This window comes from Fibrella aquatica (assembly GCF_041321135.1).
In the GTDB taxonomy this organism is placed as follows: Bacteria; Bacteroidota; Bacteroidia; order Cytophagales; family Spirosomataceae; genus Fibrella; species Fibrella aquatica.
Map to the genome: position 1 here is coordinate 1 of NZ_JBGGWF010000016.1, position 115,343 is coordinate 115,343.

97 protein-coding genes and 2 pseudogenes (1 of these 99 running past the window's edge) are annotated in these 115,343 nt (G+C 49.3%); 46 read left to right on the forward strand and 53 right to left on the reverse strand.

Going from position 1 to position 115,343, the window contains the following annotated elements; translation table 11 throughout:
* Positions 1-49 precede the first annotated feature (49 nt).
* Positions 50-1,459: a sensor histidine kinase gene (locus ACAW87_RS23570; RefSeq protein WP_370726114.1), complete on the forward strand. Its 1,410-nt coding sequence runs from the start codon at positions 50-52 to the stop codon at positions 1,457-1,459.
* Positions 1,459-2,187, forward strand: coding sequence for a LytR/AlgR family response regulator transcription factor (locus ACAW87_RS23575; RefSeq protein WP_370726115.1), 729 nt, complete (start codon positions 1,459-1,461; stop codon positions 2,185-2,187). Before ACAW87_RS23570 ends, ACAW87_RS23575 begins: the two co-directional genes overlap by 1 nt.
* A 132-nt stretch (positions 2,188-2,319) precedes the next feature.
* Here ACAW87_RS23575 and ACAW87_RS23580 read toward each other — a convergent pair.
* Positions 2,320-3,568, reverse strand: a pseudogene (locus tag ACAW87_RS23580) (type II restriction enzyme NmeDI-related protein).
* Between the two features lie 187 nt (positions 3,569-3,755).
* Between ACAW87_RS23580 and ACAW87_RS23585 the strand changes: the two are divergent.
* Both ACAW87_RS23585 and ACAW87_RS23590 read left to right on the forward strand, forming a co-directional pair.
* Entirely contained in the window at positions 3,756-4,379 is a 624-nt protein-coding gene (locus tag ACAW87_RS23585) for a DUF305 domain-containing protein (RefSeq protein ID WP_370726116.1), read from the forward strand.
* Between the two features lie 31 nt (positions 4,380-4,410).
* Positions 4,411-5,001, forward strand: coding sequence for a DUF305 domain-containing protein (locus tag ACAW87_RS23590; protein ID WP_370726117.1), 591 nt, complete (start codon positions 4,411-4,413; stop codon positions 4,999-5,001).
* A 95-nt stretch (positions 5,002-5,096) separates the two neighbouring features.
* Here the strand turns inward: ACAW87_RS23590 and ACAW87_RS23595 are convergent, their stop codons facing one another.
* The 5 genes from ACAW87_RS23595 to ACAW87_RS23615 all read right to left on the reverse strand — a co-directional run bounded on the left by ACAW87_RS23595 (position 5,097) and on the right by ACAW87_RS23615 (position 10,580).
* Positions 5,097-6,587: a hypothetical protein gene (locus ACAW87_RS23595; protein ID WP_370726118.1), complete on the reverse strand. Its 1,491-nt coding sequence runs from the start codon at positions 6,585-6,587 to the stop codon at positions 5,097-5,099.
* A gap of 24 nt (positions 6,588-6,611) precedes the next feature.
* Positions 6,612-7,139 carry a DUF305 domain-containing protein gene (locus ACAW87_RS23600; RefSeq protein WP_370726119.1) on the reverse strand — a complete coding sequence of 176 codons (528 nt, stop codon included), beginning with the start codon at positions 7,137-7,139 and terminating at the stop codon, positions 6,612-6,614.
* Between the two features lie 148 nt (positions 7,140-7,287).
* Entirely contained in the window at positions 7,288-7,509 is a 222-nt protein-coding gene (locus tag ACAW87_RS23605) for a heavy-metal-associated domain-containing protein (RefSeq protein ID WP_166694077.1), read from the reverse strand.
* A 42-nt stretch (positions 7,510-7,551) separates the two neighbouring features.
* Positions 7,552-9,813, reverse strand: a complete 2,262-nt coding sequence (locus tag ACAW87_RS23610; RefSeq protein ID WP_370726211.1) for a heavy metal translocating P-type ATPase — start codon at positions 9,811-9,813, stop codon at positions 7,552-7,554.
* Between the two features lie 137 nt (positions 9,814-9,950).
* Positions 9,951-10,580: a helix-turn-helix domain-containing protein gene (locus ACAW87_RS23615; RefSeq protein ID WP_370726120.1), complete on the reverse strand. Its 630-nt coding sequence runs from the start codon at positions 10,578-10,580 to the stop codon at positions 9,951-9,953.
* Between the two features lie 505 nt (positions 10,581-11,085).
* Here ACAW87_RS23615 and ACAW87_RS23620 point away from each other — a divergent pair.
* Positions 11,086-13,254, forward strand: a complete 2,169-nt coding sequence (locus ACAW87_RS23620) for a heavy metal translocating P-type ATPase (protein ID WP_370726212.1) — start codon at positions 11,086-11,088, stop codon at positions 13,252-13,254.
* A gap of 6 nt (positions 13,255-13,260) precedes the next feature.
* Here ACAW87_RS23620 and ACAW87_RS23625 read toward each other — a convergent pair whose 3' ends face one another.
* The 15 genes from ACAW87_RS23625 to ACAW87_RS23695 form a co-directional block, all read right to left on the reverse strand.
* The gene (locus ACAW87_RS23625) at positions 13,261-13,794 is read right to left on the reverse strand and encodes a Pycsar system effector family protein (RefSeq protein WP_370726121.1); all 534 of its coding nucleotides are present in this window, start codon (positions 13,792-13,794) and stop codon (positions 13,261-13,263) included.
* A 14-nt stretch (positions 13,795-13,808) separates the two neighbouring features.
* Positions 13,809-14,798 carry an adenylate/guanylate cyclase domain-containing protein gene (locus ACAW87_RS23630; protein WP_370726122.1) on the reverse strand — a complete coding sequence of 330 codons (990 nt, stop codon included), beginning with the start codon at positions 14,796-14,798 and terminating at the stop codon, positions 13,809-13,811.
* Positions 14,795-15,598 carry an adenylate/guanylate cyclase domain-containing protein gene (locus ACAW87_RS23635; protein WP_370726123.1) on the reverse strand — a complete coding sequence of 268 codons (804 nt, stop codon included), beginning with the start codon at positions 15,596-15,598 and terminating at the stop codon, positions 14,795-14,797. Before ACAW87_RS23635 ends, ACAW87_RS23630 begins: the two co-directional genes overlap by 4 nt.
* 206 nt (positions 15,599-15,804) lie before the next feature.
* A complete protein-coding gene (locus ACAW87_RS23640) occupies positions 15,805-17,025 on the reverse strand; it encodes a glycosyltransferase family 61 protein (protein ID WP_370726124.1) in 1,221 nt (406 codons plus the stop codon).
* Between the two features lies 1 nt (position 17,026).
* A complete protein-coding gene (locus ACAW87_RS23645) occupies positions 17,027-20,257 on the reverse strand; it encodes an efflux RND transporter permease subunit (RefSeq protein WP_370726125.1) in 3,231 nt (1,076 codons plus the stop codon).
* A 64-nt stretch (positions 20,258-20,321) separates the two neighbouring features.
* Complete coding sequence (locus ACAW87_RS23650) at positions 20,322-21,332, reverse strand: DUF8832 domain-containing protein (RefSeq protein ID WP_370726126.1); 1,011 nt, start codon at positions 21,330-21,332, stop codon at positions 20,322-20,324.
* Positions 21,333-21,360: 28 nt separating this feature from the next.
* Positions 21,361-23,052 (reverse strand): efflux RND transporter periplasmic adaptor subunit, encoded by a 1,692-nt coding sequence (locus ACAW87_RS23655; RefSeq protein ID WP_370726127.1) that lies wholly within the window; start codon positions 23,050-23,052, stop codon positions 21,361-21,363.
* Positions 23,049-24,233: a TolC family protein gene (locus ACAW87_RS23660; RefSeq protein WP_370726128.1), complete on the reverse strand. Its 1,185-nt coding sequence runs from the start codon at positions 24,231-24,233 to the stop codon at positions 23,049-23,051. Before ACAW87_RS23660 ends, ACAW87_RS23655 begins: the two co-directional genes overlap by 4 nt.
* 37 nt (positions 24,234-24,270) lie before the next feature.
* Positions 24,271-24,852: a helix-turn-helix domain-containing protein gene (locus ACAW87_RS23665; RefSeq protein ID WP_370726129.1), complete on the reverse strand. Its 582-nt coding sequence runs from the start codon at positions 24,850-24,852 to the stop codon at positions 24,271-24,273.
* A gap of 71 nt (positions 24,853-24,923) precedes the next feature.
* Complete coding sequence (locus ACAW87_RS23670) at positions 24,924-25,445, reverse strand: DUF3347 domain-containing protein (RefSeq protein ID WP_370726130.1); 522 nt, start codon at positions 25,443-25,445, stop codon at positions 24,924-24,926.
* A gap of 32 nt (positions 25,446-25,477) precedes the next feature.
* Entirely contained in the window at positions 25,478-26,257 is a 780-nt protein-coding gene (locus ACAW87_RS23675) for a hypothetical protein (RefSeq protein WP_370726131.1), read from the reverse strand.
* 19 nt (positions 26,258-26,276) lie between these two features.
* On the reverse strand, positions 26,277-26,720 hold the full coding sequence (locus ACAW87_RS23680) for a 5-fold beta-flower protein (RefSeq protein ID WP_370726132.1): 444 nt from the start codon (positions 26,718-26,720) through the stop codon (positions 26,277-26,279).
* A gap of 140 nt (positions 26,721-26,860) precedes the next feature.
* Positions 26,861-27,724, reverse strand: coding sequence for a DUF2911 domain-containing protein (locus tag ACAW87_RS23685; RefSeq protein ID WP_370726133.1), 864 nt, complete (start codon positions 27,722-27,724; stop codon positions 26,861-26,863).
* 8 nt (positions 27,725-27,732) lie between these two features.
* The gene (locus ACAW87_RS23690) at positions 27,733-28,827 is read right to left on the reverse strand and encodes a YncE family protein (RefSeq protein WP_370726134.1); all 1,095 of its coding nucleotides are present in this window, start codon (positions 28,825-28,827) and stop codon (positions 27,733-27,735) included.
* A 222-nt stretch (positions 28,828-29,049) separates the two neighbouring features.
* Positions 29,050-29,496, reverse strand: coding sequence for an HYC_CC_PP family protein (locus ACAW87_RS23695; RefSeq protein WP_370726135.1), 447 nt, complete (start codon positions 29,494-29,496; stop codon positions 29,050-29,052).
* A gap of 178 nt (positions 29,497-29,674) precedes the next feature.
* Here ACAW87_RS23695 and ACAW87_RS25785 point away from each other — a divergent pair.
* The 10 genes and pseudogenes from ACAW87_RS25785 to ACAW87_RS23740 form a co-directional block, all read left to right on the forward strand.
* Positions 29,675-29,956, forward strand: a pseudogene (locus ACAW87_RS25785) (four-helix bundle copper-binding protein); the annotation flags it as partial.
* The gene (locus tag ACAW87_RS25790) at positions 29,949-30,107 is read left to right on the forward strand and encodes a hypothetical protein (protein ID WP_502918446.1); all 159 of its coding nucleotides are present in this window, start codon (positions 29,949-29,951) and stop codon (positions 30,105-30,107) included. The pseudogene ACAW87_RS25785 and the gene ACAW87_RS25790, both read left to right, overlap by 8 nt.
* Positions 30,108-30,145: 38 nt before the next feature.
* Positions 30,146-30,490 carry a DUF6660 family protein gene (locus ACAW87_RS23705; protein ID WP_370726136.1) on the forward strand — a complete coding sequence of 115 codons (345 nt, stop codon included), beginning with the start codon at positions 30,146-30,148 and terminating at the stop codon, positions 30,488-30,490.
* A gap of 112 nt (positions 30,491-30,602) precedes the next feature.
* On the forward strand, positions 30,603-35,063 hold the full coding sequence (locus ACAW87_RS23710; RefSeq protein ID WP_370726137.1) for a CusA/CzcA family heavy metal efflux RND transporter: 4,461 nt from the start codon (positions 30,603-30,605) through the stop codon (positions 35,061-35,063).
* Positions 35,063-36,283, forward strand: coding sequence for an efflux RND transporter periplasmic adaptor subunit (locus ACAW87_RS23715; protein WP_370726138.1), 1,221 nt, complete (start codon positions 35,063-35,065; stop codon positions 36,281-36,283). The genes ACAW87_RS23710 and ACAW87_RS23715 overlap by 1 nt, the downstream gene beginning before the upstream one ends.
* A gap of 4 nt (positions 36,284-36,287) precedes the next feature.
* Entirely contained in the window at positions 36,288-36,623 is a 336-nt protein-coding gene (locus tag ACAW87_RS23720; protein ID WP_370726139.1) for a hypothetical protein, read from the forward strand.
* A 24-nt stretch (positions 36,624-36,647) separates the two neighbouring features.
* Positions 36,648-37,385 carry a ZIP family metal transporter gene (locus ACAW87_RS23725; RefSeq protein WP_370726140.1) on the forward strand — a complete coding sequence of 246 codons (738 nt, stop codon included), beginning with the start codon at positions 36,648-36,650 and terminating at the stop codon, positions 37,383-37,385.
* A 23-nt stretch (positions 37,386-37,408) separates the two neighbouring features.
* Positions 37,409-38,062: a DUF1345 domain-containing protein gene (locus ACAW87_RS23730; RefSeq protein WP_370726141.1), complete on the forward strand. Its 654-nt coding sequence runs from the start codon at positions 37,409-37,411 to the stop codon at positions 38,060-38,062.
* Between the two features lie 107 nt (positions 38,063-38,169).
* On the forward strand, positions 38,170-38,790 hold the full coding sequence (locus ACAW87_RS23735; protein WP_370726142.1) for a hypothetical protein: 621 nt from the start codon (positions 38,170-38,172) through the stop codon (positions 38,788-38,790).
* Positions 38,791-38,798: 8 nt separating this feature from the next.
* A complete protein-coding gene (locus ACAW87_RS23740; protein ID WP_370726143.1) occupies positions 38,799-40,787 on the forward strand; it encodes a heavy metal translocating P-type ATPase in 1,989 nt (662 codons plus the stop codon).
* 83 nt (positions 40,788-40,870) lie between these two features.
* On the opposite strand, the gene ACAW87_RS23745 is transcribed toward ACAW87_RS23740, so the two are convergent.
* The 6 genes from ACAW87_RS23745 to ACAW87_RS23770 all read right to left on the reverse strand — a co-directional run bounded on the left by ACAW87_RS23745 (position 40,871) and on the right by ACAW87_RS23770 (position 45,360).
* Entirely contained in the window at positions 40,871-41,095 is a 225-nt protein-coding gene (locus ACAW87_RS23745; protein ID WP_370726144.1) for a hypothetical protein, read from the reverse strand.
* A gap of 259 nt (positions 41,096-41,354) precedes the next feature.
* Complete coding sequence (locus ACAW87_RS23750) at positions 41,355-41,732, reverse strand: hypothetical protein (RefSeq protein WP_370726145.1); 378 nt, start codon at positions 41,730-41,732, stop codon at positions 41,355-41,357.
* Between the two features lie 88 nt (positions 41,733-41,820).
* Positions 41,821-43,161 carry a hypothetical protein gene (locus ACAW87_RS23755; protein ID WP_370726146.1) on the reverse strand — a complete coding sequence of 447 codons (1,341 nt, stop codon included), beginning with the start codon at positions 43,159-43,161 and terminating at the stop codon, positions 41,821-41,823.
* On the reverse strand, positions 43,161-43,619 hold the full coding sequence (locus ACAW87_RS23760) for a QcrA and Rieske domain-containing protein (protein WP_370726147.1): 459 nt from the start codon (positions 43,617-43,619) through the stop codon (positions 43,161-43,163). The genes ACAW87_RS23755 and ACAW87_RS23760 overlap by 1 nt, the downstream gene beginning before the upstream one ends.
* 34 nt (positions 43,620-43,653) lie before the next feature.
* Positions 43,654-44,877: a di-heme oxidoredictase family protein gene (locus tag ACAW87_RS23765; protein WP_370726148.1), complete on the reverse strand. Its 1,224-nt coding sequence runs from the start codon at positions 44,875-44,877 to the stop codon at positions 43,654-43,656.
* Positions 44,878-44,973: 96 nt separating this feature from the next.
* On the reverse strand, positions 44,974-45,360 hold the full coding sequence (locus ACAW87_RS23770; RefSeq protein WP_370726149.1) for a DUF8478 family putative metalloprotein: 387 nt from the start codon (positions 45,358-45,360) through the stop codon (positions 44,974-44,976).
* 114 nt (positions 45,361-45,474) lie between these two features.
* Between ACAW87_RS23770 and ACAW87_RS23775 the strand changes: the two genes are divergently transcribed.
* Complete coding sequence (locus ACAW87_RS23775; protein ID WP_370726150.1) at positions 45,475-46,080, forward strand: YceI family protein; 606 nt, start codon at positions 45,475-45,477, stop codon at positions 46,078-46,080.
* 30 nt (positions 46,081-46,110) lie between these two features.
* On the opposite strand, the gene ACAW87_RS23780 is transcribed toward ACAW87_RS23775, so the two are convergent.
* From ACAW87_RS23780 to ACAW87_RS23840, 13 genes are all read right to left on the reverse strand, one after another.
* A complete protein-coding gene (locus ACAW87_RS23780; RefSeq protein ID WP_370726151.1) occupies positions 46,111-46,563 on the reverse strand; it encodes a hypothetical protein in 453 nt (150 codons plus the stop codon).
* Between the two features lie 2 nt (positions 46,564-46,565).
* A complete protein-coding gene (locus ACAW87_RS23785; RefSeq protein WP_370726152.1) occupies positions 46,566-46,976 on the reverse strand; it encodes a hypothetical protein in 411 nt (136 codons plus the stop codon).
* A gap of 91 nt (positions 46,977-47,067) precedes the next feature.
* On the reverse strand, positions 47,068-48,348 hold the full coding sequence (locus tag ACAW87_RS23790; RefSeq protein WP_370726154.1) for a Y-family DNA polymerase: 1,281 nt from the start codon (positions 48,346-48,348) through the stop codon (positions 47,068-47,070).
* Between the two features lie 10 nt (positions 48,349-48,358).
* Complete coding sequence (locus ACAW87_RS23795) at positions 48,359-49,162, reverse strand: S24 family peptidase (RefSeq protein WP_370726155.1); 804 nt, start codon at positions 49,160-49,162, stop codon at positions 48,359-48,361.
* Between the two features lie 89 nt (positions 49,163-49,251).
* Positions 49,252-49,554: a hypothetical protein gene (locus tag ACAW87_RS23800; protein ID WP_370726156.1), complete on the reverse strand. Its 303-nt coding sequence runs from the start codon at positions 49,552-49,554 to the stop codon at positions 49,252-49,254.
* Positions 49,555-49,566: 12 nt separating this feature from the next.
* The gene (locus ACAW87_RS23805) at positions 49,567-50,235 is read right to left on the reverse strand and encodes a hypothetical protein (protein ID WP_370726157.1); all 669 of its coding nucleotides are present in this window, start codon (positions 50,233-50,235) and stop codon (positions 49,567-49,569) included.
* 523 nt (positions 50,236-50,758) lie between these two features.
* Complete coding sequence (locus ACAW87_RS23810; protein WP_370726158.1) at positions 50,759-51,124, reverse strand: hypothetical protein; 366 nt, start codon at positions 51,122-51,124, stop codon at positions 50,759-50,761.
* A gap of 106 nt (positions 51,125-51,230) precedes the next feature.
* Positions 51,231-51,644, reverse strand: coding sequence for a hypothetical protein (locus ACAW87_RS23815; RefSeq protein ID WP_370726159.1), 414 nt, complete (start codon positions 51,642-51,644; stop codon positions 51,231-51,233).
* Between the two features lie 55 nt (positions 51,645-51,699).
* On the reverse strand, positions 51,700-52,089 hold the full coding sequence (locus ACAW87_RS23820; protein WP_370726160.1) for a hypothetical protein: 390 nt from the start codon (positions 52,087-52,089) through the stop codon (positions 51,700-51,702).
* Positions 52,090-52,178: 89 nt separating this feature from the next.
* A complete protein-coding gene (locus ACAW87_RS23825) occupies positions 52,179-52,892 on the reverse strand; it encodes a hypothetical protein (protein ID WP_370726161.1) in 714 nt (237 codons plus the stop codon).
* A 365-nt stretch (positions 52,893-53,257) separates the two neighbouring features.
* A complete protein-coding gene (locus tag ACAW87_RS23830) occupies positions 53,258-54,625 on the reverse strand; it encodes a toprim domain-containing protein (protein ID WP_370726162.1) in 1,368 nt (455 codons plus the stop codon).
* A 39-nt stretch (positions 54,626-54,664) separates the two neighbouring features.
* A complete protein-coding gene (locus tag ACAW87_RS23835; protein WP_370726163.1) occupies positions 54,665-56,134 on the reverse strand; it encodes a DUF3945 domain-containing protein in 1,470 nt (489 codons plus the stop codon).
* A gap of 17 nt (positions 56,135-56,151) precedes the next feature.
* A complete protein-coding gene (locus ACAW87_RS23840) occupies positions 56,152-58,131 on the reverse strand; it encodes a DUF3945 domain-containing protein (RefSeq protein WP_370726164.1) in 1,980 nt (659 codons plus the stop codon).
* Between the two features lie 131 nt (positions 58,132-58,262).
* Between ACAW87_RS23840 and ACAW87_RS23845 the strand changes: the two genes are divergently transcribed.
* Positions 58,263-59,036 carry a M23 family metallopeptidase gene (locus ACAW87_RS23845; protein ID WP_370726214.1) on the forward strand — a complete coding sequence of 258 codons (774 nt, stop codon included), beginning with the start codon at positions 58,263-58,265 and terminating at the stop codon, positions 59,034-59,036.
* Positions 59,037-59,048: 12 nt separating this feature from the next.
* On the opposite strand, the gene ACAW87_RS23850 is transcribed toward ACAW87_RS23845, so the two are convergent.
* From ACAW87_RS23850 to ACAW87_RS23865, 4 genes are all read right to left on the reverse strand, one after another.
* On the reverse strand, positions 59,049-59,429 hold the full coding sequence (locus ACAW87_RS23850) for a helix-turn-helix domain-containing protein (protein WP_370726165.1): 381 nt from the start codon (positions 59,427-59,429) through the stop codon (positions 59,049-59,051).
* Positions 59,430-59,448: 19 nt separating this feature from the next.
* Positions 59,449-61,506 (reverse strand): conjugal transfer protein MobC, encoded by a 2,058-nt coding sequence (gene mobC / locus ACAW87_RS23855; protein ID WP_370726166.1) that lies wholly within the window; start codon positions 61,504-61,506, stop codon positions 59,449-59,451.
* Positions 61,507-61,661: 155 nt separating this feature from the next.
* Positions 61,662-62,978, reverse strand: coding sequence for a relaxase/mobilization nuclease domain-containing protein (locus tag ACAW87_RS23860; protein WP_370726167.1), 1,317 nt, complete (start codon positions 62,976-62,978; stop codon positions 61,662-61,664).
* Positions 62,960-63,364 (reverse strand): hypothetical protein, encoded by a 405-nt coding sequence (locus ACAW87_RS23865; protein ID WP_370726168.1) that lies wholly within the window; start codon positions 63,362-63,364, stop codon positions 62,960-62,962. The genes ACAW87_RS23860 and ACAW87_RS23865 overlap by 19 nt, the downstream gene beginning before the upstream one ends.
* Positions 63,365-64,059: 695 nt before the next feature.
* Here ACAW87_RS23865 and ACAW87_RS23870 point away from each other — a divergent pair.
* From ACAW87_RS23870 to ACAW87_RS23990, 25 genes are all read left to right on the forward strand, one after another.
* On the forward strand, positions 64,060-64,770 hold the full coding sequence (locus ACAW87_RS23870) for a ParA family protein (protein WP_232563731.1): 711 nt from the start codon (positions 64,060-64,062) through the stop codon (positions 64,768-64,770).
* A 3-nt stretch (positions 64,771-64,773) separates the two neighbouring features.
* A complete protein-coding gene (locus tag ACAW87_RS23875) occupies positions 64,774-65,325 on the forward strand; it encodes a DUF3408 domain-containing protein (RefSeq protein ID WP_370726169.1) in 552 nt (183 codons plus the stop codon).
* Complete coding sequence (locus tag ACAW87_RS23880; RefSeq protein WP_370726170.1) at positions 65,322-65,999, forward strand: hypothetical protein; 678 nt, start codon at positions 65,322-65,324, stop codon at positions 65,997-65,999. The genes ACAW87_RS23875 and ACAW87_RS23880 overlap by 4 nt, the downstream gene beginning before the upstream one ends.
* 65 nt (positions 66,000-66,064) lie before the next feature.
* Positions 66,065-66,361 (forward strand): DUF4134 family protein, encoded by a 297-nt coding sequence (locus ACAW87_RS23885; protein WP_370726171.1) that lies wholly within the window; start codon positions 66,065-66,067, stop codon positions 66,359-66,361.
* A gap of 19 nt (positions 66,362-66,380) precedes the next feature.
* The gene (locus tag ACAW87_RS23890) at positions 66,381-66,716 is read left to right on the forward strand and encodes a DUF4134 domain-containing protein (protein WP_370726172.1); all 336 of its coding nucleotides are present in this window, start codon (positions 66,381-66,383) and stop codon (positions 66,714-66,716) included.
* Position 66,717: 1 nt separating this feature from the next.
* On the forward strand, positions 66,718-67,044 hold the full coding sequence (locus tag ACAW87_RS23895) for a DUF4133 domain-containing protein (RefSeq protein WP_255720944.1): 327 nt from the start codon (positions 66,718-66,720) through the stop codon (positions 67,042-67,044).
* Positions 67,028-69,565: a TraG family conjugative transposon ATPase gene (locus ACAW87_RS23900; RefSeq protein ID WP_370726173.1), complete on the forward strand. Its 2,538-nt coding sequence runs from the start codon at positions 67,028-67,030 to the stop codon at positions 69,563-69,565. Before ACAW87_RS23895 ends, ACAW87_RS23900 begins: the two co-directional genes overlap by 17 nt.
* A gap of 140 nt (positions 69,566-69,705) precedes the next feature.
* On the forward strand, positions 69,706-70,467 hold the full coding sequence (locus ACAW87_RS23905; protein ID WP_370726174.1) for a hypothetical protein: 762 nt from the start codon (positions 69,706-69,708) through the stop codon (positions 70,465-70,467).
* Positions 70,464-71,333: a hypothetical protein gene (locus ACAW87_RS23910; protein ID WP_370726175.1), complete on the forward strand. Its 870-nt coding sequence runs from the start codon at positions 70,464-70,466 to the stop codon at positions 71,331-71,333. The genes ACAW87_RS23905 and ACAW87_RS23910 overlap by 4 nt, the downstream gene beginning before the upstream one ends.
* Positions 71,334-71,344: 11 nt before the next feature.
* The gene (locus tag ACAW87_RS23915; protein ID WP_370726176.1) at positions 71,345-72,397 is read left to right on the forward strand and encodes a TraJ family protein; all 1,053 of its coding nucleotides are present in this window, start codon (positions 71,345-71,347) and stop codon (positions 72,395-72,397) included.
* 1 nt (position 72,398) lies between these two features.
* On the forward strand, positions 72,399-73,049 hold the full coding sequence (traK, locus tag ACAW87_RS23920) for a conjugative transposon protein TraK (RefSeq protein WP_166693942.1): 651 nt from the start codon (positions 72,399-72,401) through the stop codon (positions 73,047-73,049).
* A gap of 252 nt (positions 73,050-73,301) precedes the next feature.
* The gene (gene traM / locus ACAW87_RS23925; RefSeq protein ID WP_370726177.1) at positions 73,302-74,624 is read left to right on the forward strand and encodes a conjugative transposon protein TraM; all 1,323 of its coding nucleotides are present in this window, start codon (positions 73,302-73,304) and stop codon (positions 74,622-74,624) included.
* Between the two features lie 26 nt (positions 74,625-74,650).
* Positions 74,651-75,769 (forward strand): conjugative transposon protein TraN, encoded by a 1,119-nt coding sequence (gene traN, locus ACAW87_RS23930; protein ID WP_370726178.1) that lies wholly within the window; start codon positions 74,651-74,653, stop codon positions 75,767-75,769.
* Positions 75,770-75,845: 76 nt separating this feature from the next.
* On the forward strand, positions 75,846-76,010 hold the full coding sequence (locus ACAW87_RS23935) for a hypothetical protein (protein WP_370726179.1): 165 nt from the start codon (positions 75,846-75,848) through the stop codon (positions 76,008-76,010).
* A gap of 469 nt (positions 76,011-76,479) precedes the next feature.
* Entirely contained in the window at positions 76,480-78,369 is a 1,890-nt protein-coding gene (locus ACAW87_RS23940) for a TonB-dependent receptor (protein WP_370726180.1), read from the forward strand.
* A gap of 479 nt (positions 78,370-78,848) precedes the next feature.
* Positions 78,849-79,541: a response regulator transcription factor gene (locus tag ACAW87_RS23945; protein ID WP_370726181.1), complete on the forward strand. Its 693-nt coding sequence runs from the start codon at positions 78,849-78,851 to the stop codon at positions 79,539-79,541.
* A complete protein-coding gene (locus ACAW87_RS23950) occupies positions 79,538-80,803 on the forward strand; it encodes a sensor histidine kinase (RefSeq protein ID WP_370726182.1) in 1,266 nt (421 codons plus the stop codon). The genes ACAW87_RS23945 and ACAW87_RS23950 overlap by 4 nt, the downstream gene beginning before the upstream one ends.
* Before the next feature lie 67 nt (positions 80,804-80,870).
* Complete coding sequence (locus ACAW87_RS23955; RefSeq protein WP_370726183.1) at positions 80,871-82,229, forward strand: TolC family protein; 1,359 nt, start codon at positions 80,871-80,873, stop codon at positions 82,227-82,229.
* A gap of 1 nt (position 82,230) precedes the next feature.
* A complete protein-coding gene (locus ACAW87_RS23960; protein WP_370726184.1) occupies positions 82,231-85,461 on the forward strand; it encodes an efflux RND transporter permease subunit in 3,231 nt (1,076 codons plus the stop codon).
* 12 nt (positions 85,462-85,473) lie between these two features.
* A complete protein-coding gene (locus ACAW87_RS23965) occupies positions 85,474-86,592 on the forward strand; it encodes an efflux RND transporter periplasmic adaptor subunit (RefSeq protein WP_370726185.1) in 1,119 nt (372 codons plus the stop codon).
* 29 nt (positions 86,593-86,621) lie between these two features.
* Positions 86,622-88,895 carry a DUF5916 domain-containing protein gene (locus ACAW87_RS23970; protein WP_370726186.1) on the forward strand — a complete coding sequence of 758 codons (2,274 nt, stop codon included), beginning with the start codon at positions 86,622-86,624 and terminating at the stop codon, positions 88,893-88,895.
* 119 nt (positions 88,896-89,014) lie between these two features.
* Positions 89,015-89,989 carry a DUF1259 domain-containing protein gene (locus tag ACAW87_RS23975; protein ID WP_370726187.1) on the forward strand — a complete coding sequence of 325 codons (975 nt, stop codon included), beginning with the start codon at positions 89,015-89,017 and terminating at the stop codon, positions 89,987-89,989.
* Positions 89,990-90,017: 28 nt separating this feature from the next.
* The gene (locus ACAW87_RS23980) at positions 90,018-90,569 is read left to right on the forward strand and encodes an arsenate reductase/protein-tyrosine-phosphatase family protein (RefSeq protein WP_370726188.1); all 552 of its coding nucleotides are present in this window, start codon (positions 90,018-90,020) and stop codon (positions 90,567-90,569) included.
* Between the two features lie 53 nt (positions 90,570-90,622).
* Positions 90,623-91,153: a chromate resistance protein ChrB domain-containing protein gene (locus ACAW87_RS23985; protein WP_370726189.1), complete on the forward strand. Its 531-nt coding sequence runs from the start codon at positions 90,623-90,625 to the stop codon at positions 91,151-91,153.
* A gap of 4 nt (positions 91,154-91,157) precedes the next feature.
* Positions 91,158-92,306, forward strand: coding sequence for a chromate transporter (locus ACAW87_RS23990; protein ID WP_370726190.1), 1,149 nt, complete (start codon positions 91,158-91,160; stop codon positions 92,304-92,306).
* A 247-nt stretch (positions 92,307-92,553) separates the two neighbouring features.
* Here ACAW87_RS23990 and ACAW87_RS23995 read toward each other — a convergent pair whose 3' ends face one another.
* Positions 92,554-93,558: an ArdC family protein gene (locus ACAW87_RS23995; protein ID WP_370726191.1), complete on the reverse strand. Its 1,005-nt coding sequence runs from the start codon at positions 93,556-93,558 to the stop codon at positions 92,554-92,556.
* Between the two features lie 304 nt (positions 93,559-93,862).
* Positions 93,863-98,767: a helicase-like domain-containing protein gene (locus ACAW87_RS24000; protein WP_370726192.1), complete on the reverse strand. Its 4,905-nt coding sequence runs from the start codon at positions 98,765-98,767 to the stop codon at positions 93,863-93,865.
* Between the two features lie 345 nt (positions 98,768-99,112).
* Between ACAW87_RS24000 and ACAW87_RS24005 the strand changes: the two genes are divergently transcribed.
* Entirely contained in the window at positions 99,113-101,188 is a 2,076-nt protein-coding gene (locus ACAW87_RS24005) for an ATP-binding protein (protein WP_370726193.1), read from the forward strand.
* Positions 101,189-101,426: 238 nt separating this feature from the next.
* Here ACAW87_RS24005 and ACAW87_RS24010 read toward each other — a convergent pair whose 3' ends face one another.
* The 3 genes from ACAW87_RS24010 to ACAW87_RS24020 form a co-directional block, all read right to left on the reverse strand.
* Complete coding sequence (locus ACAW87_RS24010; protein ID WP_370726194.1) at positions 101,427-102,794, reverse strand: hypothetical protein; 1,368 nt, start codon at positions 102,792-102,794, stop codon at positions 101,427-101,429.
* A gap of 51 nt (positions 102,795-102,845) precedes the next feature.
* Entirely contained in the window at positions 102,846-104,471 is a 1,626-nt protein-coding gene (locus tag ACAW87_RS24015; RefSeq protein ID WP_370726195.1) for a DUF499 family protein, read from the reverse strand.
* A 93-nt stretch (positions 104,472-104,564) separates the two neighbouring features.
* Complete coding sequence (locus ACAW87_RS24020; protein ID WP_370726196.1) at positions 104,565-105,737, reverse strand: PDDEXK nuclease domain-containing protein; 1,173 nt, start codon at positions 105,735-105,737, stop codon at positions 104,565-104,567.
* A 457-nt stretch (positions 105,738-106,194) separates the two neighbouring features.
* On the opposite strand from ACAW87_RS24020, the gene ACAW87_RS24025 reads away from it, so the two are divergent.
* From ACAW87_RS24025 to ACAW87_RS24035, 3 genes are all read left to right on the forward strand, one after another.
* Positions 106,195-107,763: a GmrSD restriction endonuclease domain-containing protein gene (locus ACAW87_RS24025; RefSeq protein ID WP_370726197.1), complete on the forward strand. Its 1,569-nt coding sequence runs from the start codon at positions 106,195-106,197 to the stop codon at positions 107,761-107,763.
* The gene (locus tag ACAW87_RS24030; protein WP_370726198.1) at positions 107,760-108,242 is read left to right on the forward strand and encodes a HEPN domain-containing protein; all 483 of its coding nucleotides are present in this window, start codon (positions 107,760-107,762) and stop codon (positions 108,240-108,242) included. The genes ACAW87_RS24025 and ACAW87_RS24030 overlap by 4 nt, the downstream gene beginning before the upstream one ends.
* Before the next feature lie 110 nt (positions 108,243-108,352).
* Entirely contained in the window at positions 108,353-109,672 is a 1,320-nt protein-coding gene (locus tag ACAW87_RS24035; RefSeq protein WP_370726199.1) for a DNA cytosine methyltransferase, read from the forward strand.
* Between the two features lies 1 nt (position 109,673).
* On the opposite strand, the gene ACAW87_RS24040 is transcribed toward ACAW87_RS24035, so the two are convergent.
* The 4 genes in view from ACAW87_RS24040 to ACAW87_RS24055 are tightly spaced (at most 2 nt apart) and all read right to left on the reverse strand, a layout consistent with a single transcriptional unit that may run on beyond the window.
* Positions 109,674-110,639: a PD-(D/E)XK motif protein gene (locus tag ACAW87_RS24040; RefSeq protein ID WP_370726200.1), complete on the reverse strand. Its 966-nt coding sequence runs from the start codon at positions 110,637-110,639 to the stop codon at positions 109,674-109,676.
* Positions 110,636-112,885: a Z1 domain-containing protein gene (locus tag ACAW87_RS24045; RefSeq protein WP_370726201.1), complete on the reverse strand. Its 2,250-nt coding sequence runs from the start codon at positions 112,883-112,885 to the stop codon at positions 110,636-110,638. Before ACAW87_RS24045 ends, ACAW87_RS24040 begins: the two co-directional genes overlap by 4 nt.
* A gap of 2 nt (positions 112,886-112,887) precedes the next feature.
* Positions 112,888-114,462: an ATP-binding protein gene (locus ACAW87_RS24050; protein ID WP_370726202.1), complete on the reverse strand. Its 1,575-nt coding sequence runs from the start codon at positions 114,460-114,462 to the stop codon at positions 112,888-112,890.
* Positions 114,462-115,343: the 3' portion of a DNA cytosine methyltransferase gene (locus ACAW87_RS24055; RefSeq protein WP_370726203.1), read on the reverse strand. It continues 525 nt past the right edge of the window; the window shows 882 of its 1,407 coding nt (coding positions 526-1,407); its start codon lies beyond the right edge, outside the window — the gene reads right to left on this strand; its stop codon occupies positions 114,462-114,464. Before ACAW87_RS24055 ends, ACAW87_RS24050 begins: the two co-directional genes overlap by 1 nt.

A 115,343-nucleotide genomic window follows, 5' to 3' on the forward strand; every position in this document is an offset into this window, starting at 1 on the left:
TGGCAAGACTTCATTCAGCTAATACAAAAGAGCAGTAAACCACCGCCCAATGAATCAAGCAGAAACGCAGTTAAAACATTTACTAGAACGTTCACGGCTGAAACTGACCCGACCCTTCTCCAACGTTCAGCGCCGATTGATATACGTAATCAACGTCACCTACCTGCTATTAACCCCCATCTATCTGATCAGCGAAAAAATGGCCACGGGTCTGTACGTACCTGACAACCGGTTATGGTTCGTTTACGGCTTTGTTGGGTTAGCTAACCTCGTTTCGGGAATTTTCACCTTCGTTACCTTGAAAACAAATCACGTAACGATACTGGGGAAACGGCTGGATTCCTCCAAACTAAGAAGCGACTCGCGCGTTGAGCAGACGCTGCGCTGGACCAGTCTGGTATCGGTGATGTGTTTAAGTGTAGTTAACACTATGGGTATTGGCAATCCATCGACAGATTCACTACTGGCCGATTTTGCCTTTGCCCACTCATTGATTGTGCTGGCCGCCATTATCCTGGGCAGGACGGCTATGATCACCTGGTCGCTGGTGGTGATCGTGATATTGACATGGGTAACCTTTGGGAAGCTAGGGTATACGTATCGCTTTAACTACCTGACACCGGTGGAGTCCGTTCGCTACGAAAAGGCGCTGGGTCAACAACAAGCCTGGGCGCTTAAGCGGCAGGCTGTTCTTAGAGCCAATCACCTCAATCCGCCCCAGGCTTCGCGCTATTTCAATACCTGGATCATTTTTATCGGGGTGGCTACTGCCACTGCTTACTTTTTTGCCGGTGTAGCCCTCGACCTTTTCAAGATTATACCGGAGGTAACCGACGATATAAAAGATGCCATCGAGGCCACCAAAGTGGCTGAAGAACGCCGTTTACTGCAACAACAGGAAACATTAAGCACTGAACTAAAGGCGCTGAAAGCCCAGGTTAACCCCCACTTTCTATATAACACCCTGAACTATTTCTATATCAGGTCACAGGAAGTGGATCCGGAGCTGGCCGACTCGATTATCAAGTTATCAGAAATCATGCGCTACAGCATGCGAGAAGATTTTACTACGGCCCCACTGTCGGAGGAAATCAATTACATGAAGCAGTTTATCAGTCTACACCAACTACGCTATCCTATTTGCATGAACTTCACCGTTACCGGCAATGTGGAATCCAAGAACATACTACCTTTTATTCTCATTGGACTGGTGGAAAATGCCTTTAAACATGGCAATATGACTCAACCGGCGCATCCCTTCGTGATTGACATCAAGGCGAAAGAGGATCGTATCGAGTTTTTTACCACTAATCTGAAAAACAAAAAACAGCGGTTTAAGAGCCATAACATCGGGCTCACCAACACGCGTCAACGGATCGAACGTGCATACACCAACTACACATTTGATACCAATGAGACGGATGACACGTTTTCTTGTAACCTGATATTACTCAACTGATGGCCATGACCTGTTTAATACTTGATGATGAGGAACTTTGTGTGAATCAGCTTCGCAAATACATTGAAAAAGTGCCGACGTTGCACCTCAAAGCCAGTTTCACCAATCCCGATGATGCGCTTTTATACTTGGAGCGAGAAAAAGTAGATATCGTTTTTCTGGACATGGAGATGCCCAATCATGCCCTCGATGGGTTGGACTTTGCCCGTATCATGGGCGATTCACAGCGCTATATCTTTACCACTGCCCATCCTGAGTATGCCTTACCCAGCTACGAGCACAACGCGATTTATTTTCTCCACAAACCCTATCCGTTTGAGCATTTTACGAAAGCTGTTCAGCGAGCTAAACAGCTTTTGGAAGTGCTCGTCAGAGAAGATACTGCTCTGACAAACAACTACACGTTTGTACGCGTCGATGGCAGCTTACAGCGGGTTAATTTTGACGATATATGCTGGGTTGAAAGTGAGCGAAATGGTATTTGGTTCAACACGGAAACCAATCGATTCCACTCCGCTTTGACCATTAGTGATATGATGACTCGTCTTCCTAAACATCAATTTGTCCGCATTCACAAATCGTTCATCATACCTGTTAACAAGGCCGAGTTGATCAATAAAGATTCAATCAGTATCCTTAGGGAGGGCAAGCTTCACGAAATCCCGATTGGTGAGACGTATCGTAAAGAGTTTATTACCCTAATTGAGAATAAAGTGATGAAGAAATAAGAATCGCAACTGATCAACCATTCATTTTTTGGTTAGGACTGTACCGAATTAATCATTTATCAAAAAGCCACGCTCAGAATCTATGGGCGTGGCTTTTTGATTAGAGTTGGTGTCCTAGTGTAATCAACAGGTTTATACCGCCCATGCAATTTTCGCTAATACCTGGTGGCTGTCCCCAAACTTGCTCAGTGCGTCGCAATGGGTACGTAGCTCCGACATCAGTATATAGTGGAGGTGTGTTGGTCTGTTTGATAGAAGGACGGGTTAGCTGCATCTCAACTTCATTGCGTCGGCTGTTGGGAACGACTAAATATAACGTCGTGGCGTGGTCGGGCAGGAAGCAGCTTAAATCGGTCAGGCGCAGGATACCAGAGTAGATCGACGCACTTTTCTCAACCTCGAAGGCGCAGATAATTCGCCCCGTGCCTTTCTCCAGCCACACAATGTCAATCAGACTGATGGTTTGAGCGGTTTCAGGCGCAACGGGCAGCGTAGGTAAGCTGGGCAGGCTCAAAAACGAAAACGAATGACCGTTGTATTGGCGGGACATATCGTTTCGGGCAGCCGCGACATCGTACCCTAATGCACGCCCAATGGTCAGCAGATGATACTGCATCTCGCTGTGCGTTTGCTCCTCCTGTTGTTCATTGGCGATTTCCTTGTGACGTTTAGATAGTTGTTTTTCGATTTTTTCGCGCTCAACGACAGGTTGGTCGGCTAAACCCGGCACCAGTACATTGCCAGCTCCAACCTCGAATAACAGGCCCGCCAACGCGCCTAAGTCATTCGATAAAATGTGCCGGTATTCAGTATTTACCGCCAGCATCTTGTCCCGAATAGCTAAATACTCCGACCACGACCCCAGCTTACGTTTCTCGTTAAAAAGCCGGTTGTATCCGTTGATGATAGCCGTATTGAAGGGGGGCACCCAGGTCGGATGCAGGAAGTAGAGGATACTGGCTACGGCAGGCCCTAAGCCCTTAATCTTGTACGCATCAAGCCGTTTTATCTCGCTCACAATAGTTTCGGGCTTTATTGCCTTCAGGCAGCATTCCAGAAACTGGCCGAAATACCGTTTATGGTCCTGGTTCTCGTAAATATCCGGGATGCGTAGCTTCGGTTTCCAGTAAAACGGGTGGGATGCTCCCTCAAATAGTTGCTTCTGCTCGGTGATGCAACTCAGCACAAATTCGAGGGAACTACCCTTGAAGTCGTTGGGAAAGGAACCGTCTTTAATATCACTGATAACCTGTAACACCCCGCGCCGGATAGAACGGAACGCTTTCAGGCGGTCTTCATTGTGGAGAAACCAGCTTTGATACGTCAGATCAGGATTCTGTTTGTAATCGTCAATGAGGCCAGTTAGAGAAGAAGTAGGCATAGAGAGGATCAATGAGCCATTAATAAATGGCTAAGTTGAACAATGTACACCGATTTGCAAAGCTATCGTTGACAACAGATGCTGTCCACTATACTAAAAATTCTGTAATCCTATAGGGGTAATCTTGTAACAACCAGTCTGGGTAGTCGGCGGTTAATCAAAGACGCAATAAGCGCACTCAACTTATATGGAAAACTCAGTTCAACGGGCAACGTCTGTCTTGTTCCTGGCAGGGATCATGCTGGCTTGCGACACCAAAGAAGGCCTACAACCGCAGGCCCATGATGCCAATGTGTATCAACAAATCAACCATCGCATGATGGCAGAGATGGACAAAATGGTGGATACTAATGACCCTGACCACGATTTCTCGATGATGATGCGGATGCACCATCAGGGGGCCATTGATATGTCAAACGAAGAACTTAAATCTGGCGATAACCAGGCTATGAAGACGATGGCGGAACAAGTAATCACCGCCCAAACTTCGGAAATCAGCCAGTTTAGTCAATTCCTACAGGCGCACACGCCAGTTCCCATTGCGGCCGGTCCAACGTACAATGCAGAAGAAATGGAGTCAATGATGAAAATGATGCGGGCGCAGGATGTCCGTATCCTTACGGGTGACTCGGATGTGGACTATGCCCAGCTTTTGATCGATCACCATCAGAGTGCCCTGGAAATGGCAATGTCGGAGCTTAAATTCGGCGATGATGCCCAGACCCGTCAGATGGCAACCAAGATCATTGAGGACCAGAAGAAAGAAATTGGTATGCTGCAAGACTGGCTGAAAACCAACAAAAATTACTAACCAATACATTGTTTAACAAACGTTTATGGTAATGAAATCACATTTGATAAGTGCCGCTGTGTTGACCACAGTACTTGCTTTAACCGAGCCTATGTTTGCTCAAAGTGGCCAATCATCAGCCAGCAATGCCATGATGAAATCTATGCAATCGGGTATGACCAAGATGATGGGCATGAAAATGACCGGCGACGCCGATCATGATTTCGCTATTATGCTCAAAATGCATCACCAGTCGGCCGTCGATATGGCCGACCTGGAAACTAAGCAGGGGACTAACGCGCAAGTAAAGGCATTAGCAACCCGGATCAAGTCTACCAACCAGATGGAGATTAAGGAACTTGATCAGTTCCTGAGTAGCCATAAACCAATGTCATCCTCGTCGAAAGTAGGGAAGATGGGTATGGATATCATGCATAGCGGGACTCACTCGATGAATGGCAAAACCGATCATGATTTTGCCAGTATGATGGCGCAACATCATCAACAGGGTGTGGATATGGCTAAGGCATTCCTGAAGGAAGCTAAAACCGAGAAGATGAAAATGATGGCCAATAACGTTATTAAGGTGCAGACCAAAGAAATTGCCGAGTTGAAGAAACTGGAGGCAAGCCTGAAAGTATAATTCAGTTTGCCATTTGCCAATAACAAGACCCAACCGATCATAAAGAAGGTTGGGTCTTGTTGTTTTAGGTTGCCTGTTGAACGGCGATGTTTCCTCTACTTCATGTTGTGCTGCATACCACCCATGTTCTTCATTCCCCGCATCATGTTCATGACCATCACAGAGGGCGTAATTCGGAGATAAACTTCACCGGAAAGGGGAAACTTACCGTAGTAGGGTTGCAACGCCCGTTCAGGCATATTGCCTGTTAGCTGTGCGCCTAAGACTAAATCGGTGCTGGCATATTGAATGATCCGGTAGTTCATCCCCAATGTCAGGGCGTTGTTGACCAATACGCTCTGGTTAGGTATCTCCGCTTCTAGGCCAATTTCTTCGGGCGACTTGCCAACGTTTTCATAGCGACCGTAGAAAGCGGTACGGCCCATTTGCAAACTGCTTTCGGCCAGAAAAGCTTGTTCTCCCGTGCCGTGCGAATTGTTGAGCCCCCACACAAAGGCTGAAGTAACGTAGTGGTCAGCCCGGCTACCGAGCGGCACACTATGCAACACCGAAGCCGTTGTACGGGTCGTGTTGTCTTCGGGGTGCAGGTCTTCCGGGCTTTTGATGTACCCCTGTGAAAATTGCAGAGCCAGCGAAGGGGAGGGGTTGACCGAAATACGATATGAATAGCTGTCGAAACGGGGACGGTCGAAGTTCAGCCGCTGCTCATCAGGTTCCCGGCCTGTAAACCGGGACGTTTCCAACTTAACCCACTTGTAGCGGAAACCAGCCGTTGCCACCCCAAACAGAATGTGGGTAGCGTCCTCCCAATGGTGTCCCAATGGCGCATCGGGATTGTTAAACGTAGAAATGCGGTGCATAAAAGCGGGTGGCCCCAACGCTGGTTCGCCGGGATACCCCACGTAGCCATACAGGTCGATGTCTCTACTAAAGGCGTGGGTGTAGCCAATGGATAATTCAGAGAACAAATCGTGCGGGTGCTGCCGGTCAATCAGCGGCTGTCCTTTGTAAGACTCCCCCGACTGGAACAAGAGTGGATACCCACCGTTTCCAACCGTCAACGCATCCAAGGACACCATAGCCCGGACCAGTAGCAAACCCCGCTGACCGATTTGCCGTTGCGCCATGCCCATGAACCAGTTTGGCGCATCGAACTGCCGGTCGCTGCCCCGTTTATCCCGGTTGTTTGTGTTCTGGCTGTTGTACCGCAAAAACACGCTGTAATGGACCATGTAGCTCCATCTTTTGCCGTGCTTCATGTAGGCATACATTGGCGTGTTGTCGGGATGCCAGGACGTACCTGAACCGTTACGGTTCATTGGTAGGTTGCGTGAAAACGAGTGTGTCATCATCATGCCGGATGAATCGCCCATTGTGTGGTTCATGCCAGCCATGTTATCCATTGTGCCGTGATTCATTTGGCTATGGTCCATCGGCTTGGCTGTCGATGACATTTTTTTTGGTGTATCCGAAGTAGGTCGGGTGGTATCGGAGGCCATTGCCTTCATACCGGGCGTATGCTGATGTTGAGCTGCAACGGGTAGTATTAGCCAGCAACAGAGGAATAGGGTCGATAAAAATTTCATAACGTTGATTTTAAAGATCGCTTCCTACTGATTTAACTCTTCCAGCTTGGTCTTCATTTGCTGAATCTCTTTTTCTTGAGCCGTAATAATCTCGTCTTTCAGCCTAATAAGTTCTGGGTCTTTCAAATCAGCTTGTTTGGCCATCAGAATAGCAGCCGCGTGGTGCGGGATCATGGATTTGACAAACTGCCGATCTGATACAGCCGTTTGCTGGCGGATGAACAGAAAAAAGCCAACGAGAGCTACCGCACTCACGGCGATGATGATGGCGTTGCGCTGTTTATCCATGTACATCGCCGACATCAGCAGGACTTCAATGATAATCATGGGCATCGTCATCAGGCCGGCCATATAGAGCTGGTTGACGTTCGGAATGACGTTGGCAAATTGGTCAACCATCGAATACATCAGGACGTACATGGATATAAAGGACAGGACACCCATGATAGCCAGCTTTCCATACGGTTGCCCATTGGCAGCCCCATGACTGGACATAGCGTGACCAGACTGAGAAGATTGGGCGTGGCCCGTGTGTTGTTTATGCGCTTCCATAATTTAATTCGTTGAGTATCATTAAAACAAATAAGCAAGCCCAGCGTCTGCCGGGCTTGCTTACAAGATTCAGACCGTATGGTTGCAAAACTTTTGGAAATCAGGTCGGACGGCACCGCAGCGGCGAACCGTGGGCCGCTTCGCGTCGCTACGGCCTTGCAATCGGTTCGGCCTTATACCCCGCCTTTTCAATGGCTTTCTTTACCACCTCACCGATTCGGTTATCGGTAGTCTGCACGGTCAGAATTTTGTCGGGATTGGCCGTATCCACATTCCAGCCATCGAGTTGCTCAATGGCATTCAGATAGGGCGTGACTGCGGCAATACACCCACCGCATTTGATGTTAGTTTTGAAATTCAAGGTTTCCATAATTGGTTGTTATTCGGTTTGATTGAATGCAAAAGTCAGGTATTACAATTTTGCTGCCCGCAGTCGCAGGCTATTGCTCACCACCGACACCGAGCTGAGGGCCATCGCTGCCCCGGCAATCATTGGGTTCAGCAGGAAGCCGTTAATCGGGTATAATAGCCCGGCTGCTATCGGGATGCCAATAAGGTTATAAATGAATGCCCAGAACAGATTCTGCCGGATGGCCTGAACCGTTTTTTTCGATAGTTGCAATGCCCTTGGTACGCTGTTCAGGTCGGAAGTGATGAGTGTCATCTTGGCTACGTCCATCGCAATGTCGGAGCCGTGTCCCATGGCAATACTGACATCAGCCTGTGCTAGAGCCTGCGAGTCGTTGATACCATCGCCGATCATGGCCACTACCTTGCCCTTTGCCTGAAGTTCTTTAACGAATGCGGCTTTGTCGGCGGGCAGGGCCTCGGCCCGGAAGTCACTCAAGCCAACGGCTTTGGCCACGGCTTCGGCGGTTTGGCGATTGTCGCCGGTCATCATGTACACGGCAATACCCCGTTTTGTGAGCGTATCAATGGCTTCGCGGGACGTTTGCTTTACCGGGTCGGCAATGGCCAGCACCGCCAGAACGCGTGTCTGATCGGCGAAATACACAACCGTTTTCGCTTCGTTTTGCCAGCCAGTTGCCAACTGATGAACGGCCGGATCAGCCACAATACCACGCTCAATTAAAAGCCGGGCGTTACCCACGGCATATGTCCTATTTCCGTAGCGACCTGAAACGCCCCTACCTGTCAAACTCTCGAATCCTTCAAGAGTCATTCCGTTGATGCCATTAGTTCGCAGCCGCTCGACTACTGCATCGGCCAGTGGGTGTTCAGACTGGGCTTCCAGCGCGTACAGTATTGACGAGAGGTGAGTTGCCTCATCGTCGCCCACCTGCCAGACCAGATCCGTTACGGTCGGTTTACCTTCCGTAATGGTGCCGGTTTTATCCAGTACGACGGCATTGACTTTGTAACCGAGTTCCAGACTTTCCGCGTCTTTGATAAGGATGTTGTTATCGGCTCCCTTCCCTACGCCAACCATGATGGCCGTGGGCGTGGCCAGCCCCAACGCACAGGGACACGCAATGACCAGCACCGTCACAGAGGTTAATAGCGCGTGGGTGAGTGCGTTTTCCCCTCCAATGAGCATCCAAACCACGAATGTCAACAAGGCAATACCAATTACTATCGGCACGAAAATGCCCGCGATTTTATCCACCAACTTCTGAACGGGTGCTTTGCTCCCCTGTGCTTCCTGCACCATGCGAATGATTTGCGCCAGTACGGTTTCACCGCCCACTTTCTGTGCCGTGAAGCGGAACGCCCCTTTCTGATTGATAGTCCCGGCAAAAACTGGTACGCCAACCCGCTTCTCAACCGGCACCGGCTCTCCTGAAATCATGCTTTCATCGACAAACGACGTACCTGATTCGACAACGCCATCTACCGGAATCTTCTCACCCGGACGAACCACGATCACCTGCCCGACACGTACCTGAGCAATGGGCAACTCTCGTTCGCTACCCTCCTCGACAATACGTACCGTTTTGGGTTGCAGACCCATTAGTTTCCTGATCGCCGACGAGGTATTCGACTTAGCCCGCTCTTCAAGCAGTTTGCCCAATGAAATAAAGGCAATGACCACCGCAGCGGCTTCAAAGTAAACGTGAGGGTGCAACCCCTGGCTGTGCCAGAACTGAGGATACAGCGTATTGAAGGCACTAAAGACAAAGGCGATCCCGGTTGAAAGGGCCACCAGCGTATCCATATTGGCCTTACCGTGACGGGCCTGCTTCGCGGCATTCACAAAGTAAGATCGCCCCAGCCAGAACACCACCGGAGCCGACAGGGCCATCATAATCCAGTTAACGTAGGGCGTGGTCATGAAGAACATACCCAGAACGACCACCGGCACAGACAAAATACCTGCCCACAAGGTTCGTTTTTTCAGCGATTCGTAGTGCCGCTGTTGTGCTTCCCGCTGAACGGCCAGTGGGTCTTCCACATCAACCACCAGATCGTAGCCAATGGATTGCAGAACCTGCTGCATCCCGGCCGGGGTAATTACCAGGGCATCGTACTCGACCGTAGCCGACTGATTGGCGTAGTTCACGGCGGCCTTCACAACGCCGGGCGTATTGGTCAGCATCGACTCGACACTGACGGCGCAGGCCGCGCAGGTCATTTCCAGTACCGGGAACGTTTGGTGATTTAGCTTAGCCGTAGTTGCGGATGTTGTATGAGCCGTGATGGGCTGGGTCGTCATCATCGTTTTGTCAATTTGTTTGACAAAGGTCGCCGTACCTGCTACCCGCTTCGTTATATAATTACCCCGACCGTTTGTGAGATTTCAAGGGGAATTCGCTCAGGATGACGCACCATCAGGGCTTTGACTGCACCTGCTTACTCGGTTCCCTGCTGCACGGCTTTCTTCTGCTGACGTACCTGACGAAAATAAGAAGGTGTCAAACCGGTCTGCTGTCGGAACTGGCTGGAGAGATGCTGCACACTACTGTAACCCGTGCGGTGGGCAATTTCGGTAAGTGACTCGTCCGAATACACCAACCATTCTTTCACCTTGTCGATGCGCCTGAGAATGATATACCTCTCCAACGTGATGCCCTCCGTTTTTGTGAACTGCCCGCTGATGGTGTCATAATCCAGGCCCAAGGCGTTTTGAATCTGCGTTGATACCCGCATTTTGCTTTCACTCAGGTCAACAGCCTGTGCGAAATAGGCATCGACAAACGTTTTGGTTCGCTGGTGAATACTCACCTTTTGCTGGCCTTCAAGCAGACTAAATCCCTGCTTCGATAAAACAGATTGAATACGATCAAGGTCATTCGAGCTTAAAGGGTCATGTAACGTCACCTGTCCTAACTGCGCATCGAGAACATCGAAACCAGCCAGGGTTAGTTCGTTCTTAACAGCATCGATGCACCGGGCACACACCATGCCCCGGATTCGTAGCAAACCCGACTGGTATTCTGAGTTACCAGCGTACTGGTCCTCCGGTTGAACCACTTTTGTCATTGTTGTCTCCATCTCTATGAGGCACTACTTCATCGGATCGCCGAGTGGTGAGTACCGATACGGTAACAAACAAAGCTATGCGTATGAGCGATGACAGGGCTTGCAAAATTCGGGCTTGCCCTTGCAGAATTTTTGTAGTACGCTCCATTTTAGCATTCAGCGAGTTAAATAGAATAAGGCAGCGTGTTTTGCGCTATCAGAATGGGCAAGTAGAGCTAACACAATTAGGAACATGACATACCAGCACCGGTACACAATACACGGCTTGACGACCACCGAGCAGTCCGAAGCTATCCGAAACAGGCTGGTTGGTCAGCAGGGCATCATCGATGCCTTGCTGACAATTGACCCACCCGAAGCCATACTGACGGTTAAGCAGCATCCTTCCGTTGCCGACATACAGCAATTAGTGTCGACGGTTGGGTCATTTCACGTGATGGAAATCAATGATGAACCGGCCCCCATCCACACCCACCGTCAGGCAAGCAAGTCGCCTGTCGATCAAATGCATAATCATGAGACGCATGGCAACCACCCAGCGTCTGCTGCCGAATCGCCCGCTGAACAGCAAGCCCTACAACACATCGGCCACGATGGACACAGTAGCCCCGACAATCCCGAACAGCATCAGGGCGGAATCGGGATGGAACATGAGTCGATGAATCACGCCGGGATGAATCATAGCCAAATGAACCATGCGGGCATGAGTCACGGATCAGGGGGGCATGATCACGAGGCCATGATTGCCGATTTTTTACGGCGGTTCTGGGTATGTCTCGCTCTGTCGGTGCCGGTTGTCCTGCTGTCGATGATGTTTCGCGATCTTACAGGCTATACCCTTGATTTCCCCTACCGAAATGGAGTTGTGCTGGTGCTTGCGTCCATCATTTATGGCTATGGCGGCTGGCCGTTCCTGACGGGTATGGTAGGTGAGCTGCGAAATCGGCAGTTAGGAATGATGACCCTTGTCGCCGTAGCGATCACAACTGCCTACGTTTACAGCATTGTCGTGCTGGTGGGCTGGTTAAGTGGTATGGATTTCTTCTTCGAGCTGGCCACCCTGATCGACATTATGTTGCTGGGGCATTATTTCGAGATGAGATCGGTTGCTGGAGCCTCACGCTCTTTAGAGTTGATCGTACAAATGCTGCCTTCGGATGCCCACAAAGTGAATGGCGATACCATCAACGACGTAAACGTTACGTCGCTGACCGTTGGCGATGTGGTGCTGGTCCGGCCCGGCGAACGCATTCCGACGGATGGTGAAGTGGTCGAGGGGAATAGTGCGGTGAATGAGAGTATGCTGACGGGTGAAAGTGTACCGGTGCAGAAAACCGAACGCGACACGGTTATTGCCGGAGCAGTCAACGGAGAAGGGTCGCTCAAAATTAAAGTCACTCATCGGGGAGAGGATAGCTACCTCAACAAAGTGGTCAAAATGGTCGAAGAGGCTCAGACCGCGAAATCGCAAACCCAGACGCTGGCTGACCGGGCAGCGGGCTGGTTGACCATTATCTCTCTGTCGGTGGGGTTAATCACGCTCGTAACCTGGCTTTGGCTGGGTAAAGACGTTGCCTTTGCCGTCGAGCGGATGGTTACGGTTATGGTTACGGCCTGCCCCCACGCGCTGGGTGTGGCCATTCCGCTGGTCGTAGCCATCTCAACGGCCATCTCAGCCCAGAAGGGGTTACTCATTCGCAACCGGACTGCCTTTGAGGAAGCCCGAAAAATTACCGCAATGGTCTTCGACAAGACAGGTACGTTGACCGAAGGGGAGTTTGGCGTTACCCGCATCAAGATGTTAGCTGAAGGTATGGATGAGGCTACTTTGTTGGGGATGACAGCCGCTTTGGAACAACAGTCACAACACCCGATTGCTCAGGGCATTGTTCGCGAAGCCCAGAAAAGGAACGTAGCGCTGCCACCAATCAGCGGCTTTCAATCCATTACGGGCAAGGGCGTTTCAGCCACAGCAAACGGAAAATCGGTTGTGGTCGTCAGTCCTGGCTATCTGAAAGAAAAAGGGATTGAACTACCCGCCGATGCAACTGGAAGTAAAGCCGAAACGGTGGTGTTCGTGCTGATAAACGACCAACTGATGGGGTACATTGCCTTAGCTGACCGCATCCGGGATGATTCCAAAGAGGCCGTTCGACGCTTGCAGGAGTCGGGCATCAAGGTTTACATGGCCACCGGTGATAACCAGCAAGTAGCCGATGCTGTTGCTACCGAATTGGGGTTGGATGGCGTGTTTGCCGAGGTGCTGCCCGACCAGAAAGTAACCATCGTCAAGGACTTACAGGCGAAAGGCCAATTTGTAGCCATGACCGGCGACGGGGTGAATGATGCCCCCGCCTTAGCACAGGCTAACGTAGGCATCGCTGTAGGGTCTGGCACCGACGTAGCCGCCGAAACCGCTGACATCATCTTGGTCAACAGCAAACCCACCGACATTACTAACCTGGTTGAATTTGGTACGGCAACGTACCGCAAGATGATTCAGAACCTGTTTTGGGCAACGGGTTATAATGTGATTGCCGTTCCATTAGCTGCCGGGGTACTCTACCCCAATTTTGTGCTCAGCCCGGCCCTGGGTGCCGTCTTAATGAGTGCGAGTACAGTAATTGTAGCCCTGAACGCGCAGTTGCTGAAGCGTAACTTAAACACACCTTAAGTCACATTACAGCTTAAGCCAGTTAAAAATCAAGTGGGAGGCAAAGAGCAGATCAAGGAGAATGGTTACTATAGATATGCGAACGGCAGATCTAAACCAGCGGTTTTTATTTAAAGCAATTCCGGAGTTGATGAGGATCTGATCAATTAGATTGTGGTCCATGGCTGATGGCTGGTAGGGAAGCGTCTGCTGAGATTGTTCGCCATATAGTTCTATGAATTGAGATGTAGACAGTCTGGAGAGGTCCCCAAAGAACAGTAGATTGATATTGCTTTTTACATTGAGCCAATCTTGGGTGCTAATTTGTGACCGTTTTAGAATGCGGGAAAGTTGGGGGGTAAACGAAATGATTGCGAATAGGCTGGATACTGCCAGGAGCAAGATATTTATCGTGATAATTTCATGGGGTAGTATGCTCCATGCTTGTAAAAAGCCAAAGATGGCTGCTCCGTTGAACGCAGTCAGAGTCGCGTTTTTTGTCTCGGCGTATTTGAGCCAATCGTTTACGTTCGTGAAAATGGTTTTTAGATCTTCGCTCATTGATTTTCAATTAATTAAACTTTCCATACTAAACCTGAGCCATATACCTGACCCTTAAAATTAGGTATTGACACACTTTGGGGCTTCCACCATTTCTGAACCACATCATTCGCGTTCGAGTTGTGAGCCTTGTATCCATTAAAAACAGCTTCCGTAATGAGAATCGGTGCTGTCAGCGTTGTGCTTTCCTCGACATGAAAACTTTGTAGCTCTCCTCCTTTGTAGCTCAAAGTCTTAGCGGACTCGAACCAAGCGAGTCGCTTGACAAATTCATCCGGCTCATACGAATTCTTGAAGGTAAACTGACGATCTTGGGTTGTACCAAATAACGGGTTAAGGGAGCGGTTGCCTAATCCGCCAAAAGGACGGCCTAAAATCGAGAGCAACGATTTATAGGCGACATTCACCTTAGACGTTTTAATTTCCTTATTGGCTAAATCAGTTAATTTCGATGCGATGTTAGCTGGTTTACCAAGCCAGACCAAATTACGGTTGGTGTTGCGCTCTTCTCCTCTCCTGTATAAACCTGTTTTAAGAACTAACATTTCACCGTAATCCACACCAATTCCACAGGAAAAATCATTTGCCTTGAACTGCTCATTAATTTGGCGAGATACCATGTTCATTGTAATGGCGCAATGGACAGCGGAGGTAAAACAGGCATCTTTGGGAAATACAACCATTAGCCGGTCCCCAATGATATTTCTGACTTTCCCACCATGAAAGTCAGCTACGGTTATCATCGTTTTTGTGAACGCAGTATAGAGCCGCCCTAATGTGACGGGTTGATGACGAAGATTAAGTTGGGTAGAGTTGCGAATATCGATAAACAGAACGCAGGTTTCTAACTTCTTGGCCCGCTTAGTTTGGCCTGTTCCAAACGTCAATCCTGGGTCATCGAAACCAGGTACGTCGTTCGTCGCAGAGACATTGAACTGAAAGTCTGTGCTGAGAATATCTTGAATCTCAATGGCAACATCCTGAAGTACAGATTTTACACTCATTGTCGAATGATACTTTTGGTACTACTATAATTTACGCCTTTTAGGGGAGATTTCAAAATCACCGGGCCGATGAATGATAAAAGTCCTTTATCTGTTAAGACATCTGGTCTTTCTAATCGAATCTTCTCAATCAATTTGTCAACAGCAGACTTGCCGTAGTAGGTAACCGTTCGGTCCTCTGCCACTGATTCAAGCCGGTATAATTCAGTTATTGGTTTTCCGATAATTGTGTACTCAGGGTAGTAACTGCTTTTGTTGCGATAGTATCGAATACTACCAGCATGAAGGGCCACCTTTGAGAAGAATTGCGTATTATTAGTTAAACCAGTTACGTGCAAAGCACAACAAAACGCTTTGTAGATGCCTTTGTATAAGTCACCATCAAGAAACGGAGGACCAAAAACAGCGACGATGCCGTCGCCCATAATACGATCTACTTCGCCACCATATTCATATATGATCGGTATAATTAAATTATAGTATTCATCTAAGAAATCTGAAAGATCTTCTGACGAAAGTTCTGCGTAACGGCTTGAAAAGGAGCATATGTCTATGTAAAGAAGGGCTACATCTGCATCAAGGCCCAACTCGAAATAAGTCTCGAAGTCAATTCCTAGTCGACTCGATATCGACAGAAAAGCTTTTTCGAGACGGTTTGGGTTGATCGACTCCTTCAACAAGATCGACGAAACATCGCCTAACATTGCAAACTGACTTTCTGGCTTAAACCGTTTGTGTAGGGCTTGAATTTGGGAAAGGTTTGGCATAGATAACAAAGAATGCTCCGCAGCTTGTAACAAAGTTTTGTTAGCAATAAGTTACACTACTCCGAATCATTCTGTGTAGATGCTCATTCCCTCGCCTGTTACGGTTTTACCACCTCATGTAAAGTTTTCTGAACCGTGTGCCCAATGTCTGTTGAGCGATCATATTTACGTGGTGATAACACAACCTCTTACTATGACTTTTTAGAATCCCATTCTTATCTCTATTACCATACATAGATTTAGTCCAAGCGGTTGGTGAGTAAAATCGTCTCCAAACACCGATCCAGCTCATCCACTGACACGTACATATCGGCCTCTAATCCTTCTGCCCACCCTCCCGTTCCTGCCGGGCCGTGAAAGTAAGCGGAATAGCGAAGGCCCAGTTGCTCAGCTATATTTCGGTAGAAATCGGGGAAATAAGTCGGAGCGAACAACTCGAACAGATGGGTACCCGGTTGGCACCAGAGAATATTGACTAACGAGGCCCCGTGTGGACCAATGATGAACTCGGCATTTTGGTAGATAGCCACCTGTTCAGCTACTGAACGCGGCTTATCTTCGATCAACTCAATGTCATAGCGTCGCAACAGGTCAAGTAGCTCCGATTCATTGAGCACCCGCCGTCGCCCCGACCGGCTTATGTACACCCGATTACGTTTACCCGTCGGGGGAGAGAGCTTGGGTAAGATGCATTTGCGGAGTGCGTCGATGTCCGCTTTGTTCGGATAAAACCAATGACCCGTGTTGGCCAATACACATTGCTTAAAACCTATCTGCGTCGTGCGGCTGTCCACGATGTGGGCTGCGTCTATCTCTAGTAAGGAAAGGTATTCCCGTTCGTAAGCGGTGTTGAATAGGGGATAAGCGACGATGGCTTCGTTGAACGTGGTTTCAGGAATGGTTTCTTTTATCCGGCATAACTTTCCCGCCACTAACATCACGAAGTCAAAATAACCGCCCCAAACCACGCCATCCAGGTAATGACTCCAGGGAGCAATCAGGGTTGTGGTGCTGACTGGCTGGCGTTTCTTTCGGTGGAGGACGTTTCGGTAAAAGTCATCCGTGTTGATATCCAGACAAAAAATAAACTTCCGACTGCAAATTCCACCATAGGGAAGTTGCCGAAGCGTTCCATTGAACTGGCCTAAAATCCATACGGAAACAGGTTCAGTTTCTGACTGTATGGCAGGAAAATACACCCTGGCAGGATCACTCAGGTCAGCGACTTCAGCGAGCGAGAGTGAATTAGGTGGGTAAGTCAAGCGCTGATACGGTTCAAGCTGATAGGCTGTTTGTGGTTTATCTAAAAACTGAAACCCCAATCGACGATAGTACCAACGGGACCCTTTGCTTATCACCAGTTTAGCCAGTTTAGCAGGAATACGGCGAACGAGTTTTAGCCGACTCAACCAGGTTACGTACCAGGCTATTGGGGAGTATGTGGGTGGAGTAGCAGTCATGTTAGGTAAGCTTAGTCGGTTCGGCAAACGGAACGGCATCTTTGGGCGCGTCGCCCATCCCAAAATGGGCCTGTTTTTGGTTTTTGAAATACGTCTCCAACGCTTGCTTGCCGAACTGATGGAACACCACCGGCGTAACAATGATGTCAAGCAGCGTACTCGACAGCAGCCCACCCAAAATGACTGTGGCTACCGGATACAGAATTTCCTTGCCAGCCGCCGACGCATCCAGCGTGAGCGGAATCAGGGCCAGCGCGGCTACCAAAGCGGTCATCAGCACAGGAACCAGCCGTTCCAGCGAACCCCGGATAATCATGTGTTCCGAAAAGGTTTCGCCCTCCTGCTCGATAAGGTGGATGTAGTGCGAAATCATCATGATGCCGTTGCGGGAAGCAATACCCGTCAGGGTGATAAAACCCACCAGCGTGGCCACCGAAAACGTGCCGCCCGTCAGCATCACCGCTACTACGCTGCCAATCAGGGCCAACGGCACGTTAAGCATGATTTGCAGGACAATACGCGACGATTTGAAGTGGCTGTAGAGAACCAGAAAAATGCCCAGAATGGAAAAGATACTGAGCAATCCAATCAGCCGGGTAGCCTCCTGCTGACTCTCGAACTGACCGCCGTACTGCACAAAATAACCGGTTGGCAACTTCACGTCCTGCGCCACTTTTGTTTGTAGCTCCCTGACCGTACTGCCTAAGTCCCGGCCCTGCACGTTGCACGAAATCACGATTCGGCGAAGTGTATTCTCGTGCGAAATCGAGTTGATGGCACTGGTATAGGCAATATCAGCCACTTGCTCCAGCGGAATGGCGTTCCCCTGCGAATCACTGATCTCGGCGCGCTTAATCCGCTCAATATCAATCCGCTCGTCGTTCTCAACCCGAAGCAGAATGTCGAATGTTTTAGGCCCGTCGAGTACCTGCCCTGTTACTTTACCGTTATAAAATACCTCCAGGTTTTCGGCCACGCGGCCCGCCTGAATCCCGTAGCGTTGCAGGGCATCGCGTTTAAGTTTAACCACCAACTGCGGCACCATCACCTGCTTTTCAATCTGCACATCGACTACCCCCTGTATAGCACCAATTACCTGCCGAATCCGGTCGGCATTGGTGCGGAGTTCGTTTAGATCATTGCCAAAGAGTTTGATGGCCACCTGCGCCCGTACCCCCGACAGTAAATGGTCGAGCCGGTGCGAAATGGGCTGCCCGATGTTCACCGTTACGCCTTTCAACTGATCCATTTTCTGGCGGATGTCGGCCAAAATAGCCTCGCGTGAACGCTCCGAAGGTTTCAGATCGACTTCAATCTCGGAGTTGGCGGGCGGTTCAGCGTGTTCGTCCAGTTCGGCCCGTCCCGTCCGCCGACTCACAGATTGCACTTCCGGCACCTGCATGAGCAGCTTCTCGCCCACTACGCCAATCCGGTTCGACTCGGCCAGCGACGTACCTGCTGGGGCGGAGAAGTTAATCGTGAAGGAACCTTCGTTGAAAGGCGGGAGAAACTCCGTTCCGAAAAACGGCACTAAACTTGCTGCGGCCAGAATGAGGGCAACGGCCACGCCCATAATGAGCCGGGGTCGCGCCAAGCCCCAGTGCAACAGGCGCGTATCCTTCCGTTTCAACCAGCGCACCAATCCGCTTTCGTGCTCCTCATTATCCTCAACGGTTAGGGTAACGGCGGTCGGCCGCTGCCGGCGCTTTTTCCAGAATTGCCACCGGATCGGGCGGCTGGGGTTAACCAGTAAATAGCTACACAGAGCAGGGGTAACGGTGAGCGACACGACCAGCGAAGCCACGATACTAGTAATGTAGGCGATGCCCAGCGGAGCGAAAATACGGCCTTCGATACCCTGCATATAAAACAGCGGAATAAAAACTAGCACCACAATGATCGTGGCATAGACAATCGAGTTTCGGACTTCGGCACTCGCCCGGTAGATCACTTCGAGCGTCGGTTTGGGTACGTCTAACTGCCGGTTCTCGCGCAACCGACGGAACACATTTTCCACGTCCACGATGGCATCGTCCACCAGCTCACCAATGGCGATGGCCAACCCGCCGAGGGTCAGTGTGTTAATAGAGATGTCAAAGGCTTTGAAGATAATGGCCGAGACCACCAGCGAGAGCGGGATGGCTGTCAGCGTGATAATCGTGGTGCGGAAGTTCAACAGAAACAGAAACAGTACGATCACGACCAGGATAAACCCATCGCGCAACGCATCCTCGACATTCTGAAGCGAGGTCTCGATAAAGTGCCGTTGCTGAAACAGGTTTGGGTTTATTTTGACATCGCCCGGCAGCGTTTTTTGCAACTCAGCCAGGGCCGCTTCCACCTTTTTAGTGAGGTCAACGGTGCTGGCCCCCGGTTGTTTCTCAACGGTCAGAACCACGGCAGGCTTGCCGTTCACGCTGGCATCGCCCCGCTTAATCGCTCCGCCAGATTTAACCTCGGCAATCTGCGAGAGCAATACGGGCAGGCCATTTCGGTTGGCCACCACCGTGGCCGACAAATCACTCAGCGACTGTACCCGGCCCACATTCCGAATCAGTACTTCGGAGCCGTAACGGTCGAAAAAGCCGCCCGTGGTGTTCTGGTTGGTGCCCTGCATAGCCGCATCCACGTCGTCAATCGTCAGGCCATATTGCCGGAGTTTAGCTGTGCTGATGAGTACCTGATACTGCCGCCGTTCGCCCCCCATGGGAATCACCTGGGCCACGCCCCCAATGCTCATCAGCCGCCGACGAATCGTAAAATCGGCTAGTGTGCGGAGGTCGGCGGGGCTGGTGGTGTCCGCCGTCAGGCCCACGAGCATAATCTGGCCCATCACGGAGCTGATCGGCCCCATCACGGGCGTAATGCCGGTAGGCAGTTGCACGGTCTGGAGTTTTTCAGCGGTCAGTTGCCGGGCGCGGTAAATATCAGTCTCCCACCCAAACTCCACAAACACCAGCCCCAGCCCCGGCGAGGCCACCGACCGCACAATTTCGACCCCCGGCGAGCCGTTGAGGGCCGTTTCGACGGGCAGAATTACCTGCGTTTCAAGTTCTTCGGGAGCCAGGCCGTTGGCTTCCAGAAACACCGTCACGCGGGGCCGGTTAAGGTCGGGCAATACATCGACGGGCAGGTTGACAACCGTGTAGACCCCGTAAACCAGCACTAAAGCGGCAAACGCCACCACGAACAGGCGGTTGGCCAGCGAGAAATGAATGAGTCGATTGAGCATAGCGAAAAATACCCCTCTCCGTTGAAGCGGTCCGCCCTTGCGGAGAGGGGCCGGAGGATTACTATTACTTCACAATAATCACGTAATCGGTCGTGCGGACTTTGCCATCGGCCTGGAACTGTACCCAGCCCCGATAGACACCCGCTTTCTCGAAGGTGGTGTGCAGGTCGAATTTGCCGTCCTTCACTTCGGGGTGAACGTGCAGATAGTTTTTGTCGTCGATACCTACCACGACCATATGTGCTTTGGCTCCTAAATAATTTTCGAGCGTCGCGGCATCCAGTTCCTTACCGCCTTTTTTCAGTACACCCTGAATATGAGCCAGTTTGCCGACCTCAAACGTGCCACCCTCCGGCACCAGATCGAGCGTATATCCATCTACCGTCGAACTGAGTTTAGGGGCTGAATACGTGACGGGCGTGTAGGGTGTGCCACCAACCGAGAGGTTTATCTTCTCCAACTGAGCGTTGCCGCCGGTGGGCATATAATCAGCAAAGAGAATGTAGTCTCCGCCTTTGGGAAAGCGCGTTTCGTTTTTGCCCGGCCCTTCCGAGTAGGCTTTGCCCGCTGGTAACACCGAAATGTCGTAGCTGCCTGATGCCTGATAATCGGGGTGAATGTGTTCGAAATACGACAAGTCTTTCGAGACCACGATCAGGTGAATTTTCTTTTCATGGTGCAATTCAAGTGGGACGAGTTCGCTTTCGCTGCCCTTCACCCCTGGCGTAAACGAAAACAGGGCCGCTTTACCCGCTTCTACAGTAGCAGGGTTGGCTTTAAAATTCATCAGGTACGTCTTACCGTTGCTCTTGCCCGCGTTGTCGTTGTGTTCGAGTTTCATGCCGCACTTGGGGCACATATCGCCTTCTTTGCCCGTCACTTCGGGGTGCATCGGGCAGGCATAGGTATGTTCGCCACTGTGTTCATGACCATCTGCGTCGGTCGTGCCAGCCGTGTTAACAGCGGTGGTTTCGGTAGTCGATTCGGATTTATCAGTCTGGTTGCAGGAACTTACAAACAAATTCGTACTCAGAGCCATCAAAACGACAGCTATTGTTTTTACCTGGTTATTCATGGTTATCGATTGGTTGTACTGAAAAACATTACTGATTTAAATAAATCATTTTGGCCTGGTAGGTGCCACTGACAATCACCCGCTCGTCGGCTTCAGCACCGCTAAGAATTTGGGTAAACTGCCCGTTGTCGGCTCCCGTTGTCACGTAAGCCAGGCTGACTACTTCGGGCGCGTCCTTGATGAATACGACGGGCTTGCCGTTCATTTCGCTGATGGCTGCATTGGGAACCGACAGTCCCCGCGTCCCCTGCGCCGACTGTACCCGGATGGTGACAAACTCGCCGATTTTGAAGCTCCCGCCTGCGTTGCCCATCTCGAACAGCAACCGCTGCGACTGGTTGGAGGCATTGATCGTCTGCGCCTGTGACAGCAGTCGGGCTACCCCCCTTTTGCCCGCATCGTTCACTCCCTCAACCCCGAAGGCTTTTGCCTGCCGAAGCACCGCCAAATCTTTATCGAATACCTGGGCTTCAATATAAATTGTGCCCAGATTGGTGATGGTAAACAACGTTTCGCCCACGTTCACGGTGGCCCCAATAGCCGCCGTAAATGGCCCGACAATGCCCCCTACAGGGGCACGCAAGGCAATGGAACGGGCATTGCCCCGACCGCCTTGAGCAATACTATTGAAAACCTTCAGGTTGGCCTGCGCCCGGTTCAGGCGGGCTTCGGCTGCGGTGATGTCTCGCTTAGCGGCAATGTCTTCTATGGTTTTAAGCCGTTCATAGTCTTTACGGGCTACCTCCAGTTCGGATTGTAAATTGTTGCGCTCGGCTTGGAGGTTAATCTGAGTAGCTGCATCAATCGTTTGCTCCACAATAGCCAGCGTCTGCCCCTTGCTCACCGTTTGCCCCACCCGAACCAACAGCGACGTTAAGCGGCCTACCTGCGGAGACTGCACCACGGCCTGCCCCGTGGAGGACGGAATGACGGTACCGGCCACAGTAGTGGTTTGGGCCTGTTCCCCCGTTACTAGACGCTGAGTCAGGATGTTGAACAAAAACTGAGTCTCTTTCGGAACGGCAAACGTACCTGACGCGGCTCCACCCCCGGTAGCTCCTGCGCCATGGTCTTCGCCACCGTGGGCCGTGGCGGGTTGCCAGTTGGCCGTTGGCAACAGACAAAACAGCACCACCCCCCCCGCTGCCATGCGCCGGTTGCGGGTTCGCATCAGTAAAAACATCAGGATCATGCCGAGAAGCAAACCGCCCCCCCCCAATAGGTAAGGGTTTTCGTACCAATGGGTGGACGTGGTGGCGGGAGCCGATGCAGTAGCTACCGGCAGGTCTTTCCCCACCTCGATGCCTGGCAACAGCAACAGGTCGGCACCCGGCACGGCGTTCAGGCTCACGGTGAGGCTGTAGGTTCTTTTGGCGGGAAATGTCCCGCTTAGTTCGTAAATACCTTTTCCGATTGGTTTTACGGCCAATGCCAGCTTATCGGCTTCAGGACTACTCAGTTTCAGCGTTGCTCCCTCCACGGGTCGGTTGTTGTCGAACTCGTTGATGTACAGGCGTAGTTTGCCCGTTTCACCCGCTTCCAATGGCTCGTAGTGCAATACTAATTCGTATTTGTCCGAGATGGCCTGACTTGTAAAGTATGTCATGCCCTTGCCGGTAGGGGCGGTTGCTGCCCCGTGATCTTCACCCCCGTGGGCTGTCGCTGGTGGCGAACCGGCTAGCAGCCAGATCAGGGCCGTGAATAAGGTTAGCTTGCTCATAGATTTCCCGTTAAATAGTTGATCGTCAACAGCGATTGGTTATGACTCCTAAGCGCATCCAGGTAGCGCAAGCGAATGGCGTACGCATCGTTGATAGTTCGCAGAAAACTTACATAGTCATTTTGTCCGGCCCCAAACAGTCGCCGGGCAGTGTTGATGAGGTCGTCGGACTGCCGAAGTCCGGTCGTTTCGTAGTAGTCGAGGGAGGCCCTGAATTTCTCAAAATCGCCCTGCGCCTGTTGCAGATCCACCGACAGTGTTTGCACTTGCGCCGAGGTACGTTGCCGGGCCAGTTGCAACCCCGTTTGGGCGGCCACCGTGCGGCTTCGATACTGCCCAAACCAGACGGGCAGCGTCAGCCCGAATCGGAACCGGAGTTGGGTGGGCGTTTCCCGCGACGACTGATTGTAGTAGCCGACCATGATTCCGGGCAACGACCGGGCGCGTTCTAATCTAATTTGCTGTTCACTGATGACCTCGGTCTGTCGCAAAAAAGCCAGCGCCGGATTCTGCCCCACTGCTACCGAATCGGCATTACCCAGCGCGAAAACGGCTTGATTTCGCACCAATCCGTCCACCCGAATGGGTTCGTTACGACCCGATAGCCGCCCTAACTGCCGGACAACAGTTTGCACATCGGCGGTGGCCTGCGCTAGTTGGTTTCTGACTTCTCCCGCCTGCGATTCGGCGAAGGCTTTGGCGAGATAGTCGATTTGCCCGGCCACAAACTGCCGACCCGCCGTTACCCGAAGTTGATTATACACACTGTCCTGCAACTGATACTGTTGCCGAAGGGCTTCGGCGTATTGCAGAGCCAGGTAGAGGGTACGTACCCGGAATCGGATGTCGGTTTGAGTAATTCGTTTTTCGGCCTGAGCCAGCCCAGTTTGCCCTTTTTGCAGGTCATACTGCCGTTTATAAACCGTGGGCAACTGAAACGACTGGTTCACGCCAATGGTGTAGAATTCACCGCTTGGGCTGTCGGTAAACACATCCAGATTCGGTATAGAATAAGCCCCTTTCAGCAGTTGGTCCGACTGACGAATGCTCAGATCAGCCGCCCGAATCGCCGGGCTATTGGCCAGAACGAGATCAATGACCTCTGTTTCGGAGACCGTTTTCTGGGCAACACCAGGCAGTGCAAACCCCCAGCCGATACATAGAAAAATCAGTCGTTTCATGAAAAAACAGGTAAGAGAACAGGGTGTTGACGTTGAATCATATCCAGTCCAGCGGATTGCGGTCAGCCGTATGTTGGTTTCTATAAGCGGCTGGGGTCAGGCCCGTTATTTGCTTAAACTGATTGGTCAGATACGCTACACTGCTATATCCCAGTTGTTTACTGATATCGCTTATGGGTATTTCGTTATAACTCAGCAGTTCCTTGGCCCGCTCGACCCGCTGAAGTATCCAGAACTTCTCAATAGTCAGATTCTCGGTTGTTGAAAACAGGTGACTCAGGTGCGCGTAGTCCAGCCCAACATTGTCGGATAAATAATCAGACAATGTTGTCCGCAATTCGGCGATACGACCGCTTTGAATCAACTCAATAATCAGCGTTTTAACCTGATTAACGACACGGGTCGTTTTATCGGTTAATAGGGAGAAGCCGTGCCGCTCAAGCATCGGGCTAATGATGGTTAAGTCAGGAGGTGACTGAGCGTCGGTCCGGTCCTCAATCACGGCCTTGCCTAATTCGACCCGTGCCACCGAAAAGCCCAGCCGTTCCAGTTCGGTACGCACGACCCAGATACAGCGGTCGCACACCATGTTTTTTATAAAGAGTTCCTGTAGGGCCATCGGCTGTAAGTGTCCCCAAAGACCGCCTAATCGGAATCTTCGGGGTGGTTTAACCGCATCAGCGGGTCGGCTTAAATTTCTTCTTTTACTGATCCGCACTTCAGCATCTTGTCGCCGTAGTAGGGGTTACGTACTTCTTTTTTGTCACTGAGCCAGGACGCACCTTTTCCGTCAGCCGCCATTGGACAGAATTGCACGTAAGTTGGGGCCGGTACCGCACCGGCGGACCGGCCGGAGCGGGCCATCCGCTTGGCGGGTTTGGTGGCTTTTGCCAACGCGATCATGCTGGTCGAGAGGCCCTCAAAGGCTTCGCGCTGCGTGTCCACGTCGTTACTTTTGCTGATGTCAGCCGCTTTGGTTTTTGCCGTTGCCATTGCCTTTTTATCGGTAGCCGACAGGTTGGCTGCATTCACTTTACCAAGGGCGGCTACTAACTCGGCTGCGCTGGTTTTGGCTTTGGCTGCATCGGTAGACACTAAGGCATCTTTCACGTTGTAATAGGCCGTAAGTACCGGGGCGGTAGTCTGCGCCGACGCGATGAAGGAACTTAGTGACAGGGTTACAGCGGCAATTGTCAATCGTATGGCTTTCATGATATAATGAAATTTATTTTTTCAAACTGATTTTAAGCGTTGGTAATCAATGGATTGTTCCCCCGTTTAGGCTTGCGCCGTAATTGGGGGGATGAAATGAAATACAGCGTAAAGCCGGATGCGACGGTCAACAGGCCCAGTACCGAAAAAGCCCGGAGTAACCCGTTATTAAAATCGTCGCGGCCTTCGTAATCCATCGTGTGGAGCATCCAGAGTACGTCGAAAATGCGCCAGGGGTCGGTTCGCACACTTTGCACCGTACCCAGTTGAGCCGCTACATAAACCGTTGCATGAGCTGGTTGCCGGAACGTGATGGCATAAGCGGGCAGAGGTTTTTCTCGGTACTCATGGTGGCTATTGGTTGTCGTCAGGTACTCGATACGTTCAACAGCCGATGAGCCAGCAAAGCGTTGTTGGGCTAACGCCGTCGCTTCGGCCTGCGTTAATTCGCCCCGTAGTTGCCCCGTCCTGGCATTGGCCAACTGCGTCTGCGTCATTGTGTGGCCATCTTTGTGGTGCATTCGGTAACTCAACTGGTATACCGGTTCGTTTCTTACCTCTATGAGGTTGATGCTTAGTACCGAATCAATGCTTTTTTGCTCCAATGCCTGTAAGGGAACCGATGGTGAAACCAGCAACTGCGAGACCGAAAAACCGGCAGCCGGGCGTTTAAGGTGATCGCCGTGGATGTCGTCGAGGTTCGACCAACTGAAATACAGGCCACCTACCGTCCAGAGCAGGAACTGAATGCCGATAAATAGCCCCAGATACCGGTGGGTCTTACGAATGCGTATGTGCCAGGTACGGTTCATCAGAGTTGTGGCTTACCGGTTATTTCATGTGGGTATGACCCGCCTGGAAGCAGTGCAACGCACAGGCTGAGCCTTTGTAACTGTCATGGACATTACCAATCTTGTTGCCCTTCGCATCGAAAATGTCGCACGTATTGTCTGGGTTGTCCTTAATAGTGAACATCAGCTCGCCATTCGCATTCATGTAGGTTTTGCCGTCTTTGCCGATCTTGCCCATTTTTTTGCCAGTCTTCGCATCCACAAGGTTGCCTTGTCCATCTACAAAGGCGATTTTTTGGCCTTTCGCATCCATAATCATCTGGTCTTTGGAAACTGTGCCAACGGCTTTGCCGGACCCATCTTTGATCTGCCCGGTGGCGTTAATACTCATCGGTTGTTTGTAGTTGGCCGATTGAGCGAACAACAGCGAAGGCAGGGCCACTAGCAGGGCCAACATCATAAATACGGTTAGTTTGGTTTTCATGGTATTATTTGTGTTTGAGTGATTAAACAGGCTTGACTGCATAGTGCAAAGCCAGTATTCCGAGGAGCGTGTTGACCTAACTGGTCTGAGTAATCTGTCGAAAACCCACATCGTAGAGCCTATTGTGCGTTTTCATAAAATCACTGCTTCTTTTCCCACTCAGCAATGAGCCGGTTGTTGAGCGTGACGTACTCCGTAAATTTTTCCTGACCAGCCACCTCTGCCGATTTACGGGCGGCTGCAATGGCCCCTTTGTAGTCACCTGCGCGGGCTAAGAGCTTAGCTTTAAGATGCAGGTAGTTGAACGCCGGTTTCAGTTCGACCGCCTTCGTTACCCACGTCAGGGCTTGCTTTGTATCTTTCTCCTGATCGAAGTAGTACAGCGCGGCCTGATAGTACAGTCCGGGCTTATCTTCTTTTTTGACGGTAATGCGGTCCTGAATCTCCGCTGTAATCCGTTCGTCGGCATTGCTGACGATGGGGAAATAGACCGATGTATTCGCCCAGGTCAGAAAGATGGTAGCCTGGTTACGGACCAAATCCTGCACCTCAATGGTGAACGACTCATAAAACCGGGCCGATGAATCAGTTTTGACGGAGAACCGCATCACATCGTTTTTCTCATCGTACCCATCCAGCCCGTGGCCACCAACGTGCTTGTTGAGAATGATGGTCCATTCACCTCGATTTGGAATGGTAAAGAGCGAATAACTACCGGCAGGGAGGAGTTTACCACCAACCGTTAGCGGATCGGTAATCGTGAGTATCGTGGCATCGGACGCACCTGTGCGCCAGATTTTACCATAAGGCACCAGCCCACCGAAGACAGTCCGGCCTTTTACCGCCGGACGTGCATAGGCGATGGTCAGGTCCGTGAAGCCAACTTTCTGTTTGATCGTCGCCGATGGTGATGGTTCCGGTAAGCTCAGTTGCGCCAGAGCTGGTTGAGAAAAGAGTCCCGCCAGAAGCGCGAACGATGCAATTGCCTTGTGTCGTGAGTTCATGAATCGTGTTAGTATTTGAGTACAATACCATTAGGCTTTTTGCCGACTGTGATATCGTTGATTTTAGTGCGTTTGGCCACGTCTACCACCGATACCGTAGCCGCCCCCTGATTGGTGATGTAAGCCGTTGTACCGTCTTTGGAGAAGGCAATGGCATGAGCGTCAAGGCCCGTCTGAACCTCACTCATCTTCATCCAGCTACCATTCATGCGCTCAAAAATGACAACATTGGTTCCCGTGCCTGCCTGGCTGACCCAGAGTTCGTTACGGGTAGGATGATAAGCCGCGTAACCAGGCGTGAAACCCAACTTAACCGTTTCCACAACGGATAAGGTCGCTACGTCGATCACGCTAATGCTTTGGCCTTTTTCGTTATCAACGTACATTTTGCCATCGGCTCCCGGCCAGGCTCCTACCGGGTCATCGCCCACCGGAATGGTTTTGGCAACCGACTTGTCGGCGACTTTAATGACCGAGACCGAATTGCTCATACCATTAGCTACGAATGCATAGAGACCATTAGCCGACATCGTTACCTCGGCGGGTTCCATGCCAACGGCGATGGTATTCTTCAGAGCCATCGTTGCGGCATTATACACTAATACCTTTCCAGCGTCATCCATCTGCGAGGTCCAGATTTCGGAACCATCGGCCGAAAACACGGCGTTGTGGTTCATCACCGGTGTTTGCTGATTGACCGTCGTCGCGCCCGTTTTAGGATCTACCACCAGCACTCGGCCCTTCATGCCCGACGTGCCACCGGCATGGCCTGCGCTGAGGTCCATACCCGGTACGCCCACGCCGAGTTTACTGCCATCGGGAGATAGATAGATGTGGTGCGGCCACATGACCATATCGGTCATCGTCATGCCGCCATGCCCGCCCGACGCTTCGCCGAAGGAGATGGTTTCTTTCACTTGCCGGCTTGAGAGGTCAATTACCGATAGGCTGTTTCCCTCGGCGTTGACTACGTAAGCAGCCGGATAGTTGATGTTTAGCTCAGCTTGCATGGACGACATATCGTGCATATTGCATGCCGACAATCCCAGCAGGGGCAATAAGGCCGCCATCGACAACGACCGCCCGGTGATCCGGTTATTCATAAAAAAGATAGTTTAGTGGAAATATTTTCTGACAGGCAACCGAAAGCATGGTTCCTTTAGGAACCGCTCAGGTTGGACAAAAGCAAACCGTAGGGGACGTTTTGGCCGGTACAGCTGCTAGTTGCGTGGGCGGATAACCGCATTCAGCGGGACCGCACAGAAAACCCGCCGACAGGGACGTTTAAATCCGTCCGCCAGCGAGTAAGCACAGGAATTGGTGGCTTAAATAAGCCAGGTACACAGGGAAGTCAGCCGAAATCGACCCGTTCGATAAAGGGGAGTGTCGGCCAGAGAGGGAACGGGTTTCGCCGAAGGGGAAGGCAGCAGAGCCGCCAGCAAAAGCCGGAATTGGGGATTAGGTAGAAAATCCGCTGGCTGAGGAGCCGGTAACGGATGATAGTCAGCGACAAAACTGCTCACGTCGAGGTGTTCGTAGGTGAGCGTTGTTTTGCAGCAGGCTGCTCTTTTGACGATTGGCTCGCCTGAAACCGGAGCCGATACTTCGTCAGATTGGCAATGTTTAGGGCAATTTCTTTGGGCTTCCAGCAGGGTCTTCGAGTGACCGCGCAGTTGACACCAGTGCTCTACCATACCAAAGCCCATGCTGCTCACCAGAACCAGAATGGCCAGCCAGCAACAAATGAGTTGGGTATGAAGAGGTGTGCGCATTCGATACACGTTTACGGGAACAAAGGTAAACGCTTTGAAACAGGAATGATTTACAGGATTCGCTAGGGTAATTACAAAATTTATGGAAGTTGCCCAAATTAATAGCCAACGGGAAAGTCTATTCAACTTATCTACTGATTATCAGTTGGAATGAAGGTAAACCAAACTAAAAACGACTATGGCAACTTCTTTGGCCTCCCAACAATACCAGGATTGCATCGACGCTTGTCAGGATTGCGCCGTGAGCTGCGATGCCTGCGCCGAAGCCTGTCTCGGCGAACAAGACGTGATTATGATGGTGGATTGTATTCGGCTCGACCGTGATTGCGCCAAAATCTGCTACATGGCCATCTCCTTTATGGCCAGCGGTAGTCAGCACGCGGCTGATGTCTGTCAGCTATGCGCTCATATCTGCGAAGCCTGCGCGGCTGAGTGCGAAAAACACGGCCATCATGCCGACCATTGTCGGCAGTGCGCTGAAGCCTGCCGCCGGTGCGCCGAGGCTTGCCGCCAAATGGCACAAGGGGCGCATAGCATGGCAGCCTAACCATCGATTTGCTGAATACCCCGCTTACTTTATTCAGGAGCGGGTTATTCGGTTTCCTTTTTGACTACCTGTTGCATAAGTCTTTACCGTACCTTTGCTGCTGTGAAGTGGTTGACCCTCCTGTTGTCCGTCTATCTCCTCGGCCTGTCCCTTTGGCCCTGTGCGGATGAACCGCTGCTCCTTACCGGGCAGTCGGGGATAGCTATGGTTTTGTCTGTCACAACTACGGAGTCGAATGCCGGTCATCACCACGAGCATGATGCCTGTTCACCATTTTGTACCTGCGCCTGCTGCACGGCCACTATTACCGTTTTCAGCCACTTCAGCTACTCGCTCCTACCTTCGGTCGAAATCGTACCGATGGATGTAGTCTCGTTTCATTACGTGTCGGCTCCCTTGTCCGATACGCTTACGGCCATCTGGCAACCCCCCAAACTCCGGGTCTGAACCCCCTTTCCATTCACTGCTGATTACTCCGCAATACCTGGCTCGATAGAGCTGGTTGTGCGATTAGCGCGTGTATGGCATCCTTCTATTATCCATTTGTTCAGATCCGTTTATGCTGGATTCCATTATCCGTTTTTCCATTCGGAATAAACTCATTATTGGCCTGTTTACGCTGGCCTTAGTCGTGTGGGGCGGTTACTCGCTCTCTCGGCTACCAATCGATGCCCTGCCCGACATCACCAACAATCAGGTGCAGGTCATCACCCGAAGCCCCTCGCTGGCGGCTCAGGAAATCGAACGGCTCGTGACCTTTCCCATCGAGCAAACGATGGCCACCATACCCCAGATCGTAGAAATTCGCTCGTTTTCGCGCTTTGGACTGTCGGTCGTTACCCTTGTCTTTACCGACAAAACCGACCTATACTGGGCCAGGCAGCAAATCAGCGAACGTCTGGTCGATGCCCGAAGCCAAATCCCGGTGGGTACAGGCGAACCCACCATCGGCCCCGTTTCAACGGGTTTGGGCGAGATTTACCAGTACGTAATTTATGCCAAACCCGGCTACGAAAACCGTTACTCGCCAACCGAACTGCGTTCCATTCAAGATTGGGTCGTCCGTCGGCAACTGCTGGGTACGCCCGGAGTGGCCGATGTAAGCAGTTTTGGCGGTTTGCTGAAACAGTACGAAATCGCTATCGACCCGGATCGGCTGCGCTCGTATGGCCTGAGTATTGGCGATCTGTTTACCGCCCTTTCGCGCAACAACCAGAACACGGGCGGAGCCTATATCGACAAAAAACCGAGTGCTTATTTTATCCGTACCGAGGGTCTGGTGACCAACTTAGACGACATTGGACGGATTGTGGTTCGGCGCACGGCGGGCCGAACGCCGGTGCTGATTCGCGATGTGGCCACGGTGCAGTTTGGCTCGGCGGTACGCTACGGTGCCTTAACTCGCAACGGCGAAGGCGAAGCCGTGGGCGCATTGGTACTCATGCTCAAGGGTGAAAACGCCAACCAGGTAATTGGGCGGGTGAAAACCCGAATTGATCAGATTCGGCGGACCCTACCTGAAGGTGTCGATATTCACGCGTTTCTCGACCGCTCCGAACTGGTAGGTCGGGCCATTGGTACCGTGACTAAAAACTTGATCGAAGGCGCGTTGATTGTCATTTTTGTCCTAATTCTGTTCTTGGGCAACCTACGGGCGGGGCTGATTGTGGCTTCGGTGATTCCGCTGGCGATGCTCTTTGCCGTCAGCCTAATGAACTTCTTTGGCGTGTCAGGAAACCTGATGAGTTTGGGGGCTATTGACTTTGGGTTGATCGTGGATGGAGCCGTCATCATCGTGGAAGCGTCGCTGCACCACTTGGGCCTGGTCAAACTATCGAGGCTCACGCAGGAGCAGATGGACGAAGAAGTCTATGAATCGGCGAGCCGGATACGTACCTCGGCGGCTTTCGGCGAGATCATTATCTTGATCGTGTATCTGCCCATTCTGGCTCTGGTGGGCATCGAAGGTAAGATGTTTGGACCGATGGCGCAGGTGGTCGCCTTTGCCATTGCGGGGGCATTTATTCTCTCGCTGACCTACGTACCCATGATGTCGGCTCTGTTTCTGAGCAAGACCATTGCCCACAAACCAACCATCTCCGACCGGATGATGGCGGTTTTTCACCGGGGTTACGAACCCGTGCTGCGGGGAGCCATGCGGATGAAAACCCTCGTGCTGGTACTATCCGTTGCCTTGCTGGGCGGGGCCGTTTGGCTCTTTACCACGCTGGGCGGTGAGTTTATTCCTCAACTCAACGAAGGCGATTTTGCCGTTGAAGTCCGGGTACGTACTGGCAGTTCGCTAAGCCAGACCATTGACAAATCGTTGCAGGCAGGGAAGCTACTGAGGAAGCAGTTCCCCGAAGTGCGCGAGGTAATCGGCAAGATCGGTGCGGGTGAGATTCCGACCGACCCGATGCCCGTCGAAGCCTGCGACCTGATGGTGATTCTTAAGCCACAGGACGAGTGGACATCAGCGGGCAATATGGAGGAACTGGCCTCTAAAATGGCCGAAGCCCTCGAAGCTATTCCGGGCGTTGAGTTTGGCTTTCAGCAGCCCATTCAAATGCGGTTCAACGAACTGATTTCGGGGGCGAAACAGGACGTAGCCGTCAAGATTTTCGGTGAAGACCTAGCCGAACTGACCCGGCTGGCAGGTCAGGTAAAGGGCCTGGTTAGCAACGTATCGGGGGCAACAGACCTGTATGTAGAGCAGGTGTCGGGCTTACCTCAGATTGTGGTACAGGTAGACCGAGAGGCCCTAGCCCGCTACGGCCTGAGCGTGGAGGAAATGAACCAAACGGTCTCGGCGGCTTTTGCCGGTCAGAGCGCAGGCTTAGTGTATGAGGGCGAACGACGCTATGACCTCACCGTGCGGCTGGCTCAGAATCAGCGGAGCAGCATCGAAGACGTTCGCGCCCTGACCATTCCCGTGCCCGATGGACCCGCCGTGCCACTGTCGCAACTGGCCAGTGTGGAGCTTAGGCCCGGCCCCAACCAGATTCAGCGCGAAGATGCCAAACGGCGTCTCACGGTGGGCTTTAACGTGCGGGGCCGCGACGTGGAGAGCGTGGTACTGGAATTGCAGCAAAAAGTAAACGCTCAGATCAAGTTTCCGCCCGGCTATTACGTCACCTACGGCGGACAGTTCGAGAACCTGATCGAAGCCCGCGACCGGCTGTCTATCGCTGTGCCAGGGGCCCTGGCCCTGATTTTTGGGCTCCTGTTTCTCACGTTCGGGTCGGTGCGGCAATCCCTGCTGATTTTCTCGGCTATTCCACTGGCGGCTATCGGCGGGGTGCTGGCCTTGTGGCTGCGCGATATGCCGTTCAGTATCTCGGCGGGTGTTGGGTTCATTGCTCTTTTTGGGGTGGCCGTGCTGAACGGTATCGTGCTCATTGGCGAATTCAACCGGCTACGGTTGGCGGGTGAAACGGACTTGGTGAAGGTTATTTTTGAGGGAACCGCTGTGCGGCTGCGGCCCGTGCTGATGACCGCAACGGTGGCTTCGCTGGGTTTTCTGCCTATGGCTCTGTCGAGTTCAGCCGGGGCCGAGGTACAGAAACCATTAGCCACAGTGGTCATTGGCGGACTCATCACGGCTACGTTGCTGACCCTGTTTGTGTTGCCGGTATTGTATGTACTGATTGAACGGCGGTTTGGTAAAAATTTCGGTCGATCCAAACCCCAGGCAAAACCAGAAACAGGACCTGTTCCGGTAGCGAACTGGCTGCTGATCGGGCTAATTGGGCTGGGTACGTTGGGTTTGCTAACAGCTCAGGCTCAAGTCACGGCGCAGCCAAGCGTGGCCCGACCAAATCCGACCCAAACAAGCAATGGGGGCGGTCTTTCGCTGGTGCAGGCATTGCAACAGGCATCGTCCAATAACCCTCAATTACGGGTATCGCAACTAAACATCGGCTACCAGCAATCGCTGCGGGCAACGGCGGGCGATGTCGGCAAAACCGATGTTGGCCTGACGCTGGGGCAGTACAATAGCCGCTATTTCGACCAGTCGTTTACGGTGGGGCAGCGGTTGCCCAACCCGGCCTTAGTGCGGGGGCTGCGTTCGCTGGCCGATGCCCGCACCGCCGGGGCCGAAGTCGAAGGGCGGCTGACCCGCGCTGACCTGGCCCGGCAGGTGAAAGCCACCTACTACCAGCTTTGGTACGTGCAGTCGCTGGCGGGTTTTCTGCGGAGTCAGGACAGTTTATTTGCCGCCATTGCGCGGGGCGCGGAAGTCCGGCGAAGAACCGGCGAGGGAACGCTATTGGAACAGACAGCCGCCGACGTTCAACGCCAACAGGCAAAAACGGCCTTGAGCCAGAACGCCTTAGACGCGCAGATTCTGGCCCGGCAGTTGCAAACCCTGCTGGCCTCACCCGCCCTGCCTACCATTCCTGATACGCTCCTGACCGAGCGACCGCTGCCCGTCGTGGATGCGGAGTGGCTGGCGCAAAACCCCGAACTGACCCTGCTTGGGCAACAAATCGAGATCGCCCGGCGCGAAACCGACCTGGAAGCCGCCCGGCTCAAACCCGATTTCACGGTGGGCCTCACCAACCAGTCGCTACAGGGCGTTCAAACGCTACCCAATGGGGCCGGTGATCGGTTCTATGGATTCGGCAGTCGCTTTACCTACGGGCAGTTGGGCGTTTCGATCCCCCTGTTCGCCAAAGCGGGTAAGGCCCGCGTGGCCTCCGCCCGCATCGGACAAGAACGGGCCGAAGCGCAACGCGTGGCCCGGCAACGGAGCTTAGAGGGCGACGTAGCCACGACCATTCAGGGTTACCAGAAAGACCGGCAGGCCCTGACCTACTACCGCGAATCGGCCCTGCCCCAGGCCGCGCTGATTCGGGAGCAGGTCACCAAAGCGTACCGGGCGGGCGAAATCGGCTATGTCGAATTGCTGCAAAACCTCCGAACCGTCAGCGAGATTCAGACAGGCTACTTAGCGGCTCTCAATGACTTAAATCAAACCTTAATCAATCTCGACTTTTTGTTGGGACGAATCGACTAATGAAACGAATCCACCTGATTATCAGTCATAGTCTTTTGTTCGCGCTGCTCACCGGAGCCTCGTGTAAACAGAAGCCCGAAGAAGCCAAAAGCGACGGGGCAACCGCTAAATCAGATACCGCCACCGCCGAAGGTGCTGAAGAAGCGGGTTTAATCGAACTGACCGAGGCCCAGTACCAGACCGTCGGCGTGAAGCTGGGCCGGTTGGAGCAACGGCAAATGAGCCAGTTGATTCGCGTCAACGGCTCGCTGACGGTGCCGCCCGGTCAACAGGTGTCGGTATCGTCGTCCTACGGCGGCATTCTGAAATCAGCCAATTTGCTGGCTGGTTCGCCCGTTCGGCAGGGCCAAACGCTGGCCGTCCTGGAAAACCCGGAGTTTATCCGTATCCAGCAGGAATACTTAGAAACGATCAGCCAACTCACCTACCAACAGCAGGAATACGAGCGGCAGCGCGAACTAAGCCGCGAGAACGTGGGTGCCCTAAAAACGCTGCAACAGGCTACGGCTCAACTGGGTACATTGCGGGCGCGGGTGGGCGGGCTTCGGCAGCAACTCGCCCTGCTGGGTTTGAACCCGGCCAAACTCACCCCCGAAACCATCACCCGCACCATCAGCGTTCGGGCACCCATCGGCGGTACGCTCACGCAGGTTAACGTAAACCGGGGGAGCTACGTAGCGGCTAACGACGCGTTGTTCGAACTCATGAACACCGCCGGGCTGCTGGCTGAACTGACCGTGTTTGAGGGTGATCTGGCCCGGATGCAGATTGGTCAGCGGGTTCGGTTGTCGGTCGTCGGTGTAGCGGGCGAACGGACGGGGCGCATCAAACTCATCAACCGGGAAGTCAGCGCTGACCGCACGGTGAAAGTCTATGCGAGTTTAGACAACCCGGCTTCGGGGGCCCTGCGTCCAGGTACGTTTGTCAAAGCAGTGATCGAGACGGGCGCGGCTACCGAACCGGCCCTGCCTGAACCGGCGGTTGTTCAATCGGGTAACAACAGCCAGATTTTTGTATTTGCCGGTAAGGAAGACCACGAAGGTACCACCCACTACCGATTTCGGCCCGTGCCCGTGCGAGCGGGCGCGACACAGAATGGCTACCGGGCCATCACGCTGCCCACTGGCGTAGCGGCCGATGCACAGGTCGTTTTGACGGGTGCGTATGATATTCTGTCGGCTAGTGCCGGCGGAGAAGAAGGGGGCGAACATGGGCACTAACCGCATGGAACGTACCGACTCTGTATTACTAACGCCAACGGGTAACAAGGTCCATCTGCACACCCGCGATGCCATTCGCAGCGTGCGGGTAGATCACCTGGTATCAGAAAACGAGTTTACATTCGCCCACTACCCGGCCCTTTCACTATCCATTGCTGATGAAGCAGGTTTGATACTGTGGAGCGAGGAGGTATATGCCTATACGCTATCGGAGAACCCGGAGATAGCCCTGATTGGGCGCACGTTCGCAGTTTGGGAAAGCCTGACCATCGGCATCGAGACCCACGGAGAAGCTTTTGATTTTTCGATTCGGGTGTATTACACGTTAAACCCAGATTGAGATAAATTCTTATTCGGTTTTGCTATGACTCCTTTGTTTCAACAGATCATTACCTACGCGCTACTGCCAACCCTGGCCCTGACGGGCGGGGGGCTACTAGCTCTGTTTATCCGCTTTGGGCTTCAGGCCCGTTCGGCCATTCTGCATTTTGCGGCCGGGGTGGTATTCTCGGTCGTAGCGGTTGAGATTCTGCCCGACGTCGTGAGGCTGCACAGCCCGGCCCTAACCGCTGTAGGATTCGCGTTGGGAATCGGGCTGATGCTGTTGATTCGTTCCCTGACCGCAACCCCGGAAAGCCCCGAAACAGAGACCCTCGCTTCAACGCCCCGCTTACCAACGGCGTTTCTGCTGGCTATCGGGGTCGATCTGTTTATAGATGGGCTGCTGTTAGGGATTGGCTTCGCGGCCGGGGCCAAAGAAGGCGTGTTGCTGGCGGTCGCTTTGGCCGTGGAAGTACTGTCGCTGGGACTGGCTACCGCTACCTCCTTGCAGGAAAAAGGGCTGTCCAACGCCCGGATTATGGGTTTGCTGACCGGGATGTCGGCCCTGTTCTTTGGAAGTGCGCTGGCGGGGGCCACCCTGTTGCATAACCTGCCCGAGACGGGTTTAGACCTTGTGTTGTCATTTGGTTTGGCCGCCCTGCTGTTTTTAGTGACCGAAGAATTGCTGGTGGAAGCCCACGAAGCGGAAGAAAAACCCTGGTTAACGGCTATGTTCTTTGGTGGTTTTTTACTGTTTCTGATTTTGGGTATGGTTGCCTGACACTACACTTAAAACGTATTTCCGTGCCCAATAAAACAACGTACCAACCTAGGCTAACTGCCTTATTCCGTTCTCTGATCGCTCTGGGTGTCGGGATTTCGATCTGGTTTCTGACAGCAAATCGGCTGGTTTGGCAAACCCGACTACTGGTAAGCTGGCTGGTCTATGCCCTGGTGGTACTGGGACTGATCTGGCTTGTGATTGGCCGGGCTAATGCCCGTCAGGTTGCCGAGCGGGAAGACGAAAGCCGACCAGTTATTTTTCTATTTACCGTGGGCGGAGCGTTAGTGAGTTTGTTTGCCGTAGTCCTGTTGCTGGGGTCACTACAGGGGTTGTCGTCGGCAGAAATCCTCCGGCACGTTGCCCTTTCGGGTCTGACCGTCGTTAGCTCTTGGCTGCTCACGCACAGCACGTTCACGCTGCATTACGCACACTTATACTATAACCCCGATGATAGTCAGCGCAGGGGTGGCCTGGATTTCCCCGGTAACGAGCCGCCGGACTACCTCGATTTTGCCTACTACTCGTTTGTGGTAGGCATGACGTTTCAAGTTTCCGATGTGGTCATCACATCCCGTCGGCTTCGGCGGCTGACACTGCTGCACGGTTTATTGTCGTTTGCGTTCAACACACTTATCATCGCCCTAACTATTAGTGCCGTTTCCAGCTTGTTATGAATGACACAACCAGTCTGAAAGCAAACAAAGAAAGTCATCCAGCGGCACTTGTATAAAATAGATATGCGGTTTGCCCGAACCTACTCAACCAGAAAAACACCAATCGAATGCTTTGGAACCTATTGATAGGCAGCGTTTTACTGGGATCGGTCCACGCAGCCATTCCCAACCACTGGTTGCCGGTGGTGCTGATTGGCCGTGCCGAAAACTGGTCGGAACGCGAAACGCTGGGGGTGGTAGCCCTGAGCGGATTCTTTCATACACTCAGTACGGTGGTGCTGGGTATCGTCATCGGGGCCATTGGCGTGGAGGTATCGGAGCAGCTCGAAGCCCAGACACGGCTAATTGCCTCGCTGCTGCTGGTGTTTATGGGGCTGATCTACTTTGCCATGCACGACGCTAATGCTCCCCACGAACATGTACCCAAAGGGCTGGCGGGCCGCTCAAAAACGACCATCATTACCACGCTGTCGGTGGCCATGCTGTTCTCGCCCTGCCTGGAAATTGAAACGTTCTTTTTCACGGCAGGTACGCTGGGCTGGACCGCCATCAGCACACTGGCCATAACCTATACCGTTGTGACCATCGCCTGTATGGTGGGGCTAACGGCTCTCTCGTACCGGGGGCTGGCCCGCGTCAACTGGCACTGGCTCGACCATAACGAGAAACGCCTGACCGGCGGCATTTTGATTGCTCTGGGCATTTTCACTTTTTTCATTGAACTCTAAAACTATTTATGGCACACGATCACGATCATGAGGGTCACGACCACGGCGACGGTGAGGATATCGACCTGATCGAAGAAGGCACTACGCCCGCAGCCGACGCTGCTCCGGCTAAAAAAGGCCCTGAACAAACCTGGCGTACCTACGCCCCTGCCGTCATTAGTCTGGTGCTGCTGCTGGGCGGCATTGCGCTTGACAATTACGCTCAATCCTGGTTCAAGGACCCCATCCGGCTTATCTGGTACGTGGTGGCCTACCTGCCCGTTGGCTGGCCGGTGCTCAAACGGGCCTGGAGCAGCATCCTTCGTGGCGATGTCTTTACCGAATTTTTCCTGATGGGCGTGGCTACGCTCGGTGCATTTGGTATCCGCGAATATCCCGAAGGCGTGGCGGTCATGCTGTTTTACACCATCGGCGAGTTGTTTCAGGATGCCGCCGTACTGCGGGCACGTCGCAGTATCAAAGCCCTGCTGGATGTACGTCCCGACGAAGTGACAGTACTCAAAAATGGACAGGCGCAAACCGTAAAAGCCGCGACGGTGGGCGTTGGCGATGTGATTCAGATCAAAGCAGGCGAAAAAGTAGGGCTGGATGGCACCATGCGTTCTCCCTCTGGTACGTTCGATACGGCAGCCCTGACAGGGGAAAGCGTACCTCGCACGATTGAAAAAGGCGAAGCGGTACTAGCGGGTATGATTAACCGGCAGTCGCTGGTGGAGATGGATGTCACCACGCTCTATCAGGATTCCAAGCTGTCACGGATTCTTAAACTGGTACAACAAGCCACAGGCCGGAAAGCGCAGACCCAGGAGTTCATTGCCCGCTTCGCCAAAATCTACACCCCAGCTATCTGTGGGCTGGCTCTACTGATTACCGTTGTGCCCTACTTCTTTGTGGCTGATTATCAGTTTGCAGACTGGTTGTATCGGGGTTTGGTCTTTCTGGTCATTGGTTGTCCGTGCGCGCTGGTGATCTCCATTCCGCTGGGTTACTTCGGCGGCATTGGCGCTGGGTCGAAGCAGGGTATCCTGTTTAAAGGCTCCGTGTTTCTGGATCTAATGACGCAGGTCAAAACTGTCGTCATGGACAAGACAGGTACGTTGACCAAAGGCGTTTTTAAGGTGCAGGAAGTCAAACCCGTTAGTCTCGACGCCACCGAATTAGCGCGTTTAACAGCCGCGCTGGAAAGCAAATCGACTCATCCGGTCGCCACAGCCATCATTGAATATGCCGGAAAAGGGTACGAGTCGGTGACCGTTGACAACGTGGAGGAAATTGCCGGGCATGGTCTGAAGGGGATCGTCGATGGAAAAGAAATGTTGGCCGGCAATGCGAAACTACTTCGCAAATTCAACGTATCATTTGATGAAGCCCTGACTCAAATTCCGTTTACAATCGTCATGACGGCCATTAATGGAACATTTGCAGGCTATTTCACCATCGCCGACGAAGTGAAAACCGATGCTGCCGATGCTGTAAAACGCTTGAAAGTCGATGGTATTCGTACCGTGATGCTGTCGGGCGATAAAGCGGCCGTGGTTGAAGCCGTCGCCAAACAGGTGGGTGTAGACGAGTGGCATGGCGATCTGCTGCCCGAAGACAAAGTAACCCAAGTTGAGCGGCTCAAAGCCGAATTAGCGGGCAACCCTAAAGCAAAGCTGGCCTTTGTGGGCGACGGGGTGAACGACGCGCCGGTAGTCGCGCTGGCCGATGTAGGTATGGCGATGGGCGGTCTTGGCTCGGATGCCACTATCGAAACCGCCGATGTCATTATTCAGAACGACGAACCCAGTAAAATTGCCACAGCCATCGACATTGGCCGGGCTACGCGCCGGATCGTCTGGCAGAATATTACGCTGTCAATGGTTGTCAAAGCTATTGTGCTGGTGCTAGGCGCGGGTGGGTTGGCCACCATGTGGGAAGCCGTTTTTGCCGATGTGGGTGTAGCAATGCTGGCAATTTTAAACGCCGTGCGGGTACAGAACCTCAAGTTTAAGTAAGCTCTGAAACAAAGAAACACCCCGCAGCCTATAGGTTGCGGGGTGTTTCTTTGTTTCAGAGCTATGAAATCTACTCACGCCAATTAGGCCACTGGATCGCTGTGGCCGCTGGTGTCGTGGGTCTCGGCGTGGTGTTCCGCAGCCGCCTGTGCATGCTGATCGGCTAAATTGTGATGACCATAGCCCACATAAGCCTCGTGGGCCTCTTTTTCGTGATCACCTGCATCGTGAAGTTGCTGGGCTTTCTCGTGATACTCGGCAGCTTTACGGAAGTGGTAAGCGGCCTCTTTATGATGTTCATGTGCCATACTAAACGTTGATATAGTGAATACTGAATACTCCTTTAAGAACTGTCTGATCTGGTCAATGTTCGTCTCTCCAAATTAATAAGTCATTAAGAACCCCTGGCACCTCTGCTATTAATTATGAGATATAGTGTAGACCTTCACAGGAGCCGGTCAATACGTAGTTGCCGTAGACTTTATGGACCAAAAACACCAGGACGGTTTATGGCCGCACAGTAAGCGTCAGAGACATCCTCTTATAATAGCTTGATGGCCCTGACGCTTACCGACTGATCAAAAACCGCCCCGGATGGGCGGTCAGTAGCCGGTCATTCGTCAGTGTCGCAATCCAAATTGAGTCGGCACCCTCGCCCCGCCCGATTAGCTCGCCTTGATGATTATACAGCAGAAAACCACGTTGTTGACCACAGTAGCGGCACAGATGCAACACGAACACTTCCTGCCCTTGCTGTCGGGCCTGATGCACCTCCCAGCCATAATGATAGGGTGCCCACGATTGGGCGTTCTGAATCATCTGGTTTAGCCAGCGGAGTTTACGGGTTGGTTGTTCGCACCAATGGCGGTGGTGCGCCTGTATAATCGGGCGCGGTTGCGATTGACCAATACTCAGGGACAGCGCAAGACAGCACAGCAGTTTCATGGCAACGGGGTTTAGGAGTACACATAGCCAGGACGTTGAGAGTAAGCATATTGGGGACTATACGTTGCGCGTTATAGCCCCTAATCAGTTAGAAGTACGTTGAAAAGCCAAACTGAAACCCGGCGGTGCGAGCGGGCGGATTGCCCAGTAAATCGGTTTGCCAGTGGTAGCGGTAGTTTCCCCGAATCACCGTTGTGGGCGAGGGACGAAAGCTCAGGCCCGGCACAATGGCCCACAGATCATCCCGCAGCGGATCACCGGTCTCAGCGAACGTACCCACGTTGTAATCGACCCGCTCGACGCGAAGGGCTGCGTTGACGACGGCTTTTTTCCAGCCAAACATGGTTTTCTTCACCAGCGGATGCACAATGTCTACCCAGCCGCCCTGCTGCATCCGGCCAAATTGCTGGGTGTAGGTGGCGGGGACGTTGATGCTGGCCCACACGAATTCGCTGTTGATAAATGTACCCGTGGGCAGGGTTGTGTTAAAATCCAGTGCCCACACATCGACCCGCCGACGTTGATCGAGTACCAGCCCATCAATCTGGAATTTATTGTACACCCCTCCCATCCACGACAAGCCGATTTCGCCCCATTTACGTCGTTTGAAGGCTGTCTTGAGCGTCACCAGCGGCACTCCATTGAAGCTCTCATCGAAGCGGTCACGGTTGGCTTTGGTGGCGGGCAGGAACGTGCGGTTCTGGCCGTTGGCAATGATCTGATCATCGAAGCCGTTGGTCAGATACGCTTCGTACGCCCATACCCAGTTAGCAGTGTACTTCTTACCATACAGGCCAAAGCCCACATTGCTCCAGGTGGAGGGAATAATCGTCACCGACGAAATAGGCCGGTCGATAAACTCCCACTTAGGGCCATCGTGGTTCTGGTTAAACGACCCAATCGGGTTCATAATGATGCCCCCGCGCAGGTTCAGCAGCGGAGTCAATTCGATGTCCATTGCGGCAAACTCGATGTTGATTTCCTTCGTACCGTCTTCAAACTCAATCTCGGAGAGAAACTTGATCCGCCGGTTGATACTCGATGCCAGGAAAATGGTCATCCGGCGGGCCTGAAACGAGAGGCCATCGGTTTTGCCATTGGTCTGCATATATTGAGTGTTGGCTTCCAGATAGCCCCCAATCGACACAGGGGCCTTCGTCGACGTCAGAAAGGGGCGGTCATACGTAGCATCCATGTTGATCTTGAGTGCTCCCTTCTCCTGTTTACCCTTGCGAAGCGTGGAATCCCGGTAAAACAGATCGGCAAACGCTTTGGGCATGGGGGTCGAATCAGCGGGTATCGGCTTAGTCACCGTCACCGCCGAAGTAGTCGTAACTGAGGTCGAAACGGGTCGGGCCGCGTCAGGTTGTGCATAAGCAGCCACCTGCACCAGTACAGACCCAATCAGAAAATAGAGTGTTTTCATCATCAGGCGATATTGATGTAGATGTATTGTTCGTCGGTTGTCACATTGTATCGCTTCAGGCTATCCTCGGCGGGACCTTCCGTTACCCGCCCGTCGGTGTCGTATTCGCTGCCGTGGGCAGGGCACGACAGGTAGCCGTCGTGAGCGTTGAGGTCATTACCCTGATGGGTGCATTGCATCAGCACCGCCGTGTAGTTGTCGCCACCAACCCGGCGCAGATAAATCGGGTGGGTCTGATTCTTCATTTCAACAACCATAAACGGGCGTTGCCGTTTGCCGTTGGAATCAAGGTCAAACTCTTTCTTACTGATCTGAATAGACCAGCCTTTGATGCGCGGGGCCTGGGCGTAATAGACGCTCGCGCAGCTCGATAGGGCGGCCGTTAGCACCGATGTACTCAGGCAGGCCATCCCGCAGGTTTTCAAAAAGTCCTGCCGGTTTAGTGTTACTTCTTTTTTCATGTGCGAAAGGCTCGGACTGGCGATCCAGTTGAGGTTAAAGAGAATCCAGGAAACGAAGTAGTTTGCCGCGTTCGGCTTCGGCCAGTTTGGCGTACTTCTCTACGCTCCGGCTGGCCTCGCCCCCGTGCAGGCGGATGGCTTCGTCTACGGAGTGAGCGCGGCCATCGTGGAGCAGGAACACCCGCCCGCCCTGCGAATTCTGCGATAGGCCCAGACCCCACAGGGCGGGTGTCTTCCACTCGGCGGTTTTAGCCATTCCTTCGGTGTAGCCGTCGTCAAGGCCCGCGCCCATATCGTGTAGTAGCAGGTCGGTATAGGGCGAGAAAGACCGGTTGGTCAGCGCGGCTACATCCGATTGCCCTGTTTTCCAGTCGGGCGTATGGCATTTGCCGCAATCCAGACTGATAAACAGTTGCTTACCCGCTACTACTACCGGGTCGGTGGGAGTACGTTGCACGGGCGTTTTCAGCACCCGCAGGTAAAACACCACCGCATTGACTTTCGCCGACGATACCTCCGGGTCATCTACGCCATCGCCCGCCTGCCCCGATACATTGTAATTGATCGGGTCTTCGGAGTCGAATTCGGAGGTGATGCCCATATCCTGCTTGTAGGCGTTGACTGTTTGGTGCAGCAGGTCAATCGCTGCTGCCTTCTTGCCAAACCGCCCAACATACCTGTCATTTCTTTCTACGTGGAACCATTGCGGTTTGAAGTAATGGGGGGCGTGAATCCAGTTGGGTACGCCCGAAACACCGTCTCCGTCGCGGTCGTTCGGATCGGCATTCGCCAGAATCTGCTCGTCGGAAAGGGCGGCCAGCAGGCCCAGTCCGGTATTGGCTGGTGGCGTAAACTTAGAGAAAGGCGCACCCGCAGGCAGTGATTCGGCTGTATGACCCGGAATGGCCCGGTTTTGCAGTTGCGGGCCACCCTGCTCCATAAACCGATTACCCGTATCGTCGTGCTGCCCGAAGCGGGTGAGGGTGGTGAAGGGCGTTCCCTTCCCATCACCGGCATGGCAGGAGCCGCAGGAACTGGCAACGAAAATAGGCCCCAGGCCAGTGGCAGGGATAAAAATGTCGCGGTTGAACGCGGCATCGCCCAGCGCAAACCGGGCATTCTGTTCCGGGGTTAGCTCGGCAATTGGCCCGTCGAGCAGGGCATCGTCGGCAGGAGCTGCTGGCAACAGGGCCTCGCAGGCCACTGCCACGAACACAAGTACCGACAGCACCAGATACAGTAGTGTTATCTTCTTCATCAAAAAGCAGGAAAAAGGTGAATACAGTGGCACCGTACACCCCGGTCGTCATGAACCAGTGGCTACTCAGTGCCAGAACCAGACCAGCGGGGTCTGTTAATACCGGAAAGAGAGCAGGGAGGGCGGGCCGCGTAGCGTGGGCCGGGCCAGATATATTGTTCGTACCTTAGATGTAGGCGCAACAGGAACGGACTGGATGATAAAGCGCAGGGGCAGCAGTAGAAAGGCGACCAGCAGCGCAAAGGTGGGTACGAAAGCCGCGTTGCTGACCGCATCCAGCAGAAGCAATTCGTGGGTCGTATGCGGGTTAGCCGACAGCGGACACGACTTAGCAAATAGATTGTAGGGGTGCGCGTGGGTAACAATCTGCCCGTTGGCCAGACGGTGGGCATGGCGGAATACCACCGAGTTGATTTGCATCAACAGGAGTAAGCCCAGCAGGAGCCGGGCAATCCGTTGCCGTATGGGCGCGTGAGCTAACAAGTTGCTTTTGAAGGCATTCGGTGCAATCTACTGAAAATTCGTATAGGTACAATTTCCTATTCATTTCAACGTTAGCGTACATTGCACTATAAAGGATGCACACTCTCTTCTGAAATGAAAATTCTTTATCAACTGGCCGCTATTTTACTCATCACTGGCGGCACAATGGCCACGCGCAGTAAGCACACAACTTACGCAGACACATACAAAGTGGATGTGTCGAAAAGCAGCCTGCACTGGAAAGCCAGGAAAGTGACGGGTGAGCATATGGGTACGGTAAAGCTCACTGATGGCGCATTGCTATTCGATGATAACAAGCTGACGGGCGGACAATTTACGTTTGACATGAACAGCATTGTCTGCACCGACCTAACCGATCAGGAATACAACGCTAAACTGATCGGGCACCTGAAGTCCGATGATTTCTTTTCGACAGGCAAGCATCCGACCTCCTCATTTACAATCACGAAGGTGATGCCGAAGGGAGCCTCAACGTACCTGGTGACGGGTAACATGCGGATCAAAGGGATTTCTAATGCCCTAACATTTCCCGTTCGGGTGAAACAAGATGGAGCCACGGTAGAAGCGCAGGGCAAAGTGACGCTCGACCGAACCAAATACGACATCAAGTACGGCTCAACATCTTTCTTTGACGCCCTTGGCGACAAAGCGATCTATGATGATTTTGATATTGAACTGAAACTACTAGCTAACCAGTGACTAGTCCATTATTTGAATAAACACTAAGTGTTACATTGGTTCGCTCGACAACTTGTAGAATGCATAATCATCATCGCTCAAATTCAGCCGCATAAACTCATCCATACCGAAGTCATTTCGTTCCAGCACGTAGCGACGGAATGGCCAGCTACGCTTCGCTTCTACTAACCCACGGCCTCGTTCGCCCTCCCGTATTCGGTCGTTTGGTAACCCCTCCAGATACTCCTCAAAATATATTTTTAGTAACTCGTTGGCTGACTGGCTCTCTTGCTTGGCCGATAGCTGTTGTTCCAGCCATTCAAGCAGATCTTCCGGCATCTTAGCCGTTTGGTTCAGCCCGGCTACATCCTTAAATTGGTATTGGTAAGAATAACCTGCATTGCCGATACGAAATTGCCGTGCCCAGAACTCCCGTTCTTCCGGGGGATACGCTGTCAACCGCTCGGCCTGTATCTGATTGTATTTTTCGATAGGGTGACGCATGGTTATTCGTAGCTGAAGTGAACGTTGAATTTATCAGGGTCACTGTAGATCGTACCGTCTGCTTCGCTTTGGTAGTAAATAGTACTATCAGTTTTGCTTTGAGGCAACTCGCCGAAGTGAGCACGCTTTACCCTATAAATTTGAGCATACTCCAATTTAATTCGTTCTCTCTCAGCAGGCAGTTGATTCTTGAGAATCACATCGAAGAGAACGCCATCCTCTACCATTTCAGGATTCCATAGTGCATCATAATTTAAAAAAAGTGGCGTGTGATGCCATCGGAATACTGTCCGCTCAGTTGGCGGCTGAATATCAAAGTAGTTTGAATAGATCCAGTAGAAACATTCGGGGTCTTTAATGTCCTCTACCATTTTTTGCAGCATATCCGGCAACTGGTCCGTTATTTCTAACATATGTTTAATGTCCTATAGCTTTCAGGAAATAAGTGAAATCCTTTCGTTACTCCTCCTAAAATAAGTAATATTTTTTGTCAAGTCGTAACCCTCACTTGACAACCAATATATCTTTCCACCGAGTTGTGTAACAGGGCGATACCCATTGCTGCTTAGTTCTCCATGTTGGGTCATAGCCTTGAGCAGCAAGACGTACTTTGTCACGACCGTGCCGATGATTTAGCAGATCGACTGTCTTATATAGTTTGACAAGTTGCTCGTCACGTGCGTCGCAGAAAAAGGATGGCTGACGATGACTGTCAGGTACAAGTTCGGAAAGTATAATTCCTACCTTCTGATACGCATACCCAAACTGATAAATTGACTTAAGGGCTGCTAGAGCATAGGTAACCAATTCTGCATTGCTGGATGTCGGATGCGGAAGTTTTAAGGTTCGACTACCATAATATTGCTTGGCCAATTCGCCATTAGGAGATCGACGGAATCGATTTGTGTGGAGGAATACAGTCAACGTGCCAGCTGCGGATCTCTGTTTACGAAGTTTCTGAGCTGCACGAGCCAGGTACGTAGTCATTCCCTGAACGATAGTGTCATAATCAGGCACTAATCGACCAAAGCTGGGTGCCGAACAGATGGACTTTTTCGCTGGCGCATCAACTTCAATAAGCTTACACGGCATCCCTCTTAACTCGTACGCTAAACGGAGACCATTTACGGTAAGGTGTTGATTGATCCAGTCATCGGGTGCATCTCGAAACTGAGCTGCCGTGCGGATGTCGTTACAACGAAGTAAACTAGCATAACGGTGGCCAACTCCCCAAAGATCCGAAACACTAAATTCACGAAGTACATCATCAATTTTATCCGCATTATCGAGCAGCAAAACCCCTTCATGCTCTTCCACCCGCTTGGCAAAGAAGTTCGCGACTTTACATAGAGTTTTTGTAGAAGCAAAGCCAATTGAAACGGGAATTCGGTGCCATTGCGCAATAGTCTGCCGCAACTCCTGGCCAAATTGATTCAGGTCCGGGTAGATCGGCCCATAACCCGTCAAGTCCATAAAAGCCTCATCAATTGAATAGATCTCAACCTCCTCCACAAAACGCCCAATAGTAGCCATGATGCGCGCTGACATGTCGCCGTATAGGGTATAATTGGATGAAAAGACCTTGATGTCATGTTGTTGTCGCAACTCTTCCAATTGAAAGTAAGGCGTACCCATTTTTATGCCCAGTGCTTTTGCCTCATTTGAGCGCGCTATCACACAGCCGTCATTATTTGAAAGCACAACAACTATTTGGTTTTCAAGCGAATAATCAAAACTTCGTTCGCATGAAACATACATATTGTTTACGTCGATCAGCCCTATCATATTGAATTACTTACTTTTTCTGGATCACGTATGTGACTACTCCGACTACCCGAAGTTCGTCACCCGAGCGAACTGGTATTGGTTGATAAGACTGGTTTGATGAGTGTAATGCTAATTTCCTCTTCTGGCCACCGATGCGTTTCAAAGCATATTCATTGTTTAACCAGGCGACGACAATCGATTTAGGGGCCGATATTTTCGACGAGTCAAAGATGATAATATCGCCCCGATCAATACGGTCTCCAAGCATACTGTTACTACCGACTCGTGCAAAATAGGTAGCCTCTTGATTCTGGATAAAACGTTGGTTTAGATCAGCAACCGGCTCGATGGAGCATTCCTGTATCGAGCGCCGATTAGTATCTGGAATTGTAGATCGAACGACAAAGGTGACAACGCCGAAAATCTCGAAGTCATCGCCCGGATGTATGTAAATGGGATCGAAGGCTGAGTTCGAGGGTAACAGTACTTTCATCTGTTCGACAAACTGAAGTTGTCGAATAAGTGTGTCTTCATTCAGCCGAGCCACGACCAGCCTACCGGCAACTAGTGATCTGCTTGTGTCAAAGATGATTATATCTCCCTTCTCAATCCGATCATCAAGGAGGCCATCGTCATTCATTGATAAAAGGTATGTATCATCTGGATTGATGATACACAGATCGTTGACATCACAGACGCGCTCCAGAAAATTTTCGGCAGGACTGGGAAAACTCGCCTGGATATAATAGCTGAAGAACGGGATCTGATACCGGTCTTTGATATGCACCTGCACACAACCGGATGGTAAAGATCGGGGTTCGATTACGCTCATAGCCTTATGTTATAAGTAAAATATATAACAAGCAGCTATAATATAGTTTTGTTATTACGAATGCAAATTTTTGTTTACAACGACTACTCTCACTGTTCGAGTAAATGCAATAACCGACTCATCGCGCTCTGCTTTTCAGTCTCACCGAGCCCGTAAAAATGAACAGAATTATTGACCATTCGAACACCGTCCCAACGTCCCATACTATCTCGGTAAATGACGCTGTAACCCGACAGATCACCTACCTCAGCACGGATTTCTGCTAATACATAATCAATGTCGTTCGTGACACTCCTGTTACCAAGATCGAGATCAATGATCGTAATTATGTTTCCTTCAACGGTATACGTGTAGTCGGCAGCAAATGGCCTATTTGTGGTTTTACGATTCATTCCAGGGACGGATTATCTACAATTTACACGGATGCCAAAATAATTTAGTTGATCACGGAACTGCTCACAATTTAACTTGCGATGGTTCAGTACAGCTTGCCTAAGCTGTTGCTTCGTGTATCGGCCGCCCGGGGTCAAGCCATTTGCTTCACAAAAATCAACCAGTGCTTCGTTTGAAAAACGACTCCCAGCTCCAACTCTGAGTACGACTCCCGCTTGTTCTTCCTGTATACGAGTGGTTAATCTTTGCCTCAGTTCAACAATCGCCTTTTCTACAGTTACCCCAAAGCCGATGTCGCCCCAACAGACTATGGCGTAATCCCAAATCGCATCGATTAGTAACCGTTTGTATAACGTTGCCTGCCCAATCCGATGTGCAACCACTACAGTTAAGTACCCATTTTGCTGAATGGTGGCGATGGCTTTATTCTCATCCAACTGGTAGTTGATCTTAAAGAAACGGCCAACTGTTCTGATCAGCCAGTCCCCTGACCACTTGTCAACGAGTATGCTTCTGACTAGTCTTCCCCATTCAGCTTTACCCTGGTAAAAATGAACGACCGCTTGCTCGCGATCAACCGTAAGCCGGAAATCACCCACAATCGCGTAAGTGTTGGGAGGTTCGTTTGTCTGTAAATTATATAAAGAAGTCTCCTGCTGCATAAATCGAAATCGACGCATAGGGCAAATCAAAACACAGCCTAACGTCGATCGGCCTAAGGCTGCCCCGCCAAATATACGCCATTTGGTGCAAGAGATAGACGGGTAACGGACGTGTGAACGGAGTAAGGGTAGTCGTTTTCTATTTTGTCCGCCCTTAGATGCACCAATCATCGGTATCCGATCATGGTCAAAATGGGAAGCCAGGATAGACAACAGGCAGTTGGTTTCGTGCGGACTTAATTTGTCCGGCAACATAGTAATCATTCGACATGCCCGGTGTAACATCCCGGAGCCGGACAGATAAACAATCGGCGGCTTATTCCTGACTTACTCGCAATAAACCGATCAGCAGCAAAAATGCGATCAACAATCCGCCAATAGCATAATTGGATGCAAGTACATGAGCTCCCTTTGTGAACCAGTCGCACAGTTCAGTAAGCTGGTTATTGACAAAGAAATAAGGACGACTAATGAACTCTACTAGAATAATCTCCATCGGGTTCATTCAACTGGTTGAAGTACACTAACCCCTATTTTATGCTTAAGCCAAGCTGCTCACACCAACCTGATCGGCAACGGCTCGTGCTTCAGCAAAAGCCTGATTAAAATAGCCGTCACGAAAATCTGTCATGAGTTGATTGGGGCTACTATAGGCATATGCAATGTCCACATGAGCCAACCGCGTTAGACTTTCTGTCTGCTCTGCTTGATTGAAGCTGCCAATGTCATGCCCGTTTATCAATAAGATGCTGACTATTTCAGACTCAGGCACCCCGTTATCAGGATACGTTTCGTAAACAATACCTATACTGCCTGCGGGGTTAGGGCCGAAAGAATCAGTTGTCCGAACTATATCACCAACCTGGTAAGCCTGGACTGTTTTTTCGTCTGATTTCATGTTTTTCATGTTGAGGACAACGACTAATTGATTTTCAAAAATATGTATTTCACATTAAATTTAACAGTTATAATATAAAATATATATTATACTAACCGAAACTTGTACCTCTTGGTTAGTCCCCATCAGGCTCCTCTAAAGGCAAGGTTTCATCATCAAGCATAGACCGATTAGTCTGCGCAGATGCAAGAGAAGTAAATCCTATAAATTCCACCTGGTCAGTTAATTCCGATTGGGTCCAGGCCGGAGCCTGCAGCCTCCCCTCCTGCGTTACCCGATGCCAGAGGGCACACCCATATATAATGTGACCAGTCGTCCTTAAGCGAAATGCAGGCGGCAGAGGTTCCGTGTAGAGCGCTTCATCATCGCAATAGGCAGCATCAGAACAGTCGTCTGTACCGATTGATTGTTGTCCGGCAATGGTTAGCCGACGAGCCCCAATTTGTCGACAAACGTCGACCAGCGAACCGTCTATGTCAACGGGATATACCTTTTCCAGATAAGGGTCAATTTTCAACAGCTGAGTCATCTTTGATAAGGAGTTAAATTCACGGCCGTCTTTCTAAAATGACGGCCGTGATCATTTACCATGAAAACACATAAATTGGCGCAGGCTTGTAGGCTATTGGGCCTAGAAACTCAATTTCGGCAGTTACCTCCACGAGAGTTGCGCCGGGAGTTACCGTATCACCCTCCCCATTACTACCCGTCCATACTCCATTACCGAAAATAATCTGTCCGGTAGAACGCAGCCTGAAAGCTACCTGGTAAGGATCATCAGGGAGAAGGTCATTGCAGAAAATACCGTCTCCATCAGGTTGGCGGGCCGTATAATCTATCGTGTCACAATCAATCCACTTATACAACTGCTCCAATGAGCCATCATGTAAAACCGGACGTACCTGTTTATTAGTAGCGTCGATCAGAAATACCGGTACAGGTTGCTGAGGAGAGGGAACGGGATTCGTTGCCATTCGTAAGTGCCCGCTATAACATGACGGAGCCGCACAGAATCAATAAAAAGTAAAGAAGAGCTGGACACTGTTGTCCAGCTCAAATCGCATCACGCCAATGCGGTCTGTTCGGTTGCCTCTTCCTGCAATTCGCTTGGCTCGGGTTCGGGAAGCAGATCCACAAACGGGTTGAATACGTTTTTAGCTACCTGCGTCTTTCCCGTCTCGGTGAGCGTCTCACGACGGTACAGGTTGATTGTCTGTACGTAATCGGTCATTTCCTGCGTATTGGCTTTATCAGCGGGTTTGTAGGTAAATGACGCGATGTAGTATATGCCTTTGGGCTGTATTTTGTTATTCTCCCGCTTATCCGCGTTCACCGTCAGCACCACTTCGTTGAGTTTGATACGGTTATATACCAAGGGGGTTATAAGTCGCTCTAGGTTAGCCACACTGTACCCGTGAAACAAAATTTCCGAAACGCAATCAGCGTCGTCAATGAAGAATAATTCAGCCCATTTTTTCAGTCCCTGACCCAAAATGTCATCCGAAAAGATACGCCAGGCGATGGGCTGAAACGACAGCGATGAACCCAATTTTTCAATATTGTTCTCATCATAATGAATGGAGAACTTGCCCTCTTTGGCATCGAAACGGTACTGTTTGGGGTTACCTGGAATGTACAGGTACTTGTCTACAACTTCACCCGTTTCAGTATCTACAATCTGAAAGGGACCGACAGGCGACCCGGTAACAGAGGGATTCGCTAACGCTTGCATTGTCTTTGCCCGAAGTAACACGTCGGTGCCGCGCAATAGGAACATTATAAAGATACAGCTAAATAGGCATAAGACAAAGCTATCTACCTGTTAAACAGCAATATAGATTAACCCTCCGCTCCCTTTCGTTCGCCGTTCGTTTGAGGATTATTCATGCGATAAATCAACATTCTTTGCCAGCTCTAACCGTAAAAGCTTTAGGCCATAGCTAACGGTCAGTTTGTCAAGCTTAGATAGGCTCACTTCCTCCGAAGAAACGTTGATGCGCTCAATGAGGTCATTTACTAATCGCTCATACTGTTCGTGCTCAACGTACCTACTCTGTATGTCCATTTGTTGCTCAGCATCCATGTTTCATTTATTCTAGCATTGACATTGTGTCAATGGGTGTTTGGCTGGTTCTCACGTAACTACATTAATTTTTGTGGCGTAGCTTTAGAAGGTGTGTTCCTCAAATTGGGTTGAGTCCGCTCGACATTTGCTTTTTGCGTTTGAAGCTCTTCGTTCCAATCCTTTGCAAAGGGACGTTTGACAACCAGTTTGTCGGTTAGACCCCGCCATTCGATGGCCAGTTTTTCAATTCGGGTCAGCATAGGGCGGTGGTTGGGCAAGTGAATCGTCAGCAAACTATGGTTTCCCTGTTGCATAATAGCATCCGCCGTCGCTCGATTCATGTCCGGTGTGTACCCTTTGTTTAAGGTTGTTAACACTTTTTCTTGTAGTGATTCAAGGTGCACCTTCCGTTTTGCTTCTTCAACCGGTAACCCATATACGTCAATTGATAAAATATTACTGTGTTTGTTGTGATTGATACTCAACTGGTGATTCGCCTGCTCAATGGATTGGCCTGGAAGTTGAAGTCGACCTGACCAGCCAATATTGAAGCGAATGCCGCTGTTATCATTATCGTGTCCCAGAATTACTTGCTCCGGCTTCACCCGGTCAATTAACCGTTGTACGGTAAGGGGCTGAAGTGAAGAAGGTTGCCCACCAGTAGCCACATAGACCCGGTCGTAAGGTTCCTTTGGTGGGTGAAGCTGGTGATAGGACAAGGCGTCAATCGGACTCTCACAAATCAGCATTTCTTTGGGTTGATGGCCTTTGGGTAGGTTCGACACCCAGATACTCTCCAGGCGTTCGCCCCAGGTGTGTCCATTAACCAAACCCGTTGGACTGTCATTCTTTAGCAAAATGGCCGTAATACCCTGTTCACTCTCCATCGGGAATACTGTGTTGATGACCGTTTCGCCAGTCTTCTTACTGACAAACGTCTTGTTGAAAATTTTGCCAATAAACGCCCGGTGGCCAATTGTGTCGACCGTCAAGCCTCGCTTTTCCATGAGATAATCCGTGTTCGTCAACGGATCAAGCCTGAAGTAATGAGACATGGCCTTACTTCGGGTCGCTTCAGCGGGCGGTTGACTTTCAACCGTATCAGTGGAACGGCTATTAGCAAGGTGTGATAAATCACCCGTATACCGGCCAATAAACTCGTGAAGCTGCTGCCAGCCCTCCCTTGTTGCCGTGTCGATGTGTAGTTTATCAATTACATAATCAACAATCGTCCCCCGATCACGGCGGTCCTCGGGGTTATAATAAAAGTATTCGTTTGTATTTTGATTGTTGCCGATGATAAGCTTTCGACCTTCAGCGTTTTCAAGCACTGGCCAGCGCCGGGTCGATTTTCGCCGGTCCTTCGAGAAACCTTCTGTCTCCAGAAACTGCACAAGGTCAATCTGCTGCTTGTAGTCGGATAACTGCGGCTTTGTAGTCAGCATACGTGTATGTTAGTTGGTTATAACGTTGAGAGAAGTTGCTTAGGGATTTGCTTTAGGTGCCCGCTTTGTCCGAGGAGCGGTTGCCGTTTTGCCCTGATTTGTATCGTTGTTGCCTATGCTGTCAGATGCGGTAGCCGAACTGTTGTTTTCGGACGTACCGATTGGAATGTGGTCGAAACGTAGGCCTCGGCTTGCCGCTGATACGCGCACATAAGCCGAAAAAGCTGTGCCGGCTTTACTGGTCATGTTATCGAGCCGAATAGCCTTTCCCTGAATCAGCCGCTGTTTTTGCAAGCCATTAAGCGTTACTCCTTTCAAGTGGGACATCCGCTCAATTTTCGGTCGAATTACATCTGCACGAAGTACCGTAAGTGTCTTCGTGTCTTTGTCAACGCCAATGAAGCCGGTGAACTTTTGGCCACTCTGCTTGTCGATTAGTTCAGCTACCCGACCCATATCGCCATACTTATGGAGATTAGCCTTATCCTTTTCGGAGAAGATATGCCCCAGGTAACTTTCTTTGAGAGTCAACTTCTGCTGAACGTCCTGAAACACAACTTGTGGGCCATCGTCTGGCGTATTCAGCACATACAGCTTTCCTGTATTGCCATCACCCGTTGTGACGACATCCGTTTTTTGGCCATTGAGCAATCGCTTTGCGTTCTCCCCGGTTAGCTCGACAGCAAACTGACGGTTAGCCTGTTCGAGCAGTGAATCAGGGTATCGAGTTTCCACTACAACCGGTTGGAGTTGATCATTCACTACCGGCTTTTCAGTTACCGGTGATCCAACCAATGGTTCACCTGAAACAAGTTTTGCCTGACGCAGGTCCACAAACTGACCTGTACCCGGTAAAGTACCGACGACAGTCACGACTTTGGGTGATTCCCCTGTATTGAAAACTGTTACGTGAAATTGACGATCAGCATACCCGTAGCCAACTAGTGGCATGCTCGGGTCATAGTGGCTATAAAGTGTGGTTTCAAGGGTGCGTATAGCTTCCTGATAACCCAACCGGTAAAGATTCATTTCTGTAGGGCAATCGGGGTCACCAACCAAGAGCATAGGCTGTTGCCAGCTTATGGCACGGACCGCAGGAAAAAAAAGCGGTTCGTCCCGATGGTACTTCTCCTCAATCAACTCGATGGCCGATTGGTCGTTAAAAATGTATACCTCTACCTCCCGTTCCTTTCGTATGTCACAAGGTTTGTGCTGATTTATCGTGTAGCGAACTGCCGTGGATAAAGCACAATACACGTCGATCTGCGGATTAATTGGTAAACGCTGATACTGATCCTGGGTATGAGACGTATTCTCAAATCTCAATTCGATTGAAGGTGGTTGACTAGTTGAATCAATTTCCGATACATACCGGATCGGCTCCTCCACAGGTTTATCGCCGATTAGTAATTGGCGAATCTCTTTAAGAATGGCCTCCCCTACCAGATCAAGCACCTGCTGTGCCATTGAAGCCCTCACTTGCGCTGTGACTTTCGGTCCTACCTGCATACAACTATATTGTTAGTTTACCCTATTTTTGGACCTTTCTGCTTTTTCACTTTCTTGGGTTTAGCCTCCTCCCCTAGTGGCTTCGGCGCGTCCTGTTTTTTCTGTTTGGCTGGCTTGGGTGCTTCGATCCGTTGTGCGGCTGCCTGCTTTAGTTCTTCCTTTGGCTGAATCGTTTTCTTCCCACCAGCCCCATCTCCTTTGAGTTGGTGTACGGGTTTGGTTAGGTCCTGGGCTGTCTTCTGATCGACCGTCTGTTTGACCACGTTATCTGGGATTTTCGCGAATGTGAGCGAGCGTTTGGCTGCCGAAACCTGCACATAAGCGTTGAAGGTTTGGCCATTATTACTAGTCATTCCTTCCAGCTTGATGGCCCTCCCCTGCTCTAGGTTTTTTTGCTGGGGTTTAGTCAGTGTTATCCCTTTGATCGTCTGCGGTATGTGTAGGCGCTCGGCCCGGAGGACAGTCAGGCTTTTCGTGTCTTTATCAACTCCGATGTATCCCACGAACGGCTTGCCAGTCATTTTGTCGGTCAGGTCTACCCGCTTACCCATCTCCCCGTTTTTTTCTAGGTTTTGCTTGTCACGGGCTGTCAACTCATAGCCGAGAAATTCTTTCGGTAGCAGCAATTGCTTACGCTCCGGCTGTATACCGACAATTGGCCCATTGTCTGGCGTATTGACGATGTACAGTTTCCCGGAGATTTGAAAGGGTTTACCTTCCTCACCCGCCTGCGTCAGCTTCATCAACCCGGTCTTTCTACCGTTGAGCAAATCATCAAGGTGGCCAGCTTTTTCTAAATCTTGCCGGGTCACCCCAACCTTTTCAAATTGAGCGGCAACTTCCGCCCACTGGTAGCGAGTTGGCCGACCCATTACGGGTACCTCTACGCCCGGTGTGTTTGTCTCGTTCATGGATATAACTTGAGTCTGATTATTTACGATTGGTTGAGTAGTCGATTGAAGCGATATACCGGCAGTTGTGGTCGCTCCATCAAGCCCTGGCTTACGTTCCATCGCCGTATTAACCGATTGCCTTTCAGCAGACAGATGCCTCTCGGTTATAGCTGGTGCCTCAGCAAATGACCTGATATGACCTTGGGAAGTTTGGGCGATTGTAGATTGGGGAACTTGTGCATCTGCCTGGTTGACAGTTCCCAGCCGTTCCCCTACCTGAGCCGGTTTTGTGGAAGAGTCCGGTTGGCGTGCTATGTCATACGGTTCCCGGTTTTCAGGCGTTGCTTTTGCTGGTGCAATCCAGTCACTTACGGACTGCCGCAGACGTTGCCAGGCGCTTAAAGAGGGGCCAGATTCCTGGAGTAACTGAAATGATGGAGTCTCGACAGGTCTGACTTTTTCAGAACCTACTTCCTGGATTGGCTGAAGACGGTCATTGCTCTGGAGCTGGCCTTTCAGTTCTTTATGTTGACGTTCCAGATCGGTAATAAATCGGCTCATCTGCTCATGGTTAAGCTGAGCATTGTGTAGGAAGTTGGCTAGAAACCCACCATTAATGTCTAGGTGTAATGTCACAGGACTTACCTGACTACGCATTAATGGCGTACTCAACTCCCTTACTTGTTCATTACGAGATTCGGCTTCAGCTATACGCCCGGGCGTATTGACCACATCAATGCGGTACGTCGCTTTTGGATCGATGAACGAAAGAGGTAAACCCTTTACCGTTTCATGAATCTCCCATAGGTAATCAGTGAGTTTAACACGGTCGGTTTCAGGTGCTGTTTGGGTACGTTCGTCAACGCGTTTAGCCAGGTCCGCTTTTTTTAGCGTCTCGTCGTATATGCATCGGGTGATCTCCTCGTCCGACAGTAAGCCATCATTGGCCAAGTATCCCCTTAACTGTTCATATTGTGCGGAGAGCACCAGTTGATATTGTTGCGTTTCTGATCGCTCAAATTCCTGTAGTTGCGCAGCTTCCAGGCGTGTGCGCTCATTGGGTTTAGGCTCTACCGTGCTTTCGGCAATAGGCATCGGCTCCATATATATTATGTGTTGTTTCTGACAAAATTATTGTTTTTATATATTATTCATATAATTTTATTATAAATAATTTATTATATATATTAAATATGAAAGTAAAGATCATGGCGGCAAGCACCGCGCTTCTACTAATGTGTACAAAGTCCCTTCAGGCACAGGTCCTTTTCGCTGCTCCTGCTTTACCCCTGGATACGTCAACAACACGGCAAGGCCGGGCCAGCTTTCGAGTTAGCTGCTTCGAATCAACAATAAACTTTCAACGTGAAGGTTCTCCCGAAAGGCTGCTAATCAATCCGGATATAGACTCACTGCTGGCCTGTTTCACAGATAGTATTTTTAAGGGGTCTAATGCGGTTAAACATTCCGTTGGAAATCCTACCCACCAGTTACAGTTTATACCAGCTATACCACCCCTACGATTAGTATCCTGGCAGGAATACCGCGTTACGAGTAAATTTGGCTGGCGGACTCATCCAATTGGCGGGAATACTAATCATCATAACGGACTCGACATAGCTCAACCCACCGGCACACCGGTTTATGCAACCGCCTTTGGCGTCGTAAAATGGGTAAAGCGAGAAATGGATGGATTGGGACTAGCCGTTTGTATTGAGCACCCAACGGGATACGAGTCCATATATGGACATCTTTCCACCCATGCGGTCCGTGAGCGGGATGTCGTCCAACGAGGAGCGTTAGTTGGACAGGTAGGTAGTACGGGTCACTCTACAGGACCGCACTTACACTATGCAATACTATTTCAGGGCAAGCCTGTTGACCCCGAACGGTATTGTTTTTTATGGATCAAGCTGGCCCGCGCCGAACTAACCCAAATACAACAGCATCGGTTGGACGGGCCAGGTTTCATTCCAAAGCGTACCAAAGGAACGATTAAGCGAGATTGAGCAATCAATTTGTTATGGCTTTTGCTCGACCTTATTAATTTCATCCATAAACTGATGGAGCAGGGTGAGTCGTTGGGCTTCGCGCTGGTCATTAATACGCTGCCGCTTGACTACTTCATTAGTGAACATAGGTACGTTCGGCTCATCTTCCTGTTCGGGATTGAACAGCCACTCGTGACTCACCTTATGGCGTTTTACGTAGTAGAGAGCAATAAGCGTGAACATTTCACGCGAGACTTTCAGCCCGTTCTCCAGACGATAGGTCAGATTCTGTGTGGTGCCAAACTCATCGGCTAGCTCCTGCTGACTCATCTTCAGGAATTCACGTACTTTAGCCATACGCCGGGCTATAAGTGCTGCATAGGCTTCATTTTCCTTCTCTAATTGCTCCATTACTGGTGATATACGGTCATTACTCATCTTTAGGTTGCAGGTTTTCGACCAAGTGCTTCAAAGCTGGATCATTGGTCAGCCGCTCAATTTCGGCTTGAATTAACGCAGAAATATCCTTTTTCACCCCGTTGTAATTCGTCTCCAACATATAACTTAGTTGATGGTCAGAGATTTGGGAAAATTCAACACTTGGCGGAATGGGCTTTACCCGCTCTAATTCAGCAATCATCGCCGGTTCTACCAGCAGCCTGGCATGAAATATTTTCTGCTTAATAGCCTCATCGAAGTTGTCAGCAACCGCTCCGACAAAATGTCCCTGCGACAAATTTGAGATTTTAGATTCGGGTATCACCGAATCCAGATTCTCGGAAATAGACAAGTTGGTATCCCGTTCCGTGAACGAGAGTGAGTGTCGAACCTGTTTATTTTTCCCAAAGCGGCTAGACATGGTCTTAGCCGTTTCACCCAGCACCTGACCCGAAAACACATTTCCGATCGTATTGAAGATGGTGGTAGCCTCCTTGTCACCGTAATCACGCTTTAACTGGCTCAGGTCCTGCAAGCCCAAACAGGTAGACACCTTATTACTACGTGCGGTCGCAATCAGGTTGTCCAAACCCCGAAAATAAATTGTGGGTAACTCGTCGATGATTAGTGACGATTTCAACCGGCCTTTCTTGTTGACTAGCTTGATCAGCCTGGCGTTGAAGAGACCCAGTGCGGCTCCATACACTTCCTGCCGTTCCGGGTTATTGCCTACACACAGTACTTTGGGATCGTCCGGGTTATTAATGTCCAGACTGAAATCATTACCCGTCATTACCCAGTAAAGCGCCGGGCTGGAGAGTCGGGAAAGTGGTATACGAGCTGATGCAATCTGACCTTCTAATTGCTCGTAAGCCTCATTTCTGAGGGCACTGGCGAAGGGTTTAAGTAGGTTTTCAATTTCGGGTTCCGATTGCAGGATCGGGAAGAGTTCGCGGTATTCAGCCCCGGCAAATTCAATGACATGGGGAAACGTGCAATAACGTTGACCGTCATCTGGCAACCCCTGCTGGGCCAGATCTCGCAATCGACGCTCATCGTATTTTTTGAGGTACCAGATAACGGCCGTTAGAAAGTTCATTGGTGATTCCACAAAGAAATCCCCTTGTTTCTGAATCCATGATTTATTGAGGTTCAAAAGAATGGTCCGAGCAGCTTCCTGTGCGTCAATAATATCAGACATCAGCTCTGGCAGCAATGGGTTACACCGATTCGAGCGCCGTGGGTCATCAAAGTTGATAACGTAGAATGTCGGCATCCGTTTGAACGCCTTCCTATTTTTCTGTAAGTAGTGATAGGCAATATTCGACAGATCGGGAAATTTGTAATCGTAGATGTACATGGTAAACCCCTTCTCAAGATGTTGCCGTATGAAGTTATTGACGACAGCAAACGACTTTCCTGACCCAGGCGTACCCATGACCAACGTTGCCCGAAACGGATTAACCACGTTTACCCATCCCTTCCGAAGCTTCTTCTTCACATGGTATTCCGTTGGAATATTGACCGAGTATTCGTTCTGTTTCAACTCTGCCTCTTGCTCGAACGACTCGTTTTCGTCATTGAAAGCATCTTCTCCAATCTGCACACCCAGAATCTGATTTGCGTAACTGCCTGCCTTGATCAGCAGCAAATAGCCGATCAGCGTTGTTACTAAGTAGGCTCCGTTACGGGTCTCAACTGACAGCCACGCCACCCGAAGAAGTTTTCCATTCAACAATAACAATCCCCCGCCAATAATACTGGCCCGGGTAACATGTGCCCAGGTTACGTTTAGCTGCTTACGCGTTTTGTTACCAAACGTCCATATCCCAAGTAGCAATAAGGCGGCTAGCTTGGAGTAAATGGGATGTGAAAAAAGGTGGGTTGCCCTGTCAATACTCAAGATGAATCGGTCCAACAAGGCAAAGCTGAACCCTATCGATTGTAGCGTGTCGTAGCAGAAGAAGTATAGATGAAACCCAATCAGAGCTAGCGACATAAAAAGGAGCATGTTCAGGATGCCCCTATACTCTTTGTCCTGCGTTCCCATTTGACGTTGACGTAGCGATTAATATTGAACAAACTTGTTTCTATCGCTAATATATGATTTATATTATTTTCGTCAACACTATGTCTAAAAGTGTGCAAACAGGCTCAAATAGATACTCTACAAACCCCGCCCCATATATATAATATATTATTTGTTCACATACGGCGAATCTTTCGCATCAGATTTTTTTTCCCTTTGCCCTGAACTTGCTCCTCTCCCGCTGGTTTTTCTGGCAGCCCTGCAGTCTGATCCAGTACTACTGAGATTTTCGTTTGCTTCTCGGTTTTCTCCTCAACCACCTTGTTCTTACTTTGGACGGTCGTTGATTCCGTGAACCTTGTAACTTCTCGTTTATGTGCCTTTGTCTCACTCGTAGCAACTAGTTTTTGTTTTTGAACGACAGAATCCTGAGGACTTTGGATCACTGGTTCCGGCTTTTCAACAGGTTTGCGCTCTGTCTTCTCTGAAAAGTTTTTCACTAACACTGCTCTGCTTAATTGCTTTTCTAACTCGGCTTCGTATATAACAACTCTTGTCTGGTTGCTTATGTAGAGGTAAGCTCCATTCGCTTCTCGTGCTTCGATGCCGAGTTGGCGTAACGTCTGTTTAAACTCGGTCTCTGTCAAGCTTCGGTAAAGGTCTAATCGCTTTTCAATCAGGCTTTCTACTGCTCTGCACTCTTTTTTGTGTTGATCTTCTCGATTTGAGAATAGGTCCGTTAACCTGGCATGTGTTGGCCGGCTTGGCAGACTGCTTGCTTTTATGGGTCGATTATCAGCACCCCCAGGATTAACATGTTGGTACGTGATTCCTGATTGGCTACGCCCAGCTTTCATATTCATTACAATCCCTTCACAACTCAAGTATTGCTTGAGACTGTTCACTGATCCAAATGAGTACGTATCCAATGTACTTTTTACTTTATCGTTAACTGACAGCCTGATAGACTGCTGTTCAATACCTAACACCTCCCCTACCCTACTTGGCACTTTCGTCGGTAATGAGCGTTCGGCCTGCACCAAACCATACTTCGTTTCGAGTCGACGACGTACTTTTTGCAAACGGTTCTTGATGAATGTATCCGTGATTTTACGCCCTTCTGCATCCACAGCAACGCTCACCACGTGAATATGCGGGTGTTTCGTATCATGATGCTGGTACATCAGGTAAGGCTGTTTACCAAAACCTATTTCCCTCATTATCTCACTTCCTATGGCTTGCAGCTGATCGACTCCTACCACTTCTTTGGGATGAAACGCAACGGCTAAATGCACCGATGGTTTTTGAATGCCAGGATTGAGACGAGCATACTGTTCGAGCAGTTGAAGCCTGAACCGCGCATATTTTTGGGCTTTCTCATTATCGGGGTAGTTGGCAATTTGGATACGCTCGGCCTCTCCCTGCTCCACTTTCCGCTCATTGTAACGGAATGCTCCTGCTACATCTTTTCCGGTCAAGATTCGTATAACCATGTAGTGATTTGTTCAATGGTTTTCTGAATCCTAAGAAGCTCTTCATTTAGCTTATTGACAACAGTTGGCTGAGCTTCCTCCTTCTGCTCTTCTTCGATTATCTCAGAGATAAGTTGCAATTGGCGTCCCCTTTCCTGCAAATTGATGATGATTGTCAGTAGCAATTCATCTGGTTTCGGCCCCCTGCTTTGCTTGTCTGACAACAATATTTGCTTGAGAAATTGAGCAAACGCGAGCTTACTGCCCGCTTTCGTTTGCACATACTTTGCCTGTATTTGACTATTCTCAACAGGAGTTACCCAGCAGTTAAGTTTGATTGTTGATCTCTCTGAGTCGATTTTAGGAGGTCTTCCCCCTCTACGTTGGCCTGTTTTTCTGTTTTCCACCTTTGCGTTGTACGCTGCGTACAGTTGATTTTCAACTTATTTCCATTCTGTTCTAAGTGAGAATGAAAGCAGGGCAGTTTCGCGGGTAGCAAAACACATCTTGCAAATACGTCCTAGTGAGGTGGTGTGTATTCAGATGGCCGGTACAAATATGCTTCTGTTCTATCTTTTATCAAAGTGATGTTGTAGTGCTTAATACAACATATCATTTAAGATCGAACCTACCTACCTTGTCTTTTGTCATCTTGTTCTGTTCGAAGAGATGGAATGCGTTTCAAGCGAAATATTCCGCAAGTATTTAACAATCAACATTATAAATTAAAACCTTATAATAATATGGCATTGTTACAATATCATACATTCAATTCTCAACTCAATAATTTAATCTTATCATAAACTCACAATATGATATTGTGTTTACACTATAATATTATATTGTTTATAGATAATAATACAACAGTACAATAATGTCACTTTACTATTTTATTGTACTATTTTAACTTCATATTATAATATTGTATTTTTACATAAATAAAGTAGTATCTTATATATTATATAAATTACTCTTTTATTAACTTAGTATTTTTTGTACTTATTAATTATTAATTGTACTTAATAAAGAACTTAACTAGTAAGTACAAAGGCATTTATATATTTCTCTTAAAATTGCACTAAATCATAAAAGCGCTTCCAAGATGGCAAAACTGATTTCCGTGTGTACCCAGAAGGGGGGTGTCGGTAAAACGACACTGACTATGCTGTTGGCCACCTACTACCATACCACCGTAGGGAAACCGGTAACGGTAATTGATGCTGACTTCCCTCAGCACTCTTTTGATGCAACGCGCCGATCTGAATTGGCAAGCATCCAGAACGACGAGGAGATTCAAAGTCTATATGTAACGCTGTACCCGGAGATGAACCGTGAGCTGTATAAGGTCTACAAGGGTTCACTCGAAGAACTGGCTATGTTCTTAACCGACCTAAAAGGTAGGGGGGAAGACGAACTGGTATTCATCGACATGCCTGGTACCATGAACGTCAAAGGTTTCGACCGGGTAGCATCGCAGTTGGATTACGTGATACTACCAATGGAAGCAGATAAAATGAGCTTCACGGCCGGACTGCAAACGTTGGACCTCTTCGACCGCTTCCGGGAAGCAAAGGGAGCCGACTACCAACTGTTCATGCTCTGGAACAAATACAAGAAATCAGAAAATCCGAGTTTGATGCAGGGCATAGAAAACATTGTACGGGAACGAGGGAATGTGCAGATACTTGAACAGCGGGTAAGTGACTCAGTTACCTGGAAACGGGAACGTTCCACGCTGTTTCCAAGCGAAAAGGTTAAAAACCTGGTGGGCGAATTAAATCTGTTACTTAACATCACTCAACCAGTAGGATAAGCCATGGCTAAAAATAAGAAAACCTTAGACGACGCATCCCTTCGGGCAATGGCTAACCTGGCAACAGCTTCATCTGACCTCAGTAAGCTACAGGAAAATTATGGGTGGAATGCGGATGAATCCGCGCCAATCGAAGAGCAACCGAAAGTGCCCACAATGGAGGTGTCTGCAGCACCAGTACAACCGATGGCGAATGAACCAGTTATTGAATCACCGGTAGTCCCAACAGGGGAGGAGTCAATCCAATCACAAACTGAGGTTTTAAACAAAGTACCAAAGGAGCCAGCCACGACAGGTAAAAAGGTTGATAAATACACAAACACGTACCTACAACCTATTAAAGGATTTGAGCGGCCCACCAAGGTGGCATACATATCAAAACGCTCTCATTCATACATCGCATTTCTGCAGCGATACGCTGACCTGACAGGCAGCAAGGTATCCATGCAGGAAATCATGGAGAATATATTCCGACAGCACTTTAGCGACAATAAGGCTGAGATAGAGATGATGCGGACAACAGTACAACAAAAAGAAGCCGAATTACACGAATGATAACACTATGGATTAGTGCATCCCTGCTAGCTCTGACGGGCTGGCAGGGTTACCGGTTAGGAAAAGAGTATGGATGGTGGGGGAGAAGCGCAACCGCATCTAAAAAGGGGGAGGTGGACGAGATGCCTTCATTAGAAAACACCAAATCAACTGAGAATGGCTTGGGCCGTTCAAGAACCAACTTTGGGAAGTTACTGGGTGGATTTACACCAGCAAGCCAACAAGCCATTGTAACTAATGATAGCAGCATCGATGAGGAGACGGAGGGACCAATTATTGAGCCAGCCACAACCCTAATGCCGAAAGATGGACCCACAGACGAAATTGAGTATCCAGCCGAAACAGATCAGATACCCGAAACGTGCAGCTGGATGGATGAGGAATCTATTTCATTAGTCGACTTTGATAACGATGAGGAACCAAAAAGTGAACAGCCATTTGTGCCACTGAACGAATATATAAAGCGAGTACATACAGTTCAACGAAAAATGACGCAACTGAACAAACGACGCAACGCAGATACAAGCTTTGTGAAACAAGAACTAGGTCTATTGATCGATACGTATCAGCTTGAGAATGACCAGGCATTAGATTGGCTTTTCCAACAGCATGAGCAAACGTCTAAACCTGATTACGGCTCGCTCTTCGATCGGATAGAAAGCTTAATAGCCTAAAAAATTTTGTCCCAATTAAAATACTATATATATTAGCATCGTATTTTTAATATGTAAAACATATAATGAAGGCAACTTTGTGCAGTTTGGGCATTGTAGGGCTGCTTCTACTGAGTCAACAGATCCTCGCCCAAGATGAATTAAAACAGGCAGTTGAGGGTGCGACGACGCAACTAACGAACGCTAGAGCGGGAGCGATCCGACTTGGGCAAGCAGCTGCAGCGATAGTGGGAATTGTGGGGGCCATTGGGGTATACAATAAATGGTCAAACGGAGAGAGTGACGTACGGAAGGCCAGTGCCTCCTGGTTGGGTGGTTTGCTGTTCATAGCCATCGCCTTTATGATTCTAGAATCCATTTAACAGTAAAAACAACTCAACAATGCAAAATCGCTTTAATCATTCGAAGGGTACTAGCGCGGCCCAACTTATCGCGTTAATTGTGGCAGGCGTACTGGTGGCCCATATTGCCCCGGCGCAAGGATTAAGTACACAAGGGTTGAGCACGGCGGCAACGCAAGTAAGAGGAGCGTTCACGATCGTAACGAATTTGATGTACGCCGTTTGTGCCATCATAGGCATTGTTGGTGCCATTTCCGTCTATAGCAAATGGTCAAACGGAGATCCTGATACCCGGAAAGCAGCAGCCTCCTGGTTTGGTGCGCTAATTTTTGCGGGTTTGGTCGTAGTGACGCTGTCAGCCGTTTTCGGAGCCTAGTATGTTTCGAGTCAACAAAGGAGTGGATAGGCCCCCTCAGGTGTTAGGAATCAGAGGAATGAATTTCCTGCTGGTCTTAGGAGGGGCAGCGGTTGGACTGCTGGCTGTAAGCACGTTCATCATGATTGTCACAGGATGGTCAGGAATGATCTGTTATGGGACATACCTGGTTGGACTAATTGTTCTATACGGACAACTGGTACGGATTTCCAGGGTGCACGGGGAACGGGGAATGGCCCGAACACAAGGACGGGGCAGACAGCCTAAATTGATCATGGTTAGAAGTTCAGGGGTATATAAACAACTGAGGCATGAACCTAAAAAGTAAAGCTATTCATGACGTGTTTCCCCTAAGAGCCATTGAGCAGGATTGCCTCATATCGGTTCACGGGGATTTGACCGTTTGCTTCGCCGTTAGCTTACCAGAAATATTTACCCTGAATGCAAGTTTCGATGGGGTAGGGGAGGGGCGCGTTGAGCAGGGAGATTACATCACCCTGTGCAACGTATGGACAAAAGCGTTAGGTGTACTGCCAAGCTATACGATCCTGCACAAACAGGATTGGTTCGTAGAAGAAAACTATCAAACTTCAGGCGAAGGAGCAGGCACAACGCAACGCACATTCCTTGATCGGGCCAGTGATCGCCATTTCAATGAGCGTCCCTACCTCTACCACGAGTGCTACCTGTATTTAACCAAAACCCATCCAGAACGACGGGACGTGAGTGCGGTCAAAACATCGCTGGCGCGTGGTCGACTGGTACCAAAGGAAGTAGGGGATAAGCACAAAGTTGAGGAGTTCTTTAACAGCGTTGAGCAGTTCACTTCGATTCTGGAAAGTAGCCGGTTAATTGGCCTGCGTCGGCTACGATCATCCGAATTGGCCGGTACGAGCGAAAAAGCGGGCTTGATAGAGCGATACATGAGTTTATCGCTCCGCGATGAGGTAGTAACGCTGGCGGATTTAGAGATGGATGAGGAATTACGGGTTGGGGGTAAATACGCCAAATTCTACACAATTTCTGATATTGACGATCTGCCCGAGTGGGTGCACACCAATAACCGGGTTGAAGCACTCTCCACAGAACGGTCGAATGTGTCGGTAAGCTATGCGGCTCCGATTTCGCTGATGCTTCCCTGTAATCACATCTATAACCAATACATCTTCATCGAAGATAAGCAGGCAGCATTCCCAAAATTGGAGCAACGGGCCACACAAATGCGGTCGCTGGCCAACTTTGGGAAAGATAACGAAGTAAACGCCATGCTGTTGAACCAGTATCTCAGTTATGCAGCCGAGACAGGTTTTACGCCGGTACGTTCGCATTTCAACATTCAGGTCTGGACTGAAGACAGGAGCCGCTTACCCGTTCTGCGCAATCTGGTTTCCTCAGCCATCGCCAAGTTAGGGGTTCGTCCCCGTGAAAACACGAAGGACGCGTTAGGGCTGTTTTGGGCGGGTATACCCGGTAACGCGGCCGATCTGCCCAGTGAAGACAAATACTGGTCATTTGTACCGCAATCAGTGTGTCTACTCAATCAGGAAACAAACTACTATGATTCTGTCTCGCACTACGGCGTGAAATTGGTTGAGCGAATGAGCGGAAAGCCGTTGCTGGTCGACTTATCCGATAACCCGATGAACAAAGGGTGGGTAACTAACCGGAACAAGTTCATACTGGGTCCATCGGGCAGCGGCAAATCGTTCTTTACCAACCATGCACTGCGAAGTTTTCACGTACAGGGTAGCCACGCCGTCATTGTTGATGTTGGCCACTCGTACCGCGGACTGTGCGATATGCTGGGTGGGCTATATCTTACCTATTCAGAAGAAGAACCGATTAACTTCAATCCGTTCTTTATCGAAAACCGCCTGCTCCCCGACGTCGAGAAGAAAGAAGCCATCAAAGTACTACTGCAGACGCTCTGGAAACGAAGTGACGAGCGGCAAACGATGTCGGAATACACTGCGCTTTCGGATGCCGTGACGCAGTATTTCGAAAGTTACCTGCCCAATAATCCGGATACCTTCCCCTGTTTCAACTCGTTCTACGAGTTCATGCAGTCAGATTTCCCCCGGTACCTGGACGAACACAAAGTACAAATCGGCTATTTCGATTATGATAACTTCATCTATGTACTACGGCCCTTTTACAGGGGTGGAGAATACGAGGAGCTACTCAATAGCCGGGCTAATCTGGATCTGTTGAACATACCCTTTATCGTATTTGAGTTGGATAACATCAAGGATCACCCTATCCTGTTCCCAGTGGTGACCATTATCATCATGGACACTTTCATTTCAAAAATGAGAAAGCTGAATGGGGTTCGGAAGATAATTCTCATTGAAGAGGCCTGGAAAGCCATCATGAAAGATGGGATGGCTGAATACATCAAATACCTCTACAAAACGGTACGTAAGTTTTTCGGGGAAGCCTGGATCGTAACGCAGGAAGTGGACGACATCATTGGCAACAAGATCGTTAAAGACTCGATCATCAACAATGCTGACACCAAGATCCTGCTCGACCAGCGCAAGTACCGCAATAAGTTCTCCCACGTAAAGGATTTACTAGCCCTGACAGATAAGGAAAAAGACCTTTGCCTGTCATTGAACCGGGACCTCGACCCAAAGCGAAAATATAAAGAGGTCTTTATCTCCTGGGGAGGACAAGAATCAAAAGTATATGGCGTCGAAGTATCGACCGAAGAGTATCTGGCCTATTCAACCGAGCAAACCGAAAAAATGCGGCTCGAAGAAAAGGTGGCATCCTACGGCGGTAATTACGACTTAGCCCTGCGCGACTACGCCGACGAAGTGAAGACCGGCACCCTCGTTAGTCGCTAAATCTGCGAATCTATTTCTATACTGAAGTGAGGCAGTCTGTTAACAAACTGCTCTTGACCAGCCTTTGCCTTTTTGGTGGGATGTACCCCATTCAGGCCGGAGTCAGGAGCGTACCAAATGACTTACACTTTAAGCCGGCGATGGCTGAAGTGGACACCACAAATCCGGGGCAGCCTCCACAACAAGGACCACCGGGCCAGACGTTGCTTGGTGGTTTAGGCGATGAGTTATCCGGGGAAATCGAGCGTATCATCGGCGAAACAGAGAATTCCATTATGCAGGGTATTCAGGATGAACTTACCGGATTGCTTGGTAATGCCCTGGGCCAACTATTTGACGTCTCGCCTATCTCGGCGGTTAAATCGCTCCAGTCGATGGTGAAGGATGGTTTATCCAAGCAGCAAAAGATCGAGTATCAAAACTACAAGGTGGATTACGCCTGGAAAAAAGCACATATGGAGCTCTCGCCTGCCTTTGCTACGTACTATCGGGAGCTAAATCTGAACCAGCTTACCGGTGCCATTGGGGCCAGTAAGAAAGCGGCCGACAAATTTCTGAATACGTCAGCATTTACGGCTAAAGAAGCGGCAGCAATGCGACAGGTGTTACAGGGTGTTGCGGAAACAAGTGACCTGGATGCTGAGGTCAAAACAATCATTAACCTCGGCAGTAAACCGGTATGGATGTCAGAAGGGGAACGGTTATCAGCCCTGAATGCGGTTCGAACGGACCTTTATGACCGCATCAAGCGGACCAATCAGACATTGGCCCTAATCCGAGCGACCTATCAATTCCGATCTCGGGAGATCGCTAAAAACGCTTATCGACAGGGGCTGTACAAACAAAATTCAACGCTCAACCGGACAGTAAGCACCCGCTCTACTACCTACCAAACCAGATGAAAAAACGAACACTCTACTGGATCTGGCTTGGCTGCCTGGCTGGAACTGCCAACGCACAGATGCCTTCCGCCAATGCGATACCAACTGGAAACAGGGGTAGCAACGTCATTCAATCCGAGATTGACCAACTATTACGCGTGTCAGAAAGCGATATAATGGCGGGTTTAAAAGATGCAGGACTCGACTATGGTGAGCTTATAAAAGAAAAGGTCATGGATGAGGTAGTCAAAGGGATTGCTGATGCTACCATATTCGCTCCTATTGCTACCGTGATCATGGAGCAATACCAGAAACAGAAGAATAAGGACCTCGCCAAAGCCATTGAGCAACTGAAAAGAACATGGAAAGATGGCCAGGAACGGATCAATAAAGTTCGTTATCAGGACTTTAAAGTCAAATATGCCTATCAGCAAGCGATGAACAAGGCTCCGATGGACGTGATGCAAGGCACCCGTCGCCAAGCCATTGACGAGTCAGTAAAGGCATTGTGGACAGATGGGCTGCCCGTCGCCATAACAATCACGGATCCCACCAATGCTCGGCTCCTGAAAGAGGACATTGATGCGCGCTATCCAAACGAGGACATTGGCTGGACAGTGTTAGCCTCTGCTCGCTCATCGTTGCTAGCCGATGACAAAACATTGAAAGCAAAAATGGCCCTCGTTGAGAAGCAGGGTCAAACGGCGTACCTATCACCAGCAGACCGTCTTCGGCTACTTCGCGAAATTGATAAGGAAAGCAAAGCCCGTCGCACAACGCTACTGACAATGGACAAAATCACTTCGCAGGGGCTGGACTACTACAAATACCAACGTAATCGGAAAGCTTACCAAACTAAATACCTACGAACCCAATCGTATCGCTAAACCTCAACTGTATGCAATCAATTCTGTTGGTTTCGCCCGTCCTGGAAACATCGATCGACGAAGTGTTCACCCAGTTCTCAGATGGATTTGGGGCATTAGTTGCCTTCGGGCAGGCGATTGGCTTCATCGGCGCACTTTGCTACGTATTTTACCGAATCTGGGGCCACATGTCCCGAGCAGAACCCATCGACGTATATCCGCTGCTTCGCCCATTTGCCCTGGCCCTTTGTCTGCTAAGCTATCCGCTATTGGTCAAAGGAATGGTGGGTATCGGGCGGTTGCTTGATAAAGGAACCGGCTCCATGGTGGCCAGTCAAAAAGCGGAAGTGGAGCGTTTGAACCAGGTCAAGAAAGCAAAGGTCAAAGAGAATTGGAACAAGATTTTGATTCCACCCGGCGAAGATGGGGAAATTGGTACCTGGGATGTTGTAAAGACTGTATTCGGCCCTACAGGGAGCGGTAACAGTTTGGTAGGAAATGCCGTGAGCGGGGTCATGCAGTATTACTTTGATCAGTTTCTGAGCTGGCTGGGGGAGATCTTCTACGATCTGGCGGCTATTTACATCAAACTGATCAGCACATTCTTTTTGATCGTACTGGCGCTCACCGGCCCAATCACCTTTGGTCTGGCCACCTTCGAATGGTTCTACTCCGGTCTAGCCGCCTGGTTCTCGCGCCTGATCCATATCCTGCTATACATTCCGCTGGTCAATATTCTGGGTTCGATTCTGGAGACAATCCATATTTCCATGCTGAATCAGGATCTAGCCGTTTTTGATGAGCAGCTACGATCTGGAAATACCGGCATGGGTTCGTCCGATTGGGGGCTAATCATTTTCTATTTCATTGGCGCTGGGGCGTACCTGTCAATCCCCAAAGTAGCCTCCTACATTATTGAATCTACCGGAGTGGGTGATGCAATCAGTTCAGCCACCCAACCAACAGCAATGGTAGCCGGGGCCAGCACAGGTCAGGCAGCCGGGGCTGGAGCAGCCTCACTAGGTCGAAGTGTTGCCAGTGCTTTCTCATCGTCAACATCGCAACCGACGTCAAACAGCATCTAACATGAACGGACAATTTCGTTACCTGACCAATTTAGAAACATCCTTCAAAATGGTGCGCTGGATGGCCATCATTGCGGTAGTTGGAAGTCTCGCGTTCGCGCTGGGTGTAGCCTATTGGGCTTTCGCCGAGGTATCGGCCAGTCGCCAAAAAGTGTACGTACTCGACAATGGAAAGTCCATTATGGTAGCCCTCGCTCAGGAGCAGAATATCAACCGGCCCGCTGAAGCAAAAGACCACATCAAGACATTTCATCGGCTCTTTTTCACGCTTGAGCCTGACGAGAAACAGGTGGAAGGTAATATCCGAGAAGCAACGTACCTGGGCGATCGATCGGTTGTCAGGTTGTATCAGGATTTGCAGGAAGCGGGATATTATGGACAGTTGATTCAGGGTAACGTACACCAGAAGGTAGAGATTGATAAAGTCGAGGTCAATTTTAGCCAATCGCCCTATCGTGTTGTGACCAGCGGACGTCAACTACTGATCCGGGCGAACAACATTACCATCCGAAAATTAGTGACGGAGTGCTACCTCATTGATGTGGCCAGGACGGACAATAATCCGCATGGCTTCATGATTGAGCGGTTCAAGGTGGTCCAGAATCAGGACATTGAAACGGTTCAGCGGTCCAACCAGACTTCGAATCTATGAACAGGCCACATCATACGTACTGGCGGTTATGGCGCAGACTTGTTGTCCGAAGACTAAGAGGGTGGGAAAGTCGACCTGTATCTCAGCGAAAATGGCACGTGCTGGCCGCATTTTTTACCCTTTTGCTACTGGGTGGGTGGTCAGTGAGTATGAATCTATCGCACCAGCCACCTGCCCTGCCTTACTGTTTCTCCAAGGGTCAACCATTAACCCCGAAGGTATCTAATCATTCAGAAACCCAACGTGTAACTCATGAACCTTACCGATCCGACTCAACCAGAAAATTACATCGATAATCCGTCACCTGCGGATATTCCTGATCCGGCCGTAGCACCAACGGCACGCAAATCGTTTCAGGACGTCTTGAAAGACAAACGGTTTTGGATGACAGCACCCGTGTTGTTACTCGCGTTGGGATCAACCGGGTACTTCCTGATTGCTGGGACTGAGAGCAAACAAATGCCGCTCATCAACAATGTGAACGCTACGATCCCTAACGCACAAACCGACAGCGTACCCAAGTCTAAGTTGGAACTGCAGGCAGCGGAACAGCGACAAGGCTTAAACAGTCAGTCTACCGTCAACGGTATGCAAACTGGTGTTGTCCCTGCACTACCTGCATCAGCGCCCTCTACGGGTTTACCTGCTACGCTCGACCCTTACGTATACAAGCAAAAACGGATGCCCGAAGCAATCGATCCCGAATTTGCCGCTATGGACTCGTTGTATAACCCTTCGCCCCCTCCGCGTCAAAACAGGGTAGGAGGTAGACCCCGTCCAACCAATCGAATTCGGGCGGTCTCAACAGGTTATGCCCAAACGGCACTTCCTGATGAATTTGATGAGGAGGCATTGCCCAGACGGGATGTGCAGAAACAAGTAGAGGATAGACAGCGATTACTGGCTTTATTGACAGAGTACAAGCGGGACAAAGAAGCCAAGGCAGCTATTGCCCGCGAAGGGGAGCGGCCGCGTAAGGCAGAATCAGGAGCTGTCGTCTCTACGTTGGGGGAAACCACCAATCGACGACTGAATGGTTTCTATGGGTTATACACACAGGACCAGAAAGGGGGTCAGGAATCGGCTTTAACGGAAGATTTAGGCACCATCCGGGCGGTCATTCATCAAGATCAGCAAATTACCGATGGAGGACGGGTACAGCTTCGCCTACTGGAGCCAGTGACTGTACGTGGTGTTCTCATTCCGGCCAATACACTGGTTTTCGGTACTGGCAGTTTTGGTACGGAACGCGTGGGTATTACGCTAAGTAATCTTCAGTACGAAGGACACATATTTCCAATCAAGCTCACAGTGCATGATATGGACGGTATGCCTGGCGTGTTCGTGCCGAACGTGCTGGCTGCGCAAGAAGGAAAGCAACTTCTGGGACAGACGATTAGCGGGGCCAACTACAATCTGAATGGTACCTCAGCCAATAGCGCCAAAGCAGCCGCAACAATGGCCGGCATATCAGCTGCACAGTCAGGCCTATCTGGTGCTCGAAGCATTCTTCAACGAAAGATTGTCCAACAGAAGGCTACGCTGAAAGGAAACTATTATGTACTGCTCAAATGATCTTAGCCAGTTAATTACTGAACTAAATGAAACGACTTATTATTTCTGTTAGCGCGCTCCTCATCCTATCGGGTCCGGGTATGGCGCAACGCAAACCAACGTATATCAAGCGTACGTACGCAAAATTGATAAACAAGCGGGACGTGCCGGCCCGGTCTCCCATCACTGAAAGCCCTGTGCTGTTGGTTCAGCAACAAACGGTTGGTAAGCCAGACAGCACGCTTCGAGTTCAAAGTAAGTTTGCCGTAAACTTCCCTGAGAACAAGCCGGTATCGGCTTCAGGGGCTCCGCGCACTTCTCCAGAAGCTCTTATACAGCCCCAGCACATAATCCGTTCCTACTACGTCGATTTGGCGTACAACAAAACGGTATCGATCATTTTTCCAACGGCCGTGCGGTCAGTCGACCTGGGAAGCCGCAGCATCATGGCCGATAAAGCGGCTGACGTAGAGAACGTGCTGAAAGTCAAAGCATCGCAAATCGGCTTCAACGAAACTAACTTTTCGGTAATGACCACCGACGGCAAGTTCTACAGCTTTGTGGTCAACTACAATGAAACGCCAGCGGTCCTGGCCCTCAACCTGGCAGGGTTTGGAAATACGAAGCAGGGAAGCCAAGCCAGTCAGATTAACTTAAACGATCGCACCCAATCTGTAAATGGTCTCGATGGCCAGGATGGAAATATTCAGTTCGCAGGGGTGAAAGCAACGCAGTCAGACATCGTTTATGCCAGTGACCGCATTCTACACAATCGTAGCCGGGGAAAACGGGGAACAGAGGCCAACAAGATGGAAGCTCGATTACGGGGGCTATATGTGAAAGATAATGTGCTTTATTATCGGCTAGCCATCGAGAATGAATCGAATCTTAACTACGACATCGATTACGTGCGGTACTTCATCGTAGATGGCAAAACGGCAAAACTGACCTCCCGGCAGGAGATTGAATTACGGCCCATCTATGTGCATAACGAAGCAATTACGACGGTGCGTGGGCATCAAAGGGTCGAGCGCGTATATGCCTTTCAGCGGTTTACTATACCGGGCAATAAGCAGTTGCTGATTGTGATTGGCGAACAGAATGGCGGTCGGGAACTAGCGTTTCAGGTACAGAACAAGGACATCATGAAGGCCCGTCCATTATAAGGGCACTATCTACCAACCAGAAAAGCTCCGTCACAAGCGGAGCTTTTTGCATTTATTCTATTCCTTACCGACGTTCTTGTTGACGCAATCGCCGACTCATCTGGTCACTATCGCGTTGCAGTTTGTCAATGCGCTGCCGTTGCCGCTGCTGCACAAAGCCACGAATGAAGAAAAACAGGAAGAAAACTACGAATCCAATTACCATCGCTCACACTCCTTTCTACCCGTCAACCGGATTTAAGTCTATTTAGTCGAAAGGTATAGTAAAGTGTATTATTTGTCAAGTGTTGGCAACGTACGACCCTCATTATAGAGTAGGCCCTTGCTCCCTGCTATACATGCTTTACATTATGGAATACCTTCATTGGGCATTGGGTCCCTCTGGAAAAGTAAGCCACGGGGTGCCACGACAATTCCTCAATTAGCTTAAAAGTTCTGTATCGCAAACTCACATCTATCGCTGAAAATGATACGTTGATTTATGAGATAACAATTTGCGATTGAGCAAAGGTAAGATTGGGTCAGTCGTTTTAATTTCGGCAACTGTCACTTTAAACGGGCGTTTCTTGCGCCATTATCTTTCGTACTATCCTAAGAACGTATGTTACGCCAATATGAAGTTGCAGTCTTCACTCCAAAACTTCAATTTTTGTACAGAATCAGAAGGTATTTTGGGCGTGTTTAAATAGCCCGCACGACCGTTAATTGGCATGATTCGACTTCTAATTTTATTGCTCCTGATTACTTCGTCTCTTTTTGCCCAAAATACGTTTGTTGCCCGCGTTTTGGATGCCACATCAAAGACACCACTGCCCGGAGCTACGGTACAAATAAAAACCCTCAAGCGTGGAGCCGTGGCCAATGGCAATGGCATTATCACCATAACCGATCTTCCGTCAGATGAATATGAAATCGAGGTGCGATTTATAGGCTATAAAGAAGTCGAGAAGGAATACAAATTCCCGTTAAAACGGGCCGACACACTGACCTTTTTACTCTCACCGGTTGGGGAAGAACTCGGCGAAATTACCGTGTCCACTACCCGAAGCAGCAGAACCATCAGTGACATTCCAACCCGCATCGAAGTTATATCGGCGGGTGAGTTGGATGAAAAAGTTAGTGGGCAACCCAGCAACATCCGCACCTTGCTGTCCGAAAGCACGGGTATTCAAACTCAACAAACATCCCCCACCTCAGCCAACACCACCCTTCGCATTCAGGGTCTGGATGGTCGATATACTCAGTTAATGCAAGATGGATTTCCGCTGTATTCCGGTTTTGCCAGTGGACTAAGTATTTTGCAAATTCCTCCTCTTAACCTCCGACGAGTGGAAGTGCTTAAAGGGGCTTCTTCGACGCTCTACGGCGGGGGTGCCATTGCCGGACTGATTAACTTAATTACTAAAGAGCCAACTGCGGAACGCGAACTCACTTTTTTGGCTAATTACAATCAGACCCAGGCACTGGATTTGAGCGGTTTTTATGCGCAGCGGTTTGGTAAGATCGGACTAACGCTGTACACAGCGCGTAACATCCAGCGGGCCTATGATGTCAACCAGGACGGCTTCTCCGATATTCCAAAATTTGAGCGATACACCCTCAGTCCCAAGCTATTTTATTACCTCAATCCGACCACGACCATCAGCTTGGGTGTGAACACTAGTTTCGAAAATCGGCTAGGAGGAGATATGCAGGTTATCGCTGGTCAAGCAGACAATACCCACTCTTATTTTGAACGCAACCAAACCAACCGCATCTCTACGCAATTCCGGTTCGATAAAACCTTTACGAGCCAAGCCGTGCTAACCCTAAAGAACAGTGTCAGTTGGTATACCAGGGCATTAACCCGGCCGAGTTATACGTTTGATGGCCAGCAAACAGCCAGCTTTTCAGAAATCAGCTATAGCCGACCCAATCCAGTCTTCGAATGGGTCATTGGGGGCAATCTATGGACCGATCAATTTATCCAAAAAAACGCCGTCGCCCTCCCGCTGAATTATGGTTTAACGACGGTTGGCGCATTCGCGCAAAGCAACTGGAAGCCATTGGCTGACCTGGTTTTGGAGACTGGCTTACGTACCGATTATACCAGCCGCAATGCCTTTTTGGTCTTACCCCGGGTGTCAGTCCTGTACAAATTCTCCCCTCATCTTACCAGCCGCATCGGGGGCGGCCTGGGTTATCGCTCCCCCACTCCGTTTACCGACGAATCCGAAACGCTGGGCTTTCAAACTATTAGCCCCCTTAATTTTGCCACTGTACATACAGAAACTTCACTGGGGGGTAATGCGGATATCACCTACCGGACCCCGTTGTTTGAAACAATCAATTTGTCCGTGAATCAGTTGTTTTTTTACACCCGCCTGAATAACCCGACCCTGCTGAACACGATCCCAGATAAAAGCGGTCAATACGCATTTTATAGTGCAGCGGGCTACCTTGATTCCAAAGGGTTTGAGACCAATATTAAATTCACTTATGACGAATTAGCCTTGTACCTGGGCTACACCTACACGGATGCTAAGACGTATGCTAGTGGCACCATCCAGCAAAATCCGTTTACCTCAAAAAAACCGGCTTTATACTACGCTGCTCTATGAAATCGAACCTCATTTACGGTTAGGGTACGAGTTATTCTATTTTGGTCAGCAAACTATCCGTGATGGGGATATAAAGCAAAGTTATTGGGTAATGGGGGTATCCGCAGAGTATAAATGGAAGCATTTCAGCGTTTTCGCCAATGCGGAGAATTTTACGGATGCCCGCCAATCCCGCTTTGAACCAAGTTATACGGGTAGCTTTCAAAATCCCCAGTTTAACGATATTTGGGCACCAACAGATGAATTCATCTTTAATGCAGGTTTCAAGTTGATGCGTTAAGTGATTCTGACTTATGGGGTAACTATTTTTTTAAATTAACACGGATATAACTATGTAGCATACAGAGTAAATTTATTTATTAAAAATTACTCTGATCATTCGCTCAACGGAAACCAACGTTCAATATTTGTTCAGAATCCAGCTCTACTTTAGCTGTTGGTAACCGGCCTTTCCTTAAAAGGCGGTAATCTGACTGCCCATGAAACTGCTAATTGTTGAGGACGAATTACCCTTATTGAACGACATCAAAGCTTACTTCGCTGATGAGAATTTCGTCTGCGAAGGGGTCGAGACTTATGAGCAGGCCGTTGAAAAGGTAAGTCTTTACGATTACGATTGCTTGTTAGTGGATATTACGCTGCCCGATGGGAATGGTCTGGATCTACTAAGTCTGTTGAAAACCCTCAAAAAATCGCAGGGCGAGTCAGCACCGGGTATTATCATTATTTCTGCTAAAAACTCCCTGGATGATCGCATTCGAGGACTGGATCTGGGTGCGGATGATTATTTAACCAAACCTTTTCACTTATCGGAACTCAACGCCCGGTTAAAAGCCATTATTCGCCGTCGCAATTTCGCTACCACCGATCAGTTGACGGTTGGTCATTTACGCATTGATCCGTTAAGCCGACAGGCCTGGTCAGGTGACCGGATACTAAATCTGACTCCCAAACAGTGGGACATCCTGCTCCATTTACTGGCCAATCGAACGCATGTCGTTTCTAAATCATCGCTGGCTGAGCACCTCTGGGGCGATCACATCGATCAGGCGGATTCCTTCGATTTTTTGTTTGCCCACATCAAAAATCTGAAGAAAAGACTGGCCGGAGCCAATGCGGGTATCGAAATACGAACCGTCTATGGGGTAGGCTATCAACTGATTGAATCATGAACCTACTCACCGTTACAACGCGCTATTTTCTGGGCTTGCTCTTGATGCTACTCGTCCTGTGTTCCGCCATTTCCTACGCGGTGATGCGTTATGCGGTCAATAGTAACATTGATGAGATTCTATTTAACCGCCGGAATGCCATTATCCGTACGTTTGCCCGGCAACAGGGCGTATTGCCCAGAGATGCTGCTGACTATAACGACTTTATTCTCAAACCGCTTCCCAGGAGTGTTCAGATCGATACCTCGCTCCGCTACAGCGACACGCTGATTTATGAGCCGACCGATCAGGAAGAGGACGAATACCGGAAACTGCAAACGCAGTTCAGCTTTCAGGGTAAACCTTACGCCCTAACCATTGTCCGTACCCATTTAGAAAACCCCGAGATCATCGGCACGATATCGGCTACACTGATCCCCCTCTATCTTTTTGTCATCGGCGGATTGCTCATCGCCGGTCGTTATCTCACGCAGCGGCTATGGACACCCTTCTACCACACGCTCACCAAACTAACCGAATTTGACCTGGATTCAACGGCTCCGATCCAGTTTGAACCTGCCCATATCACTGAATTTGAAGCACTTAATCAGGCCGTGAGTGGCTTAACGGCACGGAATCAACGGGCCTATCAGCAGCAAAAACAGTTTATCGAAAACGCGTCGCACGAAATGCAGACGCCCTTAGCGGTCATTCAAACTAAAATCGAACTCTTATACCAGCAGCCCCAGTTAGGCCAACAGCAAGCGTCACTACTGCATGCGGTGGGCGGACAAACCGAACGATTGACTCGGTTGAACAAAGCGTTGCTATTGCTCTCTAAGATCGACAATCGACAGTTTACGGATCGTACCCGCGTGGTCTGGGCAGACATCGTGACCAATATTCTGCCCTACTTTGAGGAGCAGGCTGAAAAATATTCTCTGACGATCCATTCGGCTATTGAACCCGGTGCGCACGTCCATACCAACCCCGTGCTGGCGGATATTCTGCTGAGTAACCTGCTTAAAAATGCCTTCGTCCATAACGTGCCGAATGGACAAGTCAACATTCGTACGGAAGGACGCACCTTAACCGTGGAGAATACCGGCGAAGCTCCCGACATTGCTCCTGATTTGCTCTTCGAGCGATTTCGGAAAGCATCGCGACAAAAACAAACGCTGGGGCTGGGACTGGCCATCGTCAAAAGTATTGTCGACGTGAATGGCTGGCAAATCAGTTACGTATACGCCGACGGACAACATCGGGTGAGTGTCAATTATTGACGTGTTCAGTTTTAATTCAGAATGACCCTGTACGTTTACGGATGATTGATCTCTAACCTTTTTTCTAATGTGGTTTTCCCGGTACGTAATCCTATGGCTAGCCTGGCTAACAATTTCTACGTCATGGGCCCAACCAGCCCGGCTGACGGATTTGCTGAAACAGGCGGAACAAACCTATCCGGCGCTGAAAGCCGCCCGGTACCGACTGGATGCACTCGGTAAAAATGATGCACTCATTCAGCAAACGGCCCGCCCATCGCTCGATGCAGCATATGGTGCAAACCTGGCTACCTATAACAACATCACGGGGCTGTTTTTTCCTCCCTTTGTATTGCCTATCAGTGGCCCTCCCTCGGCATCGAACAGCTACCAACCGGTGGCCGGCAGTTCAGCTAGTTTACTCCTGGGTTGGCAACCGATTAGTTTCGGCAAACGGGATGCCCAGCGGGCAGTGGCCGGAGCTGAAGTCAGGGCCAGTGAAGCCGGACTTGGGAACGAGCGGTTTAATCTGAATATCAGGTTGATCAGCGCCTATTTAGATCAGATTCTGTTTCAGGAACTCCTGGGCGTCTACCGACAGAATATTCAGCGGGCGCAAACGGTACTCACGCAGGGCCGGGTGCTGGTAGCCAATGGATTACGGCCCGCATCGGATACGGCTTTACTGCGCAGTGAACTCTCAAGGGCCGGGGTCGAGCTGTTACAAGCGCAGCAGGCCTTGCAAACGGCCCAAATCAATCTCGGCGAGTTTGTCACTGGTACGGCTTCGCAGGTGCAGGCGGACTCGCTTTTATTTACGCGCCTACCGGCTTTACCCGGCCAACCCGACTCCTTATCGGCTCATCCCGCCATTCGACTCGCCGAGCAACAAATTCGGGTGAGTGAATCCAAAGAGGTGCTGGTTCAGAAAGCCCGGCTGCCTACCCTCAGCCTGTGGGCCACGACCTATGCCCGTGGATCAGGGGTATCGGCAACGGGTGAGGTGAAAGCAGCAGAAGGCTTGCTACTGACCCGACTGAATTACGGGGCTGGCCTCCAGTTAGCGCTTCCGTTACTGAATGGCCCAGAGGTACGGTTGCGCGGCCAGCAACAACATCTGCTGACGAGTGCCTTCGCCGAGGAACTAAATCAAACCCGTTTGCAACTCTCCACCCGGCTGCAACTAGCGCAGACCAGCCTGCAAAATGCCCTGCTGGTAGCTCGCGAACTTCCCATTCAAGTGCAGGCGAACCAGACGGCCTATAATGCCCTGCAAACGCGTTACACCAATGGTCTGGTGACCCTGACCGATCTGGCCCAGGCCCAATACGGGCTGGTGCGGGCGGAAACCGACCTGCGCCGGGCCTACTGGTCGGCCTGGCAAGGCTTACTACAACAAGCTGCGGCTACCGGCGATTTATCCCAATTTTTAACCCAGCTACCCTGACATGATTGGACTCATCACTGCCGCCTTGCGCCGACCGATTACGGTTCTGATTGTGCTGGTGGGCATCCTACTAGCGGCTGGTTTGTCGATCCGTCGGATGCCCATCGATATTTTCCCCCAGCTTGGAACGCCTACCATTTACGTCGCTCAAACCTATGGGGGATTGTCTCCTCAGCAGATGGAAGGTTTCGTGACGTCCTATTACGAATACCATTTCCTCTACATTACGGGCATTAAATTCGTGGATAGCAAATCCATTCAGGGTTTGTCGCTGATCAAGTGTCAGTTTCAAGAAGGAACCGACATGGCCTCGGCGATGGCCGAAGTAGTGTCTTACGTGAACCGAGCCCGGGCCTTCATGCCACCTAATCTGCAAGCCCCCTTCATCATGCGGTATGACGCCGGTTCGGTGCCCGTTGGCCAGTTGGTGTTCAGTAGTCCAACTCGTTCATTAAATGAAATTCAGGATCTGGCTCTGTTTAAAGTAAGACCTATGTTTGCCGCGCTGGCAGGTGTATCGGCCCCGCCCCCCTTTGGCGGCAACCAGCGAACGGTGGTCGTTAAAGCCGATCCCGAACGCATGCGCAGCTATGGACTGACCCCCGATGAATTAGTCACGGCTATTGCCAAAGGGAATCTGCTCACCCCAGCGGGTAACCTTCGCGTCGGTGATCAACTATTGATCACCCCTCAGAACACCGTAGTCGATAACATTAAGGAACTCGAAAGCCTGCCCATCAAACCAACCCGAAGCCTGACCGGGAACGGGGGTAATCCAGCCGGAACGGTCTATGTGCGCGATGTAGCCACGGTCGATAATGGAGCGGATATCACGACGGGCTATGCGCTCATTAACGGTAAACGGTCGGTCTATATCCCCGTGACTAAACGGGCCGATGCGGCTACCTGGGACGTCGTCCAACGAATTAAAAAAGCGTTGCCGGAGATGCAGGCTGCCATTCCCGACGACATCAAGGTATCCTACGAGTTTGATCAGTCGGGCTACGTGATCAACTCGCTGCGTAGCCTGCTTTTCGAGGGTGGATTAGGTGCCTTGCTGACGGGTTTGATGGTACTCTTGTTCTTACATGATCGACGCAGCGCCCTGATCGTAGTGCTGACTATTCCGGTGGCCTTGCTATCCGCCCTGGTGTTGCTGAACCTGTTCGGGCAGAGTCTCAACATCATGACCCTGGGCGGACTAGCCCTGGCCGTTGGTATTCTGGTCGATGAGGCCACCGTAACCATTGAGAACATTCACCGGCATCTGGAACAGGATGAAGAGCATTCGGTTCAGGCCAAAGCCCGGGCCATTGCCGATGCCTGCCAGGAAATTGCCGTTCCCAAACTGCTCATTCTGCTATCAATCCTGGCCGTTTTTGTGCCATCCCTGTTCATGTCAGGGGTACCGCGCGGGTTGTTTCTGCCCTTATCGCTGGCCGTTGGCTTTGCTATGATTGCCTCGTTTCTATGGTCGCAGACGTTAGTGCCGGTACTGGCCAACTGGCTGCTTAAAAACAAAAGCCATGCAACACCTGCTACTCGATTTGACCGATTTTCACAGGGTTATGCACGCTTCACGGGCCGATATGCTAGGCGCGGTGGATTGGTTTTAGCCCTCTATGGCCTGGTCGCGGTGGGGCTGATGGTCGTCTTGTACATAGGCGTTGGCAAAGAATTATTTCCCCGTGTGGATGCGGGCCAGTTTCAGGTACGCTTACGGATGCCAGCCGGAACGCGCATTGAACGGACGGAAGATCAAACCAAAAAAGTGCTGACAATCATTCATCAGCTTGCCGGATCAGGAAATGTAGCTATCTCATCGGCCTATGTTGGTTTACAACCGCCTACTTATGCTATTAGTCCCATTTATCTGTGGACGAGTGGCCCGCATGATGCAGTTCTGCGGGTTAACTTTAAACCCGGTTCGGGGATTCAGTTAGCCGATTTTCAGGAGCAACTCAGAGCCGAGGTTACGAAACAAATTCCGGCGATGCTGATCTCGTTCGAACCCGCCGATCTGGTAGATCAAGTACTCAGTTTGGGTACCGCTACCCCTGTCGATGTGGCGATACAAGCCAAAAATCTGGTTCAGGGGCGGGTGTTTGCCGAAAAAATCAGAAAGCAACTGCTGGCACTGCCCGCCCTGCGCGACGTGCAATACAGTTTACCCCTCGATTACCCAACCCTGCAAATTAACTACGATCGGTTGCGAACCGGACAGATGGGCTTGACACTTGATGAGATAAGCCGGTCGGTGGTGGCAGGTACGTCATCCAGTCGACTGACCCAGCCGGGTTACTGGCTTGATAAAGCATCGGGGAATTCCTATCAGGTGCAAATCGAATACCCGCAATTTCGCATGAACAGCCCCGCCCAATTGGAAGCGATTCCAGTATCGTCCAGTGGCAATCAGCGCGTTTACCTCCGGGATGTAGCGGACTGGAAACGGCTCAATACCCCCGGCGAATATGACCGACTCAATCAGCAACGCTACATCACGCTGACGGCTAATTTACACGGCCAGGCGCTGGGCGGAGCCGTTTCAGACATTAAAAAAATCATTCATAACCTGGGCGAACTACCCGCCGGGATGAAAATAAGCCTGCGGGGACAGGCTGATCTATTAGCCCAAACGCTGAGTGAATTGTCACTGGGATTGGGGTTAGCGATTGTTGCCATATTTCTGTTGCTGGCCGCTTACTTTCAGTCCGTTGGCCTGTCGCTGGTGGTGCTCTCCACGCTGCCCGCCGTGCTGACCGGATCGCTGGGGCTTCTTTTCCTAACGGGGCATACGCTCAACATTCAATCGTTTATGGGGTGCATCATGGCCATCGGCGTAGCGGTCGCCAATGCCATTTTACTGGTGGCTAACGCGGAAACCGTCCGACGACTTCCTGCTTCAAAAAGCCGTGGTACAACCCAGGCCGATGCATCCCGAAAAACAGGTATTGGTTTTGGGGCCGGACAAACCAGGCTACGTCCCATTTTAATGACCTCGCTGGCGATGATGGCTGGCATGATTCCGATGGCCACTGGTTTGGGTGAGGGAGGAGATCAAACGGCTCCCCTGGGTGTCGCGGTGATTGGTGGGCTGCTGGCATCGACGGTGACGACCCTGTTGATCCTGCCGTTATGCTATGACGCGGTATTGGGCCGAAAAACCTACCAAAATCCATCCCTCGATCCGAACGATTCTTCCGCGTCTGTTTATTCGCCATCCCATTCTTAACCGCTACGACTCATGAAAAAAAGCCTTTTTATTCTGCTGATCAGCGGTTGGCTGGTGGCCTGTTCCGATTCTAAACCGGCCCAAACGGGTAGTGCTGGTATAAATAACCCAGGTGCCGAAGCCAAACCCGATACGTTGCAGGCCCTGGTGCTGTCCTCTGGCCCGGTTGAAAAAGCCATGAATCTTCCCGGCGAACTACTCCCTTTTGAGCGGGTGCAGCTCCGGGCTAAGGTGCCGGGCTTTATTCGCCGGATTGCGGTTGATATTGGTTCTCCTGTTCGAGCCGGACAAGTGCTGGCTGTGCTTGATGCGCCGGAGCAAAAAGCGCGCCTGGCCGAGGCCCGAAGCCGGATGCAGGTTAGCCAGGCTAAACTGGTGGCCAGTCAGGATGTGTACCGACGGCTGAGCCGGGCCGCGCAAACACCGGGTGTCGTGGCGGAGAGTGAGTTAGCGCGTGTACATGGACAGGTGGTCGCTGACAGTGCCGAAAACGTAGCCTCACGCTATGCGGCTAATGCCTTACGCGACATCGACAGTTATTTAGTGCTCAGGGCCCCGTTCGATGGGGTCATCACCAAACGCAATGCCGATGTGGGTACGTACGTGGGTACGGCGACGGATCAGCCGATCCTGGAAATCGAGAATAACCGAACGCTGCGTCTGCGGGTGGCTGTACCCGAAGCACTCACGGGTGGAAAATTGAAAGACAACAAAATTTCGTTTACCACCAAAGCCGTTCCCAATCAGAAGCAACAGGCTGTCCTGGTTCGCAAATCCGAAAGTATCGACGTGGGAACCCGTTCGGAAATCTGGGAGTTTCGAGTGGACAATACCGCCCATCAGCTAAAATCAGGTATGTTTGCGGATGTAACGCTCAAGCTGAGCCGGTCAAAACCTTCGGTTGTCGTACCCTTTTCAACGGTTGTCACGACCCTGGAACGAAAGTTCGTCATTCGGATTGTCGCTGGACAAACGCAATGGGTGGATGTGCGACCAGGCCTCAACGTACCGGATGGCGTGGAGATTTTTGGCGAAATACAATCCGGCGATACGCTGGTACTAAAAGGGAACGAAGAGATTAAGCCGGACACGAAAGTGGTGGCCACGGTAGAAAAGCCAAAAAAACCATAAACCCACCTGTTCACCTGTAGCCACAGCCAATGCGAGTCCTGTACGCCTGTTTGTATTTTGTTGCCTTTCTGAGCCTTGCCGGGCAAGCGCAGCAACTGGGCGTCAATGAAGAAGGGTATCAGATTCACATTAAAAAAGCACACGGATCAATAAAAGTCGATGGACGCTTAGACGAAGCGGACTGGCAACGGGCTGATACGGCGGCTAATTTCTGGCAGATCTTCCCCTACGATACCTCGCATGCCTTAGCCAAAACACAGGCTTGGCTGACCTTCGATGACAATTTTTTGTATGTGGCCAGCATTTGCCGACAATCGAACCATTACGTCGTGACCTCGTTGCGCCGGGATTTTGCACCGGGCAATTCGGACGTATTCGGCATTAATATTGATCCCTTCCGTGACAAGTTAAATGGGTTTAATTTTGCCGTGTCGCCCTATGGCGTGCAGCGGGAAGGGCTTATCACCAACGGTGGTGATTATACCACCAACTGGGATAATAAATGGTATTCGGCTGTCACCCGCAGTGATTCTGGTTATATCGTGGAAATGGCCATTCCGTTTAAAACCCTTCGCTACCGGCGGCAGGAAGGGATCAACACCTGGCTGATCAATTTTGTCCGGGCCGATATTACCCGCAACGAAACGTCGGGATGGGCACCGATACCCCGCAATTTTGGGGGTTTATCGCTGGCTTTTTCGGGAACCCTGCTTTGGGAAAGTCCACCCCCGCAACCCGGTGCAAATATTTCCCTCATTCCCTATGGGCTGGTGGAAACTGACCGGGATTTTCAAGGGGGGCATCCTTCGCAAACCAAACTCAATGCCGGATTTGATGCCAAAGTGGCGGTGACGCCTTCCCTCAATCTGGATGTGACGGTAAATCCTGATTTTGCCCAGGTCGAAGTGGATCAACAGGTAACCAACTTGAGTCGGTTTGAATTGTTATATCCCGAACGGCGGCAGTTTTTTCTGGAAAATAGTGATCTGTTTGGCTCGTTCGGCTTTAGCAGTGTCAATCCGTTTTTCTCCCGGCGCATTGGTCTGGCCCGCAATCCCCAGACAGGCTTTAACGAAAAAATACCCATTTTGGCGGGACTGCGACTCAGTGGCCGGTTGAATAAGAACTGGCGGATTGGCCTTCTGAACATGCAGACGGGCCGTCGAATGCTGGGGGATTCCGCGCAGCTACCAGCCACCAATTACGGTATGCTGGCCATTCAGCGCCGGATTTCAACCCGTTCGTATATTGGGCTGGTGTGGGTGAACAAAGCCCCGCTCGCCGTGCAGGCTTCGGATGTATCGGCCACCTACAACCGGGTGCTGGGTCTGGAATATTCGCTGGCTTCGGCCAATAACCAGTGGCAGGGGAAAGCGTTTTACTATCGTTCCTATAGTCCGGGCGACGCTTCGTCCGATAAATTGCCCCAATCCTACACCTGGGGGGCAACCATGCAGGTGGATAAACCGCGCTTTAACGGGCAGGTCGGTCTCTACGATGTAGGCGATAATTTCCGGGCCGAGGTGGGCTACGTACCGCGTCAGAGCTTACTCCGAACCTATGGGGAAGCGAATTTCGTATTTTATCCAAAGGGGCGCATCGGCAAGCTGATCAATCGGTATTACCTGGGGCCAGACTGGGATGTTCTCTACGGAAAGGTGCAGGGACGGATGGTCGATTGGGACGCTGGTTTATTTGGAGGGATCACCCTGCAAAATCAATCTCAACTCAATTTTGCGTTGCTGCGCTGGGATTATACGTATTTGTTTTCTCCGTTTGATCCTACCAACACCGGCGGCCCTGAACTGGCTCAGAATACATCCTATTTGTATTTCAGTAACCGGATCAATTTTATCTCCAACGTCCGAAAGCCGTTCTTTTTTTCAGCCAGTACGCGGTTTGGCGGCTATTTCAATGGCCAAATTGGTCAGCTTCAGGGCACCCTCAGCTACCGTCAACAACCCTATGGTATTTTCTCCATGGATTTTACCTACAATCATATTCGACTCCCCCAGCCGTTCAATACCTCGGATTTGCTGCTGGTGGGGCCAAAAGTCGATCTGTCTTTTTCGCGCAGTGCCTTTCTGACCGCGTATTTGCAGTACAACAACCAGATCAACAACGTCAATACCAATATCCGATTTCAGTGGCGGTATAAACCCGTCAGTGATTTATATGTGGTTTACACGGATAATTACTACGCGTATGCCATTAGTGATGACCGGGGTCGATTGGTAACCAATGCTTTCCAACCCAAAAACCGGGCCCTAGTACTGAAACTGACCTATTGGTTAAATCTGTAAGCGGGTTCTGCTTAGCTGACACGACATGATGCCATTTCCGGGTGAATGGCTGTCAGCCCTCATTCAGGATTAATTCAGAATTAGCCGCTACTTTTACCCTTATCTTAAACTTTACCCGTATGCAACGCAGACTCTTCTTACGCTCGGCAGTCGCGGCCAGCACCATCCCCTTATGTGGGGTATCCGACCAACCTGATTTGCCTGTGGGTAGCCTACTTGGAAAAACCCCCGCCTTAACGGCTGCCGAACAGGAAGCTATCGTTACTGCACTGGGCAAAAAAGGAACCTATAGTGAAGCACAGGCAACCTATAACGTGCCACTGCCTCGAAATGACTTGAAGGTTACGGTGAAAGGCGAGCCCGTACCGATTCCATTTGGCTTTGGTGGCTGGGTAGCGTTCAAGAAAACGCTCGATGGCAAACAAACCGTCATGATGAGCGATACAGTTTTGCTCGAAGCCGAAGTCAATCCGCTCATCGACGCTACCCACGCGGCTGGATTGGAAGTAGGGGCCATTCACAACCATTTCTTCTACGAAGAGCCGCGTATTTTTTACATGCACCTGCATGGCATGGGGGATACAGTAGAACTGGCCAACAAATATGCACAGGCGATACGGAACACGAAGTTGTTTCCAGCCAATCAGGTTGCTGCCACTGCACCGTCTGGTACCCCGGCGCTCACTGGAAAAGAGCTTTTTGAGTTGCCCGCTCTGGACGGGTTAGTCAACTACAAAGGGGTCGTGAATGGGCCGACGTATAAATATACCGTTGGACGGGATGATGTGCAGATCGTAGCGATGGGTGCTGAAATGACGGCCGCTATCGGTCTGAATTCCTGGGCGTCCTTTGCTGGAAAACAGGATGCGGCTCATATCGCGGGTGACATTGCGATGCTGGAAGGTGAGGTGAATAATGTCGTGAAGGCCTTACGAAAAAATAAGCTGGAGGTCGTAGCCCTGCACCACCATATGCTGGGTGAACAGCCGCGCACAGTTTTTCTGCATTACTACGGACGTGGGTCAGCCGTCGAACTGGCGAAAGGGTTTCGGGCTGCACTGGATCAGTTAGGTAAGCCGGGAATGCAACACTAGGGTCTCACCAGTCAGACGAAGCTACCGTATGAACAAATCGATAAGGCTTGATATAAAACCAGTCCTGTTTAGGGAGTCTATACGTTCCATTCGGCTACTGTGGTTTGTTAGTTTGCTGATAGCCAGTCAAGCTTTATATGGGCAGCAACTTCGCAATGAAAGCACGAGTGAGCCGGTGAATACGGTGGTTTTTGTCTGTGAACACGGAGCGGCCAGGAGTTTGATTGCCTCCGCTTATTTTAACCAATTGGCCCAGGAACGTAAGCTGCCAGTAAGGGCGATATTTCGCGGGCTAAATCCAGACTCAACGTTGTCGCAGCGTGCTGAATTGGGCCTTCAAACGGACGGCATCATTGTGCCCAAATTGAAACCAAGTTTACTCACCGGGCAAGATATGGCGAATGCCATTCATGTTGTAGCGCTGGATTGCACACTGCCGCAAACCAGCCTGGACACGCAAAAAACAAGTAGCTGGCAGATTCAATCATCGATCAGTCAAAACTATGAGAACGCTCGCGATGAGATCAAGAAAAAGGTAGAGGAATTGCTTAACTCGCTCAGCAAACAAGCCCTTAAATAACAAACTCGTTCTGCCCGTACTAGAAGCCGTAACGCTTTACCCAATCACCTACTATGAATGCTATAACCCTACTTGGGGCCGTTGAAACGGTCGGCGAGTTAGTCACCACGAACCCAAAAGGTAAGACGCCGACAAAATGGATTACGCGGTCACGGCCAAAAATAGATCGGATCGCCTGTCCCTGGTTGATTCTTAGGTTTATTGATCAAGACGCCGAAATTACGTACGTCCCCAAAGAGCAGGTTTTCGCCAAAGCGAAAGAACTGGGTGCTATCCCGTTCGATATTGTCGGAGCGGAGTATGAACACGCGGGTGAACTGTGCACATTTGAGGTGTTTCTCAAAAAACATAACCTGGAAACACCTGCCCTCCAGCAATTAGGACTCATCGTCCGGGGAGCGGATACGGATAACTTTGAGCTGGCACCCCAGGCCGCCGGACTATGGGCGATTTCGGCAGGCCTATCCGAAAATTACACCGATGACCAACTCCAGTTGGCGCAGGGTATGATTATCTATGACGCGCTTTACAGTTGGGCCACCAAATTACAAAAAGAGAAACATACCTGGGAGCCTAAACAGTAATTGCATGGAATCCACGCACCATTCCTACACCAAAGCGGATTTAGTTCGCTATTTTCTTGGATTAGGCACGATTGGTTTTGGTGGGCCACCTGCCCTGGTCAGTGCCATGCACCGCGATCTGGTAGTTGATCGCGGCTGGATCACCGAGGAAGATTACCGGGAAGGGTTAGCCCTGGCCCAACTGGCACCGGGTCCGCTGGCGGCTCAACTCTCCATTTATCTGGGCTACGTTCACTACGGTATTCTGGGGGCTACTCTAACGGGCATCGCTTTTGTAATCCCTTCGTTTTTGATGGTACTGGCCCTGGGGTGGGCCTATGTCCGACTGGGAGGTCTACCCTGGATGCAGGCCATTTTTTACGGGATTGGGGCCGCCGTGATTGGCATTATCGCGATGGGTACCTACAAATTAACGACCAAGACAGTAGGTAAAGACTGGCTGGGCTGGGTTTTATTTGGTATCTCGGCCATCGCGACAGCGGTCACAGAATCAGAAATCCTGTGGCTGGTTTTGTTGGCCGGTGTTATCTACTGGTTGGTTAAAAGTCCACCTTCGTTTATCCGGCCAGGCGTAGGCACTAGCTTCACGCCTTTCATTCTACAGGCGCTAAGTTTACCCACTGATTCGGTGCTGTGGAAGTTAGCGATTTTCTTCACCAAAGCGGGCGCGTTTGTCTTCGGCAGTGGACTGGCTATTGTGCCGTTTCTGTATGGGGGCGTTGTCAAAGAATACGGCTGGTTAACCGAGCAACAGTTTTTGGATGCGGTGGCCGTCGCCATGATTACCCCCGGCCCGGTCGTGATAACGGTGGCCTTTATTGGTTACCTGGTGGCTGGTTTTCCAGGAGCCTGTGTAGCTGCTCTGGCGACGTTTTTGCCCTGTTATTTATTTACGGTTCTGCCCGCGCCCTACTTCAAACGCTGGGGGAGACATCCGGGTGTCAAGGCGTTTGTGGATGGGGTAACCGTCGCAGCTATCGGCGCAATTGCCGGGGCAGTCGTCGTGCTAGCTCGGCGGCAATTGGTGGATATTCCTGCCATTGTGATTGCCTTAACAACTGTTGGCTTACTGTATCGATTTAAGAAATTACCTGAACTCAGTGTGATTGGCGGAGCTGCCGTTATTGGTTTACTGCTCCGGTATGTAGGCTGACGTTTGCGACTGATAGCGATTGACAGATATCAAAATCAGTGTCTTATAAAAACGCTCATTTTAAGATATGAAACTTGAGTCTCACACTCGGCTACAGGTAATTAGGTTTAAATTGTATGATTAGATATGACGTGGCCGCCGTGCCAGTCTGGTTACTTTTTGAGTGAATACATTTAATGCTATTATCGGTTTTGAACCGTAGTATTTTAAAATTATGTGGCCGGGCTTTAACCCGGCCACGTACGTGTTAGGCCGCTACAACATCCGAAGCTATTTCTTCATTTACGTCATTTAGTACATAGTTGACGGCTTTCTGAGCCTGTCCCGATGCCCGGAAAATTAGCGTTTTGTCGCCTTTCAAAGCCGACAGCCAATTTTGCAGGTACGCGGCCGCATTGGTCAAAAGCCGGTGGTCTGTCAGGTCAAGGCCGCAACTGCTGGCCAGATAACAGGCTCCGATTTCGGCTGTTAATTCTTCTTTGGCGTATAACTCCCCACCAAACCCATCAGAATGGACCAACTCCTCCCGATTCAGGCGGTCGCGGTGGCCAGTTGAGTGAATCAGTTCATGAAACAAAACGCAGTAATAAGCTTCCAGGCAATCGAAAGCAGTAGGGCGGGGCATATTCACGACATCGCGCAACGGGCTATAATAGGCTCGGGCTGGATCGATATGCACGATTTCGGGTGCATTTGAGTAACCCGCGTACACGGCATCACAGGCATTGTAGCTGTACACTTCGTCAAGGGCGTCAGGTGTTTTCAACTCCGGCAAATCTACACTTACTCCTTCTACGTCGGCCACATTGAAAACGAAATAATGCTTAAGGAGCGGGACGCCCACCTTTTTGATTTTGGCCTCACCTTTGTTGTTCGTTACTTCCTTTTCTTTCTCCAGCACACTCCAGAAAACGACCAGATTACCCCGCGCACCTTTGCGAATATTTCCCCCTAATTCTGTTGCCTGTTTGAAGGTCAGAAAATACGGGCGTTCATAGCTAGCGCATCCCAAAAGGACACTATTGATACCCGTATAGGAGCGTTTGCTTATGTAATTTTGAGCCACCTCAACCTGCCCATCTTTCAGGATACCCCACCGTTTGCGCCATGGGATACGGCCTTTTTCAAGCTCGTCGACGATGAGATCAGTAACACGGGCGTATAGATCCATACTGCCCCGCTGTGCGGAAGCCTTTGCATTCTGCATTATAATCGCCCGAAGTAACACGTCGGTGCCGCGCAATAGGAACACTATAAAGATACGAAAACAGCGCCACCCCTACAAGCTATATAACTGACTAATAATAGTTTACACTAAAACCCTGCTCCCTTTCGTCAAGTACTTTTGCAGTGTTTTTTGGTTGCTTTAGCCGTGTTTTTATCGTGGCAGGTGGAAGTGTGCGTGCCAGCAGGTTTTCGCCCATAGGCGATGTCCTGCAACTAATTAGTTCGTATGGCTCACTAACCGACAATAGGAGGGAGGGGAGTGGTACGAACCGTGTAAGGCAAATTTTATTTGTAGGCCGGGGAACACCCGGCCTACTGTGTTTCTTTTCTTACTCTGCCAATACCGCTTCGACTTCTGGCTCTGATTCGGCCAACATGGCTTCTTGTAACTCGGCAATCTCCGTTTCCAACCGAGCTAATTTTTCGCTGTGGCGAAACGGTTCATTAACCTTTTGAAGAAAAGCTGCTTCGTCGGCTCGTGCTCGTTCAATTCGTTGCTGACATTGCGCGGGCAAGTGGGCTGCATGAGCCACCGACTGGCGTAAAGACTGAAACAAGCCGGTACCACTCATTACTTCGCCCAGCAAACTGCTTCCCCATTGGTAGGTAAATACGTACTCATTTCGAAATGAAAAGGGGTCTTGCCGAATCTCGCCGGTCAATGTCAGAGGTAACCCGTTTACCGTAACGATTGCCTGCGGTGTCAACCGACGTTTTAGCTGGCCGCGCATTTTGTCCAACAGGTGTTGTACTGGTCCACCAAACTTTTCAGTATGGGTTTGGCCCTCAATTATTACCTCGTTCACTCTGTATTCGTCTCCATCCGCAATAAACCGAGTCTTTAGTATAGCACTCTCTGCCTGAAGCGTTGGCAGTAAAGGCACCTGCAACGACAACGTACGCCGGGCGCGTTCTACCTGCATTTGAGCATCCAAAACGCCCCGTTGCCAGTTCTTACGAGCGGTCAGCAATCGAGACAAATCAAGTTGCTTGGCGGCATAAGCCAAGGCATACTGACTGCCGGAAAGAGTAGCCATCATCTGATCGAACGACATAGCGGCAAAATCATCGTCGGCAGAAATATCATTCATACCCTCATCGGTCAAATGCCCTTTCAGCACTTGGTTAATGAACTTTTGTTTGATCGCCAATCGTCCGTACGCAGTTGCATCGAGTGTTTTATCAACGCCATAGGTAAGAATTTCAATGGGCATATGCCAGGCGGCATGTGCATTACCCTGACGGATGATACGCCCATTGCGTTGCTCAAAATCAGTTGGGCGGTTCGGCGCGTCAAGATGATGTAAGCCAACTAGCCGTTCCTGTACGTTAACCCCAACGCCCATTCGCTCGGACGTACCCAGCATTACCCGAACCTCACCCGTTCGGACTTTGGCAAAAACCGCTTCCCGTTTATCTGCTTCGGCAGGGCAAACGGCCACCTCACAGGCCGGAATACCTTCGGTAACCAGTTTCATTTTTAGGTCGTCGAAGAGATTAAACCGAGCCCCAACACATAGTCGCTCGTCTTCATCAGCAAATAAGTTTGCCGGTGACTGGTATACGTCGGCAAAAACCAACTGAGTACCCTTATAGGAATCTGAGAGTTGATACAGCCGTAGAATCTCCGCTGCGGCTCGGTTTAGCTTTGAGCCTGGCTCGTCTTCGTTTCTGGCGTTCAACAAGCGAATGTCTAACGTAGCTTTTCTGGCCTGCCCAAAGAGTACCAACGGCAAATGGCTGTTCTCCCGCTTCTCACTGCCTGTTAATCCCTCAAACCAGCGTAGCCGCTCTCGAATCGCGTCTAACTCAGCCTGTACGCCTTCGGTCTGCTGTAGTACGATTTTCGTAAATCCACCGGCTTTCAGCGTCGGTAATGTTTGGTCCCTCTGAAACTCGACTACATCATCATTTAGCACCACATCAACATGAGCACGGTATAACTCTGACAACTGACGGACATTGACAAACCGGGCAAACCTTGAAACAGCTTTAAACTGGCCGGTAGTCGTTAACTCGAATGAGGCAATTAGTTGTCCGAAAGCTCCCGCGAATTGGTCAAACGTGGCAATCCGTGCTTCATCCAGGCGGTCAGGGGCGATAAACCGGAGCATCGTCCATGCCTCGGCCATTGTGTTACTGATCGGGGTTCCCGTAGCCAGTACAACCCGCCCTTGCCGGGCCTGCACCGAGCGGCATTTAAACATCGCGCTCAATGCATCCTCCGAACCTGCCGGGTCAATGCCTTTGATGCCGCGCCGGGACGTAAAAAAGCCTAATCGCTTGTACTTGTGGCATTCATCCAGAAACAGCGCGTCGATGCCCAATTCATCAAATGACAGGATATTATCTTTTTTTCTGTCGGCTTGCCGAAGTCTCCGGGCTTCTAACCGTAGCCGTAATTCATTGAGCCGCTTTACTAATGATTTCTTGCTCTTTTCTTGGCGGGACGTTGCAGCAACGGCGGCTTCTACCCGGTCTATTTCCTCCTGTAAAAAAGCCTGTTCGCTGGCCGGATCGTCGGGAATCAGTTTGAGGAAACTTTGCGGAATGATAATCCCGTCGAAGTGGTTGGTCGCTATTCGTTGCAGGAACCGTTTACGGCCCGTTGCTTCCAGATCGCTCCGTTGTGGCACATACACAACCGCCGACGGGTATAACAGCCGCCAACTACGGGCCACATCGTCAACCGTTGAGTTTTGTACGACTAACAGAGGTTTGCGGGCAATACCTAGCCGTTTTAACTCCATTGCGCCGGTAATCATCGTATAGGTTTTTCCGCTTCCTACGGCATGGGCCAACATCGTATCTTGAATCTTGATGCGCTCAACAGCCCGAAACTGGTGGTCACGTAATGAAATGGCTGGGTTAGCATTTGGGTACTGGCCGAACGATGGCCGGGCAAAACGCCGGGGAACATGCGTATTATACAGGCGATTAAATGTCTCTTCAATGACATATTCGTAATGCTGCCGGGCGAAATCAACGAACAGTTCGTTTAGTCGTTCCTGCGCGGCAATCGCCTGGCTCGTTGCTTCTACATCGCGAACAGAGCGTTCTTTACCATCCTGGGTAATGGTTTTGGTAATTATTAAACTTCGGCTATTCAAGGCCGATTCAATCAATTGCAGGGCCGTTCGGTTCGACGTACCCAACGACTGGTTCAACGATGAATAAAAATAGGCTGGCGTTTCTATCTCGTACTGTCGGCTACGGTTGTTGTAAGTAGCCGTTACTTCTGGCAGTTGTAAGGTCTCCTGAATAAATCGGGTTACTAATTCATCCGGCAACCACACCGACCCTAAACCAAAGGATATTAACGCGGCCGGAATCGTCGGAGGAACGATCTGTTCCAAAGCGTAAACATTGGCCTGATAAATCGGCTCGTGACGGGCTTTCTCTTCGGCTATGGCTAATTTCTGCCGAATGTTACCGGATAAGTACGCATCCCGGTTAATCAGGCTACCCGTTACAGGGTCAATGAATCCCAAACCGGCGGCTAATAACTGTTCCGTGACCTCAGCAACCGACAACCCAAGCCAACCTGTAATGGCCGATAATGTCAAGCTCCCATGAAACCACATTGACAGATTCACCGCATCGGTTATTGACGCTGCCGAAGTAGGATAGGAGAGGGCCAGGTTGACCCGCTCCCGGAAAATGGTCGCTTTTTGTAGAACCTGTTTCCCGTTAATCTTTTCAGGAACTTCCAACGCCTGAACACGGCTGAATTGACCATCAAACGTTTCTAAAAATGACAGATGGCGGTTACCGGTCAACGGACCAAAGAAGGCGGTAAACTCGTCGTATAGTGTGTTGAGGTGGGTACGCAACACGGCAACCTCCCAATCGTCTTTCCCCTCCCGTTCGGACTCTAACAAGCCCGTTAAGGTATCGCGTAGCCGGATGTATTGCCGGACAATAGTTGCCTGACTGTACGACCGGCCTTTTATACGTACAACGCCTGGATATAAATCAGCAAGTTGATTTCCGGCTGGCTGCTTCCTTTGTTGTCCGTCATGACTTGCTGACAAAAAGCCCCTCGGTAGTTGGTTGATGGCATTGCCTAACCGATCGGTTAACTCGGACGGGTCTTCTAAGTAAAGGGTTGGCCGGTCCGCCCGGTACAACCCACCCTTACCTACTTCGTCGGCCCAAACCATTTCACCAAGCATAAAGTCTGGCTGCCCGGCAAAGTATTCGTTTACGTACAGGTTGTTGGTCACTTCCTCGCCTTTTTCCTGCACGGTTCGGCCGGGCCGCGTTCGGCTGCGGACGCTTAGGGTTCGCTCAAACGAATGGCCGGCAAACTGACGGTTCACTCCGTCGCGCCGTTGCAAAAAAAGTACATCGGTCGTTACACTTGTACCGCTGTGGCTCTCAAACGCGCAGGATGGTAAACGGATAGCCCCAACCAATTCCGTTTCAGCCTGACGGGTCAACCATTGCCGGAATTCGGTTCCGCCCTGATCGAGCGTACCCGACGAGGTAATTAGTGCCAACAAACCACCCGGCTTTACCAACCGCGCCGATTTACCAATGAAATAGTTATGAATCGGATAAGCCGATATATCAGAGTTTTGCCGGTCATAGACGCTGTAGGCCCCAAAAGGCACGTTACCGATAACAAGGTCAAACGAACCGTTAGCTAAATCAGCTTGCTCAAACCCGCCCACTTCGACGGTAGCATCTGGATACAGTAATTGCAGAATAAGCCCAGCAACCGGGTCTTTCTCCACGGCAACCCATTCGGCGCGGTCGTTCAATGAAGGGGGCGCAAATCCCAAAAAATGCCCGATACCTGCGCCCGGCTCCAAAATGCGGCCACCTGTAAAACCAAACTGGTCAACGGCTTCCCAAATAGCGGTAATGAGGGTGGGGGGCGTATAAAAAGCCGTTAAGCATGAAGCGGCTGCGGCTTGCCGTTCCTCCATCGTCAGCACTTCGTCAATAACCGATGAGTAGCGGCTACTTTCCTCAAACGCCGATGCCAAACCACCCCAACCCGAAAACTGCACCAATACACCTTTCTCGTCGGCAGTAGCTTCCCGGCTCTCTTTGGCAAGGTGTCTGGCTAACTGGATGGCTTTAACGTTAGCCTTTATACGTTCGCTCACCGTCCGGGGATGGAACATATCAGCGGACAGTCGGTAATTTCGGCTGTTTAACCCCGACGCTACACCCGAAAACGACAAAATGACATTGGGTTCGTCGCTCAGAGTATCACTTGGCAAAAGACACCCTTGGCTGTCTCTGGATTGCGATAAAGTCAGCACATTGGCAGACGAGACAAGCCCGAACAGACTAAGCTGGATACAGTTGGGGGGGCTGACCTGCATACGGTCAGCGGGGATATGTCGGCGTTGACGCATCCTGTTTTGCCCGAAGTAACACGTCGGAGCCGCGCAGAAGTAACACTATAAAAATACCGCTTTTTAGGCGGTATGGCAAGGTTTCAGGAAGATACAGCCGGAGCCTTCGCCCCCTTTTGTCTATTTAGCTTAGTGTAACTATTAATTTTTTATTGTTTGCATCTTTGCAATTCAGTTCAACTTTCAATCTCAGCAACTGATTATAATATGGCCACATCTTTACGCAAGTTCACTACTAATGGAAGGATGCTAAATGAAGTACTGACAAAGTACAAGAATACATTTAGCGCCTTCTGCGAGCTTATAAATAACTCTATTCAGGCGGAGAGCAAAAATATATACATTAACCTTGGTCGTCCCGAGGATAATGAACTACACTATGCTCCAATTAAATACCTTGAGATTAAAGATGATGGTGTTGGTGTGCCAATGTCTGAATTCGACACCAAAATTTGTGAAGTAGCTAATCAGTCAAAATCAGGAGGTCAAGGTGTTGGGCGTTTTGGTGCGTTGCAGATCGGCGAACGTATGGTCATCGAAACCGTTAGCTATGATCCAAAAGTACAGAGACACACTAAGGTTTCGATGGTACTTAACACAGCTGATCTTGTCGACAATCAACTAGATAAGATCCCTATCCGTACAGATGAAGAAGTTCTCGTTCAACCAGAAGCAACTTATTACAAGGTTCGAATTGATGATGTTCACCACGGTCGGCATCACGGAAAAACGGAACGGAAGCGAATGCTCAGTAGTGATTTCTTTCAACCAGCAATTCGATATGCTTTGTTTGAACGATACCCATCATTGATTTTCAACGGGCACGTAAAATTTTATGTCAATGACGAAAAACTTAATCGAGAAGAGTTTGTCAAAGGAGATCCATTTATTAAAATAACTGAGTATCAGGATGCAAGGGGTGAAGATTTTCCTATTCAAATAACTTTTTATGAAGTTAACTCTGATCTTAACAGAGTACAGATTTATCTTCAACATGATAATGCTGGTATCCAATCTGTATCACATGAATTTGTGTATAATTCTAATTCGTATACAGTTGATATGGGTACATGGTTCATATATGTTGAATCGCCATTTCTGAATCGAGTTGACCTATTTCGTAATATTGAATACAATGATTTATTAGATAAACAGTTTACAAACTTCAAAAACAAGGTTAAAGAAACTGTTGATGGCTTTTTTCGCGAACGAAACAAGCGCTTTGAACAGTTTAAAAAAGACTTCAAAAAAGATGCAGAAAATCCGTTAAAAATTAACCCTGCCTTAAATGAATTGCATGAGATAGTGCTTAATCAAATTGCTTTTGCAGCAGAAACCGAGTATAAGTTACTTGAAAATAATAATAAAGTTCGTGGTCTTCTTTACGAATTAATGGACCGGGCGATTAGATCGGGTCAGATACAGGATATTTTTGAGAAAATTTTAAAGCTTGACAATCAGACTGTTGATCGATTCCACTCGCTTTTACAAAAGACTGACCTTGAGACAGTTATTCAGTTTTCAAATAATGTTGCTACGAAGAACCAATTTCTAAAGTTTTTGCATAATATAGTTTTCGGAACTGTTGGAAATGTACTTCGTGAACGAAGCCAACTTCATAAGATCGTCGAGCAACATCTATGGCTTTTCGGAGAAAATTATGCTGAGACACCCGCACTGTGGTCTGACAAACAAATTGGCGGAATTTTGGATGAAATTCGAGATAAACACCTCGCCTATGAACCCTCAGAGGAAGCTGGCAATATAATTGACAGCATTGAGGAGCAGTCAGGGCTTAATGATATAACCGATCTTTTCTTCTACAACGAGAAGGTTCTTGATAATGGTAAGCGTGAATATATGGTCGTTGAATTAAAAGCACCGAAGTGTAAATTGAGCCAGAAAGAGCTAAACCAGATAGATAGGTACGCATTTACAATTGAAGATTATCCATCTCTTCCTGATGAAAACGTAGTGTACAAACTTATTTTAGTGTCAACAGATATAACTAAATTTGCTAAATCAAAATTATCATCTGCTCGGGCTTCATATCCGAATATTCCTTTCTTATACGATCTAAAAGTGGATGGTGGCAAGCACATCGAAGTTTATGTAATGACTTGGAGTGAAATAATTGAAGCTAACAAACGTAGGCTTACTTATCTTGCAAATGGTCTAAAAACGTTGGATGAGGATATAAAAGAGAAGTTTGAGAGAGAATATCCTCAAATTTTGAATGAAAAAGTATCTTCAACCCTCCGTAAAACTAAATCTTCATATTAATTGGCTTTCAACTGTGAAAATAGTTAAAAGCCAATTTTCAATCTATCCCTCTTCTCCCTCAAAATCCAGACGCATCTGCTTGGCCGATTCTTTTAGTAGGTTGTACCGCTGATCATTCTCCGTGAAGGGGTCGGCAGCTGCAGAATGGACTTTGATCGTTACCTCAATTTCAATATTGTGGTTACGGAATGGGCTTATGAAGCTGTTGAAAGCCTGAGTCCAGTTTTGCTTGTCCAGTTTACCGCTCGCTCACTTTAACGGCTCGAAATTGAGTCGTTACGGGAGTTCCTGACGGATCAGGGCCACCACCAGGTGTCGGGTTAGGGCCTGGCGTTGGAGGTGGCGTAACAATCCCGCCGGACCACGAGCCACCACTACCACCCGGTTCGGGTGATGGGGGAGCAACAGGGGGCTGATAGATACTCTTGTCGACCAACCAGTACGAGTCTGACTTAATATCAAGAAAGGGGACAGACTGTTTATAGTAAACAGTATCCCAGGTTGTACCGTCGCCAGATGCTATTGCCAGGTTGCCATCCTGGCAGAAGCGTAATAGGCCAGTCTGTACCACATCCAACCGGGTAATCATCACCTTATCGTCGTAGCGAATAAGGGCCTCGTAAACGTCTTTGGCTTTAACTGGTCGGGCCGTAGTGGGCATTAGGCCGTAGTTTTGTAGTACCAGCGGTCCAATACTATCCAGTAACCAACTCTCATCTTTGAGCCGCTGCGTCAGACTGGTGTTTATCTGTGTGTCGAGGCTGTCTTTGGTTGCGTCAACGAGTAGCGCTTTAATCCCCTCTTTGGCTGTATGCTTTAGAACGATGCTGTACGCTTCGGCCAGCGCGCTTTCAGTCCGTTTCGATATCTCGTCTATTTTTTCTTTCAACTCCCGCAGCTGTGGGGCTTCCAATTGGCTACCGTATTCTTCCTTGATTTGGTTGCAGGCTAAGTACTCACTGGCTAGTCCGCTCAGTTTGCCAATCAGAGCCTCTGAACTGGCCAGAAATAGTATCGTGTTTCGGTACGTCCTATCCTGTGACCCTCGCTTCGTGGCCAGCCGCTCGATGGTAGATCGGACGCTACCGCCAACATTACCAGTGGCTACCACACCTGGACTCACGGCATATTGTGGGCCCAATACAACCAGCGTGAGGGTTGTCTGTTCAGGTACGTTGTCGGGATCGGGGGCAACCAATATGTTGAAGCCGCTCACGGTCGATACCTTAGCTTTAAGCCGTCGAATAATGTCAGCCTGAGCATCGGTATCATCAATCTGGTGTTTGGCCTGGTTGATCAGAATATTGATGTTTGGCTTTGTATTGAACCAGTACCGACGCGGATTGGTCGTGTAATACAGATAGTGGGCGCTGGCCTCCAGCGAGTCCAACGCCGTATTGATGGTGTTATGGTTGAAGCCATCCGGCTTCAGAAACGCCAACTTCAACTCTTCTACACTTAACCCTTTGTTGGCACCCTCGGCTCCAAACGTACCCATCAGGATGGTGGCCGTGAGTCCCTGAGTTAATCGTTGTACACGATAGTCTGCATTATCCTGGTCATTTTTAAAGGCATTCGATGAGTGGCCCGACACATCGGCATCCATGACGGCATCGAAACCGTTTCCAAAGAGTTCTTTTAATTTGCTCCGAACGGCCTATACATTCTCAAAACTGACATCGGATGGGTGAATGAGCAGGTTTGTACCCGTCAGGCTGTTCTGCCGCTGGTAGAGGTCCGATACGATTGCTGCCAATAGGCGCAACACGCCCCGAGTCCGCTGGAAGTTGTGGTTCGATGCCCACCGCAGCCGGAACAGATCGACCAGTTCGGGATGGAAGGGGTACGACTTAAGCATCCGTTGCTTGTATTCCGAACGGGTAGCCTGGGTTGGTATTGCCGTACCTAGTTCACGGTAGAGTTCGGCGGAGGCATTGACGGTTGCCTTCATGGCTGACTCGTCGCCAAGATCGTCGAAGAGTCGCCGACGAATAACTTCGAATATTTCCTCCTTATCAACCGGTTCGGTGTCCTTCCCAACTCGCGCTACGCGTTGTTGCAGGGTGTAAAGTACGTTGGCAGCTTTATCAGAATCGCCCATTTCGGTACGGCTGGCCGGCAAGGTAACTACCAGTACAGCCTCTTCACTGGCCCCAACAGCTTCAGTCAGTTCCTGTACAAAGCTGATAGTCTGATCGGCGAGCGTTGAGCCCCCAACGGTCTGGCTAGCCGCTTTCAGGCAGTAATCCGCTAATTCATCGATCAGAATTAGGGCTGGTTTCGTCTGGGCCAGCACTTTGCGGAACAATCCCGCTGGTGCGGTTCGTTGCTCATCGTTTTGCCGAATGATTTCGTATGCATCCAGCTTTCCCAATTGATAGGCCAGTTCGCCCCAAATCGTGCGTATGTGTATGCCTTCGTCAGTGATGCGTCCCTGCGCAGCGTCAAGCGTTTGGTTAGTAAAAACGGCTACGTTGGCATTCCTGAAAGTTGGTATTGCCTGAAGTGTACCGTCAGGAAGGTAATCCTTAATCTCGCTCCCCTGCGTGGCAATGTGATACAGCGTTATCAGGGCGTGCGTTTTGCCACCACCAAAGCCAGTTTGTAGCGACAGAATGCGGTTGTCGGCATCACCGTCGCCATTCATTCCCGCGATTACCCGCCTTGCAATTGTTTTTAGGCCCGCTGTGAAATGTGTCTTACGGAAGAATATGGCTGGGTCCAGATACACATCTGGGCCCGTATTGTTGCGCACGTCTGAAAGGTTGGCCGCAAATACTGACTCATCGAGCCGGCCGCGCCGGATATCGTCGTGGGGACGAACAACTGTGAACCACGGCCGTGGAGTCGTCACAGCGCTGGCCGCCTTAGTTGTAGTGGGTTCAGCCTTTTCTGCCTGGTTGACTGGAGCAGACGTCGGCAAAACGGCTTCCTTAATAACTTTCACCTGATCGGCAGCTTCGATCATTCCAAAGTCACGCATGAGTAACACGAGCTTACTCATCACCATATCGCCCTCAATAGGGTCTATATCGTTAGCATGCATTAAAGCATTACGAACGTCGGTTATTTCCGAAAAAGTAGATGGAAGGTTATTGGCACGCTTCCCTAACTCAGGAAATAAATCCTTGTTTTTGAGGGCAAAGTTGCGGAGCTGACCCCAGTCTATAAGCTGGTCAGCCCGCTTGCCATCGCGTAGGTTTGAATCCCAAAAGGTTTTCTGCTCGGGGCCAAGGGCATCGCGGAATAGATCTGGCCAATGCTCGCCTACTTTGGTCTGCATTTTAGCCACTGAAAGCGGCCTGAGGGCCATTATAGCCAATTCAAGGGCTTTCCTAAGTTGTTCGCGCTGGGTAGTTATTGGACTTATAATGGGTTAATTAGCTGAGTCGCCTTCAGCCGAGTCATCGGCCTCATCGTCAGCAGAGGGTTGGTTCAGGAGATTAGTCAGGGTGTCGGTATCGGGCAGCACATCACGGTATGCACCGGGTAGTTCGCTCGACAGCTTATACGACGCAACACCCATCGGTGTAGTGATGCCTTTAAAGGCAAAACCTACTTTTATCTTGCTTTTAGATTTACATAGAACAATGCCAATCGACGGGTTTTCGTCGGGCATTTTCTCGTTCTCATTCAGCGCGTTAAGGTAAAAATTCATCTTACCCGCATACTCAGGCTTGAATTCCCCCTTCTTTAGATCAATAGCCACCAGGCATTTGAGCACACGGTTATAAAACAGCAGGTCGACGTAATATTCGTCGCCATCGACTAGCTGTCGGTATTGACTACCGATGAACGAGAACCCTTTGCCCAAGCTGAGCAAAAAACGCTGGATATTCTGCACGATATGACGCTCCAGCACCCGTTCGTCATTGGGATCAACGTTCACAAAATCAAGCAGATACTCGTCCCGAAAGGCCAGCAGGGCCGTTTGTTTGAGCGATTCGGGCAGGTACGTCTCAAATGTATTGGGCAGTTGACCTCGCGTCTGGTAGAATTTCCCGTCAAGCGCGAAGTCCAGTGTTTCAACAGTCCATTGATTACGGACAGTCTCCTCCATATAGAACCGCCGTTCGGTCAGATCCTTGCAGCGGTTGAGCAACAGGATGTGGTGCGTGAAGCCGATGTTGAAAAACAACTCCTTCGTTAAAGCAAGATAAAGGTAGGTTTCGGCCAATGGCGACTGCTTTTCCTCCACTTGCTTTTGAATTTCAGCCTGTTGGCCGCTGGCTGTTTCCTGAACAACTTTGTCGAGTTCGGGATAAGCCTCAGCGAACTGCCGCATATTTTTAAGGTTACGAACCGAGAAGCCACGTAACCCTGAGAACTCCCGTTGAATATCATCCGAAAGGTTTTGTAGCACTTTCGCTCCCCAACCCTGTACGTCTATTTGTTGAGCCAAAGACCGCCCTACGAGCCAATTAAGCCATAAAAGCTCTCGGTTGACCGCTTTGGCCGCCCGGTATCGATGGGTTAAAATAGCCTGTTTTATCTCTTCGACAACCTGCTTATAAACTGCTGAGTCATCTGATCTTTCTTGTTCGTTCATGCGTGAATTTAGTCGCAATATGATGTTGTTACTACTGGTTACAAATTGGGCAGTTATCAACTGCCCAATTTGCTAGAACCCGATTTCGGCCTGTACACCCATGGAAACCGACCTTTGTCTTGCTTCGCGCAACAACTGTCTTTATTGATGATAAGACTAGATGCATATCTACGGCCACATCTCCTTTAATTTTCTTGATTTCAGCACACAATCGGCATCATCTAAATCTATAGATTGTTATGAGTGCCAGCCATATCTCTCTGTTATAGAGAGTATGTGGCCTAATTTAGTAGACATCAAGAGACCATAAATTCACCTTTGATTGCCGTTACATTCTTCAGAGTAAACAGAACACCGACAAGTTTTCATTCCCTGTAAAGAAACAATCTTTAGTATATTTACCTCGAAAAGCTTACTATCATTCAAGTAGTCTTCACTCGTATATATTCCACGGTAGATGGTCAAACATACTAAGCAGAAGCTTGTAGAAATCTTCATAGATACAATTGAAAGCGAGGGAGCTGTGGTAGAACCCTTATCAGATAAGACACTTCATCCCGCCTTGATTTTTGTATATGGAGACATTAACCAAAATTTCAGAATTTATATCTGGAACCTCTCTAGAGGAGGTAAAGGTAGGCCAAGCGATGAATATCGAATTCAAATAACTGGTATCAAAAATTTTGTTCAGGAAGAAGGTGAAAGTACGCTCATTTTAGGGTATTGGGCTCCACTGGAGCTATTCATCGCATTTGATTACGCTAAACACAATGCGGATCTAGGCTTATCTGTTTCCTTACAGATCAGGGAAGATGCTCTACATGAAGCTGTTATAAACGGCATTGCCATTCATCCAAAAGAAACAGGTGAATTTGTAGCTGTGTTCAGTAGGGAGAGCGCTTTAATCTACTTAAGAAACCATGAGCAAATTCATAACGGAACTTACAATCTTGAAAGTAATGATAAGCGAAATTTTATTGACCTAACTGAAGAAGAGCCCAGCCCTCATCGCTACTCAGTTTCTAGTTATGGTGTTGATTATCCCATCGAGTCAATTGTAAGGAGAATCGATTCTGATAATATATATGTACCTCACTTTCAACGTCAATTTATATGGGGAAGGGAAGAAGCCTCTAGATTTATAGAATCGATTATTCTTGGCTTACCAGTGCCAGGAGTATTTTTGGCTCATGAATCGACAGATAGGTTAATAATCGTTGATGGTCAGCAACGATTAATGAGTTTATATTACTTTTTTAAAGGTATTCTTAGAGGAGAGAAGTTCACGTTGAAAGGCGTAGTTCCCGATCTAGAGAGTAAGTCATACAATACATTATCTCACGAGGATAAATCTCGGCTTGACTATCAAACAATTCATGCTACAGTTCTGAAGCCAACCGATTTAAACGATGATTTAAATAGCATCTATTCTCTCTTTGAAAGGTTAAATACGGGTGGGAGAAGACTCACTGCTCAAGAAATCAGATCGAGCATTTATTCTGGTAGTTTCAATGACTACTTAGGTGAGTTAGTAAATAGCCAAGCATGGGTAGACATTTTCGGCTATTCGAATGATCGATCGAAAAGTCAAGAATTAATCTTACGTTATTTTGCTCTTTTCTTTAGGAGAGAAAAATATGAAAAGCCCATGTCACTCTTTCTAAATAGTTTCATGGCAAATAACAGAAACTTTGAAAGATACTCTAAGAGAGATTTAGATGCATTAATTTTACCTACTCTATCAGTGATCAGCAATGGATTACAAAGGCGAGCATTCCGAATCGGCGGTGGTATTAATGCAGCTGTATTTGATTCTGTAATGATTGCTCTTACATCACGTTTAAGCAAGGAGCCTAGAGAATTTGATTCTAGTCAAGTTAAAGCAGCCTACACGAATCTATTAAAAGACGACAAGTATATTAATACTGTTAGAGCTGGCACATCAGACAAGGCTTCGATTGAGACTAGAGTCCAATTAGCTGAAATGTATTTCAGTCGCGAATATATTTCTAATCCTCTGTTATGAAAGTAGAGTCACTGGAGAAAAAAGTCGAAGATTTATTTTTGCAGGTAAGTAGCTTGCCGGAAGACGAGGTGAAATCTAGGCTATCGGAATACCTTTGCATTAGGGCTTCTGGATTGTTAGAAAATATTGTAAAGCAGTTAGTGCATGAGTATATGAGCACAACAACTCCGAAAGAAGTACAAGACTATGTTAACTCGAAGCTTAGATCACTCACTAACCTTGATCATAATAAGATTAAAGCCTTCCTATTTTCATTCAGTAAAGAATGGCATGACGAGTATGACAGCTATGTGACTACTGAAGTAGCAGAATCCTTAAACTCAATTTATGGCCTACGCAATAGTTTAGCCCATGGAGGAACAAATCCTGTTTCGTACAAAAGTATCAAAGAACACTACGAAAATATGAAAATTGTCATACTTGCACTAAAAATAATTATATCAAAAAATAAAAAAATAAAAAAATCAATGATAAAGTAGTACAAAACCCATGAAATTGATTGAGTTGATCGAAAATTGCGTATAATGATTGTATAACGCGTTTCCAGGAGCGATTATAGATATATCAAAAATGTAAATATTCGCATTTGATGAAGTTACGATTTGTTGATCTTTTTGCGGGTTTGGGTGGGTTTCATATTGGAATAAGCCAACTTGGCCACGAGTGTGTATTTGCATCTGAGTTGAATCCAACTCTTGCAACTTTATACGAGAAAAACTTTTCTTTCGACCGTGTAGAAGGGGACATAAGAAAAGTGGATGAAATGAATATTCCGGCACATGATCTGCTTTGTGCGGGTTTCCCCTGTCAACCCTTTTCTAAGGCGGGAGGCCAATTGGGCCTTTTAGATGTTGATCGTGGCAACCTGTTCTATGATATCATTAGAATTATCAAGCAACACAATCCTAAATATATTATTCTGGAGAATGTAGCGAATCTTCTGACGCATGATAATGGAAATACTTGGAGAATTATCAAAGCCAGTCTTATGGCCTTAGATTATGAGGTTGATCACAAGATCCTTTCACCCCATCAATTCGGTATCCCTCAAATTCGTCAGCGAATGTTTATTGTTGCTAGTCGAGAAGGACTAAATCATTTTGTCTGGCCTGAAAAGGGAATTTACCCAAATATGTCAATACGGGATGCCTTGGAAGATTACCCGTTTAACGCCCGATGCATTCCACTGCGAGAGAAGTCAGTACTTGACATTTGGCAACGATTTCTAAATGCAATTCCAGAGCAGGATAACTTACCATCTTTTCCAATTTGGGCAACAGAGTTTGGCGCAACTTACCCGTACGAGAATCAAGTTCCAGAGAAGCTAACCCGTGCTCAACTTAGTCAATATAAAGGTGCATTTGGGGAGAGTTTAGATGGGCTTTCTAAACTTTCCCAATTAAAAGAAATACCAACCTACGCACACGGAAAAGAGCTTTTCCCCCGTTGGAAACAGCTTTTTATTAAGCAAAATAGAGAGTTTTTCCAGCGCTATCAAAATGAGCTTTGGCCTGTAATGGAAGAACTAAAAAATCAACCGTTTAGCTGGCAGAAATTTGAGTGGAACTGTAAAGGAGAACGCCGTCGAATAACTGATTTTATTATTCAATTTCGACCTTCTGGCATTCGGGTGAAGCGTCCTGTTTTTTCACCAGCATTGGTTGCCTTTACAAAAACACAGATTCCCATTATTGGCTGGGAGTACCGTTATATGACAAAACGTGAAGGGGCCAATCTACAATCTTTAGGCGATATTGAACTGCCAGAATTAGAAACGCCTGCCTTTAAAGCTTTAGGCAATGCCGTAAACGCTCGAATTGTTCAATTAATAGCCGAAAGGCTTATAGGAACTGCCCCACAAGCTACAGTACTGAATCATAATCAGGAAGCGATGGAGGTTCTTGCATAAATTACGAAGCATTTGACACTGAACTTTGTAGGTAATCGAGATTATATGATTGCTCACTAGCAAAGTTTAGGTCTGCTCTAAATCGTACATCACTTACACCAATAGGGATAGTTTCAAAGTTAATCCTTGGTACAGTTTCGGCCAGATAGCAACGAATAGAATTTTTAGCCCAATTAAAATCATACGAAATTTCATAAGCACCTTCAACCGAGTTGCCTAGCGTCTTAGCGATTACTATATCAAGTTTTCGTATAAGTGAAAGATTACCAACTATCCTTTGAATAATTCGCTCCCTGAGATCGCCAATTGAAATTCCGCTCGATGCTATACGCATTAGGACGGATATTATAATTATCTGATGGTTAGCTAAGCTAAGTTGTTCAGCCGAAAAATGGTGAATTCTTTCATTACCACTAGAACTTTTAACCTCATATTTTAGCCCTGATGCGTTAAAATCATACCGATCCTCAGGTAGGTTATGCCACCAATCCAGCATTTTTTCAATGTTTTGGCTCTCCAATATTACTAAAAGTTCTGCCCACAGCCCTTGTACTGATTTTTTAGGAGCTTCTGTTAATTGCCTTAGAACCTCAATATATCGATAAATAATCTGGGTTATTTCACTTCCGCTAGGAGAATTAGGTAATGTGGCAACTATCGACTCACTAATCCGCAGAAAATACTCCTGAAGTAACCACTCTCGACCCTCAAACCGAACCACTGTGAAGATTTGCTGAACGGCAAAATTCTCGTCAATGATTCGGCAGGATACTTGGTTTTGTACCTTTAAATACTTTAAACTAATATTACTTAATGTCGTACTGTCCTGATAACAAGCAATAAGTAGGCAGGGCAGCCCTTGATCGTTTTTTGCAATTCGGTGCGAAGAGTCTGGATGGATTTTAGTCGCATTAAATGTACCCAATTCTGGCTCTTCTAAGGATAAAAACAAATTGAGAAGAGTCATATCAAAGTTGGAATCTGGCTAATAATGCTGCGACTCATACGATCAGGAACCCAAATAGCAATAGTGGGAATCTGATCGTACGACGTGTCTTTTATTGAGAGTAGATGAACCTGAATACTAATAATATCCAATTGTTTTATCTCACTATCTCCGGGATAAATGACGGGTCCTGTTCTTGGGTTTTTACCTTGAAATAGGTTTTGTAACTCATCTTTATTATTCAGTCGACGCTCTCTAGGTTCCCATCGCTGCACATCCGTTGTTTGCGTACTCATTAGATATACTTGACAAGGCTCATCCAGATTTTGCTCTAACTGCATCTTCATAATGCTTTTAAAACTGGTAAATAAGGCAGAATCACGCTCGCGCGTAAACTTTAGCTCATTTAAGAAGAGATTCAAACAATCTTGAAGTGGAAGGGTAGCCGTCAGATGCCGTTGATCAATAGTTCGTAAGTCATTTCCTTCATCTAGTCGGAATTCACTACGTAAAGGACTAATATAGTCAGATAAAACGCTTCTATTAATTCCTATGTAACGCTCAGTGTCATGTGGCGCTTTTATAGTAAACCACTCATCACCGAAGGAATGCCGTTCTAGTTCGTCGTACAGAATATTTTTACGGGTGAGGTTGAGCATTTCGTTGAGCACGGCTCTTCTATGCCAATCATTCAGATGTAAATTGTTAACATCAAAGTTGGAAAGGCGATGACGGATGTCTTCTTCATGTTCTACTATTGCTTGATATGAATTGATTGTCGGCTGATCTACATAAACCCGGCAATAGCCCAAGTATTTTCTTTTATAGCCAAAAAAACGGGCGCGTTGTTGGATTGTATCAACATTGCCGGTACCAATGCCCCTTGGCATGTAGGTTACCGTAAGGCCTTCGACGGTAAAGCCCCGGTCCATCGCCTGACCTCCTACTAGTATAAACCCATACTCGTCTCGCCAAGGTATTTGAGGTGTATTTCCTCGTGATGAGTTTACCTCAATAATCCGTGTATATTCGATTGCATGCCGTAAGCTACTCGCTGAAAGGTCATCAAAGCTAGGTATATCATCTACTGAAAGCATTAGTGTTCGGTGGGCTTGTCGAAACTCATACAGTAGTGAAAGCTTATCATCTTCATCATCAGTACTTAATGAGGTTAAAAGCCTTCTCCAACTGGCAACGATCATATTTACAAACCCAAAATACCGGCTATGATCTCCTTGGAGTCGGGATGGGTGCACCATCATGGATCTATTCCCTCGACTTCCAGATTTCATCCCAGCTGCTACACCAATAAAGAAGATGCGAAGTGCTTCTTTTAGCGAATCTGGCGCTTCTTGCAATGGGGCGGACTGCGTGCCAATATCACTAGAAGGTATAGGACTTACTAAGTTTGGATGCTGAATAAAAAATGTAATTCCTCCCGTATAGTCATCTCCTGGCGTCAATAATTTAATAAAATTAGGAGAAAGGCGATCCATAACATTTATAAACAATGGAGCCTGCGGAGTCGCCGTATATTGGAGATAAGTATGGTGAGGCAGCACATCTCTCAGTTCATTAATTCGGGCATAGATAGTACTCCATTCACTTTCAGAAATATGTACATTTGAGCGTGCCGCTGCTCTTGCCCTAGTATTCATACTAGCTTGGTCCCCTTCGTCATCAATTATTAGAATTGGAACATGTGAAAGCTCTAGTTCGCTCAAGATTCGAGTGAGATTAGCTAAGCGAAGGCCATGCTTCATTACCGTTATCAAAATGGTACGACAATTGGTCCGATCGTAAGTATTATCAGCCCACTGACGAATCGCATTCCGAATGGCGTTTTTGTCTTCGATCTCTCCAGGGTTTTTTAAAGGAATCCATTTGCGATCCGTACGATCATCAAGCCGTAGATCTTTACGAATCCTGTCAGTCGATTGCTCTAATAGTGGAGTAGAGGTACCAGCAATAATGATAACAATTTGGTAGGCGTTATCGCGAGCCAGCGCTGTAAGCGTAGTAAAGGAAAGAGTTTTTCCACTTTGAACGTAACCAAGAACTAAACCTGTCTCTCTGTTCTCTGGTGAACTTGGATTACCACAGGAGGCCATAATTCGAACGGCTTCTTGTTCAATCATTTGCCCCGCAACGGAAAGCATGCCACTTGAGTCAGCAAAACCTTTGAATCGTAAAAGGTCAAGAGTTTCCTGCCCCACCACAGGGGACCATTGTATTGGAGCAGTTTGAAAAGGTTCTATTCGTTCCACAGTTAATTATTCAAGGTAAGGTGGTTAATTAGTTGGTTAAAATTCCGGCGAATTTCTCGCTGGCTTGCCGCTCCGCTTTCTTTTGCGACAACTTCAGACAAACCTAAAGCAGCGACCATACGTAACACCGGCTCGAGTTTTGTTTTGTCTGTATCAATGTGTTGAACCATAAAGGGATGAGTTAGCGATAGCCGGATACCAACCTGCCTTGTTGAGCTATTGGGCGTTTTGTTTGGAATAAATACGTCACTGACTTCATACATCAATTCAACTGAGATGTCATAAGAAAGCTCAATCGATATTTCCCAATCAAGATTATTAAAATGAATGGTGAAAACTTCATGAACTGATTTATTAGACGGTAGTATTGGTAATGGAGTTTCCTTATTAGGATCAAGAAAAGGTAAAGGATTTGCTGTCCTAAGCTTATTCACCGCAGCCGGAAGTTTATTACTTAGGTCGACCACAGTAGAACGAAGTACTGGCGTGGCCATTTTTGCATAATTAACTTCAGATGCTCTAGATCTATAGTTTTCAGCCTGCTTCAGCAAAGGAAAGGAACTGGCGCTAAGTTCTTCGTGCAGTAGCTGCAAGAAGATTTCCATATTCTCGTCCGCTTGAAAAGCTTTTTTTGTAAAGGTTACTTGAAAGCCATCTAGATGTAATTCGCCAAAAACGCGCTGAGATCGAAAGCTATTGGATTTTCCGAAAATAATTTCTGGACGAAAGTTTTGTTCGTAAGAGGTACCTTGAATAACACGGCCTCTTCTGAACAGTGCTAATCCCGCTTCTGATGTCGCTCCCTCTTGTCTTATAGCAACAAACCCATGAACGCTAAGTCCTTCTTCAACATCAAAGCTTATATCCCGACGCCAAAGAATGGGTGGAGAATTCTTGTCAGAATAAATAGGTGCAGTTAAAATTTTGGGAGACTCAAATTCTAGGTAATCACCATTGAATTTTAGCCTAAGTATACCATTTCGAGTAAATTCACGGTAAATGCTTTCTAGATGACGTTTGATTTTCATTAAAGTAGAAGAGCCTCTTGGAAGTCTGAAGACCTCTGTCAGTTCTATCACGGTATAATGAATATTGGCGGAAGCGGGCTCAGGTATGAATTCTAACTCGCTGAGGTTATCATGGTAAATCTTACGCATATCGAACCGAACCGTCTTCACAGTGGGCTCACCTAATGCAGTGGTCCTAACGGTCCAGTAGTCCGAGTACCAGCAAGCCGCCGTTTTCATTCCCATGCCAAACTCGGAGAGTTGAGAATTGTCGGGTGGCCGTTCAGCAGCACGAAAAGCACGCGCAAAATCTTTCTCGGCGATACCTGCTGCATTATCACGGATAACAATCTTGTTATTATCGCTATCTATCTCAATAGACACTTCAAGTTGATAGTTTTCACCTTCTGTATGATGCAGTAATACCTTGTTCTTCAAGTAGCTATCAATTGCATTATCAATAAATTCAGAGATGGCAAACCAATGCTCGTATTCAATGTATTTTAGGATGGATAGTATCGCCACTCCAGGACTAATATTTACCGTCTGTTTCTTAATGGTATCATTCACTAGTTGAAAAGGCTTAGTTGGTTGGTGTGATTGTTTTCCACTTCGTTTATTTTGGGGACTTCATCGATAAGCCTTTCAGCAATCATTTGCACTATACTGACATTGACCGCATTACCAAGTGCTTTAAAGCAAGCATTGTCGTTTGTCGGTAGCTCAATACCTGATATTGATTGTAGCCTAGCACCTTCTTGACGAGTAATGTATCGATTCTGCCAGCCAATAATCGGTGTTTGGGTGTTAGTACAAACTAGAGATGGGAAAAAATCCGGCTTTTTAACACGAATTCCTGAGGCTCTGAATTGGAGAATATAACTTCTAATATCTCTTTTATCCTGGCCGACGTTCCATTCCAACTTCTGCCAGCTTTGGGAGTTATATTCTGCTATACTCTGTACGGTATCATGAATATAACTTTTGTTATCCTGATAGAACTGTCGATTTCGGCGTATAAAACTTTTCTTCCAATCAGGAAATTTAGCTTTTACTCGGGCATAGCTTGGTAAGTTGATAAGTTGCTGCTCAGATGTCAGACCAGCTAAACTTTTACCAAAGTTTCCTGCAAATTGAGCTAACTCTTCTGAAGTCAATTGGAAAGGATAAGGTCCTTCAAAAGGATAGGTAGCGCCAAACTCCATGCTCCAGATGGGAAAGCCAGGAAGTTTGATTGACGGAGGAATTGAATCGATAAATGCCTGCCAAAGATCTAAACACTGCTTTTCTGCCTTACCAATTGGCTTAAAAGTGGAGGGGTGATCATCGATAAACTCACGTACATCAAAGCTTTTCCGTTTTTGCTTCTTCATCCATTGGAAATTCTTTAGGCTGTCTTCACCAAATTTGCCAACAATAAAGATGCGATTACGATGCTGGGGAATGCTAAA

What these genes read in the sequence shown, in the direction of transcription:
- ACAW87_RS23780 (WP_370726151.1), bottom strand. Translation starts at nt 46,563, where the DNA reads ATGCGTCACCCTATCGAAAAATACAATCAGATACAGGCCGAGCGGTTG.
- ACAW87_RS23665 (WP_370726129.1), bottom strand. Translation starts at nt 24,852, where the DNA reads ATGGCCCTACAGGAACTCTTTATAAAAAACATGGTGTGCGACCGCTGT.
- ACAW87_RS23990 (WP_370726190.1), top strand. Translation starts at nt 91,158, where the DNA reads ATGGAATCCACGCACCATTCCTACACCAAAGCGGATTTAGTTCGCTAT.
- ACAW87_RS23640 (WP_370726124.1), bottom strand. Translation starts at nt 17,025, where the DNA reads ATGACTGCTACTCCACCCACATACTCCCCAATAGCCTGGTACGTAACC.
- ACAW87_RS23955 (WP_370726183.1), top strand. Translation starts at nt 80,871, where the DNA reads ATGTGGTTTTCCCGGTACGTAATCCTATGGCTAGCCTGGCTAACAATT.
- ACAW87_RS23610 (WP_370726211.1), bottom strand. Translation starts at nt 9,813, where the DNA reads ATGACGACCCAGCCCATCACGGCTCATACAACATCCGCAACTACGGCT.
- ACAW87_RS23950 (WP_370726182.1), top strand. Translation starts at nt 79,538, where the DNA reads ATGAACCTACTCACCGTTACAACGCGCTATTTTCTGGGCTTGCTCTTG.
- ACAW87_RS23690 (WP_370726134.1), bottom strand. Translation starts at nt 28,827, where the DNA reads ATGAATAACCGGATCACCGGGCGGTCGTTGTCGATGGCGGCCTTATTG.
- ACAW87_RS23815 (WP_370726159.1), bottom strand. Translation starts at nt 51,644, where the DNA reads ATGACTCAGCTGTTGAAAATTGACCCTTATCTGGAAAAGGTATATCCC.
- ACAW87_RS23750 (WP_370726145.1), bottom strand. Translation starts at nt 41,732, where the DNA reads ATGAAACTGCTGTGCTGTCTTGCGCTGTCCCTGAGTATTGGTCAATCG.
- ACAW87_RS23965 (WP_370726185.1), top strand. Translation starts at nt 85,474, where the DNA reads ATGAAAAAAAGCCTTTTTATTCTGCTGATCAGCGGTTGGCTGGTGGCC.
- ACAW87_RS23600 (WP_370726119.1), bottom strand. Translation starts at nt 7,139, where the DNA reads ATGGAAGCGCATAAACAACACACGGGCCACGCCCAATCTTCTCAGTCT.
- ACAW87_RS23840 (WP_370726164.1), bottom strand. Translation starts at nt 58,131, where the DNA reads ATGGAGCCGATGCCTATTGCCGAAAGCACGGTAGAGCCTAAACCCAAT.
- ACAW87_RS23800 (WP_370726156.1), bottom strand. Translation starts at nt 49,554, where the DNA reads ATGAATCGTAAAACCACAAATAGGCCATTTGCTGCCGACTACACGTAT.
- ACAW87_RS23670 (WP_370726130.1), bottom strand. Translation starts at nt 25,445, where the DNA reads ATGAAAGCCATACGATTGACAATTGCCGCTGTAACCCTGTCACTAAGT.
- ACAW87_RS23615 (WP_370726120.1), bottom strand. Translation starts at nt 10,580, where the DNA reads ATGACAAAAGTGGTTCAACCGGAGGACCAGTACGCTGGTAACTCAGAA.
- traN (WP_370726178.1), top strand. Translation starts at nt 74,651, where the DNA reads ATGAAACGACTTATTATTTCTGTTAGCGCGCTCCTCATCCTATCGGGT.
- ACAW87_RS23785 (WP_370726152.1), bottom strand. Translation starts at nt 46,976, where the DNA reads ATGTTAGAAATAACGGACCAGTTGCCGGATATGCTGCAAAAAATGGTA.
- traK (WP_166693942.1), top strand. Translation starts at nt 72,399, where the DNA reads ATGAACGGACAATTTCGTTACCTGACCAATTTAGAAACATCCTTCAAA.
- ACAW87_RS23945 (WP_370726181.1), top strand. Translation starts at nt 78,849, where the DNA reads ATGAAACTGCTAATTGTTGAGGACGAATTACCCTTATTGAACGACATC.
- ACAW87_RS23970 (WP_370726186.1), top strand. Translation starts at nt 86,622, where the DNA reads ATGCGAGTCCTGTACGCCTGTTTGTATTTTGTTGCCTTTCTGAGCCTT.
- ACAW87_RS23805 (WP_370726157.1), bottom strand. Translation starts at nt 50,235, where the DNA reads ATGCGTCGATTTCGATTTATGCAGCAGGAGACTTCTTTATATAATTTA.
- ACAW87_RS23595 (WP_370726118.1), bottom strand. Translation starts at nt 6,587, where the DNA reads ATGAAATTTTTATCGACCCTATTCCTCTGTTGCTGGCTAATACTACCC.
- ACAW87_RS23980 (WP_370726188.1), top strand. Translation starts at nt 90,018, where the DNA reads ATGAACAAATCGATAAGGCTTGATATAAAACCAGTCCTGTTTAGGGAG.
- ACAW87_RS23720 (WP_370726139.1), top strand. Translation starts at nt 36,288, where the DNA reads ATGGAACGTACCGACTCTGTATTACTAACGCCAACGGGTAACAAGGTC.
- ACAW87_RS23735 (WP_370726142.1), top strand. Translation starts at nt 38,170, where the DNA reads ATGCTTTGGAACCTATTGATAGGCAGCGTTTTACTGGGATCGGTCCAC.
- ACAW87_RS23895 (WP_255720944.1), top strand. Translation starts at nt 66,718, where the DNA reads ATGTTTCGAGTCAACAAAGGAGTGGATAGGCCCCCTCAGGTGTTAGGA.
- ACAW87_RS24035 (WP_370726199.1), top strand. Translation starts at nt 108,353, where the DNA reads ATGAAGTTACGATTTGTTGATCTTTTTGCGGGTTTGGGTGGGTTTCAT.
- ACAW87_RS23820 (WP_370726160.1), bottom strand. Translation starts at nt 52,089, where the DNA reads ATGGCAACGAATCCCGTTCCCTCTCCTCAGCAACCTGTACCGGTATTT.
- ACAW87_RS23680 (WP_370726132.1), bottom strand. Translation starts at nt 26,720, where the DNA reads ATGAAAACCAAACTAACCGTATTTATGATGTTGGCCCTGCTAGTGGCC.
- ACAW87_RS23975 (WP_370726187.1), top strand. Translation starts at nt 89,015, where the DNA reads ATGCAACGCAGACTCTTCTTACGCTCGGCAGTCGCGGCCAGCACCATC.
- ACAW87_RS23850 (WP_370726165.1), bottom strand. Translation starts at nt 59,429, where the DNA reads ATGGAGCAATTAGAGAAGGAAAATGAAGCCTATGCAGCACTTATAGCC.
- ACAW87_RS23620 (WP_370726212.1), top strand. Translation starts at nt 11,086, where the DNA reads ATGCATAATCATGAGACGCATGGCAACCACCCAGCGTCTGCTGCCGAA.
- ACAW87_RS23825 (WP_370726161.1), bottom strand. Translation starts at nt 52,892, where the DNA reads ATGTTCCTATTGCGCGGCACCGACGTGTTACTTCGGGCAAAGACAATG.
- ACAW87_RS23740 (WP_370726143.1), top strand. Translation starts at nt 38,799, where the DNA reads ATGGCACACGATCACGATCATGAGGGTCACGACCACGGCGACGGTGAG.
- ACAW87_RS23905 (WP_370726174.1), top strand. Translation starts at nt 69,706, where the DNA reads ATGGCTGAAGTGGACACCACAAATCCGGGGCAGCCTCCACAACAAGGA.
- ACAW87_RS23860 (WP_370726167.1), bottom strand. Translation starts at nt 62,978, where the DNA reads ATGGTTATACGAATCTTGACCGGAAAAGATGTAGCAGGAGCATTCCGT.
- ACAW87_RS25790 (WP_502918446.1), top strand. Translation starts at nt 29,949, where the DNA reads ATGCCGACCATTGTCGGCAGTGCGCTGAAGCCTGCCGCCGGTGCGCCG.
- ACAW87_RS23570 (WP_370726114.1), top strand. Translation starts at nt 50, where the DNA reads ATGAATCAAGCAGAAACGCAGTTAAAACATTTACTAGAACGTTCACGG.
- ACAW87_RS23775 (WP_370726150.1), top strand. Translation starts at nt 45,475, where the DNA reads ATGAAAATTCTTTATCAACTGGCCGCTATTTTACTCATCACTGGCGGC.
- ACAW87_RS23590 (WP_370726117.1), top strand. Translation starts at nt 4,411, where the DNA reads ATGAAATCACATTTGATAAGTGCCGCTGTGTTGACCACAGTACTTGCT.
- ACAW87_RS23645 (WP_370726125.1), bottom strand. Translation starts at nt 20,257, where the DNA reads ATGCTCAATCGACTCATTCATTTCTCGCTGGCCAACCGCCTGTTCGTG.
- ACAW87_RS24030 (WP_370726198.1), top strand. Translation starts at nt 107,760, where the DNA reads ATGAAAGTAGAGTCACTGGAGAAAAAAGTCGAAGATTTATTTTTGCAG.
- ACAW87_RS23755 (WP_370726146.1), bottom strand. Translation starts at nt 43,161, where the DNA reads ATGATGAAAACACTCTATTTTCTGATTGGGTCTGTACTGGTGCAGGTG.
- ACAW87_RS23875 (WP_370726169.1), top strand. Translation starts at nt 64,774, where the DNA reads ATGGCTAAAAATAAGAAAACCTTAGACGACGCATCCCTTCGGGCAATG.
- ACAW87_RS24025 (WP_370726197.1), top strand. Translation starts at nt 106,195, where the DNA reads ATGGTCAAACATACTAAGCAGAAGCTTGTAGAAATCTTCATAGATACA.
- ACAW87_RS23625 (WP_370726121.1), bottom strand. Translation starts at nt 13,794, where the DNA reads ATGAGCGAAGATCTAAAAACCATTTTCACGAACGTAAACGATTGGCTC.
- ACAW87_RS23745 (WP_370726144.1), bottom strand. Translation starts at nt 41,095, where the DNA reads ATGGCACATGAACATCATAAAGAGGCCGCTTACCACTTCCGTAAAGCT.
- ACAW87_RS23655 (WP_370726127.1), bottom strand. Translation starts at nt 23,052, where the DNA reads ATGAGCAAGCTAACCTTATTCACGGCCCTGATCTGGCTGCTAGCCGGT.
- ACAW87_RS23940 (WP_370726180.1), top strand. Translation starts at nt 76,480, where the DNA reads ATGATTCGACTTCTAATTTTATTGCTCCTGATTACTTCGTCTCTTTTT.
- ACAW87_RS23885 (WP_370726171.1), top strand. Translation starts at nt 66,065, where the DNA reads ATGAAGGCAACTTTGTGCAGTTTGGGCATTGTAGGGCTGCTTCTACTG.
- ACAW87_RS23910 (WP_370726175.1), top strand. Translation starts at nt 70,464, where the DNA reads ATGAAAAAACGAACACTCTACTGGATCTGGCTTGGCTGCCTGGCTGGA.
- ACAW87_RS23890 (WP_370726172.1), top strand. Translation starts at nt 66,381, where the DNA reads ATGCAAAATCGCTTTAATCATTCGAAGGGTACTAGCGCGGCCCAACTT.
- ACAW87_RS23795 (WP_370726155.1), bottom strand. Translation starts at nt 49,162, where the DNA reads ATGAGCGTAATCGAACCCCGATCTTTACCATCCGGTTGTGTGCAGGTG.
- ACAW87_RS24005 (WP_370726193.1), top strand. Translation starts at nt 99,113, where the DNA reads ATGGCCACATCTTTACGCAAGTTCACTACTAATGGAAGGATGCTAAAT.
- ACAW87_RS23790 (WP_370726154.1), bottom strand. Translation starts at nt 48,348, where the DNA reads ATGATAGGGCTGATCGACGTAAACAATATGTATGTTTCATGCGAACGA.
- ACAW87_RS23765 (WP_370726148.1), bottom strand. Translation starts at nt 44,877, where the DNA reads ATGAAGAAGATAACACTACTGTATCTGGTGCTGTCGGTACTTGTGTTC.
- ACAW87_RS23695 (WP_370726135.1), bottom strand. Translation starts at nt 29,496, where the DNA reads ATGCGCACACCTCTTCATACCCAACTCATTTGTTGCTGGCTGGCCATT.
- ACAW87_RS23835 (WP_370726163.1), bottom strand. Translation starts at nt 56,134, where the DNA reads ATGCAGGTAGGACCGAAAGTCACAGCGCAAGTGAGGGCTTCAATGGCA.
- ACAW87_RS23810 (WP_370726158.1), bottom strand. Translation starts at nt 51,124, where the DNA reads ATGAAAAACATGAAATCAGACGAAAAAACAGTCCAGGCTTACCAGGTT.
- ACAW87_RS23870 (WP_232563731.1), top strand. Translation starts at nt 64,060, where the DNA reads ATGGCAAAACTGATTTCCGTGTGTACCCAGAAGGGGGGTGTCGGTAAA.
- ACAW87_RS23845 (WP_370726214.1), top strand. Translation starts at nt 58,263, where the DNA reads ATGTGTACAAAGTCCCTTCAGGCACAGGTCCTTTTCGCTGCTCCTGCT.
- ACAW87_RS23725 (WP_370726140.1), top strand. Translation starts at nt 36,648, where the DNA reads ATGACTCCTTTGTTTCAACAGATCATTACCTACGCGCTACTGCCAACC.
- ACAW87_RS23630 (WP_370726122.1), bottom strand. Translation starts at nt 14,798, where the DNA reads ATGAGTGTAAAATCTGTACTTCAGGATGTTGCCATTGAGATTCAAGAT.
- ACAW87_RS23605 (WP_166694077.1), bottom strand. Translation starts at nt 7,509, where the DNA reads ATGGAAACCTTGAATTTCAAAACTAACATCAAATGCGGTGGGTGTATT.
- ACAW87_RS24015 (WP_370726195.1), bottom strand. Translation starts at nt 104,471, where the DNA reads ATGCAGACCAAAGTAGGCGAGCATTGGCCAGATCTATTCCGCGATGCC.
- ACAW87_RS23830 (WP_370726162.1), bottom strand. Translation starts at nt 54,625, where the DNA reads ATGCTGACTACAAAGCCGCAGTTATCCGACTACAAGCAGCAGATTGAC.
- ACAW87_RS23880 (WP_370726170.1), top strand. Translation starts at nt 65,322, where the DNA reads ATGATAACACTATGGATTAGTGCATCCCTGCTAGCTCTGACGGGCTGG.
- ACAW87_RS24020 (WP_370726196.1), bottom strand. Translation starts at nt 105,737, where the DNA reads ATGAACGAACAAGAAAGATCAGATGACTCAGCAGTTTATAAGCAGGTT.
- ACAW87_RS23960 (WP_370726184.1), top strand. Translation starts at nt 82,231, where the DNA reads ATGATTGGACTCATCACTGCCGCCTTGCGCCGACCGATTACGGTTCTG.
- traM (WP_370726177.1), top strand. Translation starts at nt 73,302, where the DNA reads ATGAACCTTACCGATCCGACTCAACCAGAAAATTACATCGATAATCCG.
- ACAW87_RS24040 (WP_370726200.1), bottom strand. Translation starts at nt 110,639, where the DNA reads ATGACTCTTCTCAATTTGTTTTTATCCTTAGAAGAGCCAGAATTGGGT.
- ACAW87_RS24010 (WP_370726194.1), bottom strand. Translation starts at nt 102,794, where the DNA reads ATGGATGCCGATGTGTCGGGCCACTCATCGAATGCCTTTAAAAATGAC.
- ACAW87_RS23915 (WP_370726176.1), top strand. Translation starts at nt 71,345, where the DNA reads ATGCAATCAATTCTGTTGGTTTCGCCCGTCCTGGAAACATCGATCGAC.
- ACAW87_RS23650 (WP_370726126.1), bottom strand. Translation starts at nt 21,332, where the DNA reads ATGAATAACCAGGTAAAAACAATAGCTGTCGTTTTGATGGCTCTGAGT.
- mobC (WP_370726166.1), bottom strand. Translation starts at nt 61,506, where the DNA reads ATGGGAACGCAGGACAAAGAGTATAGGGGCATCCTGAACATGCTCCTT.
- ACAW87_RS23710 (WP_370726137.1), top strand. Translation starts at nt 30,603, where the DNA reads ATGCTGGATTCCATTATCCGTTTTTCCATTCGGAATAAACTCATTATT.
- ACAW87_RS23675 (WP_370726131.1), bottom strand. Translation starts at nt 26,257, where the DNA reads ATGAACCGTACCTGGCACATACGCATTCGTAAGACCCACCGGTATCTG.
- ACAW87_RS23575 (WP_370726115.1), top strand. Translation starts at nt 1,459, where the DNA reads ATGGCCATGACCTGTTTAATACTTGATGATGAGGAACTTTGTGTGAAT.
- ACAW87_RS23760 (WP_370726147.1), bottom strand. Translation starts at nt 43,619, where the DNA reads ATGAAAAAAGAAGTAACACTAAACCGGCAGGACTTTTTGAAAACCTGC.
- ACAW87_RS23985 (WP_370726189.1), top strand. Translation starts at nt 90,623, where the DNA reads ATGAATGCTATAACCCTACTTGGGGCCGTTGAAACGGTCGGCGAGTTA.
- ACAW87_RS23685 (WP_370726133.1), bottom strand. Translation starts at nt 27,724, where the DNA reads ATGAACTCACGACACAAGGCAATTGCATCGTTCGCGCTTCTGGCGGGA.
- ACAW87_RS23660 (WP_370726128.1), bottom strand. Translation starts at nt 24,233, where the DNA reads ATGAAACGACTGATTTTTCTATGTATCGGCTGGGGGTTTGCACTGCCT.
- ACAW87_RS23585 (WP_370726116.1), top strand. Translation starts at nt 3,756, where the DNA reads ATGGAAAACTCAGTTCAACGGGCAACGTCTGTCTTGTTCCTGGCAGGG.
- ACAW87_RS23900 (WP_370726173.1), top strand. Translation starts at nt 67,028, where the DNA reads ATGAACCTAAAAAGTAAAGCTATTCATGACGTGTTTCCCCTAAGAGCC.
- ACAW87_RS23715 (WP_370726138.1), top strand. Translation starts at nt 35,063, where the DNA reads ATGAAACGAATCCACCTGATTATCAGTCATAGTCTTTTGTTCGCGCTG.